Origin of the sequence: Phenylobacterium deserti (genome assembly GCF_003254705.1) — a bacterium.
Lineage (GTDB): Bacteria > Pseudomonadota > Alphaproteobacteria > Caulobacterales > Caulobacteraceae > Phenylobacterium > Phenylobacterium deserti.
The window spans coordinates 1,481,525-1,588,335 of the sequence record NZ_QFYR01000001.1 but is presented as its reverse complement, the minus strand read 5'-3'; the positions used below and the strand labels follow the sequence as shown (position 1 = coordinate 1,588,335).

124 protein-coding genes and 1 other RNA gene (2 of these 125 running past the window's edge) are annotated in these 106,811 nt (G+C 68.2%); 62 read left to right on the top strand and 63 right to left on the bottom strand.

Annotation, left to right across the window (positions count from 1 at the left end; all coding sequences use genetic code 11):
• Positions 1-969, top strand: the 3' portion of a protein-coding gene (gene metX / locus DJ018_RS08040; protein ID WP_111514301.1) for a homoserine O-acetyltransferase MetX. It extends 189 nt beyond the left edge of the window; 969 of the gene's 1,158 nt are visible here — the last part of the coding sequence; its start codon lies off the left edge, out of view; the stop codon is at positions 967-969.
• Positions 966-1,676, top strand: a complete 711-nt coding sequence (gene metW / locus DJ018_RS08035) for a methionine biosynthesis protein MetW (protein WP_111514300.1) — start codon at positions 966-968, stop codon at positions 1,674-1,676. Before metX ends, metW begins: the two co-directional genes overlap by 4 nt.
• Here the strand turns inward: metW and DJ018_RS08030 are convergent.
• Positions 1,673-2,017, bottom strand: a complete 345-nt coding sequence (locus tag DJ018_RS08030) for a P-II family nitrogen regulator (protein WP_111514299.1) — start codon at positions 2,015-2,017, stop codon at positions 1,673-1,675. The two genes, metW and DJ018_RS08030, sit on opposite strands and share 4 nt — an antisense overlap.
• Before the next feature lie 42 nt (positions 2,018-2,059).
• Entirely contained in the window at positions 2,060-2,845 is a 786-nt protein-coding gene (locus DJ018_RS08025) for a class I SAM-dependent methyltransferase (RefSeq protein ID WP_111514298.1), read from the bottom strand.
• An 84-nt stretch (positions 2,846-2,929) separates the two neighbouring features.
• Here DJ018_RS08025 and gloB point away from each other — a divergent pair, with 84 nt between their 5' ends.
• Positions 2,930-3,691: a hydroxyacylglutathione hydrolase gene (gloB, locus tag DJ018_RS08020; protein ID WP_111514297.1), complete on the top strand. Its 762-nt coding sequence runs from the start codon at positions 2,930-2,932 to the stop codon at positions 3,689-3,691.
• 5 nt (positions 3,692-3,696) lie between these two features.
• Here gloB and DJ018_RS08015 read toward each other — a convergent pair whose 3' ends face one another.
• The 3 genes from DJ018_RS08015 to DJ018_RS08005 form a co-directional block, all read right to left on the bottom strand.
• Positions 3,697-4,452, bottom strand: a complete 756-nt coding sequence (locus DJ018_RS08015) for a DUF4908 domain-containing protein (protein ID WP_111514296.1) — start codon at positions 4,450-4,452, stop codon at positions 3,697-3,699.
• Between the two features lie 55 nt (positions 4,453-4,507).
• Complete coding sequence (gene phbB / locus DJ018_RS08010) at positions 4,508-5,233, bottom strand: beta-ketoacyl-ACP reductase (RefSeq protein WP_111514295.1); 726 nt, start codon at positions 5,231-5,233, stop codon at positions 4,508-4,510.
• Between the two features lie 114 nt (positions 5,234-5,347).
• Entirely contained in the window at positions 5,348-6,523 is a 1,176-nt protein-coding gene (locus DJ018_RS08005; RefSeq protein ID WP_111514294.1) for an acetyl-CoA C-acetyltransferase, read from the bottom strand.
• A 173-nt stretch (positions 6,524-6,696) separates the two neighbouring features.
• On the opposite strand from DJ018_RS08005, the gene phaR reads away from it, so the two are divergent.
• A complete protein-coding gene (gene phaR / locus DJ018_RS08000; RefSeq protein WP_111514293.1) occupies positions 6,697-7,329 on the top strand; it encodes a polyhydroxyalkanoate synthesis repressor PhaR in 633 nt (210 codons plus the stop codon).
• Between the two features lie 48 nt (positions 7,330-7,377).
• Positions 7,378-7,713 (top strand): hypothetical protein, encoded by a 336-nt coding sequence (locus tag DJ018_RS07995; protein ID WP_240609479.1) that lies wholly within the window; start codon positions 7,378-7,380, stop codon positions 7,711-7,713.
• A 181-nt stretch (positions 7,714-7,894) separates the two neighbouring features.
• Here DJ018_RS07995 and DJ018_RS07990 read toward each other — a convergent pair whose 3' ends face one another.
• Positions 7,895-8,620: a glycosyltransferase family 2 protein gene (locus tag DJ018_RS07990; RefSeq protein ID WP_111514292.1), complete on the bottom strand. Its 726-nt coding sequence runs from the start codon at positions 8,618-8,620 to the stop codon at positions 7,895-7,897.
• 55 nt (positions 8,621-8,675) lie between these two features.
• Here DJ018_RS07990 and DJ018_RS07985 point away from each other — a divergent pair, with 55 nt between their 5' ends.
• Positions 8,676-10,358, top strand: coding sequence for an ArnT family glycosyltransferase (locus DJ018_RS07985; protein WP_111514291.1), 1,683 nt, complete (start codon positions 8,676-8,678; stop codon positions 10,356-10,358).
• Positions 10,355-11,254, top strand: a complete 900-nt coding sequence (locus tag DJ018_RS07980) for a hydroxymethylglutaryl-CoA lyase (protein ID WP_111514290.1) — start codon at positions 10,355-10,357, stop codon at positions 11,252-11,254. Before DJ018_RS07985 ends, DJ018_RS07980 begins: the two co-directional genes overlap by 4 nt.
• A 5-nt stretch (positions 11,255-11,259) precedes the next feature.
• Here the strand turns inward: DJ018_RS07980 and DJ018_RS07975 are convergent, their stop codons facing one another.
• From DJ018_RS07975 to DJ018_RS07960, 4 genes are read right to left on the bottom strand one after another with little or no spacing between them, the layout of a single operon-like run.
• Complete coding sequence (locus DJ018_RS07975; protein ID WP_111514289.1) at positions 11,260-12,198, bottom strand: glycosyltransferase family 2 protein; 939 nt, start codon at positions 12,196-12,198, stop codon at positions 11,260-11,262.
• On the bottom strand, positions 12,195-14,171 hold the full coding sequence (gene thrS, locus DJ018_RS07970) for a threonine--tRNA ligase (protein ID WP_111514288.1): 1,977 nt from the start codon (positions 14,169-14,171) through the stop codon (positions 12,195-12,197). The genes DJ018_RS07975 and thrS overlap by 4 nt, the downstream gene beginning before the upstream one ends.
• The gene (gene yidD / locus DJ018_RS07965) at positions 14,168-14,434 is read right to left on the bottom strand and encodes a membrane protein insertion efficiency factor YidD (RefSeq protein ID WP_111514287.1); all 267 of its coding nucleotides are present in this window, start codon (positions 14,432-14,434) and stop codon (positions 14,168-14,170) included. The genes thrS and yidD overlap by 4 nt, the downstream gene beginning before the upstream one ends.
• A 56-nt stretch (positions 14,435-14,490) precedes the next feature.
• Positions 14,491-14,952 carry an iron-sulfur cluster assembly scaffold protein gene (locus DJ018_RS07960; protein WP_111514734.1) on the bottom strand — a complete coding sequence of 154 codons (462 nt, stop codon included), beginning with the start codon at positions 14,950-14,952 and terminating at the stop codon, positions 14,491-14,493.
• 86 nt (positions 14,953-15,038) lie between these two features.
• Between DJ018_RS07960 and DJ018_RS07955 the strand changes: the two genes are divergently transcribed.
• Positions 15,039-15,647 (top strand): CAP domain-containing protein, encoded by a 609-nt coding sequence (locus DJ018_RS07955; RefSeq protein ID WP_111514286.1) that lies wholly within the window; start codon positions 15,039-15,041, stop codon positions 15,645-15,647.
• A gap of 4 nt (positions 15,648-15,651) precedes the next feature.
• Here DJ018_RS07955 and DJ018_RS07950 read toward each other — a convergent pair whose 3' ends face one another.
• Positions 15,652-16,062, bottom strand: a complete 411-nt coding sequence (locus DJ018_RS07950; RefSeq protein ID WP_111514285.1) for a hypothetical protein — start codon at positions 16,060-16,062, stop codon at positions 15,652-15,654.
• Positions 16,063-16,190: 128 nt separating this feature from the next.
• Between DJ018_RS07950 and DJ018_RS07945 the strand changes: the two genes are divergently transcribed.
• Complete coding sequence (locus DJ018_RS07945; protein ID WP_133254241.1) at positions 16,191-16,724, top strand: hypothetical protein; 534 nt, start codon at positions 16,191-16,193, stop codon at positions 16,722-16,724.
• Between the two features lie 3 nt (positions 16,725-16,727).
• On the opposite strand, the gene DJ018_RS07940 is transcribed toward DJ018_RS07945, so the two are convergent.
• A complete protein-coding gene (locus DJ018_RS07940; RefSeq protein WP_240609478.1) occupies positions 16,728-17,288 on the bottom strand; it encodes an SRPBCC domain-containing protein in 561 nt (186 codons plus the stop codon).
• Positions 17,289-18,740 carry a cysteine--tRNA ligase gene (gene cysS, locus DJ018_RS07935; protein ID WP_111514283.1) on the bottom strand — a complete coding sequence of 484 codons (1,452 nt, stop codon included), beginning with the start codon at positions 18,738-18,740 and terminating at the stop codon, positions 17,289-17,291.
• A 176-nt stretch (positions 18,741-18,916) separates the two neighbouring features.
• Between cysS and folE the strand changes: the two genes are divergently transcribed.
• Positions 18,917-19,543: a GTP cyclohydrolase I FolE gene (folE, locus tag DJ018_RS07930; protein WP_111514282.1), complete on the top strand. Its 627-nt coding sequence runs from the start codon at positions 18,917-18,919 to the stop codon at positions 19,541-19,543.
• A 3-nt stretch (positions 19,544-19,546) separates the two neighbouring features.
• On the opposite strand, the gene DJ018_RS07925 is transcribed toward folE, so the two are convergent.
• Positions 19,547-20,425 carry a DUF817 domain-containing protein gene (locus tag DJ018_RS07925; protein ID WP_111514281.1) on the bottom strand — a complete coding sequence of 293 codons (879 nt, stop codon included), beginning with the start codon at positions 20,423-20,425 and terminating at the stop codon, positions 19,547-19,549.
• Positions 20,426-20,474: 49 nt separating this feature from the next.
• On the opposite strand from DJ018_RS07925, the gene hisI reads away from it, so the two are divergent.
• A complete protein-coding gene (gene hisI, locus DJ018_RS07920; protein ID WP_111514732.1) occupies positions 20,475-20,870 on the top strand; it encodes a phosphoribosyl-AMP cyclohydrolase in 396 nt (131 codons plus the stop codon).
• On the opposite strand, the gene DJ018_RS07915 is transcribed toward hisI, so the two are convergent.
• Positions 20,867-22,534 carry an alkaline phosphatase D family protein gene (locus tag DJ018_RS07915; RefSeq protein WP_111514280.1) on the bottom strand — a complete coding sequence of 556 codons (1,668 nt, stop codon included), beginning with the start codon at positions 22,532-22,534 and terminating at the stop codon, positions 20,867-20,869. The two genes, hisI and DJ018_RS07915, sit on opposite strands and share 4 nt — an antisense overlap.
• A gap of 62 nt (positions 22,535-22,596) precedes the next feature.
• Here DJ018_RS07915 and DJ018_RS07910 point away from each other — a divergent pair, with 62 nt between their 5' ends.
• The 3 genes from DJ018_RS07910 to DJ018_RS07900 are packed head-to-tail and all read left to right on the top strand — an operon-like array spanning position 22,597 to position 24,339.
• Complete coding sequence (locus DJ018_RS07910; protein WP_111514279.1) at positions 22,597-22,914, top strand: ferritin family protein; 318 nt, start codon at positions 22,597-22,599, stop codon at positions 22,912-22,914.
• Positions 22,904-23,908 (top strand): RluA family pseudouridine synthase, encoded by a 1,005-nt coding sequence (locus tag DJ018_RS07905; RefSeq protein ID WP_111514278.1) that lies wholly within the window; start codon positions 22,904-22,906, stop codon positions 23,906-23,908. Before DJ018_RS07910 ends, DJ018_RS07905 begins: the two co-directional genes overlap by 11 nt.
• Positions 23,909-23,931: 23 nt before the next feature.
• On the top strand, positions 23,932-24,339 hold the full coding sequence (locus tag DJ018_RS07900) for an RcnB family protein (RefSeq protein WP_111514277.1): 408 nt from the start codon (positions 23,932-23,934) through the stop codon (positions 24,337-24,339).
• On the opposite strand, the gene DJ018_RS07895 is transcribed toward DJ018_RS07900, so the two are convergent.
• Entirely contained in the window at positions 24,324-24,800 is a 477-nt protein-coding gene (locus DJ018_RS07895; protein ID WP_111514276.1) for a VOC family protein, read from the bottom strand. The two genes, DJ018_RS07900 and DJ018_RS07895, sit on opposite strands and share 16 nt — an antisense overlap.
• Positions 24,801-25,120: 320 nt before the next feature.
• Here DJ018_RS07895 and rpoH point away from each other — a divergent pair, with 320 nt between their 5' ends.
• Positions 25,121-26,008, top strand: coding sequence for an RNA polymerase sigma factor RpoH (gene rpoH / locus DJ018_RS07890; protein WP_111514275.1), 888 nt, complete (start codon positions 25,121-25,123; stop codon positions 26,006-26,008).
• Here the strand turns inward: rpoH and DJ018_RS07885 are convergent.
• Positions 26,005-26,814, bottom strand: coding sequence for a response regulator (locus DJ018_RS07885; protein ID WP_240609477.1), 810 nt, complete (start codon positions 26,812-26,814; stop codon positions 26,005-26,007). The two genes, rpoH and DJ018_RS07885, sit on opposite strands and share 4 nt — an antisense overlap.
• 78 nt (positions 26,815-26,892) lie before the next feature.
• Positions 26,893-28,179, bottom strand: coding sequence for an adenylosuccinate synthase (locus DJ018_RS07880; RefSeq protein ID WP_111514274.1), 1,287 nt, complete (start codon positions 28,177-28,179; stop codon positions 26,893-26,895).
• Between the two features lie 197 nt (positions 28,180-28,376).
• Between DJ018_RS07880 and DJ018_RS07875 the strand changes: the two genes are divergently transcribed.
• Positions 28,377-29,354, top strand: a complete 978-nt coding sequence (locus DJ018_RS07875) for a threonine ammonia-lyase (RefSeq protein WP_111514273.1) — start codon at positions 28,377-28,379, stop codon at positions 29,352-29,354.
• A gap of 55 nt (positions 29,355-29,409) precedes the next feature.
• On the opposite strand, the gene DJ018_RS07870 is transcribed toward DJ018_RS07875, so the two are convergent.
• The 3 genes from DJ018_RS07870 to DJ018_RS07860 are packed head-to-tail and all read right to left on the bottom strand — an operon-like array spanning position 29,410 to position 35,074.
• Complete coding sequence (locus tag DJ018_RS07870) at positions 29,410-32,544, bottom strand: efflux RND transporter permease subunit (protein ID WP_111514272.1); 3,135 nt, start codon at positions 32,542-32,544, stop codon at positions 29,410-29,412.
• Positions 32,541-33,638 (bottom strand): efflux RND transporter periplasmic adaptor subunit, encoded by a 1,098-nt coding sequence (locus DJ018_RS07865; protein ID WP_240609476.1) that lies wholly within the window; start codon positions 33,636-33,638, stop codon positions 32,541-32,543. The genes DJ018_RS07870 and DJ018_RS07865 overlap by 4 nt, the downstream gene beginning before the upstream one ends.
• Before the next feature lie 5 nt (positions 33,639-33,643).
• On the bottom strand, positions 33,644-35,074 hold the full coding sequence (locus DJ018_RS07860; protein WP_111514730.1) for an efflux transporter outer membrane subunit: 1,431 nt from the start codon (positions 35,072-35,074) through the stop codon (positions 33,644-33,646).
• Between the two features lie 161 nt (positions 35,075-35,235).
• On the opposite strand from DJ018_RS07860, the gene DJ018_RS07855 reads away from it, so the two are divergent.
• The 14 genes from DJ018_RS07855 to DJ018_RS07790 all read left to right on the top strand — a co-directional run bounded on the left by DJ018_RS07855 (position 35,236) and on the right by DJ018_RS07790 (position 47,305).
• Entirely contained in the window at positions 35,236-36,009 is a 774-nt protein-coding gene (locus DJ018_RS07855) for a TetR/AcrR family transcriptional regulator (protein WP_111514270.1), read from the top strand.
• Positions 36,010-36,063: 54 nt separating this feature from the next.
• Positions 36,064-37,716, top strand: a complete 1,653-nt coding sequence (locus DJ018_RS07850; protein ID WP_111514269.1) for a M28 family metallopeptidase — start codon at positions 36,064-36,066, stop codon at positions 37,714-37,716.
• Positions 37,717-37,719: 3 nt separating this feature from the next.
• Positions 37,720-38,517, top strand: coding sequence for a DUF72 domain-containing protein (locus DJ018_RS07845; protein ID WP_111514268.1), 798 nt, complete (start codon positions 37,720-37,722; stop codon positions 38,515-38,517).
• An 11-nt stretch (positions 38,518-38,528) separates the two neighbouring features.
• On the top strand, positions 38,529-39,719 hold the full coding sequence (locus DJ018_RS07840) for a tetratricopeptide repeat protein (protein ID WP_111514267.1): 1,191 nt from the start codon (positions 38,529-38,531) through the stop codon (positions 39,717-39,719).
• Between the two features lie 71 nt (positions 39,720-39,790).
• Positions 39,791-40,414, top strand: coding sequence for a TetR/AcrR family transcriptional regulator (locus tag DJ018_RS07835; protein WP_111514266.1), 624 nt, complete (start codon positions 39,791-39,793; stop codon positions 40,412-40,414).
• Positions 40,415-40,516: 102 nt separating this feature from the next.
• Entirely contained in the window at positions 40,517-40,651 is a 135-nt protein-coding gene (rpmH, locus tag DJ018_RS07830; RefSeq protein WP_068877158.1) for a 50S ribosomal protein L34, read from the top strand.
• Between the two features lie 29 nt (positions 40,652-40,680).
• Positions 40,681-41,085, top strand: coding sequence for a ribonuclease P protein component (gene rnpA / locus DJ018_RS07825; RefSeq protein WP_111514265.1), 405 nt, complete (start codon positions 40,681-40,683; stop codon positions 41,083-41,085).
• Positions 41,086-41,100: 15 nt separating this feature from the next.
• Positions 41,101-42,900, top strand: a complete 1,800-nt coding sequence (yidC, locus tag DJ018_RS07820; protein ID WP_111514264.1) for a membrane protein insertase YidC — start codon at positions 41,101-41,103, stop codon at positions 42,898-42,900.
• On the top strand, positions 42,900-43,550 hold the full coding sequence (yihA, locus tag DJ018_RS07815) for a ribosome biogenesis GTP-binding protein YihA/YsxC (protein WP_111514263.1): 651 nt from the start codon (positions 42,900-42,902) through the stop codon (positions 43,548-43,550). Before yidC ends, yihA begins: the two co-directional genes overlap by 1 nt.
• A 95-nt stretch (positions 43,551-43,645) precedes the next feature.
• Positions 43,646-44,560, top strand: coding sequence for an acetylglutamate kinase (gene argB / locus DJ018_RS07810; RefSeq protein ID WP_111514262.1), 915 nt, complete (start codon positions 43,646-43,648; stop codon positions 44,558-44,560).
• A complete protein-coding gene (locus DJ018_RS07805) occupies positions 44,557-45,234 on the top strand; it encodes a pyrimidine 5'-nucleotidase (RefSeq protein WP_111514261.1) in 678 nt (225 codons plus the stop codon). Before argB ends, DJ018_RS07805 begins: the two co-directional genes overlap by 4 nt.
• A 2-nt stretch (positions 45,235-45,236) precedes the next feature.
• Entirely contained in the window at positions 45,237-46,079 is an 843-nt protein-coding gene (dapD, locus tag DJ018_RS07800; protein ID WP_111514260.1) for a 2,3,4,5-tetrahydropyridine-2,6-dicarboxylate N-succinyltransferase, read from the top strand.
• Positions 46,080-46,083: 4 nt separating this feature from the next.
• Positions 46,084-46,842, top strand: a complete 759-nt coding sequence (locus DJ018_RS07795; protein WP_133254240.1) for a hypothetical protein — start codon at positions 46,084-46,086, stop codon at positions 46,840-46,842.
• Positions 46,843-46,918: 76 nt separating this feature from the next.
• The gene (locus DJ018_RS07790) at positions 46,919-47,305 is read left to right on the top strand and encodes a cupin domain-containing protein (protein WP_111514258.1); all 387 of its coding nucleotides are present in this window, start codon (positions 46,919-46,921) and stop codon (positions 47,303-47,305) included.
• Here the strand turns inward: DJ018_RS07790 and DJ018_RS07785 are convergent.
• On the bottom strand, positions 47,302-47,781 hold the full coding sequence (locus DJ018_RS07785) for a cupin domain-containing protein (RefSeq protein WP_111514257.1): 480 nt from the start codon (positions 47,779-47,781) through the stop codon (positions 47,302-47,304). The genes DJ018_RS07790 and DJ018_RS07785 overlap by 4 nt on opposite strands.
• A 59-nt stretch (positions 47,782-47,840) precedes the next feature.
• On the opposite strand from DJ018_RS07785, the gene dapE reads away from it, so the two are divergent.
• The gene (gene dapE, locus DJ018_RS07780; RefSeq protein WP_111514256.1) at positions 47,841-48,989 is read left to right on the top strand and encodes a succinyl-diaminopimelate desuccinylase; all 1,149 of its coding nucleotides are present in this window, start codon (positions 47,841-47,843) and stop codon (positions 48,987-48,989) included.
• Here dapE and truA read toward each other — a convergent pair.
• Entirely contained in the window at positions 48,986-49,729 is a 744-nt protein-coding gene (truA, locus tag DJ018_RS07775; RefSeq protein WP_111514255.1) for a tRNA pseudouridine(38-40) synthase TruA, read from the bottom strand. The two genes, dapE and truA, sit on opposite strands and share 4 nt — an antisense overlap.
• The gene (fmt, locus tag DJ018_RS07770; RefSeq protein WP_111514254.1) at positions 49,729-50,655 is read right to left on the bottom strand and encodes a methionyl-tRNA formyltransferase; all 927 of its coding nucleotides are present in this window, start codon (positions 50,653-50,655) and stop codon (positions 49,729-49,731) included. The genes truA and fmt overlap by 1 nt, the downstream gene beginning before the upstream one ends.
• 94 nt (positions 50,656-50,749) lie before the next feature.
• On the opposite strand from fmt, the gene DJ018_RS07765 reads away from it, so the two are divergent.
• A complete protein-coding gene (locus tag DJ018_RS07765) occupies positions 50,750-51,115 on the top strand; it encodes a hypothetical protein (protein WP_111514253.1) in 366 nt (121 codons plus the stop codon).
• A 14-nt stretch (positions 51,116-51,129) separates the two neighbouring features.
• Here DJ018_RS07765 and def read toward each other — a convergent pair whose 3' ends face one another.
• The 6 genes from def to ffs all read right to left on the bottom strand — a co-directional run bounded on the left by def (position 51,130) and on the right by ffs (position 55,888).
• Positions 51,130-51,639 (bottom strand): peptide deformylase, encoded by a 510-nt coding sequence (def, locus tag DJ018_RS07760; protein ID WP_111514252.1) that lies wholly within the window; start codon positions 51,637-51,639, stop codon positions 51,130-51,132.
• Between the two features lie 49 nt (positions 51,640-51,688).
• Positions 51,689-52,963, bottom strand: a complete 1,275-nt coding sequence (locus DJ018_RS07755; RefSeq protein WP_111514251.1) for a DNA recombination protein RmuC — start codon at positions 52,961-52,963, stop codon at positions 51,689-51,691.
• A 56-nt stretch (positions 52,964-53,019) separates the two neighbouring features.
• The gene (gene recR, locus DJ018_RS07750) at positions 53,020-53,622 is read right to left on the bottom strand and encodes a recombination mediator RecR (RefSeq protein WP_111514250.1); all 603 of its coding nucleotides are present in this window, start codon (positions 53,620-53,622) and stop codon (positions 53,020-53,022) included.
• Position 53,623: 1 nt separating this feature from the next.
• On the bottom strand, positions 53,624-53,950 hold the full coding sequence (locus tag DJ018_RS07745) for a YbaB/EbfC family nucleoid-associated protein (RefSeq protein ID WP_111514249.1): 327 nt from the start codon (positions 53,948-53,950) through the stop codon (positions 53,624-53,626).
• Between the two features lie 3 nt (positions 53,951-53,953).
• Positions 53,954-55,768 carry a DNA polymerase III subunit gamma/tau gene (locus tag DJ018_RS07740; protein ID WP_111514248.1) on the bottom strand — a complete coding sequence of 605 codons (1,815 nt, stop codon included), beginning with the start codon at positions 55,766-55,768 and terminating at the stop codon, positions 53,954-53,956.
• A gap of 21 nt (positions 55,769-55,789) precedes the next feature.
• Positions 55,790-55,888, bottom strand: an RNA gene (gene ffs, locus DJ018_RS07735) — signal recognition particle sRNA small type.
• Between the two features lie 98 nt (positions 55,889-55,986).
• Between ffs and nudC the strand changes: the two genes are divergently transcribed.
• Entirely contained in the window at positions 55,987-56,916 is a 930-nt protein-coding gene (gene nudC / locus DJ018_RS07730) for an NAD(+) diphosphatase (RefSeq protein WP_111514247.1), read from the top strand.
• On the opposite strand, the gene DJ018_RS07725 is transcribed toward nudC, so the two are convergent.
• Positions 56,913-57,401, bottom strand: a complete 489-nt coding sequence (locus DJ018_RS07725; RefSeq protein WP_111514246.1) for a nuclear transport factor 2 family protein — start codon at positions 57,399-57,401, stop codon at positions 56,913-56,915. The two genes, nudC and DJ018_RS07725, sit on opposite strands and share 4 nt — an antisense overlap.
• Before the next feature lie 54 nt (positions 57,402-57,455).
• Entirely contained in the window at positions 57,456-57,593 is a 138-nt protein-coding gene (locus tag DJ018_RS19135) for a hypothetical protein (RefSeq protein WP_165842825.1), read from the bottom strand.
• A 113-nt stretch (positions 57,594-57,706) separates the two neighbouring features.
• On the opposite strand from DJ018_RS19135, the gene DJ018_RS07715 reads away from it, so the two are divergent.
• Positions 57,707-58,657, top strand: coding sequence for a 3-keto-disaccharide hydrolase (locus tag DJ018_RS07715; protein ID WP_240609475.1), 951 nt, complete (start codon positions 57,707-57,709; stop codon positions 58,655-58,657).
• Between the two features lie 51 nt (positions 58,658-58,708).
• Here the strand turns inward: DJ018_RS07715 and DJ018_RS07710 are convergent, their stop codons facing one another.
• A complete protein-coding gene (locus DJ018_RS07710; RefSeq protein ID WP_111514245.1) occupies positions 58,709-59,554 on the bottom strand; it encodes a prephenate dehydratase in 846 nt (281 codons plus the stop codon).
• Positions 59,551-60,297: a 3-deoxy-manno-octulosonate cytidylyltransferase gene (locus DJ018_RS07705; protein ID WP_111514244.1), complete on the bottom strand. Its 747-nt coding sequence runs from the start codon at positions 60,295-60,297 to the stop codon at positions 59,551-59,553. Before DJ018_RS07705 ends, DJ018_RS07710 begins: the two co-directional genes overlap by 4 nt.
• Positions 60,298-60,425: 128 nt before the next feature.
• Here DJ018_RS07705 and DJ018_RS07700 point away from each other — a divergent pair, with 128 nt between their 5' ends.
• On the top strand, positions 60,426-61,178 hold the full coding sequence (locus tag DJ018_RS07700; protein ID WP_111514243.1) for a c-type cytochrome: 753 nt from the start codon (positions 60,426-60,428) through the stop codon (positions 61,176-61,178).
• 13 nt (positions 61,179-61,191) lie between these two features.
• On the opposite strand, the gene DJ018_RS07695 is transcribed toward DJ018_RS07700, so the two are convergent.
• The 4 genes from DJ018_RS07695 to DJ018_RS07680 all read right to left on the bottom strand — a co-directional run bounded on the left by DJ018_RS07695 (position 61,192) and on the right by DJ018_RS07680 (position 64,323).
• Positions 61,192-62,025 (bottom strand): C40 family peptidase, encoded by an 834-nt coding sequence (locus DJ018_RS07695; protein ID WP_205853724.1) that lies wholly within the window; start codon positions 62,023-62,025, stop codon positions 61,192-61,194.
• Entirely contained in the window at positions 62,022-63,401 is a 1,380-nt protein-coding gene (locus tag DJ018_RS07690; RefSeq protein WP_111514242.1) for a leucyl aminopeptidase family protein, read from the bottom strand. The genes DJ018_RS07695 and DJ018_RS07690 overlap by 4 nt, the downstream gene beginning before the upstream one ends.
• Positions 63,402-63,494: 93 nt before the next feature.
• Positions 63,495-64,013 (bottom strand): A24 family peptidase, encoded by a 519-nt coding sequence (locus DJ018_RS07685; RefSeq protein ID WP_111514727.1) that lies wholly within the window; start codon positions 64,011-64,013, stop codon positions 63,495-63,497.
• Between the two features lie 115 nt (positions 64,014-64,128).
• Positions 64,129-64,323: a Flp family type IVb pilin gene (locus DJ018_RS07680; protein ID WP_111514241.1), complete on the bottom strand. Its 195-nt coding sequence runs from the start codon at positions 64,321-64,323 to the stop codon at positions 64,129-64,131.
• A gap of 251 nt (positions 64,324-64,574) precedes the next feature.
• On the opposite strand from DJ018_RS07680, the gene DJ018_RS07675 reads away from it, so the two are divergent.
• Complete coding sequence (locus DJ018_RS07675; protein WP_133254239.1) at positions 64,575-65,216, top strand: TadE/TadG family type IV pilus assembly protein; 642 nt, start codon at positions 64,575-64,577, stop codon at positions 65,214-65,216.
• Entirely contained in the window at positions 65,210-65,728 is a 519-nt protein-coding gene (locus DJ018_RS07670; RefSeq protein WP_111514239.1) for a TadE/TadG family type IV pilus assembly protein, read from the top strand. Before DJ018_RS07675 ends, DJ018_RS07670 begins: the two co-directional genes overlap by 7 nt.
• Here DJ018_RS07670 and DJ018_RS07665 read toward each other — a convergent pair.
• The 3 genes from DJ018_RS07665 to DJ018_RS07655 form a co-directional block, all read right to left on the bottom strand.
• Positions 65,721-66,479 carry an aminotransferase class IV gene (locus DJ018_RS07665; protein ID WP_240609474.1) on the bottom strand — a complete coding sequence of 253 codons (759 nt, stop codon included), beginning with the start codon at positions 66,477-66,479 and terminating at the stop codon, positions 65,721-65,723. The two genes, DJ018_RS07670 and DJ018_RS07665, sit on opposite strands and share 8 nt — an antisense overlap.
• Before the next feature lie 139 nt (positions 66,480-66,618).
• Positions 66,619-67,395, bottom strand: a complete 777-nt coding sequence (locus DJ018_RS07660) for a tyrosine-protein phosphatase (RefSeq protein WP_111514238.1) — start codon at positions 67,393-67,395, stop codon at positions 66,619-66,621.
• Between the two features lie 68 nt (positions 67,396-67,463).
• Positions 67,464-68,918, bottom strand: a complete 1,455-nt coding sequence (locus DJ018_RS07655; RefSeq protein ID WP_111514237.1) for an AMP nucleosidase — start codon at positions 68,916-68,918, stop codon at positions 67,464-67,466.
• Positions 68,919-69,014: 96 nt separating this feature from the next.
• Between DJ018_RS07655 and DJ018_RS07650 the strand changes: the two genes are divergently transcribed.
• The 4 genes from DJ018_RS07650 (at position 69,015) to DJ018_RS07635 (ending at position 73,403) form a co-directional block, all read left to right on the top strand.
• Positions 69,015-70,268, top strand: coding sequence for a dicarboxylate/amino acid:cation symporter (locus tag DJ018_RS07650; RefSeq protein WP_111514236.1), 1,254 nt, complete (start codon positions 69,015-69,017; stop codon positions 70,266-70,268).
• A gap of 152 nt (positions 70,269-70,420) precedes the next feature.
• Positions 70,421-71,824, top strand: coding sequence for a putative bifunctional diguanylate cyclase/phosphodiesterase (locus tag DJ018_RS07645; RefSeq protein WP_111514235.1), 1,404 nt, complete (start codon positions 70,421-70,423; stop codon positions 71,822-71,824).
• Between the two features lie 118 nt (positions 71,825-71,942).
• Positions 71,943-72,911: a zinc metalloprotease HtpX gene (gene htpX, locus DJ018_RS07640; protein WP_111514234.1), complete on the top strand. Its 969-nt coding sequence runs from the start codon at positions 71,943-71,945 to the stop codon at positions 72,909-72,911.
• 45 nt (positions 72,912-72,956) lie between these two features.
• Positions 72,957-73,403 (top strand): hypothetical protein, encoded by a 447-nt coding sequence (locus DJ018_RS07635; protein ID WP_111514233.1) that lies wholly within the window; start codon positions 72,957-72,959, stop codon positions 73,401-73,403.
• Positions 73,404-73,408: 5 nt separating this feature from the next.
• Here DJ018_RS07635 and DJ018_RS07630 read toward each other — a convergent pair whose 3' ends face one another.
• Entirely contained in the window at positions 73,409-73,621 is a 213-nt protein-coding gene (locus DJ018_RS07630) for a hypervirulence associated TUDOR domain-containing protein (protein WP_111514232.1), read from the bottom strand.
• 130 nt (positions 73,622-73,751) lie between these two features.
• On the opposite strand from DJ018_RS07630, the gene DJ018_RS07625 reads away from it, so the two are divergent.
• The gene (locus DJ018_RS07625) at positions 73,752-74,036 is read left to right on the top strand and encodes a hypothetical protein (RefSeq protein ID WP_111514231.1); all 285 of its coding nucleotides are present in this window, start codon (positions 73,752-73,754) and stop codon (positions 74,034-74,036) included.
• A gap of 9 nt (positions 74,037-74,045) precedes the next feature.
• On the opposite strand, the gene DJ018_RS07620 is transcribed toward DJ018_RS07625, so the two are convergent.
• The 6 genes from DJ018_RS07620 to DJ018_RS07595 form a co-directional block, all read right to left on the bottom strand.
• Positions 74,046-74,465 carry a GFA family protein gene (locus DJ018_RS07620; RefSeq protein WP_111514230.1) on the bottom strand — a complete coding sequence of 140 codons (420 nt, stop codon included), beginning with the start codon at positions 74,463-74,465 and terminating at the stop codon, positions 74,046-74,048.
• Between the two features lie 65 nt (positions 74,466-74,530).
• A complete protein-coding gene (locus DJ018_RS07615; protein WP_165842823.1) occupies positions 74,531-75,601 on the bottom strand; it encodes an acyltransferase family protein in 1,071 nt (356 codons plus the stop codon).
• Between the two features lie 71 nt (positions 75,602-75,672).
• Positions 75,673-76,149, bottom strand: a complete 477-nt coding sequence (locus DJ018_RS07610) for a YaiI/YqxD family protein (protein WP_111514228.1) — start codon at positions 76,147-76,149, stop codon at positions 75,673-75,675.
• Positions 76,146-76,913: a M48 family metallopeptidase gene (locus DJ018_RS07605; protein ID WP_111514227.1), complete on the bottom strand. Its 768-nt coding sequence runs from the start codon at positions 76,911-76,913 to the stop codon at positions 76,146-76,148. Before DJ018_RS07605 ends, DJ018_RS07610 begins: the two co-directional genes overlap by 4 nt.
• A gap of 25 nt (positions 76,914-76,938) precedes the next feature.
• The gene (locus DJ018_RS07600) at positions 76,939-77,268 is read right to left on the bottom strand and encodes a hypothetical protein (protein ID WP_111514226.1); all 330 of its coding nucleotides are present in this window, start codon (positions 77,266-77,268) and stop codon (positions 76,939-76,941) included.
• A 49-nt stretch (positions 77,269-77,317) separates the two neighbouring features.
• A complete protein-coding gene (locus DJ018_RS07595; protein ID WP_111514225.1) occupies positions 77,318-78,052 on the bottom strand; it encodes an SDR family NAD(P)-dependent oxidoreductase in 735 nt (244 codons plus the stop codon).
• 85 nt (positions 78,053-78,137) lie between these two features.
• Between DJ018_RS07595 and DJ018_RS07590 the strand changes: the two genes are divergently transcribed.
• Both DJ018_RS07590 and DJ018_RS07585 read left to right on the top strand, forming a co-directional pair.
• Positions 78,138-78,554: a winged helix-turn-helix transcriptional regulator gene (locus tag DJ018_RS07590; protein WP_205853723.1), complete on the top strand. Its 417-nt coding sequence runs from the start codon at positions 78,138-78,140 to the stop codon at positions 78,552-78,554.
• Between the two features lie 81 nt (positions 78,555-78,635).
• Entirely contained in the window at positions 78,636-79,670 is a 1,035-nt protein-coding gene (locus tag DJ018_RS07585) for an SMP-30/gluconolactonase/LRE family protein (RefSeq protein ID WP_111514224.1), read from the top strand.
• Positions 79,671-79,789: 119 nt separating this feature from the next.
• On the opposite strand, the gene DJ018_RS07580 is transcribed toward DJ018_RS07585, so the two are convergent.
• Positions 79,790-80,365 (bottom strand): hypothetical protein, encoded by a 576-nt coding sequence (locus tag DJ018_RS07580; RefSeq protein WP_133254238.1) that lies wholly within the window; start codon positions 80,363-80,365, stop codon positions 79,790-79,792.
• A gap of 56 nt (positions 80,366-80,421) precedes the next feature.
• Between DJ018_RS07580 and DJ018_RS07575 the strand changes: the two genes are divergently transcribed.
• Positions 80,422-80,718: a hypothetical protein gene (locus tag DJ018_RS07575; protein ID WP_133254237.1), complete on the top strand. Its 297-nt coding sequence runs from the start codon at positions 80,422-80,424 to the stop codon at positions 80,716-80,718.
• A 333-nt stretch (positions 80,719-81,051) separates the two neighbouring features.
• Here DJ018_RS07575 and DJ018_RS07570 read toward each other — a convergent pair whose 3' ends face one another.
• On the bottom strand, positions 81,052-81,606 hold the full coding sequence (locus DJ018_RS07570) for a hypothetical protein (protein ID WP_133254236.1): 555 nt from the start codon (positions 81,604-81,606) through the stop codon (positions 81,052-81,054).
• 145 nt (positions 81,607-81,751) lie between these two features.
• Between DJ018_RS07570 and DJ018_RS07565 the strand changes: the two genes are divergently transcribed.
• The 6 genes from DJ018_RS07565 (at position 81,752) to DJ018_RS07540 (ending at position 86,226) form a co-directional block, all read left to right on the top strand.
• Entirely contained in the window at positions 81,752-82,105 is a 354-nt protein-coding gene (locus tag DJ018_RS07565; protein WP_133254235.1) for a hypothetical protein, read from the top strand.
• 243 nt (positions 82,106-82,348) lie between these two features.
• On the top strand, positions 82,349-82,876 hold the full coding sequence (locus DJ018_RS07560) for an SLOG cluster 4 domain-containing protein (RefSeq protein ID WP_111514219.1): 528 nt from the start codon (positions 82,349-82,351) through the stop codon (positions 82,874-82,876).
• A gap of 308 nt (positions 82,877-83,184) precedes the next feature.
• The gene (locus DJ018_RS07555) at positions 83,185-83,418 is read left to right on the top strand and encodes a hypothetical protein (protein WP_111514218.1); all 234 of its coding nucleotides are present in this window, start codon (positions 83,185-83,187) and stop codon (positions 83,416-83,418) included.
• Positions 83,419-83,550: 132 nt separating this feature from the next.
• Complete coding sequence (locus DJ018_RS07550; protein WP_111514217.1) at positions 83,551-84,627, top strand: alpha/beta fold hydrolase; 1,077 nt, start codon at positions 83,551-83,553, stop codon at positions 84,625-84,627.
• 407 nt (positions 84,628-85,034) lie between these two features.
• On the top strand, positions 85,035-85,508 hold the full coding sequence (locus tag DJ018_RS07545; protein WP_165842822.1) for a GatB/YqeY domain-containing protein: 474 nt from the start codon (positions 85,035-85,037) through the stop codon (positions 85,506-85,508).
• A gap of 145 nt (positions 85,509-85,653) precedes the next feature.
• Positions 85,654-86,226, top strand: a complete 573-nt coding sequence (locus tag DJ018_RS07540; RefSeq protein ID WP_111514215.1) for a hypothetical protein — start codon at positions 85,654-85,656, stop codon at positions 86,224-86,226.
• A gap of 157 nt (positions 86,227-86,383) precedes the next feature.
• Here the strand turns inward: DJ018_RS07540 and DJ018_RS07535 are convergent, their stop codons facing one another.
• Entirely contained in the window at positions 86,384-87,421 is a 1,038-nt protein-coding gene (locus DJ018_RS07535; protein WP_165842821.1) for a sensor histidine kinase, read from the bottom strand.
• 130 nt (positions 87,422-87,551) lie between these two features.
• Between DJ018_RS07535 and DJ018_RS07530 the strand changes: the two genes are divergently transcribed.
• Complete coding sequence (locus tag DJ018_RS07530) at positions 87,552-88,484, top strand: helix-turn-helix transcriptional regulator (protein WP_165842820.1); 933 nt, start codon at positions 87,552-87,554, stop codon at positions 88,482-88,484.
• Positions 88,485-88,619: 135 nt separating this feature from the next.
• Entirely contained in the window at positions 88,620-89,459 is an 840-nt protein-coding gene (locus tag DJ018_RS07525; protein ID WP_111514213.1) for an alpha/beta hydrolase, read from the top strand.
• A gap of 79 nt (positions 89,460-89,538) precedes the next feature.
• Here the strand turns inward: DJ018_RS07525 and DJ018_RS07520 are convergent, their stop codons facing one another.
• Positions 89,539-90,690: an outer membrane beta-barrel protein gene (locus tag DJ018_RS07520; RefSeq protein ID WP_111514212.1), complete on the bottom strand. Its 1,152-nt coding sequence runs from the start codon at positions 90,688-90,690 to the stop codon at positions 89,539-89,541.
• Between the two features lie 400 nt (positions 90,691-91,090).
• Between DJ018_RS07520 and DJ018_RS19130 the strand changes: the two genes are divergently transcribed.
• Complete coding sequence (locus DJ018_RS19130; protein WP_165842819.1) at positions 91,091-91,261, top strand: hypothetical protein; 171 nt, start codon at positions 91,091-91,093, stop codon at positions 91,259-91,261.
• Positions 91,262-91,639: 378 nt separating this feature from the next.
• Here the strand turns inward: DJ018_RS19130 and DJ018_RS07515 are convergent, their stop codons facing one another.
• Positions 91,640-92,266, bottom strand: a complete 627-nt coding sequence (locus DJ018_RS07515; RefSeq protein WP_111514211.1) for a glutathione S-transferase family protein — start codon at positions 92,264-92,266, stop codon at positions 91,640-91,642.
• Between the two features lie 183 nt (positions 92,267-92,449).
• Here DJ018_RS07515 and DJ018_RS07510 point away from each other — a divergent pair, with 183 nt between their 5' ends.
• Positions 92,450-93,127, top strand: coding sequence for a carbonic anhydrase (locus tag DJ018_RS07510; protein WP_111514210.1), 678 nt, complete (start codon positions 92,450-92,452; stop codon positions 93,125-93,127).
• A 21-nt stretch (positions 93,128-93,148) separates the two neighbouring features.
• Here the strand turns inward: DJ018_RS07510 and DJ018_RS07505 are convergent, their stop codons facing one another.
• From DJ018_RS07505 to DJ018_RS07495, 3 genes are all read right to left on the bottom strand, one after another.
• Complete coding sequence (locus DJ018_RS07505; RefSeq protein ID WP_111514209.1) at positions 93,149-94,921, bottom strand: ATP-binding protein; 1,773 nt, start codon at positions 94,919-94,921, stop codon at positions 93,149-93,151.
• Positions 94,921-96,105, bottom strand: coding sequence for an FIST signal transduction protein (locus tag DJ018_RS07500; RefSeq protein ID WP_111514208.1), 1,185 nt, complete (start codon positions 96,103-96,105; stop codon positions 94,921-94,923). Before DJ018_RS07500 ends, DJ018_RS07505 begins: the two co-directional genes overlap by 1 nt.
• Positions 96,106-96,203: 98 nt before the next feature.
• Positions 96,204-96,779 carry a class I SAM-dependent methyltransferase gene (locus DJ018_RS07495; protein WP_111514207.1) on the bottom strand — a complete coding sequence of 192 codons (576 nt, stop codon included), beginning with the start codon at positions 96,777-96,779 and terminating at the stop codon, positions 96,204-96,206.
• A gap of 297 nt (positions 96,780-97,076) precedes the next feature.
• Here DJ018_RS07495 and DJ018_RS07490 point away from each other — a divergent pair, with 297 nt between their 5' ends.
• Positions 97,077-97,289, top strand: a complete 213-nt coding sequence (locus DJ018_RS07490; RefSeq protein WP_111514206.1) for a DUF4287 domain-containing protein — start codon at positions 97,077-97,079, stop codon at positions 97,287-97,289.
• Positions 97,290-97,319: 30 nt separating this feature from the next.
• The gene (locus DJ018_RS07485; protein ID WP_276309814.1) at positions 97,320-97,643 is read left to right on the top strand and encodes a YnfA family protein; all 324 of its coding nucleotides are present in this window, start codon (positions 97,320-97,322) and stop codon (positions 97,641-97,643) included.
• A gap of 4 nt (positions 97,644-97,647) precedes the next feature.
• On the opposite strand, the gene DJ018_RS07480 is transcribed toward DJ018_RS07485, so the two are convergent.
• Entirely contained in the window at positions 97,648-98,460 is an 813-nt protein-coding gene (locus tag DJ018_RS07480; RefSeq protein WP_111514205.1) for a class I SAM-dependent methyltransferase, read from the bottom strand.
• A 150-nt stretch (positions 98,461-98,610) separates the two neighbouring features.
• On the opposite strand from DJ018_RS07480, the gene DJ018_RS07475 reads away from it, so the two are divergent.
• Positions 98,611-98,796, top strand: coding sequence for a hypothetical protein (locus DJ018_RS07475; protein ID WP_111514204.1), 186 nt, complete (start codon positions 98,611-98,613; stop codon positions 98,794-98,796).
• Between the two features lie 6 nt (positions 98,797-98,802).
• On the opposite strand, the gene DJ018_RS07470 is transcribed toward DJ018_RS07475, so the two are convergent.
• Positions 98,803-100,728 (bottom strand): methyl-accepting chemotaxis protein, encoded by a 1,926-nt coding sequence (locus tag DJ018_RS07470; RefSeq protein ID WP_111514203.1) that lies wholly within the window; start codon positions 100,726-100,728, stop codon positions 98,803-98,805.
• A 225-nt stretch (positions 100,729-100,953) separates the two neighbouring features.
• Between DJ018_RS07470 and DJ018_RS07465 the strand changes: the two genes are divergently transcribed.
• The gene (locus DJ018_RS07465; RefSeq protein ID WP_111514202.1) at positions 100,954-101,388 is read left to right on the top strand and encodes a GFA family protein; all 435 of its coding nucleotides are present in this window, start codon (positions 100,954-100,956) and stop codon (positions 101,386-101,388) included.
• 13 nt (positions 101,389-101,401) lie between these two features.
• Here the strand turns inward: DJ018_RS07465 and DJ018_RS07460 are convergent, their stop codons facing one another.
• A complete protein-coding gene (locus DJ018_RS07460) occupies positions 101,402-101,812 on the bottom strand; it encodes a BLUF domain-containing protein (protein WP_165842818.1) in 411 nt (136 codons plus the stop codon).
• A gap of 130 nt (positions 101,813-101,942) precedes the next feature.
• Between DJ018_RS07460 and DJ018_RS07455 the strand changes: the two genes are divergently transcribed.
• Complete coding sequence (locus tag DJ018_RS07455; RefSeq protein WP_111514200.1) at positions 101,943-102,218, top strand: hypothetical protein; 276 nt, start codon at positions 101,943-101,945, stop codon at positions 102,216-102,218.
• 40 nt (positions 102,219-102,258) lie between these two features.
• On the opposite strand, the gene DJ018_RS07450 is transcribed toward DJ018_RS07455, so the two are convergent.
• Entirely contained in the window at positions 102,259-102,993 is a 735-nt protein-coding gene (locus tag DJ018_RS07450; RefSeq protein WP_111514199.1) for a hypothetical protein, read from the bottom strand.
• A gap of 28 nt (positions 102,994-103,021) precedes the next feature.
• On the opposite strand from DJ018_RS07450, the gene DJ018_RS07445 reads away from it, so the two are divergent.
• Positions 103,022-103,249: a hypothetical protein gene (locus DJ018_RS07445; protein ID WP_111514198.1), complete on the top strand. Its 228-nt coding sequence runs from the start codon at positions 103,022-103,024 to the stop codon at positions 103,247-103,249.
• A gap of 565 nt (positions 103,250-103,814) precedes the next feature.
• Here the strand turns inward: DJ018_RS07445 and DJ018_RS07435 are convergent.
• A complete protein-coding gene (locus DJ018_RS07435; RefSeq protein WP_111514196.1) occupies positions 103,815-104,855 on the bottom strand; it encodes a ribonucleotide-diphosphate reductase subunit beta in 1,041 nt (346 codons plus the stop codon).
• 128 nt (positions 104,856-104,983) lie between these two features.
• Between DJ018_RS07435 and DJ018_RS07430 the strand changes: the two genes are divergently transcribed.
• Positions 104,984-105,649: a glutathione S-transferase family protein gene (locus DJ018_RS07430; RefSeq protein ID WP_111514195.1), complete on the top strand. Its 666-nt coding sequence runs from the start codon at positions 104,984-104,986 to the stop codon at positions 105,647-105,649.
• On the opposite strand, the gene DJ018_RS07425 is transcribed toward DJ018_RS07430, so the two are convergent.
• Both DJ018_RS07425 and DJ018_RS07420 read right to left on the bottom strand, forming a co-directional pair.
• Entirely contained in the window at positions 105,646-106,488 is an 843-nt protein-coding gene (locus tag DJ018_RS07425; protein ID WP_165842817.1) for a lipid A-modifier LpxR family protein, read from the bottom strand. The genes DJ018_RS07430 and DJ018_RS07425 overlap by 4 nt on opposite strands.
• A gap of 264 nt (positions 106,489-106,752) precedes the next feature.
• Positions 106,753-106,811, bottom strand: partial view of a ribonucleoside-diphosphate reductase subunit alpha gene (locus DJ018_RS07420; RefSeq protein WP_420849492.1) — the 3' end only. 1,822 nt of this gene lie beyond the right edge of the window; 59 of the gene's 1,881 nt are visible here — the last part of the coding sequence; its start codon lies beyond the right edge, outside the window — the gene reads right to left on this strand; its stop codon occupies positions 106,753-106,755.

Genomic DNA, 106,811 nt, shown 5'->3' with positions numbered 1-106,811 from the left:
GACCAGCATCTGGCCTCGCCGCACCCTGCCACCGGCAAGCCCGGGTGGTGGAGCCGTTTCGTGGGCCCCGGACTTCCGCTCGATACGGATCGCTACTTCGTCATCTGCTCCAACGTGGTGGGCGGATGCATGGGCTCCACCGGCCCTTCCTCGACCAACCCGAAGACGGGCGCGCCCTACGCGCTGTCGTTCCCGGTCATCACCATCGCCGACATGGTCCGCGCCCAGGCCATGCTGGTCGGGGCGCTCGGCATCGAGAAGCTGTTCGCCGTCGTGGGCGGATCCATGGGCGGCATGCAGGTGCTTCAGTGGGCGGCGGACTTTCCCGAGCGGATGTTCAGCGCCGTGTGCATGGCGGCGGCGCCGCGTCACTCGGCCCAGAACATCGCCTTCCACGAAGTGGGCCGCCAGGCGGTGATGGCCGATCCGGACTGGCGCGGCGGCGACTACGAGCGGCACGGCGTCAGCCCGTCCAAGGGCCTGGCGGTCGCCCGCATGGCTGCGCACATCACCTACCTGTCGGAAGTCGCCCTGCAGCGGAAGTTCGGCCGCGAGCTGCAGCGCGACGGCCTGTCCTGGGGCTTCGACGCCGACTTCCAGGTGGAAAGCTACCTGCGCCACCAGGGCGCCAGCTTCGTCGATCGCTTCGACGCAAACACCTACCTCTACATCACTCGGGCCCTGGACTACTTCGACCTCGCCTCCCAGCACGGCGGGGTGCTGGCGCAGGCGTTCCGGCGCGCGCGGGACGTGCGCTTCTGCGTGCTCTCATTCTCCTCGGACTGGCTCTACTCCACCGCGGAAAGCCGGGACATCGTGCGCGCCCTGAACGCCGCCGGCTGCCGGGCCAGCTTCGTTGAGATCGAGACGGACAAGGGCCACGACGCCTTCTTCCTTGATGAGCCGGAGCTGGACCGCACCCTTCGCGGCTTCCTGGGCTCTGCGGCTCAGGCGCGAGGCCTGCCGTGATCGCCACCACCCGCGAGGACTTCCGCGAGATCCTGCGCCTGGTGCGTCCCGGCGCGCGCGTGCTCGACGTGGGCTGCGGCGAGGGCGAGCTGCTGGAGCTGCTCACCCGCGAAAAGAGCGTGGACGGCCAGGGCCTGGAGATCAGCCCGGCGGGCGTCGCCGCCTGCCTGGCCCGCGGCCTGGCCGTGGTGCAGGGCGACGGCGACCGCGACCTGGACCACTTCCCGACCCGGTCCTTCGACTACGCCATCCTGTCCAAGACCCTGCAGCAGATGCGCGAGCCCAAGCACGTGCTGTCGGAGCTGCTGCGCATCGCCGACCAGGCGGTGGTCTCGGTGCCCAACTTCGGACACTGGCGGGTTCGCGCCTCGCTGATGGTGACGGGACGCATGCCGGAGACCCGGGCCCTGCCGGACCCCTGGTACTCCACGCCCAACATCCACCTCTGCACCCTGAAGGACTTCGTCGATCTCTGCCGCGAGCTCGACCTGCGGATCGACGCCTGCGCGGCGCTGGTAACCGGCAAGTCCGCCCGGCCGATCGACCCGACCAAGCCGCTGGAGAACTGGCGCTCGGAAACCGCCCTGTTTCTCCTCAGCCGGCGGACGGAGGAGCGCGCAGGCGCGGTGCCGACGGACCTGTTCGGCGAAGTGGCTCTGCCCGCCGCCGAGCCGGAAGCGCCGAAGCGCCGTCGCCGCCGCGCCTAGCCGGTGATCGCGGCGGCGCCCATGTCGCCGGTGCGGATGCGCAGCGCCTGTTCAAGGTCCAGCACGAACACCTTGCCGTCGCCGATCTTGCCGCTGTTGGCCGTGCGGGTGATCGCTTCCACCACCGCGTCGGCCACATCCGTCGGCACGGCGATCTCCAGTTTCACTTTCGGCAGCAGCTTGATTTCGTATTCGGCGCCTCGATAGACCTCGGTCTTGCCCCGCTGGCGACCATACCCCCGCACCTCGGTGACGGTCAGGCCGGAGGCTCCGGCTTCCGTCACGGCGTCCAGCACCGCGTCCAGGCGGCTGGGTTTGATGACCGCGATGATCATCTTCATGGGCGCAAGTCTCCGGTACTGAGCAACAAATCCTAAGTCAGGCTAGGGCTTCCGCTTCGCGCCTCCAAGTGGCGCCACGAGCACAGGTTCGGGACGTCGTGACGCGGGCGCCGCTCCCGGCGCGGGCGCCAGCACCGGACGTGCAACCCGGGCGCGCACGCGCACGCCCTTGGGTTTCACCGCAAAGCTCTGCTTCACCGCTTCCATGAGCAGCACGCCTGCAAAGCCCGGCCAGATGCGCGAGCCCACCTGCTCGAACCCCTCGGCCCAGCCCGACATCCAGCCGAGCGGCGGGACATAAAGGGCGCGGGTCCAACCCGACGGCTCCAGCTCGGCTTCGCGCAGCAGCTCGGCCAGCTGCCCGCGGCTGTAGGGGCGGCCATGGCCGAAGGGCGTCTTCTCCGCGTCGGCCCACATGCCGTTGCGCGCCGCCACCGCCACGATCACCCGGCCGGAGGGCGCCAGCACGCGCCAGACCTCCCGCAGGAAGCCGACGGGGTCGGAGCACTCCTCGATGGCGTGGGCCAGCAGGATGCGGTCGAACAGGGCGTTGGTGAACGGAAAGGCGTCTTCCGCAACCAGGGTGGTCAGGTTGCGGCCGTCGGCGGGCCAGACCTCCACGCCCTGGCTGGCCGGCATGGCGGCCACGACCCGCCGCGCCGAAGAGGTCAGGTGACTGACGAAAGGGGTGGCGTAGCCCAGGGCCAGAACGTCCAGCCCGTGCGCATCGCCCCAGGCCTCCACGACCTTGCGCTTGACCATGGCGCGGGCTGCCCGGCCAAGGTCAGACGCGTAGAATTGGCGGAGCTCCAGAACGTCCCTGCGCATGCGTATGGCGGCTTTGCTCGACTATAAGCGGGCGGCAACCTAAATCGGTTCGCGGGGCCTTGTCGCGTCCGCAGGAGGATCGCCGTGCCGCTGACGGTTCATCAGTTTCCCTGTCTCTCCGACAACTACGGCTTCCTTGTGCGCGACGAGGCGAGCGGACTTGCCGCCTGCGTCGATACCCCGGAATCCGGAGCCATCCTGCGCGAGCTGAAGAAGCTCGGCTGGAAGCTGTCGCTGATCCTGAACACCCACTGGCATCCCGACCACGCCGGCGGCAACGCCGACATTGTCGCGGCCACGGGCGCCCAGGTCGTGGGTCCGGCCGAGGTGACCCGCATCGCCAGCCTGGATCGCGAGGTGCGCGGCGGCGACGAGGTGCTGCTGGGCGAGACCCGATTCCAGGTGCTGGAAAGCGGCGGCCACACCCTGGGGCACATCGCCTACTACGACGCGGACGACCGGATCGCCTTTGTGGGCGACACCCTTTTCGCCATGGGCTGCGGTCGCATCTTCGAAGGCACGGCCGAGCAGATGTGGAGCAGCCTGCAACGCATCGCCGCCCTGCCCGACGACACGCAGGTCTTCTGCGCCCACGAGTACACCGCCTCCAACGCACGCTTCGCCTTGTCGGTGGACGATGACCCTGCGGTCGCGGCGCGGGCCGAGGCCGTGTTCGCGGCGCGCGATCGTGGAGAGGCGACGGTGCCGACCACCGTCGGGCTCGAGAAAGCTACCAATCCGTTCCTGCGGGCGCCGAAGCTAGCTCCGCGCGTCGGCGTAACCAACGGCTCGGACGTGGACGCCTTTGCGGCGGTGCGCGCCGCCAAGGACACCTTCCGGGGCTGACCGCCTCAGCGGCGGTTCGCAGCCACCGTGACGATGCGTTCGGACGACGGGCGGCCCGCCATGCCTTGACCGGGCGCCACCGTGATCACCAGCGTCTCGTGCTGCATCTGAACGGAGGCCCTGCGCCCTTCGGTCAGGAACACCCGGCGCAGCCGCAGAAGCAGCGTACGCCCTTCCGCGCGGCTGGAGATCCGCACGATGGCCAGGCTGGCCACCGTCGCCGCATCGGCGATCAGGGCCGACGAGTTCGGGTTGGCTTCGGCGTCGAACAGGATTCCGTGGCGCGCGGCCCGGCTCGCCCGCGCGCTGGCCTGCGCCAGCCGGTCGAACAGTTCCTGCGGCCCCAGCTGCGACAGTCGCAGGGGCGATCCCTGCCCCGCCAGGGCGGCGGCCGATCCGCTCGGCCGCGTCGCCGTGAAGACGGTGATGCCGCCCAGCCGCGTGGCGCGCAGCACCGGCTCGCCCAGGTCGTTCTTGTAGATGACGTCGCCACGCGGCCCTGGCTGGGCCTGCAGGGCCCATATCTCAGGACTGTTCTCGAACTTCAGAAGCGGCCGCCCCTGGCTGCGGTCCAGCACGAACTGCTGCCCGTCCTCCGCGACGAAGCGCGCCACGGGCGGAACCGTGAACTGGCGCCCGTCCGTGGGCCGGTCGAACAGACGGATGCCTTGCTGGGCCGCGGCAGGCGAGGCGAAAGCCGCCGCGGCGAGGGCCGCAGCTGCGAACATCGCCCGAAAATGCGCCGGAGGCTCGTCCGTCATGACCCGCAAGGGGATGCCGCTGGACTGGGGCGCTTTTTGGACGCCCCAGAGGCGCTCAGCCGACCATGTACTGGCCGCCGTTGAGCGCCAGCGTAGCGCCGGTCACATAGCCGGCCCGTTCGCCGGCGAGGAAGGCCACCATGTCGGCGATCTCCTCACCATGCCCCAGGCGTCCGACGGGGATCTGACCGATGATGCTTTCCAGCACCTTCTCCGGCACCGCCTGCACCATCTCGGTGTCGATGTAGCCCGGCGCGATGCAGTTCACGGTGATGCCCTTGCGAGCGTTTTCCAGGGCCAGCGCCTTGGTGAAGCCGATCATGCCGGCCTTGGCCGCGGAGTAGTTGGTCTGCCCGACCTGGCCCTTCTGGCCGTTGATCGACGAGATGTTGATGATCCGCCCGAAGCTGCGCTCGCGCATGCCGTCGATCACCTGGCGGGTCATGTTGAACAGGCTGTCCATGTTGACCCGGATGACCTCACCCCACTGCTCGGGCGTCATCCGGTGGAAGACGCCGTCGCGCGTGATGCCGGCGTTGTTCACCAGCACGTCGATCGGGCCGAGCTCGGCCTCGACGGCCTGAACCGCCCGCTGGCAGTCCTCGAAGACGCCGACGTTGCCCTTGATCACCATGACGTCGAGCTCGCGGGCGCAGGCCTCGGCGGCTGCGTCGTTGCCGGAGTAGCCCGCGGCCACCTTCATGCCGTCGGCCTTCAGCCGCTCGACGATCGCCTTGCCGATGCCGCGGGTCCCGCCCGTGACCAGAGCCACTCTCGCCATCGTCTTCCTCCCTAAAGAACGCCGGTGTGTCCGGCGCTGGTGGACGGCGCCGCTTTCAGCGGTCTCGCCGTCCTATTCGGTGATTGCAACGTTCGCCGGCGGACAGGCCGCCGATCAGACCTTTTCCACGCACATGGCGACGCCCATCCCGCCGCCGACGCAAAGCGTGGCCAGACCCTTGGCGGCGCCGGAACGCTTCATCTCGTGCAGTAGGGTGGTCAGGATGCGCGCACCCGACGCACCGATCGGGTGCCCGATCGCGATGGCGCCGCCGTTGACGTTCACCTTCTCCGGATCGAGGCCGAGGTCGCGCACCACGCAAAGCGATTGCGCCGCGAAGGCCTCGTTGGATTCCACGAGGTCGAGATCGCCGACGCTCCAGCCGGCCTTTTCCAGCGCCTTGCGGCTGGCGGGAATCGGGCCCGTGCCCATGATCTCCGGCTCGACCCCGGCGTTGGCGTAGGAAACGATGCGGGCCAGCGGCTTCAGCCCCCGCTTGGCGGCCTCGTCGGCGCTCATCAGCACCAGCGCGGCGGCGCCGTCATTGATGCCGGAGGCGTTGGCGGCGGTGACCGAGCCTTCCTTGTTGAAAGCCGGGCGCAGGCCCGAGATGCCGTCGATCGTCACGCCGTGGCGGATGTACTCGTCCTGGTCGACCACCGTGTCGCCCTTGCGGCCCTTGATGGTCACCGGGGTGATCTCGTCGGCGAACTTGCCGGCCTTCTGGGCGGCCTCGGCGCGGTTCTGCGAGGCGACGGCGAAGCGGTCCTGGTCCTCGCGGGTGATCTGCCAACGGGCGGCGATGTTCTCCGCCGTCTGGCCCATGTGATAGCCGTGGAAGGCGTCCCACAGCCCGTCCTTGATCATGGTGTCGGTGAAGGACAGGTCGCCCATCTTCTGGCCGTTGCGCAGCTGGGCGGCATGGGGCGACTGGCTCATGCTTTCCTGACCGCCGGCGACCACGACATTGGCCGCGCCGTCCTTGATCTGCTGGGCGGCGAGCGCCACGGCCCGCAGGCCCGAGCCGCAGAGCTGGTTCAGGCTCCACGCCGGCGCTTCCACCGGGATGCCGGCGTTCACCGCGGCCTGACGGGCCGGGCCCTGGCCGGCGCCGGCCTGCAGCACCTGGCCCATGATCACTTCCTCGACGTCGGCGGCCGAGATGCCGGCCCGCTCCACCGCGGCCTGGATCGCCACCTTGCCGAGTTCATGCGCAGGCAGCGAGGACAGCGCGCCATTGAACGAGCCCACGGGCGTGCGGACGGCGGAGACGATGACGACGTCGGTCATGGCGGATCCTTGATGCGATTTCGGCGGTATCTGCATCTATCCGGAACGGCGGGCGGTGAAGCAAGCGCCAGCGGCAACTTCTGGAACATTTGCCATTGCGCTCGCATCCGCGATACTGCGCTGCGAAGCCGGACGGGCGCATCCCGCAGCCGGCCCGACAAGAGGAAACGGGGATGGCCGAGACCCAGGACAGCGGCGGAGCGCCGGGCGAGCGCGTCGTCATCAAGAAGTACGCCAACCGGCGTCTCTACAACACCGCCTCCTCTTCCTACGTCACCCTCGAACATCTGGCCGAGATGGTGAAGCAGGGCGTCGACTTCGTGGTCTACGACGCCAAGACCAACGAGGACATCACCCGCACCGTCCTGACCCAGATCATCTTCGAAGAAGAGAGCCAGGGTCAGAGCCTGCTGCCGATCCAGTTTCTCCGACAGCTGATCAGCTTCTACGGCAACTCCATGCAGGCTTTCCTGCCGAGCTATCTGGAGCTGTCGCTGGCGACGTTCGCGCAGCAGCAGGAGCGGATGCGCAACCAGTTTTCCAACCTGGGCCAGAGCGCCGGCATGGCCGGCGGCATCGGCGCCTATGACGAGCAGATCCGCCAGAACCTGGCGCTGTTCGACCGGGCCATGAAGATGTTCTCGCCCTTCGCCTACAGCGCGCCTCAGCCCGGACGTGCGGACGAGCCCGCGCCGGCCGCCAAGGCCGAGCCGGCGGCGCCGGCCGCCGACGACGCCCTGGCGGACCTGCGCAAGCGCATGGAGGAGATGCAGGCGCAGATCGAGAAGCTGGCGTCCAAGGGCTGAGGCGCGCGAAGGTTCTCCTTAACCTCGCTTGCTAAAGATGCCGCCGAGATGACGTCCCCGATCGATCCCATCCGCCGTGCGGCGCAATTGCGCCGCGCCCGCAAAGCTTCCGAAGCTGCGCGGCGCGAGGGCGCGCAGGAGGCGGACGCGGCCAACCTGCCGGTTCCGGTAGACGCGCCGCGCACGGTGCACGAGCCGGAGCCGGTCGCGCCCGCCGCGGCCGTGTTCGCCGCCCAGCTGCTGGGGCAAGACGGACAGAAGCGCGGCCTCAAGGCCGGACCGCAGGCGATCGACACCGCCCAGACCAGCTACAATCGCGCCGAATGGTCTGGCGCCAAGGATCGCCGCGCGCCCAAGGGCGCAAAGGCCAAGACGGAAATCTGAGCCGCTGGGCGGCAAGCCCTGCCCGGCAGCTCTCGCCCCGTCAGCCGAACGGATTCACCGCCCCCTGTGACGAAGCTGGCGCCGCTCTTGCGTTGCGGCGGCCATGCGCAAGTTCTTCCGCTTCATCGACCTGGCCGTGGTCACCCTGATCTTCACGGCCCTGACCTGATCCTGGCCTGCGTCAGGCTTCGTCCACGCCCTGCGGATTGCGGGCGCGGGTCTGCAGCCACATGACGCCCAGCAGGTCCGACAGCGACGCCCACAGGCGGCCGAGGTTCGTATATTTCGACCGGCCGGTCTGCCGATGCCGGTGGTGCACGGGCATGAACGCCGTCTGGTAGCCCTCGCGCAGCATCAAGGCCGGCAGGTAGCGGTGGATGTGGTCGAAGTAGGGAAGCCGCAGGAAGGCTTCGCGCCGGAACGCCTTCAGGCCGCACCCCGTGTCGTTGGCGGTATCGTTCAGCAGCCGCTTGCGGACGCCGTTGCCGAGCTTGGAGGCGATCTTCTTGGCCTGGCTGTCCTGGCGCTTGACCCGCTCGCCGCCCACAAGGGCAAGCTCGGGCGGGCCGGCGAGCAGCGCGTCCACCAGCTTGGGCCCGTCGGCCGGATCGTTCTGCCCGTCGCCGTCCAGCGTGACCACCACCGGGCCACGAGCGCCCAGGATGCCCGACCGGATGGCCCGGCTCTGGCCCGAGTTCTTGCGGTGAGCCAGCACGCGAAGCTCAGGGATCTCGCCCTTCAGCGCCGTGAGCACCGCACGAGTGTTGTCCCGGCTGGCGTCGTCCACGAACACGATCTCGAAGTTCCGGCCTGCAAAGGCGGCGGCGATTTCCCGCGCCAGAGCGGGGGCCGCGCCCTCTTCGTCGAAGACGGGAACCACCACAGAGATGTCGGGCGCTTGAACCATCGCCGTTCCATAGCGGAAAAGGCGGCTTAAGGAAGGATCGTGCTATCAGGACCAAATGACGCTTGAGGGTGCATTGGCGCGGTGGAGCCGCGGGTGGCGCGGTCCTGCGCTGGCGGCGTTTGTCGCCTTCGTCGCGGGTCTGCCCGGCATGCTGGCGGTTCCGCCGCTGGACCGTGACGAGTCGCGCTTCGCCCAGGCCACGGCCCAGATGCTGGAGACCCGCGACTTCGTGGTGATCCGCTTCCAGGATCAGCCCAGGTTCAAGAAGCCCGTGGGCATCCACTGGATGCAGGCGGCCAGCGTGTCCCTGCTGTCCAGCCCCGAGGCGCGGGAGATCTGGGCCTATCGCGTTCCGTCTCTCCTGATGGCGATGCTGGCGGCGGCGGCTTGCGCCTGGGGCGCGGCGGCCTTCTTCGGCCCCCAAGCCGGCATGGTGGCCGGCGCCCTGTTCGGCGCCACCTTGCTTCTGTCCACCGAGGCGATGATCGCCAAGACCGACGCGACCCTTTGCGGCACGACGACGCTCGCGCTGGCCGCCCTCGCCCGGCTCTACGCCGCCGCCCGCGACGGGCCACAGACGGGGCGGGCCACCATCTGGATCTTCTGGGTGGCCGTCGGCCTGTCGATGCTGGTGAAGGGACCGGTCGGCCCGCTGGTGATCGCCCTGACCCTGATCGGCTTGGCCCTGCTCGACCGGCGCGCCGGCTGGATGGGGCGGCTGAACTGGTGGTGGGGCCTGATCGTCGTGGCGGCGATCGTCGGCCCGTGGGCCGGCGCAGTGACCGTTGCGACGGACGGCGGCTTCTGGTCCACCGCCATCGGCGGCGATCTCGCGCCCAAGTTGGCCGGCGGGCAGGAAACCCATGGCGCGCCGCCCGGCTATCACACCCTGCTCGCGCCCATCCTCACCTTTCCCATGACCCTTCTGCTGCCTGCGGCGGCGGTTGTGGCCTGGACCTGCCGCCGCGAGCCAGGCGTGCGGTTCGCCATCGCCTGGTTTCTGCCGAGCTTCCTGCTGTTCGAGCTGATGCCGACGAAGTTGGTGCACTACCCGCTTCCGGCCTACGGCGCGCTCGCCTGGCTGGCGGCGGCGGCCTTGTCGGCGCCTCTGAACAAGTCCGTGCGCTGGACTGGCGCCGTCCTCAGCGCCCTGGTGGGCGTCGCGCTCGCCGCCGGCTGCTTCTATCTGGTGGGCGAGCATGGGGCGGGGGCCGCGGCGACCTTTGGCGCGATCGCCGGCGGCCTGCTGGCCGCGACGGGCCTGGTCGGCGCCTTCCTGCTGGTGCGCAACGCGCCGCAAGAGGCGACCGCCGCGGCCATTGGCTTGGGCGTGCTCGGACACATCGCGCTCAGTGCGGGGCTGGCCCCGCGGCTCAGCGACCTCTGGATCTCCCAGCGCACGGAGAAGGCCCTGGAAACCGCACAGCTGCTGCCTCGCCAGGGGATCGCCGACGCTCCGGTCGCGGTGGCCGGCTACGCCGAGCCGAGCCTGGTCTTCGCCCTCGGCACGCCGACCGAGCTCAAGGACGCCAAGGAAGCCGCCGAAGCCATCGCCGAGAACCGCCCCGCCATCGTCGAACAGCGCGAGGAGGCCGCCTTCCGCGACGCCCTTCGCGCGCTCGGCGTTCAGGCCGTGCAGGTGGCCGAGATCGAGGGCCTCGACTACTCCAACGGTGACGACATGACCCTGCGGGTCTACGAGGCGCGTGACGCCGACTACCGGGTGCTCCGCCGATGAGCCGCCACATCGAAATCGTCGAAGTCGGTCCTCGCGACGGCCTGCAGAACGAGGCCAAGGTCCTGGATGTCGACCAGAAGCTGGAGTTCATCCGGCGCCTTGAGGCGGCCGGCGCCCGGCGTATCGAGACCGTCTCCTTCGTGAACCCCAGGCGCGTGCCGCAGATGGCGGGGGCTGAGGAAATCTCCGTCGCCCTGCCCCCTCAGGCCGGTCGCTCCCGCATCGGCCTCGTGCTGAACGAGAAGGGTTGGGACCGTTGTGTCGCCGCCGGCTGCGACGAGGCCAATGTGGTGGTCTGCGCCTCGGACGGTTTCGGCATCCGCAATCAGGCCGCCTCGGTGGACGAGCAGATCGCCGCCCTGCGCGGCATCGTCGCCACGAAGCGCGAAGCCGGCGGCCCGCCGATCACTGTCACCGTCTCCGTGGCGTTCGGCGACCCGTTCGACGGCGAAGTGTCGGACGCTCAGGTCATGAAGGTCGTCGAGGCCGCCGCCGCCCTGCAGGTCGAGGAGATCGCCCTGGCCGACACCATCGGCGTCGCCGATCCTTGGACGGTCCGCCGGCGGATCGCGCTCGCCCGTGACGCGGCTCCCGATGCACGCCTGCGCATGCACTTCCACGACACCCGCAACACGGGCCTCGCCAACGCCTTCGCGAGCGTGGAGGCCGGCGTCGATGTGCTGGACGCCAGCTGCGGCGGGCTCGGCGGCTGTCCGTTCGCACCCAACGCCACCGGCAACATCGGGACGGAAGACTTGGTGTTCATGCTGGAGCGCGCCGGCTTCACCACCGGCTACGATCTGGCCGCCCTGGTCGACACCGCGCAATGGATGGCGGGGATCCTGGGCAAGCCGCCCGCCGCCAGCGTCAGCCGGGCAGGCACGTTCCCGTTCTAAGGGGGTTAGGCCGCGCGTCCCTTGAACCGCCACATCACCGGACGGGCGATGGCGGTGCAGACGATCACGGGCGACAGCGCCCAGGCCAGCAGGCGCTCCGACAGGTTCTGCGAGCGCTTGCGGAAGTAGCGGGCCAGCCCGACGCCCTTGTGGAACTCGACCCTCAGCGGGCTGGTCTGGCTGGTGTGGCCCAGGTGGATCACCTCGGCCTTGGGATGAAATAGCACCAGGCCCCCGGCCTGACGGACGCGCCAGCACAGGTCCACATCCTCGACATGGAGGAAGTAGCCCTCGTCGAAGCCTTGCACGTGGTCGAAGTCTTCGCGGCGCATGCAGAAGCAGGCGCCGGAGATGGTCGGCACCGGCGCCACGTGCTCGGGCGGCGCATCGCTTTCCCAGTGCACCTCGTAGCGGCGCAGAGCCGGCACCCGCTGGGCCAGACGGCTGAGCGACAGAAGGGCCGTCACCGGAGTGATGTCGCCGCGACGGGCGCCGCGCTGCTCGGTCCGGTCGGAGTTCAGCACCCGGCCGCCGACGATGGTCGGCACCGGGCGCTCTTCGATCTCGCGAACCAGTTCGGCGATGCAGCCGGGCTGCAGGAAGGCGTCGGGGTTCAGGAAGACGAGCAGGTCGCCGCGCGCCGTCCGGGCGCCGAGATTCGCGCCCCGCGCGAACCCGACGTTCCCGTGGCCCGCGACCAGGGTCACCCGCTCGTCACGATCGGCCAGGTTGCGCAAACGCGCCGCATCGACGCGCGTCGAGCCGTTGTCCACGATGACGAACTCGTCGACCAGCGGGTCGTTGAGCACGCATTGCAGGCTCTGCTCGAGCGCCTCGCCCGTCATGTAGACGACCATGACGACCGACACGCTGCGGCGCGGTCTCAGGAAGTCGGGCAGCCGGGCGGGCTCAACAGCGACGATCGGTGCGGCGATGCCGTTCATCCAGCCTCCATGACGTCGGCCTTTTCGACCGACGGTCCGCCGTCCCGCGCACGCCGCGCAACATCAGGCGGACTCGCCTCCAAGGCAAGCCCGTTCGCGGCGGCGGCAAGGTCGAGGACCTCCTGCCGATCAGACCCTAGGCGACGCAACGCAACCTGCTTCAGCTCCGCCTCGCGGCGACCGACCACAGCAATGACCGGAACCTTGGCGAGACTGTGTTCGCGCACCTTGTAGTTGATTTTTTCGTTCCGCAGATCCGTTTCCACACGCAGGCCCTGCGCCGCAAGGGTTTTGGCCACCTCCCGCGCATAGTCGTCGGCGTCGGACGTGATGGTCGCCACGACAACCTGAACGGGAGCGAGCCAGAGCGGGAACGCGCCAGCGTAATTTTCGATCAGCACGCCGATGAATCGTTCCAGCGAGCCGCAGATCGCCCGGTGCAGCATCACCGGACGCTGCTTGGAGCCGTCTTCCGCCACGTACTCGGCGCCGAGGCGCTCGGGCAGGACGTAGTCGAGCTGGATCGTGCCGCACGTCCAGGTGCGGCCGATGGAGTCCTTCAGCACCCAGTCGAGCTTGGGCGCGTAGAAGGCCCCGTCGCCTTCCGCGATCACCGGCTCCACGCCGGCCTTGCGGGCGGCCGACAGCATCTGCGCCTCGGCCTTGTCCCAGAACTCGTCGCTGCCGGCCCGCACTTCCGGACGGGTCGCCAGGGCGATGTGGTCCCGCGTCAGCCCGAAGTCGCTGTGGATCGAGTTGGCCAGCTCGATGAACTTCGCCGTCTCCTCCTCGATCTGGTCCTCGCGGCAGAAGATGTGGGCGTCGTCCTGGGTGAAGGCGCGCACCCGCATCAGCCCGTGCAGCGAGCCGGACGGCTCATAGCGGTGGCAGGCCCCGAACTCGGCCATGCGCAGCGGCAGGTCGCGATAGGACTTCTGGCCGAACTTGAAGATCTGCACGTGGCCCGGGCAGTTCATCGGCTTCAGGGAAAGCTCCTCGCCCTCCTCCGTCTCGCAGACGAACATGTTCGGCCGGTACTTGTCCCAGTGGCCGGACTTTTCCCAGAAGATGCGGTCCAGCACCTGGGGCGTGCGCACTTCCTTGTAGCCGGCTTCCTCCAGGCGGCGGCGGACATAGCTTTCCACCGTGCGCCAGAGGGTCAGGCCCTTCTCGTGCCAGAAGACCATGCCCTTGCCCTCTTCCTGCATGTGGAAGAGGTCCATCTGGCGGCCGAGCTTGCGGTGGTCGCGCTTCTCGGCTTCCTCAAGCCGCTGGATGTAGGCCTCGAGGTCCGCCTCGGTGGCCCAGGCCGTGCCGTAGATGCGCTGCAGCTGGGCGTTGCGGTGGTCGCCGCGCCAGTAGGCGCCCGCCAGCTTGGTCAGCTTGAAGGCCTTGCCCACCGCCTTGGTGGAGGGCAGGTGCGGACCGCGGCAAAGGTCCTTCCAGTTCCCCTGGCGATAGACGGTGATCTTCTCGCCGGCCGGGATGCTCTCGATGATCTGCGCCTTGTACTCCTCGCCGATCTCCCGGAAGTGCTTGATCGCCTCGTCGCGATCCCACTCCTCGCGCTTGATGGGCTCGTCGCGGTCGACGATCTCCTTCATGCGCTGTTCGATCTTGGCCAGGTCGTCCAGGCTGAACGGCTCTTCCCGCGCGAAGTCGTAGTAGAAGCCGTCCTCGATCGCCGGGCCGATGGTCACCTGCGTGCCGGGGAACAGCTCCTGCACGGCTTCCGCCATCACGTGGCTGACGTCGTGACGGATGGTCTCCAGCGCTTCGGGGCTTTCGCGGGTCAGCAGCTCGAAAGCGCCGCCATGCTCAAGCGGCCGGTCCACGTCCAGCAGCTTGCCGTCGAGCTTGACCAGGACGGCCTTCTTCTCGAGCGACTTGGCGATGGAGCCGGCGACTTCCCGGCCGGTCACGCCCTCGGCGTACTCGCGCTTGGAGCCGTCGGGGAAAATCAGTTCGATCATGTCTCACACGTCCATTTCCGCGCGGGAGGCTCGCTCCCCTTGCGCGGGGGTGGCGGGTCATATCCCGATCCACCCCAGGGATGACAGCGGCACAGCCGGCGGATGGCGAGGGCGCCTCCCACCACTGGGCCACGGCTGATCAGGGCCCCTGCCGCATATTCCGAGCACGTCGGAAGAAACCGGCATTGCCGCCCGATCAGCGGCGAAAGCGTCAGCTTGTAGGCGCGCAGCGCGCCTCTGACGCAGCTCTCGTAGAAAGTCATGCCGGCTACGGGATGGGAGAATTCGGCTCAGCGCTTACGCCGAGCCTACCCGGGGATCAAGCCGCGCCGGCGGGGCTAGTTCGCGTATCGGCGGCGGCTGTGGCCTGGCGGACAGCCTCGGTCACGGCCTCGAACGCCAGCAGCGTCGAGGCGTGGCGGGCGGGGTAGTCCTTGACCGGCGCAAGCATCGAGAGTTCCGCGAAACGTCCAACAGGCGCAGGCGCGCCCTCCTTGAGCATAGCACGGAACTGATCGCGGGCCAGTTCGAGCTCCGCCGCGCTGGCGCCGACCACGTGGGCGCCGAGGATCGAGGCCGCCGCCTGGCCAAGCGCGCAGGCCTTCACGTCCTGGGCGAAGTCGGCCACCCGGTCGCCCTCGAGCGACACGTCGACCACCACCCGGCTGCCGCACAGCTTGGCCACCTTCTCGACGCTGGCGTCCGGCGCAGCCAGGCGGCCGCTGCGCGGCAGGTTGGCCGCCAGCTTCAGCAACTGCGCCGAATAAAGGTCGTCGATCATGCTGCCGATGTAGTCGCCTGCGGCGGAGTGCGCCAGGGACGGGCCGCCGCAGCGGAGGCTTAACCTCCACATGCTACCCCGATTGCATGAAATGTTATCTGCGTGGCCTTGGGGTTTTCCTGCTCGCGCTCGCTTCCTGGAGCGCTGCGGCGTCGTCGGCGTCGGCTGGCGATCTCGAGCAAAGCGTCCTGGCCGAGCTGAACGCGATCCGGGCCCATCCTGCCGCCTACGCCCGCCACCTGCGGGAAGCGGCGCAGGAAGGCCGCGGCGGCGTCGCGGTGCTGGCCCGGCATGATCCCGCCGCCGTCCGCGAAGCGATCGCGTTTCTGGAGCGGCAGCCGGCCCTGCCGCCGCTTTCGGCGGACGGACGGCTGGCGTCCGCCGCCCGCGCCCACGTTCGCGCTCAAGGCCCGTCGGGGTCGATCGGCCATGGCGCCGCCGCCAGCGGCTTCGGCGAGCGTCTGGGCCTCCAGAAGATCGCCTACACCCAGGCGGCCGAGGGCATCTCCTACGGCCAGAGCAGCGGTCGCGACGTGGTCCTGCAGCTCGTCATCGACAGCGGCGTGCGCGGCCGCAGCCACCGGCGCGACGTGTTCGGCCCCGCCTATGACGCAGCTGGCGTGGCCTGCGGCCCCCATGCGGTCTGGGGCTCCATGTGCGTGATCGACTACGCCGCGGGTTTCTCCGGCCGCTGAAGCCTCAGCGGAACCAGCCGGCCACGACGCAGGAGGGCTCTCCATCCCGCACTCGGATGGTGGCCGGCCGGCCCCAGCCCGGGGCATAGGCCTGACGCGCACCGTCCTTCGAGACCTCCAGCATTCCGGGCGAACTGAACTGGCAGACCAGTTCCGTCGCCTTGCTGAAGCGGCCGCCGACCGGCAGGCTGACGCAGCTTACGTTGCCGTTCAGGCGGGTGAAGCGAACGCCTTGCAGCTCGAAGCTGCGGGCTGGCCGCCGCGGATCGCCCACCACCGGGCTTGAGCCGGGGCCGCACGCCGGCCCTTCGATTTGCCACGCATCGACGCGCGCATCCGCTGTCGACCATCCGCTGCGAGCCACAAGCACCGCGACGCCGATCATCGGAACCGCAAGAGCGGCTAAGGTGATCATAGGACCAATCTCGCCCAACCTGATCTGCATCGCGAGCCGCCTGAAGTTTACATGTGTAATTCAGAACATCCCATCGGCGGTCAGTCAATCGCTGATTGCAATCGCCCTCTGCCGTCAGCTGCAGTCGCATGAGCACGCTCAGGCTCGTGAAGGTGCAGACGCCGGCCATACGCCTGCCGGTGCGGTGGAGAGGCGCTCGCAGGGAGCTGCGCTTCGGCGCGCACAACTTTGTCGCCCTGATGGACGAGACCGGGCGGGTGCTGCGGGAATTCCATGGCATCGCGCGCGGCCCGTCCGGCGCCCAGCTGCGGATCTTCGGCGGGATCGTGCCCTTCGCCGAGGAGTACATCTGGGGCGAGACCTTTCACGGCCGCACCGGCTTCTATGACGAGAGCTTCCCGCAGGGCGAGCTGTTCGCCGGCCCGCCCGAGGTGGTGGAGCCGAAGCTCCAGGCGGCGGCCGCCCTGCAGGCCGCAGTCAATGCCCGCAACATCCGTTACCCCTGGCCCGCCACGCTCGGCTCCAACAGCAACGCCTATTTCGCCACGCTTCTTGCGGCCATGGACCTGAAGGACGTGCGCCTGCCGGGCCAGCTGTGGGCGCCCTCGGCCGGTCGGCGGCTGCTGGCGGATGCGGACCTGAAGAGCCTGGTCCGCGCCTGAGCCTCAGCCCTTGCGGGCGCGCCAGATCTCTTCGGAGCGGGCCTTCAGCGCCTCGCCCATGTCGCGGAAGCTGCGGTTGAGAGCCCCGCCCGTGCGCTTGGCCAGCGAGCCGCCCATCATGCCGCCGATGATCTCGCCATTGGAGACGATGCAGCTTTCCTCGGCCAGCGCCTCGATCTCGATGTAGCGGGTCATGACGATGAAGCCGCTCAGCATGGTCAGCCGCCAGTGCAGCTGCTCGTGCGGCACCCACTCCAGCACCGTCGGCTGGATCTGCCGCGGCGCCTGTCCGGGCAGAACCATGGTCAGGTCGAGCTTGCCGCCAATGCGGATGTCGCCCGAGGCCTTGGTGTAGAGCGGGTTCCACTGGTCCCAGGACTCGAGATCATAGATCACGTCCCAGATCACCTCGGCCGGCGCCTGGATGCCGACGCGGTGCTCGATCCGCACGCCGCTGGGGCCTTTGGCGGCGGGCGCGCCGCCGCCGCCCTTCTTCTTGTCGCCCCCTACGGGCATGCGCCCGAACATGGAGGCTCTCATCTGCGGGGTCGGTCCGATCGGCATCTAAGCTTGTTCCTTGATCCGCCAGGTCGCGCCGGCGGGTCCATCCATCACCTCAACATTCAACGCCGCAAGTTCGGCGCGGATACGGTCGGCTTCGGGCCAATCCTTGGCGGTGCGCGCGGCTGCCCGGGCCGCAATCAGGTCTTCAATGCGCGCTTTGAGGCCTTCGTCCGCCGCGCCCTGGAACCAATCGTCCGGATCCTGGACCAGGAAGCCCAGCAGGTTGGCCGCTTCCAGCAGGGCGGCTTGGGCGTCGGCCACGCGGCGCCAGTTGGTCTCTCCCGCAAGCAGTTCCGAGCGCGCCAGGTTCATCAGGCTGAACAGGGAGGAGAAGGCCTGCGGCGTGTTCAGGTCGTCCAGCAGGGCCGGCAGGAAGCCCGAGGCTTCCAGCGCCCGACCCACCGCGCCCTTGTCCGGCGCGGGCAGCTCGGCGTCGTGATCGCGGGCCACACGGCGGACGTCGACCAGCAGCTGGTAGAGCCGGTCCAGCGCGTTTTTGGCCTGGCCGATCAGCTCGCCGTTCCACTCCAGCGGCGCACGGTAGTGGCCGGCCAGTAGGGCCCAGCGGATCGCCTCGCCCGGATAGGACTCCAGCAGGTCGTGAGCCAGGGCGACGTTGCCGACGCTCTTGCTCATCTTCTCCTCGCCCATGTTGAGGAAGCCGTTGTGCAGCCAGTAGCGGGCGTACTCGGTCTTGTGCTCGTGGCCGTGGGCGCAGACGCCCTGGGCGAGCTCATTTTCGTGGTGCGGGAAGACCAGATCGATGCCGCCGCCGTGGATGTCGATCGGCAGGCCAAGCGCTTCCTCGATCATGGCCGAGCACTCGATGTGCCAGCCGGGCCGGCCCGAGCCCCAGGGGCTTTCCCACTCCGGCTCGTTCTCCTTGGACGGCTTCCACAGCACGAAGTCGGCCGGGTGGCGCTTGTACGGAGCCACATCCACCCGCGCGCCGGCGATCATCTCGTCCATCGGCCGGCCCGACAGCTTGCCGTAGGCGGGGAAGCTCTGGGTGTCGAACAGCACATGGCCTTCGGCCGCATAGGCCGAACCGTTGTCCACCAACTGGCCGATCATGGCGATGATCGCGTCCATGGTCTCGGTGACCCGCGGCTGCAGGCTGGGCGGCAGGGCCCCCAGCGCGCGCGCATCGGCGTTGTAGGCGTCGAGGTAGCGGTTGGTGATGGTCGAGATCGGCACGCCCTCGTCAGCGGCCTTCTTGTTGATCTTGTCGTCCACGTCCGTGACGTTGGCGGCGTACACCACCGCGTCTTCGCCATAGAGGCGGCGCAGCACGCGGAAAAGCACGTCGAAGACCACCACCGGCCGGAAATTGCCGATGTGGGCGAAGTTGTAGACCGTGGGCCCGCAGACATACATCGTCACCCGCTCGGGGTCGGCTGGGACGAAAGCCCGCTTGGTGCGGGTCATGGTGTCGTAAAGGCTCAGGTTCATGCTCAAGCTTATCGTAGCGTTACGGTTGCGGGGCTGTCCGCTCGGCCCATATACAGATCGCTCGGACGGGAAGCCACGCTGAGACTGGCGCGGGCCCGGCCGACCTTGGGTGGCACGCGTCATTTCCGGGACCCTCGTCCCGGCGCAACTCAGCCCCGGAAAGAACAATCCGTCAGATGGACTCCGTCATCCGTCCCCGCAAGCTCGTCCCCGCCGCCGACCTGGAGCCGGTGCAGCGCCCGACCCGCGAAGAGGCCATGGAGGCCGTCCGCACCCTGATCGCCTGGGCCGGCGACGACCCGCGCCGCGAAGGCGTGCTCGACACCCCCAAGCGCGTGGTCGACGCCTATGCGGAATGGTTCGAAGGCTACCAGGCGGACCCGGCCAAGGAGCTGTCGCGGACCTTCGAGGATGTGCAGGGCTATGACGACATCGTCATGCTGCGCGACATCGAGGTGGAGAGCCATTGCGAGCACCACATGGCGCCCTTCCTCGGCAAGGCCTACGTCGCCTACATGCCGACCAATCGCGTTGTGGGCATCTCCAAGCTGGCTAAGGTGGTCGAGATCTTCGCCCGCCGTCTCCAGACCCAGGAGACCATGACCCAGCAGATCGCCGACGCCATCACCGACAGCCTGCGTCCGGCGGGCGTCGCCGTCCTGATCGACGCGGCGCACCAGTGCATGACGACCCGCGGCGTGCACCACCGTCACGTCTCGACGATCACCACCCAGTTCACTGGTGTCTTCAAGACCGACCCCACCCTGCGCCAGCGCTTCCTGGACTTCGTGAACCGCAAGTAGGCCTCAGCGGGCGAGCGGGTTGGTCGGCTCGCCCTCTCCCGGACGTCGGGGCGGATGCACCAGCGTCACGAGCGTGAAGCTCAGCATGATCAAGAGGTACCAGGCGCCCAGCTTGCTGAGCGGCACCATCGACCAGCCGTGCCTCTGGCTGGGATAGATCCAGGCGTTTGCGAAGGTGCCGAGGTTCTCGGCGAACCAGATGAACAGCGACACCAGTAGTGCGCCCATCAGCATGGGCATGCGCCGCGGCGTAAGGTCCGGCGTGAACTGGAACCAGGTCCGCCAGAACAGCAGCACCGACAAGGCGTAGAGCCCCAGCCGGATGTCCGGCAGGTAGTGGTGCGTGAAGAAGTTGAGGTAGGCGAGGATCGCCAGCAGCCAGGGTCCCCAGACCGGCGGATAGTTCTGGAAGCGCACCTCGAACAGGCGGGTGATCCGGGCGATGTAGCTGCCGACGCAGGCGTACATGAAGCCGGAGAACAGCGGCACCCCGCCGATCCGCAGCAAGCTGGGTTCGGGGTAGATCCACGAGCCCTGGGCGGTCTTGAAGACCTCCATCACCGTGCCGACCACGTGGAAGACGAAGATCACGATGGCCTCGTCCTTGTGCTCCAGCCGGGTGGCCAGCAGGAAGACCTGCAGGGCCAGGGCGCCCACCACCAGGAAGTCGTAGCGGGCGATCGGCGCGCTCTCCGGCCAGAACAGTTGCGTGCCCAGCAGCAGCGCCAGCATCGCCCCGCCGAACAGGCAAGCCCAGGCCTGCTTCAGGCCGAACAGCAGGAACTCGTAGAGCCCGGCCCGCAGCCGGCTCCTCGCCGCCCAGGGACGCACCCACGCGTCGGCGGCGATCACCCGCCCCTTGAGCCATTCGTTCAAACTCATTCTATGGCCAGGCTAGCGCGGCTGGGGGCGGCGGCGCCATATGGCGGCCATGACCGACGCCGCCTTCCCTGTCGCCGCTTCCAAGCACGAGCTGGAGCACGGGCACGCTCTTGCGCCCCGCTTCGACGCCAACGGCCTGATCGCCGCGGTGACCACCCATGCGGACACGGGCGAAGTGCTGATGTTCGCCTGGATGAACGCCGAGGCCTTGGCCAAGACCATCGAAACCGGCGAGGCCCACTACTTCAGCCGTTCTCGCAACGAGCTCTGGCACAAGGGCGCCACCAGCGGCCAGATCCAGCAGGTCGTCGAGCTGCGCATCGACTGCGACCAGGACGCGGTGTGGCTCAAGGTTCATCCGCAGGGTGACGGCGGCGCCTGCCACACCGGCCAGCGCTCGTGCTTCTACCGCAAGGTGGAAGGCGGCCGGCTGGTCGCCCGCTAGACCTTCACCGGCGCCGTCAGGCCGCTGCCCTCCGGCCGGACCTCGAAGGTCGCCAGGGTGGCGGTGGTGAACGACCTCTCGGTGATGGTGGACACGCCCATCATCTCCGCCCGCGCGCCCTCGTGGGTCAGGGTGAGCAGCACGAAACCCTTGTACGACTGGTTGTTCCAGACGACTTCGGAGTTGGCGTCCGCATAGATCTTGCCAAGGTCGACACCCGGCACGTAGTCGCCGCCGCTCGGGCTGGTGACGCCGGTGGTCCCGAACTCACAAGCCACGCGCCGGCCCGCGTCGTCGTGCAGGTCGTTGGTCCAGAAGCAGTGACTATCGCCAGCCAGCACCACCGGACGCGCGCCCGCCTGCCGGAACAAGCCGTAGAGCCGCTCCCGGTCGACGGGATAACCATCCCAGCTGTCGAGCGTCCAAGGCAGGCCGTTCTGGCTGGCGCGGACCATCCGATCCATCCGGCGTCGCGCTCGAGCGTCCTGCGCCGCCAGCACCTCGGGAGCCAGGTGACGCGTGGGATCGGGAACCGCGATGCGGGCCATCAACACCTGGTTGCCGATCACCTGCCACGCGTGGCCGGCCTTCACCGAGCGCTTCAGCTCACGACCGATCCAGGCTTCCTGCCGGTCGTTCATCATGCGCCGTGCGGGATCAGCGATCTTGGCGCGCCAGGCGGCCAGATCGACCTTGCCGTCGACCTTGGGCGCGTCGTCCTCGAAGTCGAGCTGCTTGTCCCGGGCGCCCAGCCGCGTCTCAATCATGATCAGGCTGGCGAGATCGCCGAAGTGGAAGCTGCGCTCGCTGGCGGTGACCAGATCCTGGCCCGCCCCCGGCTCGCGGATCGGCATCCACTCGTAATAGGCCTTCAGGGCCGCCGCCTTGCGGGCCGCCCATTCGCCTTCGGTTTTGGTGCTGTGGTTCTCGGCCCCGCCGACCCAGGAGTCGTTGGCCGTTTCGTGGTCGTCCCAGGCGACAATCCAGGGCGCGCGGGCGTGAGCCGCCTGCAGCTGGGGATCGGATTTGTACTGTGCGTGACGGCGGCGGTAGTCCGTCAGGCTGACCACTTCGCGCGGCGGTTCGTGCGGCCGCTCGCCGGCCACTTTGGAGTCCATTCCATAGGACCCGGGGCCGCCGTACTCATAGATGTAGTCGCCCAGGTGCAGCACCGCGTCCACGCGCGGCAGGGCGGCGATCGCTTCATAGGCGTTGAAGTAGCCGTTCGGGTAAAGGGTGCAGGACGCTACCGCCAGCACCACGTCCTTGATCCCGCCCTGGGGAAGCGTGCGCGCACGGCCGACAGCCGAGACCGCCTCCCCGACCCGGAAGCGGTAGAAGTACTCGACCCCGGGCTTCAACCCGGTGACGTCGACCTTGACGGTGTAGTCCCGGTCGGGTCCCGCGGCCGCTCGCCCCTGCCGCACCACGGCCCGAAAGTCTGTGTCGCTTGCGACCTCCCAGAGCACGTCGAAGCGCCCGGCGTCAGCCTGGGCGGGCGTCGCCCGGGTCCAGATCACCAGCCGGTCGGCCAGGGGATCGCCGCTGGCCACGCCGTGTTCGAAGGTCGCGAGCGTCGCCGGGCTGGCCGCCAGCGCGCCCTGCGAGCCCGCCGCTCCGCCCAGCCCCAGAAGAGCCAGCGCCCTGCGCCGATCGATCTTCATGCCTCGCCCCCGACGCGCACTGTGTTTAGAACCGCTCTGAACCACAGGAGCATGACCGATCCATGTCGAGCGAGGCCCTCCATGTCGCGCGCGAGAAGCTGAGCCGCAAGACGCTCGATATGCACTACGCCATCACCTCCCTCATGGAGGAGATGGAGGCGGTGGACTGGTACCGGCAGCGCGCCGACGACACGGAAGACCCGGAGCTGAAGAAGATCCTTCTGCACAACGCCCGCGAGGAGCTGGAGCACGCGGCCATGGTCCTGGAGTGGATCCGGCGCAACGACCCGGAGGCCGACGCCCAGCTGCGGGAATACCTGTTCAAGGACGGCTCCATCGCCGGTCACGAGGAAGGCGCCAGCGAGAAGCATGGCCTCTGAAGACCTGGGGCTGGAGGACGACGGCGCCGAGGTCCTCACGGTCGAGCTCTCCTCCGCCGCGGCCGGCAAGCGCGTCGACAAGATGCTGGCCCGCAGCCTGCCGGAGCTTTCGCGCGCCCGCCTGCAGGCGCTGATTTCCGAAGGTCGTGTTCGCCGCGATGGCGCGCCGCTGCGCGACGGCTCGGTCAAGGCTGTGCCCGGCTTGTACGAGATCTCCGTCCCCCCGCCCCAGCCCGCGGAGCCTGCGCCCGAAGCGATCCCGCTGACCGTCCTCTTCGAAGACGCCGATCTGATCGTCATCGACAAGCCGCCCGGCATGGCGGTGCACCCGGCGCCCGGCAGCGAGACCGGCACCCTGGTCAACGCCCTGCTGCACCACTGCGGCGACAGCCTGTCCGGCATCGGCGGGGTGGCCCGCCCCGGCATTGTCCACCGGATCGACAAGGACACCTCGGGCGTCATCGTGGCCGCCAAGACTGATGCAGCGCACCAGGGCCTGTCCGCCCTGTTCGCCGCCCACGACATCGAGCGCATCTACATCGCCCTGACGCGAGGCTCGCCCTGGCCGACACGCGGCACGATCGAAGGCGCCATCGCCCGCTCGACCAATGATCGCAAGAAGATGGCCGTGGTGAACAGCGGCGGACGCCATGCGATCACCCACTACGCCGTGGAGCGGGCTTTCGGCCTGCCGGACAAGCGGCTGGCGGCCCGCGTCAGCTGCCAGCTCGAGACCGGCCGCACTCACCAGATCCGCGTCCACCTCGCCAGCAAGGGGACGCCCTGCCTGGGCGATCCGGTCTACGGCTCCGGCTCTCCGGCGACGCCGGTGCGCGAGGCGCTGGCCGCTTCCGGGCTCCAGCGGCAGGCGCTCCACGCCGCCGTGCTCGGCTTCAAGCACCCGGTGACGGGAGAGGCCCTGCGGTTCGAGAGCCCCCTGCCCGCCGACATGGCGAGACTGGAAGAACTTTTGGCGGCGCTTAGCGCGGACTAAACCCTGACGTGCGACATGGCGGTATGGAGCCGATGTCGAAAGCGCAGCGTGAGGCAGGACGGGAGGTCTTCCTTTCCCTCACTCCTCTCGTCGTTCTGGTTATCGGCCTCATCGTGTCAGGCGTTTGGAATGTCCGGGCTGACAAGCGATCAACGCCCTACCTGCGCAACCCAAACTTCGAAGCCTTGCCAGGCTGCCCGACGCGGCTCCGAGATGCGAACAGCATCTACAAGGCCTGCGTCGACAAGCGGTACCTCATCCGCCTTCCCTCCCGCTACAACCTGCCTCGGCCGCTGAAGGGATACCGCTGGATCCGGGTGGGCCCGGACGCGGTCTCCATCAACTGTTATAAGCGCAGCTGCGCCATCGATGAGGTCCGCCGTGGCACGTTCAGCCCCGGCGCCAAGTGGTTTGCTCAGGCCGCGTCGTAGGCCGCCTGCAACGCCGCGATGTCGATCTTGACCATCTGCATCATGGCGCCGAACGCAGCCTGCGCCTTCGCCTTGTTCGGATCGCTGTTCAGCCGCATCAGGATCTCGGGGGTGACCTGCCAGGAAACCCCGAACCGGTCCTTGAGCCAGCCGCACTGGGACGGCGCGCCGCCGCCCGCCAGCAGGCCGTCCCAATAGCGGTCGACCTCCGCCTGGTCCTTGCAGTGGACCACGAACGACACCGCCTCGTTGAAGCGGAAGTGCGGGCCGCCGTTCAGCGCCGTCCACGACTGGCCGTCCAGTTCGAAGCTGACGGTCATCACCGAACCCGCAGGGCCCGGCCCGCCCTCGGGGTAGCGGCTGATCGAGGTGATCTTCGAGTTCGGGAACAGCGCCACGTAGAACGCCGCGGCCTCTTCCGCCTGCGTATCGAACCACAGGAAGGGCGTGATCTTGGTCATGGGAGGGCTCCGGGTTTCACAAAGGACGCGGTCCCCAGCGATCACCCGACACGGCGCGCGATTTTTCTTCGATCCCACCTCGGCCGGCCTGGCCCAGCACGGATCGGAGCTTTGCTGCGCCTTCTGTGAGAATCCCTGCCTTGAAGCCGCCCATTTCGGGGCTTAGAAAACCTGACTAACGCAGTCGGATATTCCGGTCGCCTCCCCGCGATCTAGCGTAGCCGCAACCTCGAACTTATCTGAATGGTTGGAGGGGGCGAACGGTCCTTGCGCGCCAGATGCGCGACGGCCGGATGTCCGAGAAATTGAGGGGATAATCCATGGCCGCGAACGCGCTTGCCGTGATGTCGCCGGAAGGCGGCCTCAGCAGATACCTTTCGGAGATCCGCAAGTTTCCGATGCTCCCGAAGGACGAGGAGTTCATGCTGGCCAAGCGCTGGCAGGAGCATCAGGACGCCGAAGCCGCGCACAAGATGGTCACCAGCCACCTGCGCCTCGTGGCGAAGATCGCCATGGGCTACCGCGGCTACGGCCTGCCGATCGGGGAAGTGATCTCCGAAGGCAACGTCGGCCTGATGCAGGCGGTGAAGAAGTTCGATCCCGACCGCGGCTTCCGCCTGGCGACCTACGCCATGTGGTGGATCCGCGCCTCCATCCAGGAATACATCCTGCGCTCCTGGTCGCTCGTGAAGATGGGCACCACCGCGGCTCAGAAGAAGCTGTTCTTCAACCTGCGGAAGGCCAAGAGCGAGATCGAGGCCCTGGAGGAAGGCGACCTGCGGCCCGAACAGGTCCGCCAGATCGCCACCAAGCTCGGCGTGCTGGACGAGGAAGTGGTGTCCATGAACCGCCGCCTCGCCGGCGGCGACGCCTCGCTGAACGCGCCCCTGCGCTCGGACAGCGAAAGCGAGTGGCAGGACTGGCTGGTCGACGATCAGACCCCCAGCCAGGAGACCATGGTCGCCGACGCGGAGGAGCGGACCATCCGCATGAGCCTCCTCGAGGAAGCCATGAGCGAGCTCACCGACCGCGAGCGTCACATCCTGACCGAGCGGCGCCTGAAGGACGAGCCGACCACCCTGGAAGAACTCGCCTCGCAATACGGCGTCAGCCGCGAGCGGGTCCGCCAGATCGAGGTTCGCGCCTTCGAGAAGCTGCAGAAGTCGATGCGCGCCGCCGCCGAACAGCGCAACCTGGTCGACGCCTAGGCCGCGCGCTGGTCAGGGCTCGGCAGATAGGCCAGCAGCGGGGCGGCTTTCCGCTCCGCCTCGCTGCGGTCGAGCCGCTGGCTCAGGCTGGAAGCCTCGAACAGGTAGCGGTGGAAATCGCCCACCACCATGGTCAGGCGGCTGTCCGCGCCGCCGCCTGAGATCAGCTGCAGCTCGGTGGTCTGGGCCAGCATGGCCCGCAGCGCCTGCGCCGGGTCGCGGTCGATGGCTCCCAGCGCCGAGCGCAGGATCTTCAGGCACTGGCCGATGCGTGCGCCGTCCGTCGGGCCGTGCACGTCCACCTGCCGCTTCAGCGGCCCCTTGAACTCGGCCGAGTTGAACCGGCGACGATCTGGACCGACGTAGTCCACCGCCTCCACCCAGTCGCGCCCGCGCAGGGTCACAGCTTCCAGGCGGCGCATCAGGTCCTTCACCGTGAACGGCTTGCGCAGGAACTCGTGCACGCCCGCGTCCCGCGCCGCCAGGATCGCGCCGGCCGTCGCCTGGCTGGTGACCAGGATCACCGGCGCCTTGCGGCACGACAGGTCGCTGCGGCGCAGGGCCCGCGTCAGCGCGACGCCGTCCACCTTCTGATCCGACAGCTCGGCGAACACGATCTGCGGATCGTGCTCAGCCGCGAGCTCCATGGCCTGGGCGTTGCTCTCGGCGATCCAGGTCTCGGGCCGGCAGACGTCGCGCATCAGGCCCGCAACGAAGCGGGCGCTGGTCGGCTGCGGATCGACCACGAGCACCCGCTGGAGCAGCGGCTGCATGTTCTGGATCAGTTTGGCGTCGTGGTGGAACACGGCAGCAGGCCCCCTTGCCTCGGAGACCTGCTTAACTGTGGCGAGGTAAAGGACCTGTTGCGCCCTATGCGCGTATCTTCAGTCCTGGAAGGGATCGCGCATCAGGATGGTGTCGTCCCGCTGCGGGCTGGTGGACAGCAAGGCCACCGGGGCGCCGATCAGCTCCTCGATGCGCCGCACGTACTTCACCGCATTGGCCGGCAGGTCGCGCCAGGAGCGGGCGCCCTGGGTCGTCTCGCTCCAGCCTTCCATCTCCTCGTAGACCGGCGTCAGCGCCGCCTGGGCCTTCAGCCCGGCCGGCAGGTAGCCGATCTCCTCGCCGTCCAGCTGGTAGCCGGTGCAGATCTTCAGGGTCTTCAGCCCGTCCACGACGTCGAGCTTGGTCAGCGCGATGCCGTGGATGCCGTTCAGCGCCACCGACTGGCGCACCAGCGCCGCATCGAACCAGCCGCAGCGCCGCGCACGTCCCGTGACCACGCCGAACTCGCGGCCCACCGTGCCCAGGTGCTGGCCCACCTCGTCGAACAGCTCGGTCGGGAACGGGCCGCCGCCCACGCGGGTGGTGTAGGCCTTCACGATGCCGAGCACATATCCCGTGCCCTTGGGCCCCAGGCCCGAGCCCGCCGCCGCCTGGCCGGCCACCGTGTTGGACGACGTCACATAGGGATAGGTGCCGTGGTCCACGTCCAGCAGGGCGCCTTGGGCGCCTTCGAACAGCACGCGGCGCCCCGCCTTCACCACCTCGTCCAGCATCAGCCACGCGGGCTTGGCGAACGGCAGGATCTTCGGCGCCATCTCGGTCAGCTCGGCCATCAGCGCCGCACCGTCCGCTTCCGGCAGGCCGAGGCCCCGGCGCAGCGGGCCGTGGTGGGCCAGCAGGCGGTCGATCTTGGCTTCCAGCGCTTCACGATCGGCCAGGTCGGCGACGCGGATCGCCCGGCGGCCGACCTTGTCTTCGTAAGCCGGACCGATGCCGCGGCCGGTGGTCCCGATCTTGTTCGTGGCGGCGGCCTCGCGCGCCTGGTCGAGGTCGCGGTGCCAAGGCAGGATAAGGCAGGCGTTGTCGGCCAGCACCAGCAGCTCGGGGCCGATGTTCACGCCCTGCGCGCCCAGCTTCTCGATCTCGCTCAACAGGTGCCAGGGATCGACCACCACGCCGTTGCCGATGATCGACAGCTTGCCCTGCACCACGCCCGACGGCAGCAGGCTGAGCTTGTAGGTCTGGTCGCCCACCACCAGGGTGTGGCCGGCGTTGTGACCGCCCTGGAAGCGCACGACCACGTCGGCCCGGTTGCTCAGCCAGTCGACGAGCTTGCCCTTGCCTTCGTCGCCCCATTGGGCGCCGATCACGGTCACGTTGGCCATTGGATACGATCTCCCCACCTGCCCGGAAGAGCCCAACCGCCCTTCGACAGGTGCTCGGCGGATGAGCTTGAGATCAGTTGTGGCGCCCCAGGTCAAACCAGCACGGGCCGGGCCAGCGAGCGCGGGCGCCGTTTAGACCACCTGCCCGCTCGCCTCAAGCCCCTGGAGCGGCCCCGCCGTGCGCGCTATCAGGCGCCATGACCGTCACCTTCGCCGACATCGAGGCCGCCGCCGGACGTATCGCCGGCGTTGCGGTGGAAACGCCGCTGATCGAAAGCCCGGCGCTGAACGCCCGTCTGAGCGCGCGCGTGCTGATCAAGGCGGAGGTCCTGCAGCGCGCCGGCGCCTTCAAGTTCCGGGGCGCCTACAATCGCCTGGTCCAGCTCAGTCCAGAGGAACGAAGCCGCGGCGTCGTGGCCTTCTCCTCCGGCAACCATGCCCAGGGCGTTGCCCTGGCCGCCCAGCTGCTCGGGATCGCGGCGGTGATCGTCATGCCGTTGGACGCGCCCGCCGTGAAGGTGGAGGCCACGCGCGGCTATGGCGCGGAGGTGCGCTTCTACGACCGTCTCAAGGACAGCCGCGAAGCCATCGCCTCAGAAATCGCGCGCGAGCGGGGCTCGGTTGTCGTGCCCGCCTTCGACGACCCGCACATCATCGCCGGCCAGGGCACGGCGGGGCTGGAAATGGCCCGTCAGGCCCGAGCGCTGGGCACGGACTTCGACGTCCTGCTTGCGCCGATCAGCGGCGGCGGCCTGGTCGCCGGCGTTTCGGAGGCGGTGAAGACGCTGTCCCCCTGCACCCAGGTGTGGGGCGTGGAGCCGGCGCTGTTCGACGACACCCGTCAGTCGCTTGAAGCCGGCGAGCGGGTGACCATCAAGCCGCAGGGCCGCTCGCTGTGTGACGCCCTGGAATCGCCGTTCCCGGGCGAGCTGACCTTCCCGCTGATGAAGAAGAACCTGGCCGGCGCGGTGGGCGTCACCGATTCGGAAGTCGCCGAGGCGATGCGCTACGCCTTTTCCACCCTGAAGCTGGTGGTGGAGCCCGGCGGATCGGTCGGCCTCGCCGCGCTGCTGGCGGGCAAGGTCGACGTGAAGGGCAAGACCATCGGGCTGCTGCTCTCCGGCGGCAACGTCGATCCGGACCTGTTCGCCCGCGTGATCGGCGGCGAGCTCTAGGCCGCTTCAGCCGCGCCGCCCACTGGGCAAGCCAGCAGGGGCGGCGCAGCCTTGGCTAGAGCCGGTCGTCCGGCGCCGCCCGCCCGGCCGGCGCGGCTTCCCGCGGCGTGGTCAGCCGCGCCAGGCGCGGCGTCAGCCACCGCTCGAAGTCGTCGGCGAACTCGTAGACCACCGGCACCAGCACCAGCGACAGCAGGGTCGAGGTGATCAGGCCGCCGATCACCGCCACCGCCATGGGCTGACGGAACTCGGCCCCGTGCTCCAGGGCCAGGGCCGTGGGCACCATGCCGGCCGCCATGGCAACGGTGGTCATCAGGATCGGCCGGGCCCGTTCGCGGCAGGCCTCCATCAGCGCTTGGCGCTGGGGCATGCCCTCCCGTTCGCGCTCGATGGCGTACTCCACCAGCAGGATCGAGTTCTTGGCCGCCAGGCCCAGCAGCATCAGGAAGCCGATCAGCGAGGAGATCGACAGCGACTGCCGGAACAGCATCAGGCCGATGAACGCCCCGCCCACCGCCAGCGGCAGGGCCGAGAGGATCACCACCGGCTTGAAGAACGAGCGGAACAGCAGGATCAGCACGCCGAAGATCATCGCCACGCCGGCGAAGATCGCCATGCCGAACGAGCCGAACAGCTCCGCCATGGCTTCGGCGTCGCCGATCGCGCCCGGCCGCACGCCCGGCGGCAGGTTCTTCATGATCGGCAGGTTGTTCACGGCCTTGGTGGCGGTGCCCAGGGTCTGCCCCTCGTTGAGCTCGGCCTCGACGGTCAGTTGCCGCTCGCGATTCAGGCGGTTGATCCGCGCGGGACCGGCCTGGAACTCCACATCGGCGACGACGTCCAGCCGAGTCGTGCCGCCGCTCGCCGTGGGCAGCTGCAGGGCGCGGATGCGCTCCACGTCCGCCCGCGCGTCGGCCGGCAGGCGCACGCGGATCGGGATCCGCCGCTCTCCCTCGTTCAGCTTGGCCACGTTGGCGTCGATCTCGCCCGATGTGGCGATGCGCGCCACCTGGGCGATGGTGTCCACCGACACGCCCAGTCGGGCGGCCTCGTCGGCTCGCGGGCGGATCACCACCTCAGGGCCGACAGGCGGGGTCGAGGGCCGGGGATCGGACAGCTCGGGCAGGGTCCGCATCTGGCGCTCCAGCTCGAACGCCGCCTTGTCCAGGTTCGCCGGATTGCTGCCGGTCAGCACCTGTTGGAAGCCGGCGGTCCCCTGGAAGTTCAGGAAGCTCACCCGCGCGTCGGGGATGGCCAGCAGCTGGTCGCGGTACTTGGTGCGCAGCTCCGCGCCGGTGACGTCGCGATCCGACTTCAGCAGCACGGTGACAGTGCCGTTGCGCAGGTCGCTGCCGCCAACCCCGCCGAACCCGCCGCTCATGGCGGTGGAGCCGACCTGAGCGAACACGCCGGTGACCAGCGGCTCCTTCTCGAAGATGGCGGTGATCCGGCGGACCGTGTCTTCCATGTCCGACGCCGTGGCGCCGGGCGGCCCCTGCACATTGACGTAGACGTAGTCCGGATCGCCGGCCGGCTGGAACTCCGTCGGGATGAACGGCAGCATCGCGATCGAGCCGAAGAACAGCACCGTGCCGATGATCAGCGACAGGATGCGGTGGTCCAGCGCCCAGTTCAGGGTCTTGCGGTAGAAGGCCGGCATCGGCCGCGGATCGTGCGGTTTGGTGGTCGGCTTGAGGAAGTAGGCGGCCAGCAGGGGCGTCAGCAGGCGCGCCACCACCAGGGAGAACAGCACGGCCACCGACACGGTGAGGCCGAACTCCTTGAAGAACTGCCCGGCGATGCCCGGCATGAAGCTGACCGGCGCGAACACCACCACGATGGTGAAGGTGGTCGCCACCACCGCCAGGCCGATGGCGTCGGCGCCTTCCATGGCGGCCTGGAACGGCCGCATCCCTGCAGCCACCCGCTTCTCGATGTTCTCGATTTCCACGATGGCGTCGTCGACCAGGATGCCGATCACCAGCGTCAGGGCCAGCAGGGTCACCACGTTCAGCGAGAAGCCGAACAGCGCCATGGCCGCAAAGGTCGGGATCAGCGAGATCGGCATGGCCAAGGCGGTGATCAGGGTCGCGCGCCAATCCCGCAGGAACAGGAACACCACCGCCGCCGCCAGCAGCATGCCTTCCACCAGCACCCGCTGGGTGGCCTCGAAGCTCGCCCGGGTCTCGTCCACCGAGGCGAAGATCCGGGTGAAGGTCACGCCGGGGTTGGCCTTCTCCAGCCGCTCCAGGGCGGCGACCACCCGATCGTCCACCTGCACGTCGCTGGACTCGCGGGTCTTCATGACCTGGAAGCCGACGACCGGACGACCGTTCAGGCGGGCGAAGCCGCGCACTTCGGCCGCGCCGTCACCCACCTCGGCCACGTCGGTGAGCTTCACGAAACGCCCGTCACCGGTGGGGATGGTCAGGTTGCGCAGCTCGTTGACGGTATCGACCTGCCCCAGGATCCGCAGGGTCTGTTCACGACCGCCGACGGTCACCCGACCACCGGGCGCGTCCAGCTGGAAACCACGCAGGGCGTTGTTCACCTGGGCCGCAGTCAGGCCGCGCGCCGCCAGACGGTCCGGATCGACCAGGATGTTGATCTCCCGGGTCGTGCCGCCGACGCGGGCGACCTGGGCCACGCCGCTCTGCGCCTGCAGTTCCCGGGCGATGGTGTCGTCCACGAACCAGGACAGCTCGGCGTCCGACATCTCGGGCGCGGCGACCGCATAGGTCAGGATCGGCGCGCTTTCGATCTCCACCCGGCTGACGATGGGCTCGTCGATGTCGCGCGGCAGGACCGCGCGAGCCTGGTCGATCTTGGCGCGGACCTCGTCGGTCTTCTGCTGCAGGTCCTCGCCCATTTCGAACTCGATGTTCGTGGTCGAGACACCTTGGGTGACGATGGACTGGACGTTCTTCACCGCCGAGATGCCGGCCAGGGCGTCCTCCACCGGCCGGGTGATCTGGGTCTCCATCTCGCCGGGCGCGGCGCCGTTCTGCGTGACGGTGACCGAGACCATCGGGAAGGTGACGTTCGGGAACTGCTTCACCGGCAGCATGCCGTAGGAAAGAATCCCGGCGATCATCAGCGCCAGGAACAGCACCGCCACAGGCACCGGATTGCGGATGCCCCAGGCGGAGATCTTCAGGCCGCCGCCGGGCTGGACATGGGGATCGCTCATCGCGCTGCGCTCGCGTTCGCGGGATTGGCGGCCGGGGCGACTGCGCCCTCGACCGGCCGGACGAGATCGCCGTCCACCAGGAAGGCGGCGGCGTTCTGGACGACTCGGGCGCCGGCCGGCGGGCCATTGACCAACTGAACCCAGCCCCCGCCGCGCTCGCCCGTCCTGACCGGAACTTCGCGGACGCGGTTGTTGGCTTGCACAACCATCACGCTGGCGCCGTCCGCGTCATAGCGGATCGCCGTTTCCGGCACGGCCAGGCCCTGGCCGACCGCGTCGGTGAACACCGCCCGGCCGAAGCCGCCCGAGCGGATGCCCGCCTGGGCTGGCAGGCTGACGCGCACGTAGCCGAGCTTGGTCTGCGGATCGATCTCCGGGCTGACCAGACGGATCGTGCCGTTCACCGTCACGCCGTCCGTTAGGGTGACGGTGGCGCGCTGGCCGGCGCGCACCCGAGCGAGATCGTCCTGGGACATCTGGGCCTGCAGCTCGATCTGACCATCGCGCGCCAGCCGGAACCAAGGCGTCGCGCCGCCGGCCGCCAGGTCACCCGGACGCACCGTGCGCTCCAGAACCAGCCCCGACACCGGAGCGGTCACCGACAGCTTGCGCAGCCGGGTCTGCAGGTCGCGCAGTTGGGCCCGCGAGGCTTCGGCCTGCAGGCGCCGCTGGACGATCTGCTCCTGCGAAAGCACGCCGCTGTTGTCGAGTCCTTGCACCCGGCGGGCCTGGTCCTCCGCCTGCGCGGCCTGAGCGCGCGCCTGGGCGACCTGCGCCTCCAACAGGGCGGGATCCAGCTGCACCAGGGTCTGACCGGCGCGGACGTAGTCGCCCACTTCGGCAAGCACCCGAAGCACGCGGTAGCCGGTCACTTCCGGCGCCACGGCGGCTTCTTCGCGGGGCACGAGGTCGCCTGAAGCGGCCAAAGCGCCGGCGACCGCCCGCGGCTGAAGGGTGATCACGCGCACCGAGCGCGCCTGCTGCGGCGCGGCCGGCTTGGTCTGCTCCGGCGCCTTGTGGCATCCGGCCACCGCGAGGCTCGCTGCGCCCAGGGTGATGGCGAGCGGCAGGATGGCCAGTTGGGATCGTCTCATGTCGGTCATCGGGCCTGGGCGTTGGTCGGGAAATCTTGAGCGGGCCAGCCGCCGCCCAGGGCCTGGTAGGCCTGGACCGCGCGGCGCAGGGCCTGCACCTGGGCGGAGGTGAGCTGGGTGCGGGTGGCCCGCCACGACTGCTCGGCGGAAAGGGTGGTCTGCAGGTCGTTCAGCCCGCGCTGGTAGCCGATGCGCGAAGCCTCGAAGGCCCGCGCGGCGCGCACCTCGCCGTCCCGCAGCAGCGCCACGCGCCGGCGGTCGGCGTCCAGGCGCACCAGCGCGCCTTCGCTTTCCTGGAAGGCGGTCTGAACCGCTCGTTCGTAGCCGATCACCGCCTGCTCGGTCCGGGCGTTCTGCGCCCGCAGTTCGGCCAGCAGGCGCGGGATGTCGAGAATCGGCTGGCTCACCGCCCCGCCGATGCTCCAGTTCGCGGTCTCGGACTCGAAGCCCGGCTGGATGTTTCTGGACCAGCCGAGGCCTGGCGTGAGGGTGAAGGTCGGCAGGAAGGCAAGTCGGGCCAAGGCGGTCTGCCCGGCTGCGGAGACCACCCGCGCCTGTGCTTCGCGCACGTCGGGGCGGCGGGCCAGCAGCTGGCTGGGGATGGAGGCCGGAACCGGCGGCGTCTCGCCCACGGCGGGCGGGACGTTCAGGCTGGCGGTGGGCTCCACCACCCGGCCGGCCAGGATCAGCAGCGTCCGCTTCTGCGCCTGCAGCTCGGCTTCCAGCGCCGCCACCTGGGCGTTGGCCTGGGCGAGGTCGCCGGCGATGCGGTCGGCGTCGGCGGAAGCCGCGAGCCCCGCCTGGGCACGGCGGGTGGCCAAGTTGGAAAGTTCCGTCTGGATCCGCGCGGTCTCCCGCGCATCGGCCACCTGGATCGCAAGCCCGCGCGCCTGGAAATAGGCGTCGGCCACTTGTGCGGCGACGTTGGCCCGCGCCGCTTCATAGGCGAAGCGGCTGGCCGCCACTTCCGCATTCGCCGCCCGCCGCGCCGACAGGAAGCGGCCGAAGAAGTCGAGCTGCCAGCTTACGTCGAAGTTGGCGGAGTAGGCTTCCGAAACGCCGGTGTTGGAGAAGCCTGGGATGTTGATCACCTGGCCGCCCAGCTGCTCGGTTTCCGTCCGACGGGCCGAGCCGGTCAGGTTCCCTTGCGGGAAGAACTGCTGCAGCAGACTGCCGGTCCGCGTGGCGCGCGCTTCCTGCAGCCGCGCCGCCGCGGTCCGTGCGTCGGTGTTGCGCGCCAGGGCGTCGTCCACCAGCTGGGTCAGCTGCGGATCGTTGAAGGCCGTCCACCAGCGATCCAGCGCGATCGCGTCGGCCGGCGCGCCTTGAACGGCTTCAAACGCCGACGGCAAGGCCACGTCGGCCTGGCGCGCCGACGTGGCGCAGCCCGCAAGCGCGGTGCTTCCGATCAGCAGCAGAATGGGAAGGGAACGCATCGAACCGTTCGTTTCTGGGCCCGCCGCGGCCCGGTGCTTGAAACCTTCCAAAACGCGATGCGCCGGCAAGACGCACCGGAAAGCTCTTCGTACGGCGTACGGACTTCCCTAAAGCTGAAACTTCGTATGCTGTAAAGTGAATTTCGTATATAGGCTCTGGTATGTCTTCTGAAGATAGCGGCGCCGATCACCGCCGAAGCATCGAGCTTCTCTGGGGCAGGGCCGAAACCGGCCGCCGGGGCCCCAAGCCGCGCCTGTCCGTCACCGAGGTCGTCGCCGCGGGCGTGAAGCTCGCCGACGAGGAAGGCGTCGCCGCCATCTCCATGCGCCGCGTGGCCGAGGCCGTCGGCCTCTCGCCCATGGCGCTCTACACCTACGCGCCCTCCAAGATCGAACTGATCGACCTGATGCTGGACGCCATCTGGGGCGAGATGCAGGCGCCGGGTCCCGAGCTCGCCCACTGGCGCGATCGGATGGAGTTCTTCGCCAAGCAGCACTGGGCCCTGGGCCGCCGGCACCCGTGGATGCTCCAGGTCGGCACGCACCGCCCGCCGCTGGGTCCCAACGTCCTGGCCATGGCCAACACGGCCTTCGGAATGCTCGACGGGCTGGGGCTTTCCGGTGTGGAGATCGATCAGCTCATGCATCTGGTCGCCGACTACGTCCGCGGTGCCCTGCGCACCGCCCTTGAAGCTGACGACGTGGAGCGGATCACCGGCATCACCGACGAGCAGTGGTGGCAGATGCACGAGCCCCTGCTGGGCGATCTGATCGACCGAGGGGATTTTCCCCACCTGGTCCGCGTGGGGGCCGAGGTGAAGACCGCCTACCGGGGCCAGAACGTCCAGCTCGCCCATTTCGAGTTCGGGCTGCAGCGGGTGCTCGACGGCGTGGAGGCCTACATCGCCAAGCGTGCGACGTCTGGGGACCGCTAGCGCGTTCCCCCGCAAGCCAATAGGCTCCCGCCATCCTGAGTTGGGGGATCCTCCTTGAAGACGCTTTTCTCCGCTGCGGCCGCTGTCGCCCTCCTGAGCGGCTCGGCCGTCGCCCAGACGCCGGTTATCGATCCGGCGCGCATCGCCCAGCACGTCAAGGTGCTGGCGGACGACAGCTTCGAAGGCCGCGCGCCCGCCACGGCCGGTGAAGAAAAGACGGTCGCCTACATCACGCAACAGTTCAAAGCCGCCGGCCTGCAGCCCGGCGGCGATCCGGGTCCCAACGGCCGGGCCTGGACCCAGGCCGTGCCCCTCGCTCGGTTCGAAATGAAGGGCCCGGTGTCGGCTTCCGTCACCGCAGTCGGCCAGCGCCAGGCCTGGACCCAGGGCGAGCAGGTGGCCCTTCGCGCCTCCGCGTCCGGCCAGACCCAGGTCAGCGTGAAGGACGCCCCGGTGGTCTTCGTCGGCTACGGCGTCAGCGCGCCGGAACGGAACTGGGACGACTTCAAGGGCGTGGACCTGAAGGGCAAGATCGCGCTCGTCCTCGTCAACGACCCTGACTTCGAGACGGGGCAAGGCGACTTTGGCGGCAAGGCCATGACCTACTATGGCCGCTGGACCTACAAGTACGAGGAAGCCGCCCGCCAGGGCGCGATCGGCTTCCTGGTGATCCACGAGACGGCGCCGGCTTCCTACGGCTGGGCGACGGTGAAGAACTCGAACACCAACGCCATCTTCGACATCATCCGCGACACCCCCGGCGCAACTCATGCGCCCGTGGAAGGCTGGGTGCAGCGCGACGTCGCTGTCGGCCTGTTCCGGAAGGCGGGTCTCGACTTCGAAGCCCTGAAGAAGCAGGCCCAAACTCGCGAATTCCGGCCTGTGACCCTGAACGGCGTCACCTTCTCCGCTGACTACGCGGTGAACGCAGAGAAGGTCGTCTCCCGCAACGTGGTCGGCGTCCTGCCGGGGACCCAGCGTCCCGACGAGCGGATCATCTACTCGGCCCACTGGGACCACCTGGGCGTCGGCGAGCCTGACGCGAAGGGCGACCGCATCTACAACGGGGCCGTCGACAACGCCGATGGCGTCGCCTCCATCATCGAGATCGCCCGGGCGTTTGCGCGCGGGCCCAAGCCGCAGCGTTCGGTCGTCTTCCTGTCGGTCACGGCCGAAGAGAAGGGCCTGCTCGGCACCGAGTACTACGCCGCCAACCCGCTCTATCCGTTGGCCACCACCGTGGCGGACATCAACCTGGACGCCCTCAGCGTCTCAGGGCCGGCGCGCGACATCAGCACCTCCGGCAACGCGCCGCTCACCCTTCAGGATGACCTGATCCGGGTGGCCAAAGCGCACGGTCGCACCTTCACGCCGGACCCGCGGCCGGAAGCCGGCGGCTTCTACCGCTCGGACCATTTCCCGTTCGCAAAGCGCGGCGTGCCGGCCCTGTCCATCGAGTCTGGCGAAGACCTCGTGAAGGGCGGCAAGGCCGCAGGCGAAGCCGCCGCCAAGGCCTACACCGAAGCCCGATACCACCAGCCCGCGGACGAGTTCGACGCCAGTTGGGACCTGACCGGCCTCGCCCAGGAAGTGACCATCGCCTACGATCTGGGCCGCGAGCTGGCCAATTCCCGCACCTGGCCGGAGTGGAAGCGAGGCGCCGAGTTCAAGGCCGAGCGGGACAAGACCGCGAGCCAGAGGAAGTAAGCCATGAGCGGGCGGCTCTATTTCGGCATCGGCGGCTGGACCTTCGAGCCCTGGCGCGGGGTCTTCTATCCCAAGGGCCTGCGCCAGGCGGATGAGCTGGAGTACGCCGCCCGGCACGTGACCACGATCGAGATCAACGGCACCTACTACTCGACGTTCAAGCCGGACAGCTTCGCCAAGTGGCGGGCCTGCACGCCGGACGGGTTCAAGTTCGCTGTGAAAGCGTCGCGGTTCTGCACGAACCGAAAGGTGCTGGCCGACATGGGCCAGTCGATGGAAGTGTTCCTGAACCAGGGCATCAGCGAACTGGGCGACCGGCTTGGCCCGATCCTGTGGCAGTTCATGGCGACCAAGAAGTTCGACCCGGTCGACTTCGAGGGTTTCCTGCAGCTCCTGCCCGACAAGCTCGATGGCTTGCCGCTGCGCCACGTGCTGGAGCCACGTCACGACAGCTTCAAGGATCCCGCCTTCATCGCCTTGTGCCGCAAGTACAATGTGGCGATCTGCCTGGCCGACCACGCCAGCTATCCGATCATTCCGGACGTCACGTCGGACTTCGTCTACGCCAGGCTGCAGACAGGCTCCGACGACGTCGAGACCGCCTATCCGCCTGAGACGCTGGACCTGTGGGCCAGCCGCCTGAAGACCTACGCTGAGGGCGGCCGCCCCGAGGACTTGCCCGCCGTCGATCCCGCCGCAGCGGCGTCCGTCACGCCCCGCGACGTCTTCGCCTACGTCATCCACGAGGGGAAGGTCCGCGCGCCGGCCGCCGCCATGGCGCTGATCGAACGGACCCGCTAGACCCGGCGTGCATGACCGACGCCGCCCGCGACGCCCAGTTCGAAGAAGCCATGCGCCTGGAGAAGGCCGGCGACGCTGAGGGCGCCGTTCGGATTCTGCAGGAGCTGGCCAAACCAGCCCTGACCATGAAGATCGCTCAGGCCATGGGCGTGACGCTGCTCAATGCCGCGCGGTTCGATGAGGCCGAACGCTGGCTTGGCCAGGCCGCCAGACACCGCCCCTCCAACGTCGGCGTGCGCACCAACCTTGGCCGCGTCTACGAGGGCCAGGGCCGCTTCGAGCTGGCGGAGCTGGAGTACAAGACCGCGCTCGCCTTCGAGCCGGAGAGCACCTACGCCAAGCTTGCCTTCGCCAACTTCCTGCTGTCGGGCGGGCGCTATCGCGAGGGCTGGCCGCTGATGGAAGTGCGCGCCCAGGAGTACCCGGACCTCGTTCCGCCGGTGACGGACGACTTCCCCGAGTGGAAGGGCCAGCCGCTGGCCGGCAAGTCGATCCTGGTCTGGTACGAGCAGGGCTTTGGCGACCAGATCCAGATGTGCCGGTTCGCGCGCGAGCTTAAGGCTCGCGGCGCGTCTCGCGTCACCCTCGGCTGCCGCCCGCCGCTCGCAAAGCTGTTCAGCACCCTGGATGCGGCGGACGAGATCGTTCCGGTGGGACGCGATGAACTCGTCGCGGTCCGCGGACACGACTACTGGACCCGCTACTTCTCCATGCCAGCCTATCTCGGCACGACGCTGGAGAGCCTCTGGACAGGCCCTTACCTCGGAGCGTCCGACGACAAGCGGGAGAAGTGGCGCGGCTGGTCCGGCGTGGGCCTCGCTTGGCGGGCCAGCGCCACCGGCTTTAATGCAGCCAACAAGTCCTTGCCTCCGGAGCAAGCCCGGCGCCTGTTCGACCTGGGCGTGGTCAGCCTGGACCCGGAGGACACCGGCGCCACCGACTTTGCCGACACCGCCGCCATCATCGAGCAGCTGGACCTGGTGATTTCCATCGACAGCGCGCCGGCCCATCTGGCCGGCGCCATGGGCAAACCGGTGTGGACGCTGCTGCCTTTCCTGAAGCTCGACTGGCGCTGGCTGCGCAGCGGCGATGGTTCGCCTTGGTACCCCAGCATGCGCCTCTACCGTCAATCCAAGGCGTCGGACTGGCCCGCCACGATCGACCGCGTCATCGACGATCTTCGCGCCGCCGGACACGCCTGAGCTCGACCTGCCGGCTTTGCGAGACCAGCGACGCGCACTACAGTGACGCGCGTCATCTTTGAATTCGAGTCATGACCAACGTCGCGCTGCTCCCGGTGGGGAAACGAGAACGGACCAAGGTTCAGAACCGCCAGGCGATCCTCGATGCGGCGCGGGCGGTGTTCAGCGAGCTGGGGTACGAGACCGCCACCGTGCGCGACATCATCCGCCGCACGGGCCTCGCGGCGGGCACCTTCTACAACTACTACCGGTCCAAGGAGGAGGTGTTCGCCGCCCTGTCCGACGACGGGGCCCGCCGGTTTGCGCCGATCCTCAAGGGCCTGCGCGAGAACCTGCGCGACTTCGAAGCCTTTGTGCACGAGGCGATCCACGCCTACTTCCAGTTTCTGGCGCAGGAGCAGCGCAGCTGGATCGAGAAGCGCCCGCCGGGCGAGCCCTACCCCCATGTTCTGGGTGAGACGCCGGAGATGGCGGCCGTGTACGCGGAGGTCCGCACCGTGATCGAGGCCGCCCTCGCCGCCCGCCAGGGTCCGGCGGCCGACGTCGCCTATATGACGGCCGCCAGCATCGCCATCGCCCGCGACGTGGGCGAGAAGATGCTGGAGCGGCGCCCGATCGATACAGAGGCGGCGGCGGACTTCGCCGTCACGATGATTCTGCGGGGTCTCAGGGGACTGGCTCAGCCCAAGGACTGACGACCCAGTAGCCGCACGTGGCGCATTCCGGGCCGGCGCCGTTGACAGGCTCCCTTGGTTCCACTATCCACCGCGCCTCGATTTTTGACCTTGGAGCCTCACGTGAAGCGGACCTTTCAGCCGTCTCGTCTCGTGCGCGCGCGCCGTCACGGCTTCCGCCTGCGCATGTCCACCAAGAACGGACAAAAGATCCTCGCGCGCCGCCGCGCCAAGGGTCGCAAGCGCCTGAGCGCCTAAGACCTCAGTACCGAGGTAAGGGTGTCGGCATGGCCGACGCCGCGTTTCCCATCGAACGCCTCAAGAAGCGCGCAGACTTCCTGCTCTGCGCGCAGGCGCCTTCGTGCGCCAAGGGCGCCGTGGTCGTTCAGGCCCGCGCCCGCCCCGACGGCGAGCCACTCGTCCGCACCGGCTTCACCGCTACCAAACGCATTGGCGGCGCGGTGGACCGCAATCTCGCCAAGCGGCGAATGCGCGAGGCCGCCCGCCTGCTGGTCGCCCAGCATGGCCGTGCCGGATACGACTATGTGTTCATCGCCCGGGGCGGTGTGACCAAGCGCCCCTGGCCCCGTTTGCTTGACGATATGAAAAGCGCGCTGATAAGGCTCGCCGCCGAACGCGACGGGCGGGACAAAGACGTGACGGCGCCCGCCTCTCCTCCTCAAAACGACTGAGCGCGCGCCCCCGCTATGCAAGACGACTCCAGCCGCAACACGATCATCTTCCTCGTGTGCGCTCTCGGGCTGTTCATCCTTTACCAGATGTTCGTGCTCGAGCCCGCCGCCAAGCGCCGCCAGGCGGAGGCCGCCCGTGCTCGCCCCGCCGCCGAGGCGCCGCTGACGCCCGGTGCGCCGGCCGCCGCAGCTGAAGCTGCGGGTCTGACCCGCCCGCAAGCCGTCGCCGCCAGTCCGCGCGTGCCGATCGCCACGCCGGCGCTGCGGGGTTCGCTGTCCCTGCGCGGCGCGCGCATCGACGACCTCTACCTGACCCAATACCGCGAGACCGTGGCGAAGAACTCGCCGCCGGTCGAACTGCTGCGTCCGGAAGGCGCGCCGCACGCCTGGTTCGCCGAGATCGGCTGGGCGGGCGCGAATGTGCCGGGCCTTCCCAACCGTGACACGCTCTGGACCCTGGCGCAGGGTTCGGTGCTTTCGCCGGGCCAGCCCGTCGTGCTCACCCACACCAATGGTGCGGGTCTGACCTTCACCCGTCGGATTTCCGTCGACGAGCGGTTCATGTTCACCGTCACGGACACGGTCGCCAACGCGTCCGGCCAGGCGGTCACTCTCGCCCCCTACGGCTCCATCCAGCGTCAGGGCCTGCCGCCCGCCCACCAGGGCAGCCAGATCGTTCACGAAGGCGCTGTGGGCGCCCTTGGAACGGACAAGCAAGATCTTAAGCTGATCAAGTACGGCAAGTGGGCCAAAGACAACGTCCAGCAGCGCTTCGACTCTAAGGGCGGCTGGGTCGGCATGACTGACAAGTATTGGCTGGCGGCACTCGTGCCGGACCAGGCCGAGGCCGTCAGCGGTCAATTCCGCAACTTGAACGATCAAGGCATCGAAGTCTTCGAGTCTAATTTCACCGGCCAAGCCCGCGCCATTCCGTCAGGCCAACAGATCACCGAAACGACCCGCTTCTTCAGCGGCGCTAAGTCGGTGAAGGTGCTTCAGGCCTATGAGAAGCAGTTCGGCATCGCCCGCTTCGACGACGCCGTGGACTGGGGTCTTCTGTGGTTCCTGACCCGCCCGATCTTCTCGTTCCTGCTGTTCATCTTCCAGCACGTGGGCAGCTTCGGCATCGCCATCCTGCTGCTGACCGTCGCCGTGCGGCTGATCTTCTTCCCGCTCGCGAACAAGCAGTACGAGTCGATGATCAAGATGAAGAAGGTGCAGCCCCAGATGGAGGAGCTGCGCAAGCGGTACAAGGACGATCCGGCCAAGCAGCAGCAGGAGCTCCTCGCCCTTTATCAGCGCGAGAAGGTCAATCCTGTCGCCGGCTGCCTGCCGATCCTCGTCCAGATCCCGGTCTTCTTCGCCCTCTACAAGGTGCTCAGCGTCACCATCGAGATGCGGCATGCGCCCTTCCTCGGCTGGATCCAGGACCTGTCCGCGCGCGACCCGACGACCATCTGGAACCTGTTCGGCCTGATCCCGTGGAATCCGGCGACCACCCCGCTGATCGGCGGCCTGCTCGACACCAGCCTGCACATCGGCATCCTGCCGCTGCTCTATGGCTTCACCATGTGGCTGACGACGGCGATGAACCCGCCGGCGCCGGACCCGGTGCAGCAGCGCATCTTCCAGTTCATGCCGGTGATCTTCACCTTCATCATGGCGCCCTTCGCCATCGGCCTGCTGATCTACTGGACCTGGACCAACGTCCTCTCGATCCTGCAGCAGTACGTGCTGATGCGCCGGTTCAAGGTCGACAACCCGATCGACAGCATCATCGGCAAGCTGACCGGGCGTAAGAAGGCGGCCGCCTAGTGGCCGCCGACCCGGTCTTCGACGACGAGGCCCTGGAGGCGGCTCGCAAGCTCTTTGCACGCGAGACCACCTTCATGATGGGCGCCGTCCGCATGGACGGCCTGCCCGCGCCCGACCTGCCGGAAGTGGCCTTCGCCGGCCGTTCCAACGTCGGCAAGTCGTCGCTGATCAACGCCGTCACCGGCCGCAAGGAGCTGGCGCGGGCCTCGAACGAGCCCGGCCGCACGCGCGAGATCAACTTCTTCGTCCTGGACGAGCGGATCCGCCTGGTCGACCTGCCTGGCTACGGGTTCGCCAAGGTCAGCCGCACCACGGCCCGCAAGTTCCAGAACCTCGGTCGGGACTACCTGCGAGGCCGGCCGAACCTGAAGCGCGCCTATTTGCTGATCGATGCGCGCCACGGCCTGAAGACCGTCGACACGGAAGCGTTGGACGCGTTCGACACGGCCGCTGTCTCCTACCAGATCGTCCTGACCAAGGCCGACAAGATCAAGCCGCACGAAGTCGAGGCTCTGGTCGACAAGACCCTGAAGCAGATTTCCAAGCGCCCCGCGGCCTTCCCGCGCGTGCTCGCCACCTCCTCCGAGAAGGGGACCGGCATCCCCGAGTTGCGCGCCGAGATCATGGCCGCCTGCGCGGTCGAGCTCTGAGAAGCCGGGTTGCTCTCCCTCGGGGGAGGAACTGATGACACCGGCTTCCACGTCCGCTATCGGAGCGCTCCGAACTGCTGGAGCCCCGTCCGCCCGTGACTGACGAGACCCAAGGCCAAGGCTGGGCCACCGCCAAGACCCTCGCCGAGGCCCTGCCCTTTATTCAGATCTACGACCGCGAAACCGTGGTCATCAAATACGGCGGCCACGCCATGGGCGAAGAGCAGGTGGCCAAGCTGTTCGCCGCGGATGCGGTGCTCCTGAAGATGTTGGGCGTCCATCCGGTTGTAGTCCACGGGGGCGGCCCGCAGATCTCGGCCTGGCTGTCCAAAGCCGGCGTGAAGTCGACCTTCATCGACGGCCTGCGGGTGACGGACGAGGCCACCATGGAAGTGGCCGAGATGGTCCTGTCCGGCGCCATCAACAAGGAAATCGCCAGCTGGATCACCCAGGCGGGCGCGGAGGCCGACGTGCGCGGCGTGGGCCTGTCCGGCAAGGACGCGCGCCTGATCACCGTCGAAAAAGTGACCCGCACCAAGAAGGACCCGGACAGCGAGGAAGAGCGCATCGTCGATCTGGGCTTCGTCGGCGAGCCCAAGAAGGTCGACCCCAAGCTGATCGAAGCAATGATCTACGCCGAGGAGGACTATATCCCGGTGGTCGCCCCCATCGGCGTGTCCGAAGCCGGCGAGACCTACAACATCAACGCCGACACCGTGGCTGGCGCACTGGCTGGCGCGCTCAGCGCCAAGCGCATGCTCCTGCTCACCGACGTCGCCGGCGTGCTGGACAAGAATGGCGAGCTGATCCGTCAGATGACCGTGGCCGAAGCCCGTCAGGCGATCACCGACGGCGTCGCCACCGGCGGCATGATCCCCAAGCTTGAAACCGCCATCCACGCGGTGGAGTCCGGCGTGGAAGCCGTCGTCATCCTGGACGGTCGCCGTCCGCATGCCATGCTGGTCGAGCTGTTCACCGAACACGGGGCCGGCACGCTGATCAGCGCATGAGCGTTGACCTGACGCGGCCGGACTTCTCTCACGTCGACACTTGGCTGTTCGACCTCGACAACACGCTGTACCCGGCCGAGTGCGGCTTCATGGCCGCGCTGGTCGACCGCATGACCGCCTTCGTGGAGAAGGTCACCGGCCTGCCGCGGGACGAAGCGTTCCGCCTGCAGAAGAGCTACTTGGCGGAACACGGCCTCACCCTGAAGGGCATGATGCTGAACCACGGGGTCGACCCGCTGGAATTTCACGCCATCTTCCACGACCTGTCGCTGGAAGCTCTGGCGCACGACCCGGACCTGCTCGCCGCCCTTGAGCGCCTGCCCGGCCGCCGGATCATCTTCACCAACGCCGACGACGTCCACGCCGAACGGGTGCTGAAGCGCCTGGGGCTTGCTGACCTGTTCGAGGACGTTTTCCACATCGGCTCGACCGGCTATGAGCCGAAGCCCTCACCGCAGGCCTTCGCCCGGATCACTGAAGCTCATGGCTTCAATCCACGCGGTGCAGCCTTCTTCGAGGACTCAGAGCGCAACTTGGCGCCAGCCGCCGAGCTCGGCATGACCACCGTTCTGGTCGGCGCGCACGCACCGGCCTCCACCGCACCGTTCGTCCATCACCGCACCGAAAAGCTCGCGCCGTTTCTTTCCGGCGCCCAGCTCAGGGAAGCTGCCTGACCATGACCACCATCACCCCCGCCGACCTTCAGCTCGAGATCGAAGCCGCCTGGGCGGCTCGCGACGGGATCAGCACGGCCACCAACGGTCCGGTCCGCACCGCCGTTGACGAGACCCTGAACCTGCTCGACTCCGGCGCTCTGCGCGTCGCTGAACGTGGCGAAGATGGCGCCTGGACGGTGAACCAGTGGGTCAAGCAGGCGATCCTGCTGTCCTTCCGCCTGAACCCGAACACCGTCATGCACGCCGGCCCTCCTGGCCCATACTGGGACAAGGTGCCGGTGAAGTTCGCCGGCTGGGAAGCCGCCCAGTTCGAAGCCGCCGGCTTCCGCGCCGTTCCGGGCGCGGTCGCCCGCCGCGGCAGCTTCATCGCCAAGGGCGTGGTGCTCATGCCTTCGTTCGTGAACATCGGGGCCTATGTCGATGAAGGCACCATGGTGGACACCTGGGCCACCGTCGGCTCCTGCGCCCAGATCGGGAAGAACTGCCACATCAGCGGCGGCGCCGGCATCGGCGGCGTGCTGGAGCCGCTGCAAGCCAACCCGACCATCATCGAGGACCACTGCTTCATCGGCGCGCGCTCCGAAGTCGCGGAAGGCGTCATCGTCCGGGAGGGCAGCGTGCTGTCCATGGGCGTCTACCTGACCGCCACCACCCCGATCATCGACCGCAAGACCGGCGAGACCCGCCTGGGCGAGGTGCCGCCCTACTCGGTCGTGGTGCCGGGGTCGCGTCCCAACCCGAACGATCCGTCCCTGCCGTCCACCTACTGCGCCGTGATCATGAAGACGGTGGACGAGCGCACCCGCTCCAAGACCAGCATCAACGAACTGCTGCGGGACTGACGCCTTGATGCGCCGCCTCGTTCAAGCTGATGACGGGCGCGGCGCAAAGCTTGAGCAAGGCGGCGTCGTCGCCTTCCTCGTCCTCATGTTCTGGGTTGTCATCTGGCCATGGCCGTACGGCCTGGCCATGCTCCTGGCTGGCTTGGCGCCCTGGATCGGCACGGCGCTGGCGATCATCTACCGACGCAGCGTCGCGCCCTTCAGCATCGCCGACCTCGATCCCCGCGCTAACTTGGGCGCGCTGCTGGGCGCTGGGCTGTTCGGCGGGCGTGTCTTCTACGATGTCGACTTCACCCCTGGGGGGCTCGGCCAGCTCACGCTGATCGGATGCGGCGTCGCCATGGCGCTCGCCTTGGTCTGGCTGATCCTGTCACGTCCGCTGTTCGCCAAGCCACGTTGGCTCATCGTCCCCATCGGACTGGCAATCTTGGCAGGCGCCACGAGCCCGGCGGCGCTGAACGTGGCCCTGGGAAACAAGCAGGGCGAACTCGGCCAAGTACAGGTTACCGCAAAGCGAGTGAAAGAAGAGAAGAGGTCCCGCAGGAGAGCTCGCTATCGCACCTTTATCTATCACCAGCTTACGGTGACGGGGCTGCCCGGGGCCGCTGGCGCAGCGGAAATCAGCGTCCAACCTGGCTTTTTCCAGAGCGTGCGGGTGGGCGAGCCTCTCTGCTACGATCTTCACAGGGGCATCCTCGGCGCAGACTGGTATCTCCTCGACCACTGCCCGCGTCCGCCGCGCTCTTCCCTGCCGCTGCTCTGACGCAACCAAGTCCAAGCTTAACCTTTCATTAGGGATTGGCGCGGGCCGTGCTAGGCTTGCGACGGGAGGTCCCATAATGAGAAAAGATATCGTCGCCGCGGTCGTGACCGCTTTCCTGGTCGCCGCGCCGGCTTTCGCCGGGGAAGTCAGCCCCGACGGTCTGGCGGCTCCGTCCAGCGGCTCCGCCCAGGTGGAATTGGCCATGACGCAGCAGACGCTGCCGGCCAACGGCTCCCTGGCCGAGCATAGCCAGCCCTACCTGCGCTATCTGTACGTTCTCTCGGGCGAGTTGAAGGTCTCCAACCTGGTCACCGGCGATGAGCAGCGGGTGCAGGCCGGCGGTATGGCGATCGAGACCCCCAACGACTGGCACGTGGCTAAGGCCATGGGGAGCGAGCCCGTGGTGTTCGTCACCATCGATCAGGCCCCCGAAGAGCCCAAGGCCGCCGCCCACAACGGCTAGCGGCTGCGCTTCGTCTCGGCCTCGTAGGGCGACCCATCGCGGTGGCGGTAGGTCGTCTCTCCCTTGTGGATGACGAGATCGATGTCGGGATAGTCGACGGCGTCCACGCCCGGCTTGCGCGACCCGACCTCCAGGAGCACGGCAAGCCGGTCCGACCGGTTCTGGATGTGGTGTCCGTCCGCCTTGCCGGCGGGAAAAGCCGCGCACTCGCCGGCCCGCAGCACCTCTTCGCCGGCGTCGGTGATCAGAACGACTTCGCCTTCCACCACCCACACGAATTCGTCTTCAGCCGAGTGCCAGTGGCGCTGGCTGGTCCACTGGCCGGGCGGCAGGCGCATCAGGTTCACGCCAAACTGGGTGAGCCCGGCTGCATCCCCCAGCTTCCAGCGCTGGCGCTCCTTGCAGGGCGCATCGAAGGGCGGCGGATAGCCTGTGCCGAAGCGGGTGGGCGCGGCGTCGATGTCGATCTTGGGCATGGGGCGGTTCCGGTCTAGGACGTCTTCGGAACTTAGGAACTAGCTGCGCCGGAGGCCAGATGATCGACGCCGTCACCCTGACGCGGGAGCTGATCCGCCGGCCGTCCGTCACGCCCGCCGACGCAGGCGCCATGGACGTGGTCGAGCAGACCCTGGCCGGCCTGGGCTTCACCTGCCGTCGCATGAAGTTCGGCGACATCGAGAACCTCTACGCCCGCTACGGCTCGGCACGTCCGAACCTGTGCTTCGCCGGACATACCGACGTCGTCCCGGTGGGCGACGCTGCGGCCTGGAGCCAGGGGGCCTTTGACGCCGAAGTGGTCGACGGGGTCCTGGTCGGCCGCGGCGCCGTGGACATGAAAAGCGCCATCGCCGCCTTCGCCGCCGCCGCCGGGCGGGCGATCGAGAGCGGCGCGGTGAAGGGCTCCCTCTCCTTCCTCATCACCGGCGATGAAGAGGGCGTCGCCACCCACGGCACCAAAAAGGTCGTCGAGGCGCTTCAGGCCGAGGGCGAGGTCATCGACCACTGCATCGTCGGCGAGCCCACCTCGGCGGAGTCGTTTGGCGACATGGTCAAGGTTGGTCGCCGCGGCTCCATTAACGCCGAGATCGTGGTGGAGGGCGTGCAAGGTCACGTCGCCTATCCGCACCGCGCCGCCAACCCTGTGCCGGTTCTGGTGCGTCTGCTGGCCCGACTGCAGGATCGGATGCTGGACGAAGGCTACCCCGAGTTCCAGCCGTCGAACCTGGAAGTCACTATGATCGACGTGCCCAACACGGCGACCAACGTCATCCCGGGCGTCGCCCGCGCACGCCTGAACATCCGCTTCAACCCGAGCCACACCGGAGCCTCCCTGGCCAGCTGGATGGAGGAGGAAGCCCGCGCCGTGGCCGAAGGGTTCAAGGGCTCGGTGACCGTGAAGCCCGCCATCAGCGGCGAGGCCTTCCTGACCGAACCCGGTCCCTTCACGGAAGTGGTGTCCGGCGCCGTCGCCGACGTTTCAGGCCAGCCTCCGGAGCTTTCCACATCTGGCGGCACCTCCGACGCGCGCTTCATCCGCGCCCTTTGCCCCGTGGTTGAACTGGGCCTTGTCGGCAAGACGATGCACCAGGTCGACGAGCGGGCGCCAGTGGACGAGATCCTCAAGCTGCAAACGGTTTATGAGCGCCTCATCGCCCGCTATTTTGAGACGTTCAGCGCGGCCTAGTCGCCGTAGACCACGCCGGTCAGGTACAGCCCGCACGAGGGCGCCACCGGCCCGCAGGCCTTGCGGTCGCGGGCTTCCAGCGCCGCCCGCAGGTCATCACGGGTCCAGCGGCCGACGCCCACTTCGGCCAGGCTTCCGGTCATTGAGCGCACCTGCCGATGGAGGAACGAGCGAGAGGCGAACTCCAGCAGCACCTGCTCGCCTTCTCGCCAGACCCGCGCGACGTCCAGCGTCTTCATCGGCGACTTGGCCTGGCAGCCTAGGTCGCGGAATGTCGTGAAATCGTGGTGGCCCACCAAGACCTGCGCGGCCTCATTCATGGCTGCGGCGTCGAGCGGCTTCTTCACGTGCCAGACCCGTCCCTGGTCGAGCGCCGGCGGGGCCGTGCGGTTCATGATCCGATAGATGTATCGACGGCCGGTCGCCGAGAACCGCGCGTGCCAGCCTTCCGGCGCCACCTGCGCATCCAGCACCACGATCGGCTCAGGCACGAGGTGGGCGTTGAGCGCGTTACGCACCACCTCGGGCTTCCAGTCCTTCTCCAAGTCGATGTGCACCACCTGACCCGTGGCATGGACGCCCGTGTCAGTCCGTCCCGCCGCATGCAGCCGCAGCTCCTGGCCGCAGAACCCCTTCACAGCCCGCTCGATGGCGCCCTGCACCGAAGCCAGCCCGTCCTGCGCCTGCAGGCCGTGGTACGGGCGCCCGTCATACTCGATCAGCAAGCGATACCGGGGCATCAGTCCAGCCGCGTCCCGGACGGCACGGCCGCCCCGCGCAGAAACACTTCGGCGTCCTGCGGCCCCTTGCCCTCGCGCTGCACGCGCAGCAGGCGCACCGCGCCCGCTCCCGTCCCGATCAGCAAGCGATCGTCCAACGCCACGCCCGGCGCGCCGTCCACGTCCTCGAAGGCGGACAGCAGCGCCTTCACGCGCACGGGTCCCTTGTCGCTGGGCAGCGTGAACCAGGCGCCGGGGAACGGCGACAAGCCGCGAACCTTGAGGTCGATCTCCCGGCCCGGCCTGGCCCAGTCGATGCGCGCTTCCTTGCTGCGGATCTTCTTGGCGTAGGTCACGCCTTCTTCCGCCTGCGGGCGGGCCACCGCCGAGCCATCCTCGATACTGGGCAAGGTGCGGACAATCAGGTCGGCGGCGGCCGCGGCCAGCCGGTCGTGCAGGCTTCCAGCCGTATCCAGAGGTCCGATCCGTAACGTAGCGGTCGACAGCACCGGGCCTTCATCCAGGCCTTCGGTCATGCGCATGACCTCCACGCCGGTCTGCTCGTCACCGGCCATGATGGCGCGCTGGATGGGCGCCGCGCCACGCCAGCGCGGCAGCAGCGATGCATGGAGGTTGTAGCTTCCGAGCCTCGGCGCCTCGAGCACCGCGCCGGGAAGGATCTGTCCGAAAGCCACCACCACCGCGGCGTCGGCTTGCAGCGCCGCAAAAGCCTCGATCTCGGAAGGATCACGCATCGAGGATGGCGTGCGGACGGCGATGCCCTGGCTCTCCGCAAAGGCGTGTACGGGCGAGGGCTTCAACTCGTGACCGCGGCCACGGGGCGCTGGCGGCTGAGAATAGGCGCAGACGATCTCATGCCCGGCGTCCACCAGGGCGCGCAGGACGACAACTGAGAACTCTGGGGTGCCAAGAAAGGCGAGACGCATGGCGAGCCTTTAGCTGCGGGCGATAGCGAGCGCCAGACAAGGAACTGCGGGGCAAGCTCCGCCGTTGAACGGCCGACTTCCGAAGGAGCCGAACATGCGCATTCTCGTCACAGCCTCGGTCCTGGGCCTCGCCATCGCGGTGACCGCCTGCACCCGCAGCGAAGAGCAGGAAACCCGCGCCGAAACCAACGAGGCGGTGCAGGACATTCGCGCCAACGCCAACGAAGCCGGCGACCGCTTTGAGGCCAGCGCTGAGAACGTCGGTCAGGACGTCAAGGAAGGCGCTCAGAAGGTCGGATCAGAGATCAAGCAGGTCACCGACGATCCAGATGTGAAGGCCGCCGCCGGAGAAGTGAAGGAAGCCTTCAATGGCCTCGGCTCGGCGGTCAAGGATGCCGGTCGCGAGACGAAGGAAGGTGCCCGCGAGGCCGGCGCCGAAGCCCGCGACGCGACGAACTGAGGGAGAGCGGCCGCTTAGGCCGCGCGGACCAGCTTCTTGACCTTCTTCACCGCCTGTTCGCGCTTCAGGCGCGACAGGTGGTCGATGAAGAGGACGCCGTTCAGGTGGTCCATCTCGTGCTGGATGCAGACGGCGAAGAGGCCGTCGGCGTCCTCCTCGATCTGTTCGCCTTGGTAGTTCAAGTAGCGCAGCTTCACGCGCGCCGGCCGATCCACCGCATCGTAGATCTCAGGGACGGAAAGGCAGCCTTCTTCGTAGGTGAAGGTCTCGTCCGAGGTCCAGAGGATCTCCGGATTGACGAAATAGCGCGGCTGTTTCGGCTCGTTCTCGCGGGCGAGGTCCATGACGATCACGCGCTTGGGCACGCCGATCTGAATGGCGGCCAAGCCGATGCCGGGCGCGTCGTACATGGTCTCGAGCATGTCATCCATCAGCGCCCGCAGCTCGTCGTCGACCTTCTCCACAGGTTCAGAGACCTGCTTGAGGACGGGGTTTGGGACGGTAAGGATTTCGCGGATGGCCATGGCGCGGAGGTAGGTTCGGATTAGTTGAGCGTCAAGGTCGGTGATTGCCTCAGGAGGCCTCCTCGCCGGCCACCAGCCGAGCCCGCGGCGCCTCGGCGACCGACAGCTTCGTTAGCGGCCGCACCGCGCTTTCGACCGGATCGAGCGAGGGCACCTGCCGCCCCTCATGGTCGACCTTTAGATCCTCGAACCTTTTGGCCTGGGTCAGCACCTGGGTTTCGAGCGAGCCGACGAACTGGTTGTAGCGGTCCACCGCCGCCGTCAGCGCCTTGCCCACGGAGGAGGCGTGCGTGCCCATCACGGCGATCCGTTTGTGCAGCTCGCGACCAAGGTCGGCGATCTTACGGGCGTTAACCGCCTGCTCCTCCACCCGCCACCCGTAGGCCACCGCCTTGCAGAGGGCGAACAGGGTGGTCGGCGTCACGATGACCACGCGGCGCTCCATGGCCTCGGTCATCAGGTCGGGTGCTCGGTCGAGGGCCGCGGCGAGCGCGGAGTCCAGCGGCACGAACATCGCGACGAAGTCCGGCGAGGAATCGAACTGATCCCAATAAGCCTTGGCCGAAAGCCCCTGGATGTGGCCGCGCACGCTTTGCACATGGCGCACGCCGCAGGCGTCGCGGCCGGCTTCGTCGAGCGCTTCCTGCAGTTCCAGGAAAGCGTTCAGCGAGCACTTGGCGTCGATCACGAACACCCCGCCGCCCGGCAGTCGTATCGTCACGTCCGGACGGCGACGGCCTTCCTCGCTATCGGTGGAGGTCTGCTCGCTGAAGTCGAAGCGGTGGGCGAGGCCGGCCGCTTCCAGCACGTTGCGCAGGGTCTGCTCGCCCCAACGTCCCTGCACGCCCGCCCCGCGACGCAGGGCCGAGGACAGCTTGCGAGCCTCTTCCTGCGTGGCGGTGGACGCCTGCAGCAGCTGATTGATCTGTTCCTTGAGGCCGCCGGTCTCTTCGGCGCGGGCCTTTTCCGCCGCGGTGACCTGCTCCTGAAATTTCTGGAGGGTCTCGGCGACCGGCTTCAACTGGTCCTCGATGCGCTTCTGGGCCAGCAGCTCGCGGTTCTTGAAGGTCTCTTCCGTTTGCTTCAGCAGCGCCTCGGCCACCGCGCCCGCCGACTGCGCCGCCTGGGCCTTCACCAGCTCCGCCTGGATTGAAGCCTGCTCCTCCAGCATCCGAACGCGCGCCTCGGCGCCGTTCGCTCGTTCGGCGAGGTCCCAGGCTCGCGCCTCGGCCTCGCCCGCGCGCCGCCGCTCGAGGAAAGCCCAGGCCAGGGCGGCCACGGCGACAATGGCGCAGACCAGCGCAGCAAGAATGGAGGCGTTCATGGTGTGTTCCTAACGCGAATGGCGAGTCGCGGCCAGTGCGACGCAGCGCCTCCGCGTCAGGCCGGCCGTCTCGCCCGCATGGCCTGGGCGATGGTGCCGTCGTCGAGCCAATCGAGTTCGCCGCCGACGGGGACGCCTCTCGCCAGCATGGTGACGGAGACGTTCGCGCCGGCCAGGCGGTCGGCGAGATAGTGCGCGGTGGTTTGCCCGTCGACGGTCGCGGGCAAGGCCAGAATGACCTCGCGGACGCCATCGTCGGACGCGCGCTGAACCAGCGGCCCCACACGCAGCGCTTCAGGTCCGACGCCGTCCAGCGCTGACAAGAGCCCGCCCAGCACGTGGTACTTGCCGCGGAAGGCGCTGGCCCGCTCCATGGCCCAGAGCGCCCCCACCTCTTCCACGACGCAGATCAGGGTGCTGTCCCGGGAAACGTCCGAACAGATGGCGCACGGCTCCTGGGTGTCCAGAGCTCCGCAGACGGAGCAGGTCTTCACCCGCCGCGACGCCTCGGCCAGAGCGTCAGCCAACGGGTCCAACAGCTGTTCGCGCCGCTTCAGCAACGCAAGCGTCGCCCGCCGGGCGGAGCGCTGGCCCAGCCCGGGCAGCTTAGCGAGCAGCCCGATGAGCCGCTCGATCTCGGGACCGGCGGTGGAGGCCAAATCAGAACTTCGGCATGCCCGGCAGGCCCATGCCCGCCAGCGGCCCAGCCGCTTCGCGCATCATGTCGGCCTGGGCGGCGTCCAGCTTGCGCTTGGCGTCGGCGTGAGCGGCGACCACCAGATCGGCCAGCACCTCGCCTTCGCCCGGAGCCATCAGGCTCTCGTCCAGGTCCACACGGGCCAGCTCGCCCGTGCCCTTGAGCGTGACCTTCACCATGCCGCCGCCCGAGGTGCCCTCGACGGACAGCTCAGCGATCTTGGCCTGAGCGTCGGCCAGCTTCTGCTGCATGGCCTGCGCCTGCTTCATCAGGGAGCCGAGGTCTTTCATCACTCAATCCTCATCGTCGTTCTCGTCCGGCGCTTCGGCCGCGGGCTCGCTGACCTCCGGCGTCGGCATGTTGCGAATGCCCACAATCTCAGCGCCGGGGAAGGCTTCCATGACGGACAGGATGAAGGGATCCTGCTCGATCTTGGCGCGGACCTCGCGCTCCTCGCGCTTCTGCTTTTCCCAGAGGCTTTCCTCGCCGCCGCCGCCTTTCGCGGCGATGAGCCAGCGCTCGCCGGTCCATTCCTTGAGCCGCGCCACCAGGCGCTGAGCGAGGTTGTTCGGGCAGCCTGGCGCCGGTTCATACTCGATGGCGCCGGGCCGGAAGCTGATCGGGCGGACAAAGCGCTCGACGTCCAGCTTCAGGCCGATGTCCCGGCGCTTGTCGATCAGCTGGATCAGGTCGTCGAAGGTCTTCAGCTGGGCGACTGGCTCGCCAGACGCCTGGGGCTGCGGCATGGCCTGGCGCGCCACGGCGCTGACCGCGCCGCCGCCGCCCATGGAGGCGCCGCCGCTGCCTCCACCGCCGCCGCCGCCGCCGCCAGAAGGCCCGCCGCCCAGCGGCTCGCCGGACTGCAGCTTCTTCAGCGCTTCTTCGGGGCCAGGCAGGTCCGCCGCATAGGCCATGCGGATCAGGGCCATGTCGGCGGCCGCGGCTGCGTCGGGCGCACGCCGGACCTCGTCATAGGCCTTGAGCAGCAGCTGCCACATGCGCGACAGGATGCCAGCCGACACCGCCGCCCCGATCGCCGCCAACTTGCCGGCCTGCTCCTTGGGCATGACCAGCGCCTGCGGGCCGATGGTCTTGGCCACCGAGGCGGAGTGGCAATGTTCCATCAGGTCCAGCATCACCTGGTCCGGATTGGCGCCGTAGCCGTACATTGTGCGGAAAGCCTGGATGGCCTCGCCCGCCTCGCCGCGCATCACATGCTCGAAGAGGGCGATGGTCTGGCCGCGGTCGGCCAAGCCCAGCATGTCGCGGATGCTTTCCGCGGTGACCGTCTGGCCGGGCTCCGACTGGACGATGGCCTGGTCCAGCATGGACTGGGCGTCGCGCACCGAGCCTTCCGCCGCGCGGGCGATCAGCATCAGGCCTTCCTGTTCGACCCGCGCGCCTTCGTTGGCGCAGATCATCTCCAGGTTCTTGACCAGCACCTCCGGCTCGACCCGGCGCAGGTCGAAGCGCTGGGTGCGGGACAGGATGGTCACCGGCACCTTGCGGATCTCGGTGGTGGCGAAGATGAACTTGGCGTGCGGCGGCGGCTCTTCCAGCGTCTTCAGCAGGGCGTTGAAGGCGCCCGTGGAGAGCATGTGCACTTCGTCGATGATGTAGACCTTGTAGCGCGCCTCGACAGGCGCATAGCGCACCCCGTCCAGCAGCTCGCGCATGTCGGCCACGCCGGTGCGGGAGGCGGCGTCCAGCTCCAGGACGTCCATGTGCCGGCCTTCAATGATGGCGCGGCAGTTGCGGCCCTCTTCCTTGAAGTCGAGGGTCGGGGCGTGGATCTCGTCGGTTTCGTAGTTCAGCGCCCGGGCGAGCAGGCGGGCGGTCGTGGTCTTGCCCACCCCGCGGACGCCGGTGAGCATGAAGGCGTGGGCGATCCGGCCGGTGGCGAACGCGTTGCGCAGCGTCCGCACCATGGCTTCCTGGCCATAGAGATCGTCAAAGGTGCGCGGCCGGTACTTCCGCGCGATCACCGTATAGGCGGCAGACTCCCCACCCGCGGGCGGCGCCGGCGGTGCGGCGTCTCCGAACATGTCGCCCGTGTTGGGGTCACGCTCCGGAGGGTGGTCTTCGAGCGTGAAGTCTTCGTCGGCCATCGGGCTCGGAGCTTAAGGAGGAGGTGGAGACCGGACAACGACCCGGAGCGTGGCTCGTTACGGCTGCTTCCTTCCGGACCTGACCGGGTTGGCGAGGCGTCCGCCCGTCGCCGATCTCCGCCCCCTATATCGCTGGAGAGAACGGCGGGCGCAAGCGGCGCTCGGCAAACCATCCACCTACATGACGCCGCAGCCGCGCAGGACTAGAGGTTTCAGCCATGCCCCTGACCGCCTTCCAAAACACCTTCGCCGGCAATCCGCTCGACCGCGCCAGCGACCGCCGTGGAGACAAGAACTGGCTGGCGGGACAGCTGGCCGATCCATCCAGCCTGGGCGTCGTGCTCTGGAACGGCCGGCCCTTGGTGGAAGACCGCGACGACGGCCTCCAGATCGCCTATCTCGCCGGCCGGCTGCTGGCCGAGCTTGCCGGCGGCACGCCCGAGCGCATGCTGTTCATGGGGCTCTGGAAGGAGACGCCTGTTTTCGCCTTCGAGCTCACCGGCACGGCCGATCCGTCTGAGGCGGCTCTGCAGGGCTTGGGGCGATTCGAGGAGCTCCGGCCGGTGGCCGCGCGCTTGCCAGCGCCAGAGGCGGGCATCATCGCCACAGCCAAGTCCATGTTCGACTGGCATCGTCGGCACGACCACTGCTCGGCCTGCGGGGAGGCCAGCCGCATCGCCGACGGCGGTTGGAAGAGGGTCTGCCCCGCCTGTTCGACGGAGCACTTTCCGCGCACGGATCCCGTGGTGATCATGCTGCCCTATCACGGCGAGCGCTGCATGCTCGGCCGACAGGATACCTGGCCGCCCGGCATGTTCTCCGCCCTTGCGGGCTTTCTGGAGCCGGGGGAGTCCATCGAGGAAGCCTGCGCCCGGGAGCTGAACGAGGAAGCGGGCCTGCACGCCACCGCTGTCCGCTACCATTCCAGCCAGCCCTGGCCGTTCCCGTCCCAGCTGATGATCGGCTTGCTGGCCGAGGTGGAGGACGAGGAGGGGAGCCCCGACCAAACTGAGCTTTCGGAGGTGCGTTGGTTCACCCGCGCTGAGGCTGCCGACCTTCTGGCTGGTCGGCTGCAAGGCCTCTCCGCCCCGCCGCCTCTGGCGATCGCCCACCAGTTGCTCAAGGCCTGGGTTGAGGAAGGCGCCTAGTCCGCCGCGTAGATGGTCGCCTGGCGGATCGCCAGCTTCCACTCACCGCTCACGTCGGTCCAGACTTCGGTGATGCGCCGCCGGACCGTCTTGCCGGCGAACTTTGCCTTGCGCACCGGCGTGAGGACCTCCTCACCCATCAGCACCACTTCGTGGGCCCCTCGCAGAGCGGCGTAGTCGATGGTGCGCTCCAGCGAGGTGTAGTCAATCAGGCCCGTGCGCATGTTCCGCTCGGCGTCGGCCTTTCGAGCTACCTTGTTGAAAGGGTTGTTGACCACGGCATCCTCGGTGAAGAAGCCGGTGAACGCGGCCGCATCATGCGCCAGGATCGCCTGGTCCATCGCCATGGCCCGAGCCAGGACGGCGGCGATCCTCGGCTCCTGCACCGCTTCCGCCGCTTGGGGTGTGCCAGCTCGCCACCCTGCCTCAGCCGAAGTCGCCCAAAGGAGCCCGACAGCAAGCATCAAGCTGATCCGCGTGTGCATGGCGCATCTCCCAGCGCCGACAAGATAACACAGTTACGCCGCGTATTCTCCAGGTCAGATCGGCTCTGGGTGGCTTTCGATCAGCCGCTCACGCACCGCCCCTGGCGCGCTTTCCGCCCATAGCAGCAGGGCGTCTAAAGCCGCGCCGAACTGATCACCTTCCTGGCGTCGGACCGCGCGTCCGCGATCCATGGCGCGGAGTACGTGATCGACGGCGGCACGATCCCCACGGTCTAGAGCCTAAGACTCTGACAGCGCTATCAGGGGCGGCGGAACGCAGGTATTCAGGCTGGCAAAAAGCTCAGTTGGAGACGCCTGACGTGCTGAAGACCGCCGCCCTCGCCCTTGTCGCAACCCTCGCAGCTTCCGCCGCGGTCGCACAATCCGCGCCGACGCCCGAGCAGACCGCCGCGATCAAGGGTGATCCGGCGTTCAAGCCTCAAAACCTGGTGCTCGGCGCGCTGCCGAAGCCGACGGGCCCGCAAGTTGCGCTGTTTAACGGCCGCGACCTTGCCGATTGGGAAGGCTGGTTGGGCTACGCCGATCCCGCCAAGACCTACACCAAGCCGCCGGAAGCCCCCATCGGCCACACGGGCGCTGACCAGGTGTTCAAGGTGGTGCAGGAAGACGGCGCGCCGGCGCTCTACGCCTCGGGTAAGACCTGGGGCGCGCTGGTGCACAAGGGCGACTACGCCAACTACCACCTGCGCCTGGAGTTCAAGTGGGGTCCGGGTCGCTGGGCGCCGCGCGTGAACCTGCCGCCGAACAACGGCCTGCTCTACCACTCCTTCGGCGCGCACGGCGCGGTGTTCGGCACCTGGATGAAGTCCGTCGAGTTCGAGATCATGCAGGGCTCCACCGGCATGCTGGTGCGGGTCGGGGAGGACGTTCGGCCCAGCACCTACGCTGGCCACGATCCTTCCATCATCTACCCCCACCGCCGGTTCATGATCGGCGGGCGCGAGGTGGACGTGGTGACCCCGGCCTGGAACGTGGAGAACCACCGCGACGCTGAGAAGCCGGCCGGCGAGTGGAACACTCTCGATCTCTACGTGCTGGGCGACAAGGCGGTTCACGTGGTCAACGGCGTGCCCGTGCTGGTGGCCCACGACATCAAGACCGTCGACGAGTCCGGCAAGCGCACGCCGCTCACCCACGGCCGCATCCAGCTCCAGTCCGAAGGCGCCGAGACCTTCTTCCGCAACATCGTGCTCGAGCCGATCAACGCTCTGCCGACCGTCACAGCGAAGAAGTAGAGCCCACAGCGTTTCAGTCCCTTCTCCCGCTGTGGAGAGGGGACTGGAGGCCTACACCCGGGTCCGGAAGTCGTCGGCCGGATAGACCCCGAGTATTTCGAACCGCTCGGAAAAGAACTGTAGCTCCTCGAAGGCGCGCGCCAGCCCGCGGTCCTCGGGACGGCCGTCCACCTCGGCGTAGAAGAAGGTCGCCGTGAAGGCGCCGTTCTCCATGTAGCTCTCGAGCTTGGTCATGTTGACGCCGTTGGTCGCAAAGCCGCCCAGCGCCTTGTAGAGCGCCGCCGGCAGGTTGCGGACGCGGAAGATGAAGCTCGTCACGCAGGGCTTGGTGAAGGGCGGCGGCGGCGGATTGGGGTCGGCCGTCATCACCAGGAAGCGGGTGGTGTTGTTGTGCTCGTCCTCAAGATCCCGGGCCAGGATCTCCAGGCCATAGAGCTCGGCCGCCAAGGCCGGCGACAGGGCCGCCTTGGTGGGATCCGGGTGCTCTGACAGCAGCTTGGCGGCGCCGGCCGTGTCGCCCGTCGCTTCGGTTTTCAGCTTCATCTGCCGGATCGTCTTGCGGCACTGCCCCAGGGCGATCGGCATGGACATGACGGTCTTCACGTCCTCCAGCTTCACGCCCTTGTTGGCCATCAGCTGGAAGTGTATCGGCTTGAACCGCTCGCCGATGATCTTGAGCCCCGAGGACGGCAGCAGGTGGTGCACGTCGGCGACGCGCCCGGCGATGGAGTTCTCCACCGGGATCATGCCCAGCTCGCAGTCGCCGCTCTTCACCGCTTCGAAGGCGTCCTCGAAGCTGGCGTGAGGCACGGCCTCGTAGTCGGGAAAAAAGGTCTGGCAGCACTCGTGGCTGTTGGCGCCCAGTTCGCCCTGAAAGGCGATCCGTCCCTTGGTCATGAGGCTGTCCCGATGGTGGTGGCTTGAGCGCGGGCCGCATCGAGGTCCGCGGGGTTGTCAACGGAGATCGGCGCCTCCGCGGCTACGGCCGCCCAGATGGAGAGGCCGAGCTCCATGGCGCGAAGCTGCTCCAGCTTCTCGCGCCGTTCCAGCGGCGAGGGCGGGGCGGCGTTGAAGGCTTCCAGCGCCGCGCGGCGGTAGCCGTAGATGCCGATGTGCCGCCAGACCGGCGCGTCGCCGTAGAGGGTCGAGCGGGTGAAGTAGAGCGCCCGGCCGCTCTGGCCGTCGGGCTGCAGGGCCAGCACGGCCTTGACGACGTCGGGGTTGGCGCGGTCGCCGGGGGAGCCTTCCGGCGCCACCACCGTGGCGATGTCGCACGACGGCTCGCGCGACAGCAGGCCCGCGCAGGCGGCGACCACCGAGGGATCGACGAAGGGCATGTCGCCCTGCAGGTTGATCACCACGTCGTGGGCGCCGGCCGGGTCGAGCTTGGCCAGCGCCGCGAGGATGCGGTCGGAGCCAGACGGCAGGTCGGGATCGGTGAGAACCGCGGTCCCGCCGTTGGCTTCGATGGCCTGTGCGATCTCTGGATCGCCCGCTGCGACCGCCACGGGACCGGCGTTCGCGGCCTGCGCCTGGCGAAGCACCCGAACGATCATTGGTATGCCGCCGATGTCGGCGAGCGGCTTGCTCGGCAGGCGGGTCGCGGCCATGCGCGCGGGGATGAGGATGATCGGGTTCATGCCAAGCTTCGGGCGGGTTGCGCGAGCGCCGGTAGCGTGTAAGAGAGCCGGGCGCAATAAGGGGCGGGATTCCCGGCCCTTCGCCGGCTGTTGCCAGCCGTTCTCAGGAAGGCCGATTTAGGACGACTATGAGCGACCTTAAGTTCAACAAGGTCGCCGGCGCGGTGCTGGCGACGGGCCTGGCCATCGTGGGCCTGCGCGAACTTTCCACCGGCGTTTTCAGCCATGGCCCGGTGACCAAGCCCGGCTATGCTGTGGCCGTGGTCGAAGAGACCGCCGCCGGCGCTGCTGCGGCGGATGTTCCGCCCGATTGGGGCACGGTGCTGCCCGCCGCCAACGTGGCGGCCGGCGAGGCGGCCTTCGCCAAGTGCCAGTCCTGCCACACCGTCAACAACGGCGGCGCCAACGGCACCGGCCCGAACCTCTGGGGCGTGGTCGGCCGCAAGCCGGGCAGCCATGGCGGCTTTGCCTACTCGCAGGCCATGACCGACCTGGGCGGTCGCGTCGCCCAGTGGGACGACCAGCACCTCTATGAATTCATCGGCTCGCCGCAGCGGTATCTGCCGGGCACCAAGATGACCTTCGTCGGCATCAAGAAGCCGGAAGACCGCATCAACCTGATCGCTTACCTGCGCACGCAGGGCGGCACCCTGCCGGTTCCGGCTCCGAACCCGGCCGCTGCGGCCGCTCCGGAAGCCACCGCTCCGGTCGACGGCACGGCTCCTGGCGCGGCGGAAGCTGGCCAGCCTACCGCCACCGGCTCCACTGCGACGCCGGCCACCGGTTCGGGCGGCCCTTCGGGCCAAGGCCCAGGCGCGCCGAGCCAGCAGGAAACGTCCAGCCCCGGCGTGGGCAACAGCACGGGCGCGTCCTCACGCTAAGCGCGGCTGAAAACTAGATCCGTATGAAGGCGGTGGGCTCGCCATAGCCCGCCGCCTTTATTCGTTGCACGGTGACCTCCAGCGGCTCGATCTCGACCGCCATGTGGTGGCCGTTGGCATGGATGATCTTCCCATCGCCCAGGCCAATGGCCACGTGGCCCTTCCAGAACACCAGGTCATTTCGCCCGAACTCTTCCAGCGCGATCTGTCGGCCCATCGTCTGCTGCTGATCAGCATCGCGCGGGCAGGCCCGCCCGCAAGCCAGCAGCGATTGCTGCACCAGCCCTGAGCAATCGAGCCCGAGGCTCTCGCGCCCGCCCCACAAATACGGCGCACCATAGAACCGCTGGGCCACCGCCGCGGGATCGGTTTCGAACACGCCCACGGGCGCCAGGTGCTCCACCGTCACCCAGCCGCCGCCCCAGACCTTCGCCAGGCGCCCTTCCTGGCTCTCCACGTGAACCAGGCTGTTGATCGAGAAGGGGCCGCTCGCCCGTGACTTGATGGTCGGCTCCGCGAAGGCATAGGTCCGAATGGCCGCGATCCTGTGGGTCGGCGCAGGACCAAGCCCGGTCAGGGCCGCAGCTTCGACGAAGCCCACATAGCCGTCCCGACGCGCCTGCCCCCAGAAGAAGCCGCCCTCCTCCTCGGCCACGTCGAAGATTTCGCCAAACAGCAGCTGGTCCATCTGCTCGGACGCCGGGTCGGCCGCCCGTCGAATGGCCGCCGCCGGGACCTGGCAGGTCATCGGCTGCGGATCGAGATAGACCTCGGCGGGAAGCACGCCTTCAAGCGCTCGGCTCGCCACCCCGTCTCGGATCGGGGTCACCCGCGCATCGAAGCTCACGCGAACCGCTCACGCAACATGGAGAACAGGCCTCGGATCGCCTGGGCCTCGCCGCCGGCGGGCGAGCCGATCTGGCCACGCGCGTTCCAGGCGAAGATGTCGAGGTGCACCCACGGACCTGCGGGCGCAAACTTCTGAAGGAACAGGGCCGCGGTGACGGAGCCCGCCTGAGCCCAAGCCTCCGGATCGTTCTTCACGTCGGCGATGTCGGATTCCAGCGCCGCCGCATAGGGCTTCCACAGCGGCATGCGCCAGACGGGGTCGTTCACCGCCTGTGCGTGCCGCTCGATGGCCGCTGCCAGCTCGTCATCGTCGGTGTAGAAGGGCGGCAGTTGCGGTCCCAGTGCGATGCGCGCCGCGCCGGTCAGGGTCGCCAGATCGATAGTCAGCGCCGGCTCGAGCTCGGCGGCGCGGGTCAGGGCGTCGGCCAGGATCAGCCGCCCTTCCGCATCCGTGTTGCCCACCTCGATGGTGAGGCCCTTGCGAGACGCGAGCACATCGCCTGGGCGCATGGCGTCGCCGCTGATCGCGTTCTCCACCACCGGCACGAGGACCGAGAGACGGACCGGCAACCGGGCCGCCATGACCATCCGGCCCAGCGCCAGGGCGTGCGCGGCCCCGCCCATGTCCTTTTTCATGATCCGCATTCCGGCGGACGGCTTAATGTCCAGGCCGCCAGTGTCGAACACCACGCCTTTGCCGACGATGCAGACGAGCGGGCGGTCCGCCTCGCCCCAGCTCATCTCAATCATCCGCGGCGCGCGCTGGGAGACGGCGGCCCGGCCAACGGCGTGCACGGCCGGATAGTTGGCCTCCAGCAGGCCGTCGCCTTCGATCACGGTGATGGACGCGCCGTATTGCTCGGCGATCTCTCGCGAGATGGTCTCGATCTGCCGCGGCCCCATGTCGTTGGCCGGCGTGTTGATCATGTCCCGCGCCAGGGCGCAGGCATGGGCGATCGCCCGCACTTCCACCCCGTCGAAGCCCTCCACCAGCAGCTTCGGCTTGTCGGCGATGTGGCCCTTGTAGCGGTCGAACTTGTAGCTCCCCATGGCGAAGGCCAGGGCCGCCTGGTCCCGCGCCAGACCGTCAGGGACGCCCTCCAGTTTGTAGGTGGCCGGCGACAGCCGCGGCGGCAGAGTGCGGAACACGCAGGCGTCCTCGCCCTTGCCCAGTCCGAAAAGAACGCGCTCCGCAGCGCCGCCTTCGCCCGGCAGCACGAGCACCTGCCCCGCCTTGCCGCGGAAATCAGACACCGTGGCGAGCCCTTTCACGAAGCCGGACTGCCCCTCCAGCCAGCCAGGGGCCTGCGCCTCGGTCAGGGCCAGGATGGGGATGACAGCGCCTTGCGGCGCATCGACGAGGATTTCGGACATGGAGCCTGCAACGCGCGCCAGGGGAGATGGAGCCCGGTCACCCGGACCCTTGCTCCTTCATCTGCCCCGCGCCGGCGGCGCCCGCAAGCCGCCTCAGAACGGCAGCGGCAGCCCTTTGGCGACCGGCGCATCAGACAAGGCGGCCAGCGCGCCGACCGCGATCGCGACACCGTAAGGCAGGTCGCCCTTCGGCTCAGCCAGGCGGTGCACCCAGCCAGGTCCGGCCAGGACATAGGGGCGGAAGATGTCCGACCGCAGGCTAAGGAGCGCAAAGGTCAGCGCTCCGCCCGCCATGCCGGTGAACACCACATACGACGGCATGGCCGGCCAGCCGAGCCACAGGGCCGCGGCGGCGAACAGCTTGGCGTCGCCGCCTCCGATCCAGCCCGCGGCGAACATGCCCATGCCGATCAGCAGCGCGCCAAACCCGACGGCCGCGTGCACCCCGACCTGCGGAAGGCTGAGGCCCGCCGCTAGTGCAGCCACGGGGAAAGCCGCCAGCAGAGCCAGCGAAATCCAGTTGGGGATGGTGTAGCTGGTCAGGTCCTTGGCCGCCGCTGTCAGCACCAGGGCGGCGAACATCAGAACGGCGACGGCTTGCAGGGACGCGATCATCGGCTTCTCCAGCCTCCACCATCGCCCGCTCGGATGAACGCTTGGTTGCGCCCAAACGAAAAAAGCCCCCGCGGCGAGCGCGGGGGCCTCTTACTCTTACTCAGCCCGAGGCTTAGCCGCCCGCCCCAGCGGCAGCGCCGGCCTCAGTGATTTCGGTGTTCAGGCCTTCCAGGCTGCCCTGCAGGTTACCACCGATGGTGCCGAGGATGGCGGCCAGGACCGCGGCGATCAGAGCGGCGATCAGGCCATACTCGATGGCGGTGGCGCCGGATTCATTCTTCAGGAAACGGGTCACGAAGTTCGACATGGTCTTAGCCTCTCCTCTCGCGAGCAGTTGAGGGTGACCGGGATTGGTCGACCTGCTCGCCACAAAACGCAGGATCAACTTCGCACCCCACACTTAATCGCCAGTAAACGCGTGGCGCCATTTCGCCTTTTTCTTTGGTAAACCCGGATTTACCACAATAACAGCAGGAAGAATCGGAAGTATAACGCCGTTCCGGGTGTCTGCAATTCGACATTCGCGCGTTTAATATTGCTTAGGCACGCAGGCGCATCTTGAAGGCGCAATCGATTGAGGACCACGTGCCCGCCTGCGCCTGCACATCCATGACCAAGCTGCTCGCACGCTTCCGTCGCGCGGAGCGCGGTGCGACAGCCGTCGAGTTCGGCTTTATCGCTCTGCCGCTGATGCTGCTCATATTCGGCCTTCTGGAGCTGGTGCTGCTGTTCATGGTCTCGGCGACCCTGGACAACGCCACTCATGAGATCGCGCGAGACATCCGGACGGGGCTCTTCCAGCAGGGCGCAGCCCCCTCCGCCGAGACCTTCCGCTCCCGCGTGTGCGCGCGGATGAGCTGGCTCGCCCCGAACTGCGAGCAGGACCTCTATATCCAGGCGCAGGAGTTTCCCCGCTACGCCGATCTCGCCGCCGCTCCGCCGCCGGTGATCACCCCCGCGGCCTTCCCGGATCCGGATTACGGCGCAAGCCCGCAGCCCTCCGCCCTGCCCTGGCAGGCGGGCCAGGCCTGCAGCATCATCCTCGTGCGCACCTTCTATCGCTGGAAGCTCTTCACGCCGCTGATGGGGCCGATCTTCGAGACGCCCGGCGCGGGCAAGGACATCCGGCTGGTCAGCTCGGCCACGGCCTTCCGCAATGAGCCCTATGACGTCAATCCGACCGCGAGCATGTCATGCTGAACCGGTTTCGTCGTGACGAAGGCGGCGCCGCCGCCGTCGAGTTCGCTCTGTTCGCCCCGGTGCTGGTGCTGCTCTACTTCGGCACCGTGGAGCTCTCCTTGGCGCTGCTGGCCGACCGGCACAGCGCGCACGCGGCAGCGGTGATTGCGGACCTCACCACCCAACCGGCCTCGCTTAGCGAAAACGAGATCACGGACATCCTGGGCGTCGCGGCGCCCATCATGCGCCCCTTCCCCACCTCAGGCATGACCACTCGCATCAGCATGCTGCAAGGTGACTCCAACAACGTCGCGCGGGTGGTGTGGAGCCGCAGCCAGACCATGACGCCGCTGGCGGTCAACAACGCCCCGGCCGCAGTGAAGATCGGCGTACTGAAGAAGGACGAGCGGGCGGTGCTCAGCGAGGTGAACTACAGCTACACCTCGCCGATCGGGCACATCGTCAGCCAGCCGATGACCTTCCGGAACCACCACATCTCCTGGCCGCGCCGCAGGGACGTGACCATCAGGTAAGCGCGGCTTTCAGGCGCTCAAGCTCGGGCCAGGGCGCCAGCGCCCGTCCATCCAACTCCGCCACGGTTCGAAGGCCGATCAGGCTGTTGGTCAGGAAGACGTGCCGCGCTGTGCTCAGCACCGAGTTGGGCGCCCGCACCTCCGCCACCTCCCAGTCCAGCGCCAACACCGCCTCACGCGTAATCCCCGCGAGTGCGCCGCACTCGAGCGCAGGCGTGCAGAGCCGCCCGTCGTCCTCGACCCAGAAGAGGTTGGCCGCCGATGCGCAGGCGATCTCGCCGGCGTTGTTCAGCATCAGGGCTTCGTCCGCCCCGGCCGCGCGGGCCTCCCGACGCGCCAGCACATTGTCCATATAAGCCAGCGTCTTCCAGCGAGAAGCGATCGAGCCTTCGTTCCGCCGCGTAATGGCGGTGATCAGCCGTGCGGAGCCCCCCGCGGGCGGGGCCGGCGCAGCCGTCGCCACCATCTCGGGGCTGATGGCCTCCGGCCGGTCGAGCCCCCGTCCGCCAACGCCCGCCGTAAGCGTCAGCCGCACCGCTGCGCGGCGGTCGCCCAGCTCAGCATCGGCCACCGCCTGCTGCATCAGCGCCTCGGCGGTCGCCAGGTCCGGCGCAGGCAGGCCCAGCGCCTCACATCCGGCTGTCAGCCGGGCCAGATGCCGGTCGAGCCGCCGCAGCGTTCCGTCCGCCCACAGCACCGTCTCGAAAAGCCCGTCGCCCAGTGTGAAGCCGCGGTCCAGGGGATCGATCACCGATCAGCACTCCGTGAAGCACGCGCTGGTGATTAGGCGCCAAGCCGCCGCCGCGCAATTCTGGCGCGGGCTCTCTATCGAGGTCTGTCCCTGAGGCGCCCGTCGCGGTTTGCGGAGACCGCGGCGGGCGTACCTACGTTCAGGCGCCGAGGATCCGGTCGTGGATCTGCGCTCGCAGGCCAGCATCCAGCCCCAGCACGTCGTCCAGGTAGCCGTCGATCGAGCCGTGGTCCCGGCGCATGACCGCAAAGGCGGTCTCCAGGTACTGCGGGTGCACCGACACCGCGACGCGCAGCGCAGCCTCCGAGGCGGTGCGGCCGACGAACTCCTGGATCCATGGGCCCAGAAACTCGATCTTGCGCGCCATCCGGCTCTCGTCGTTGGTCAGCAGGTAATCTTCGACGATGTCGTCCGGGTGCACGCCCGCCATGTGGTGGGTTAGGGCGCAAATGGTCCCCGTCCGGTCCTTACCCGCCGCGCAGTGCACCACCACCGCACCGTCGGTGACGGCCAGCGCCTGGAAGTAGCGGCGGAACAGGTCCACGTGCCGCGGCTCGTGCGGCAGGCGCCGGTAATAGTCGAGCGCGTCTTCGAAGAACCACTCCGGCGTCAGGTCGCCCTGGCGCATGGTGTGGCTCCAGTCCGGGTGGTCGGAGACGATGTCGTTCTCCAGCACCTGGGCCTCGAAGCCCTCCCACCGGCGCGACGGCTCGCGGCTGCGCTCGTGCACCTGCCGCAGATCGAGCACCACGGCCACGCCCAGGTCCCGCAGCCGCTGAAGGTCAGCTTCCGTCGCCCGGTGATGGTTGGCCGAACGGAACAGCCGCCCGCGCTTCACGCCCCGCCCGCAGGCGGTGGCGTAGCCTCCGAAATCCCGGAAATTGTCGATGCCTTCGAGGTCGATGTGCCGCGTCATGCCGGGCGGTCTAACCGCCCCGGCCGCCGAAATCGAGGCGGCAAGATGCACATCGACTCCCTCTCAGGTCACCGGAACGGCGGCTCGTCGAATGAGCGCAGCTTGCGTGAGTGGAGGCGCGAGCCCTCCTTGCGCAAGAGGTCCATGGTGACGATGCCGATCTGCAGGTGCTGGCCGATCGCCCGGTCGTAGAAGGCGTTCGCCTGGCCGGGCAGCTTGATCTCCCCGTGCAGCGGCTTGTCCGACACGCAGAGCAAGGTCCCGTACGGCACCCGGAAGCGGTACCCCTGCGCCGCGATGGTGGCGCTCTCCATGTCGATCGCCACCGCCCGGCTTTGATTGAACCGCAGGGCGCTCGAGGAATAGCGCAGCTCCCAGTTTCGGTCGTCCGTGGTCACCACGGTCCCGGTTCTGAGGCGGCGCTTCAGCACTTCGCCGCTTTCGCCGGTGACCAGTTCGGCGGCCCGGTTCATGGCCACCTGCACCTCCGCAATCGGCGGGATCGGGATTTCCGGCGGCAGCACGCCGTCCAGCACATGGTCGTCCCGCAGATAGGCGTGGGCGAGAACGTAGTCGCCGATGGTCTGGCTGCCGCGTAGGCCCCCGCAGTGTCCGACCATCAGCCAGGCTTGCGGGCGCAGCACCGCCAGGTGGTCGCAGATTGTCTTGGCGTTGGACGGTCCCACCCCGATGTTCACCAGGGTGATGCCGGTGTTGCCCGGCGCCATCAGGTGATAGGCCGGCATCTGGTGCTTGCGCCAGGAGGCGGCCGCCACCACCGCTTCGGGATTGGCCGTCTCGGCCGTTATCTCCACCCGTCCCGCCGCCGACAGCGCGGTATAGGGCGAGCCTTCCGCGCCCAGCTGGCTGCAGCCCCAGCGTACGAACTCGTCCACGTAGCGGTGGTAATTGGTGAACAGCACGTACTGCTGGACGTGCTCGGCCGGCGTGCCGGTGTAGTGCGCGAGCCGGGCCAGCGAGAAGTCCGTGCGCAGTCCGTCGAACAGCGACAGGGGGCGCGCCGCTTCGGGATGCATCATCCAGGAGCCGTCGGCGATTTCGTCGCCGATGTTGGCCAGCTCCGTTGTCGGGAAATGCCGGGCGATCTCCGAGGAGCCGATGTCGGCCAGCGCCAAGTCCGCCGCCCCGTCCAGCACGTAGGGGAACGGGATCTCCTGAGCCGAGCGGCCGACGTCGATCTCAACGTTGAAGTCCTGCTGCAGCAGGGTCAGCTGCTCCACCAGGTAGTCGCGGTAAAGGTGCGGTCGGGTCACCGTCACGGCGTAGCGTCCCGGCGCGCCGATGCGAGCGAACGCACGGCTGATGCGCGGGTAGCGCTCGCCTGCCGGCCAGTTCAGGCGAAGCTCGGGATAGGTGAAGGCGCCCGAGGCGCGCAGCTTGGGGTCAGGCGGCGGGCCGCCGTCCAGAAATGCCTTGAGTGATGTCCGAAGGGCCTCGACGCTCCTGCGGTACTCCTCTTCCAGCCGATCGACGATGCCGGCTGCTTCCATGTTGCTATTCATGGCGCCCTTTTAACCGCACGCGGCGCGGGACGCGAGACGGATGGACGCGGCCCAGCTTTTCTGGCTGGAAGGGAGCCAAGGTTTCAGGACTTCGGAATGAATCGGCTTTTCACCTACTTCCTTATCGGGGCGATGGTCCTCGGCATCCTCGTCGGCTGGGCTGTGAACCAGTTCACCGCGCCCGAGCAGGCCGCCACTGTCGCGGACGGACTGTCGATCCTCACCGACCTGTTCCTGCGCCTCATCAAGATGATCATCGCGCCCCTGGTCTTCTCGACCCTGGTGGCCGGCATCGCCCACATGGAAGACGCCGGCGCCATTGGCCGGGTGGGCGCCAAGACCATGGGCTGGTTCATCACCGCCTCGATCGTCTCCCTGACGATCGGCCTGGTTATGGTCCACATCATTCAGCCGGGCTCGGGCCTGTCGCTGACGCCGCCTGCCGCGGACGCGGCCAAGACGGCCGTGGACATGAGCAACTTCACTTTGAAGAACTTCGTCACCCACCTGGTGCCGACCTCCATCGTGGACGCCATGGCGCGGAACGAGATCCTGCAGATCGTCGTCTTCTCGGTGCTGGTCGGCACCGCTGTGGCCGCCATCGACGATCGCGCTCCGGCCGTCCTCGTGCTGGTCGAGCAGATCGCCTCGATCATGCTCAAGGTCACAGGTTACGTGATGAAGACCGCCCCGATCGCGATCTTCGCCGCCTTGGCTTCCAGCGTCGCGACCCAGGGCCTGGACGTCTTGGTCACCTACGGCAAGTTCGTGGTGGGCTTCTACGCCTCGCTGGGCGTGCTCTGGGCTCTGCTCATCGCCGTGGCCGTACTGATTGTCGGCCGGCGCGCCCTGAAGCTCATCGCGGCCATCCGCAGCCCGGCCCTGCTGGCCTTCTCCACCGCCAGCTCCGAGGCCGCCTACCCTCGCACCTTGGAAGAGCTCCAGAAGTGGGGCGTCTCGCGCCGCGTGGCCTCCTTCGTCCTGCCGTTGGGCTATTCGTTCAACCTCGACGGCTCGATGATGTACTGCACCTTCGCGACCCTGTTCATCGCGCAGGTCTACGGGGTCGAACTCTCGATCGCCCAACAGATCACCATGCTGCTGCTGCTGATGGTGACCTCCAAGGGCATGGCCGGCGTGCCGCGCGCCTCGCTCGTCGTGATCGCCGCCACTCTGACCTACTTCAATCTCCCGGAAGCAGGCCTGCTGCTGATCGTGGCGGTCGACCACTTGCTCGACATGGGTCGCTCGGCCACCAACGTGGTGGGCAACTCGGTGGCCGCCGCTGTGGTCGCCAAGTGGGAAAACCAGATCGAGGAACCTGTGGAGGGTGAGGCGTCGCGGGCCTGAACGGTCCGCCCGCCGCCCTTTCCGTCTCCAGGTCCCGGCCGAGCCGGTACCTGCGGCGGACCTAAACCGGGCGTTAGCCATGTCGCTTAACGCCGAATTCGCCTCGAGGGCGGAAAGATTAGGGCTCCAAGTATCGAGAGTCCGGTTCCGTCGTGGTCTCAACGACCCCAAGCCATGAAGAACTCGCCGCCCGAGTGGCCGAGTTGGAAGCCGAGCGCGCCGACGCGCTCCGGCTGGCGCAGACGGATTCTCTCACCGGCCTGCTGAACCGCGGCGCCTTCACTCAGGCGCTCACCGAAAGGCTGGCCTGGGCCCAGGCGAACGGCGGCTCGGTCGGTCTGTTCGTCATCGATCTCGACCGCTTCAAGCATCTCAACGACACACTTGGGCACCATGCCGGCGACCTGCTGCTGGCGGAGATGGGCGCGCGCCTGCTGGCTGACGCTCAGCCTGGCGAGCTGGTGGCGCGCCTCGGCGGCGACGAATTCGCCCTGATCACCGAGGGCGCGGAACCGGCCTGGCGCGCTCAGCGCCTCGTGTCCATCCTGTCCCAGCCGCATTCCATCTACGGCCGCTACGTGGCCCCTGGCGCCAGCATCGGCGTCGCCGTCTATCCCACCGACGCGCCCAGCGCCGCCGACCTCCAGCGGTTTGCCGACATGGCGCTCTACCGCGTCAAGACGATGGGCGGGCGCCGGTGGAGCGTGTTCGACGCCGAGCTGCGGGCCGAGAACGAACGTCGGCAGACGCTCGAGGCCGAGTTGCGCCGAGCCATCCCGGCCGGCGAGATCGAACCCTGGTTCCAGCCGGTGGTCGACGCCGGCGAGGGCCGGATCGTCGGGGTCGAAGTGCTGGCGCGCTGGCGTCACCCAGAACAGGGCCTTCTGGGGCCCGCCTGCTTCGTGCCGATGGCCGAGGAGCTGGGCCTCATCCGCCGGATCGACGAGGCGGTGTTCGAAGCCGCCTGCGCCCGCGCTGCGCCCTGGGTCGCCGAAGGACTGATCGAGCTTGTGTCCTGCAACGTCTCGCCGCGCGACCTGCTCGACCCGGCGTTCTCGCGCAAGCTGATCCAGCGCCTGGCCGGCACCGACCTGCCCGCCACCGCGTTGACCGTGGAGATCACCGAGACCTTCCTGCTGCAGGATCTGGCCCTGTCGCGGCGCCACATCGAGCGGCTGGCGGCGAAGGGCGTGCACATCGCTCTCGACGACTTCGGCACCGGTTATTCGAACCTGCGCGCCCTGATGAACCTGCCGATCCAGACGGTGAAACTGGACCGCAGCCTGATCAGCGACGTCGGCCGCGACGCCCGCGTCTCGAAGCTGGTCGGGTCTATGATGCACGCCGCGCGGGCCATGGGCGTCTCCATCGTCGCCGAGGGGGTCGAGGACGAAGCCCAGGCCCTGTTCCTGCGCGCCGCCGGCTGCGACCGCATGCAGGGCTACCTGTTCGCCAAGCCCATGCCGGCCGACGAGATGGAAGCCCGCCTGCGCGAAGACCTCGCGGCTTTTCAGGCCACCGCCGAAGCCCGCCACCGCCGCCGCGTGGCGCGATAAGCGCGAAATAGATCCCCGATGCACGTAAAGGGGCTGGCCGCCTAGCCTTCACCTCGGCCTCGTCGATCCCCATATTTGCAGCACGGGCATCCGCCCTCGGGAACCCTGACGACCTTCGATGCGCAACCATCTCCGCACCTTCATGCTTCTGGCCGCCCTCACCGCACTTTTCATGGGCGCGGGTTACCTGATCGGCGGGGCGACGGGCATGGTCATCGCCTTCGCCCTGGCGGCGGGCATGAACTTCATCAGCTACTGGAATGCAGACAAGATCGTGCTGTCCATGTACCGGGCGAGCCCGGTCGACGAGGGCCATCCCGAGCCGCTGATCCGCAACTACGTGGCCGACGTCCACGCCTTGGCCGACGGCGCCGGCATGCCGCGCCCCAAGGTCTATGTCATCGACCAAGACCAGCCGAACGCATTCGCCACCGGCCGTGACCCAAGCCATGCGGCCGTCGCCGCCACCCGCGGCCTGCTGCAGATGCTGGACCGCCGCGAGATCCGCGGCGTCATGGCCCATGAGCTGGCGCACGTGAAGAACCGCGACACACTCACCATGACCATCACGGCCACTGTGGCCGGCGCCATCGGCATGCTGGCCAACTTCGCCTTCTTCTTCGGCGGCCGTGACGAGGACGGTCGCCCCACCGGCATGATTGGCGCGATCGTCGTTGCAATCCTCGGCCCCATCGCGGCGGCCCTGGTGCAGATGGCCATCAGCCGTCACCGCGAGTACGAAGCCGACCGTGAAGGCGCGGCCATCAGCGGTGATCCCGGCGCTCTGGCCTCCGCTCTGCAGAAGATCGAAGCCTATGCCCGGGGCGGCTACTTCAATCCGGATGCCGAGCGCAATCCGGCCACCGCGCACATGTTCATCATCAACCCGCTAGCAGGCCGGGGCGGCGACAATCTCTTCTCCACCCACCCAGCGACCCACAATCGCGTGGCGGCTCTGATGCAGCTGACTGGCCAGACCCCGCAGCCGCAGGCGCGCGCCCAAGCGTCTCCTCGCGGTCCGTGGAGCGGCGGCGCGACGGCGGTCCCGCGCACGGACGCTCCGCGCCGCGGCCCTTGGAGCAGTTGACCTCGCGCGGTTGACCGAACGCCGGGCGCGCGCCAGCTTGGCCGCATGAGCTATGTCGACGGCGCCTTCAGCAGCACGCGGGTCAAAAAGCGCGCGATCCTGGTCCTGAGCGTGGTCGCTGTGGCGGCGTTCGTCCGCGGGCTCGCTGGTCAGATGGACTTCACCTTCCGCCCACCGCCCGCCGCGCCCGTAACCGCCGTGCAGCCGCAGCCGCAGCCGAAGGCTCCGCCGCAAGCGACTCAGCCTCAGCCCGCACCCGCAGCTGCCGCAGCGGAAGACGCCGCTCAGCCGGCCGCCGACACGCCGGCCGCCAATGCAGCGCCCGAGCCTGCCTCCGCCCCTGCGGCGACTCCGCCCTCTCGTCCGGTTGCGCCCGCGCCGTCGACGGCGGTCACAGCCGACCCACCCGTCGCTGCGCCCGCCGCATCGACACCTACGCCGGCGCCCCAGTCAGTTGCGCCGGCTGCCCAGGCAGAGGATCCGCCGCTCTAGCGGCTTCAACCCTTGCGCAGCTCGCTTGGCTTGTGGGCGGCCAGCGCACCGGTCTTGTCGGATTTCACGATGTACTCGGGGTTGTCCTTCGAGGCCGCCACCTTGTGACCCTTGATCTTGGTCGGCGTGGTCTGCTTGCGCACCACGTGGCCAGTTGTGGTTCCCTGGCTGTGGTCCCAACGGACCTTGTCGCCGGACTTGAAGCTCTTCTCGCTCATCTCGTGCGCTCCTGTTCGGTCGGCCAACCCTAGGGCGCTATTCATTGTTCCAGATGAGCTATAGAAGGCATGACGGATGATCGGCCCCGCGGCGGTCTATCATTCGTTATTGCAGGCGAAATAATAATCCTTGCAAGAAACGAGCTTCGCCGCTCTGGTGCTCGAGCCGCGTTCCACGAACCGCAAGGACTTCCGTCAGATGGCTCATGACGATGACGCGCTTGCCGCGGCCTTCGCCGAGGAGCTCACCGTGGTCGCCCGTCGCTGGCGCGAGGTCGAGGCCACGCCCTGCACGCCACGCGCCGGCTCCCTGCGCGACGAGATCCTCGCCGAGCTCGACCCCGATCAGTTGCGCTCGGCAGTCGCCCTGCTCCAGCGGCTGCGCGATCGGTTGGGCGCGGATCCCTTCAGCTGAACTGGCGCGTCAGTCCGGCATGGTCTCGAACTGCGTAAGCCCCTCCGGGGCTACGGCCCAGGGCGCCCGGTCACGCACGAAGATGGCGATCTGCGGCTCGAACAACAACGCATCGTCCAGCGAGCCGGCGTACACCGTCCGCCAGTCATCCTGCCCCTCACCACCGAACACCAGAGAGCCGCACGCGGCGCAGTGGTTGCGCACCGACTCGCCGCCCCGAAAGGCCGAGGTTCGGGACTGGCGGGTCTCGCCCGTCACCGTCAACGCGCTCGCCTGGAAGCCCATGAACGGGATGAAGCCGGAACCCGAGGCCTTGCGACAGTCACGGCAGTAGCAGTGCCCGGTCCAAGCCGGCTCGCCCTTCGCTTCATAGCGCAGCTGGCCGCACAGGCAGCCGCCGGCAAAGATCCGGTTTGCAGTGTCGCTCATGGCGTCCTCCTAGGCCAAGGACGCAGCTTGTGGGGCGACGCCGACAGGCGCCAGCCGCATTTCGATCAAGCCGCCTTCGCGATGTCCGGCGCGGGCGCCTCTGCAGCGGTTGGGAGGCTGGCCGGCGGTGCTCGCAGGGGACGGCCGATCCGCAGCAGCACCTTCAGCATCGGCTTCTCCACCCAAAGGTGGATCGCCACGCCGGCCGCCACGGAGGCGCCCATTCCTGCGGCCATGGCGACGATGAACTGCGGCCAGCCGGACAATGGCAGCCCCTTCACCCACCAGGAGGCCGCCGACAGCACCAGGGTGTGGAACAGATAAATCGCGTAGCTGGCGTCCCCGAGCAGGCCCAGGACGCGGCTGGGGCGCGTGCGCGCCTGCACTTCAAGCCCCAGGGCTCCGGCGACCAACAGGGCGCTCAGCCCCAGCACCGCCAGCTTGGGCAGCTCGATCCAGGGCGTCGCATGGGCCAGCAGCACCGCACCTGCGATGGGCGCCAGCGGCCAAGCCCGATCGAACACGGTCCGCGCCTGCAGCCAGGCGATGCCGAGGCCCGCCAGGAAGGCCAGCAGGATCGGGCTGGTATAGCTCTTCAACACGGCGTCGGCGGGCGACAGCGCAAAGCCGGCCGCCACGAGGGCCAGCAGCACGCCCGCGCTCACCAACGTGACGCGCCTAAGGGCCAGCCCCACCGCGAACACCCCGTAGAAGAACACCTCGTAGTTCAGCGTCCAGCCGGGGATGAGCACCGGCCAGGCGAGGCCGGGATGCTGCGGATCCTCGTGCGCCACCATCAGCAGCGACGCCAAGAGGTGGCCGCCGTCCGGGGCCGGCCACTCGCGAAAGACGCCCCAGACCACCAGGGTCAGGGTGGCGATCCAGTAGAGCGGGACCACCCGGATCAGCCGCCGACGCACGAACTCGACCGGCGCCTCGTGGCGAGCCGCCGCGTACATGATGAAGCCGCTGATGACGAAGAAGATCTCCACCCCGAAGGTGAAGTTCCAGCCCACCATCGGGTCGAACAGCCAGGGCTTGGGATTGCGCGCGTGGTGCAGCAGCACCATCAGCGCCGCCGCGGCGCGGAGGTACTGGACCGTGATCAGGGTCGGGCGCGGCGAGGCCGTGGACATCCTCGCCCCGTAGCACATCACAGACATGTGAGAAATGGAGGCGGCTACGGGCGCCGCTTACCACAACGAAGTCAGACCGGGCGCGGCGGCGGCTTGGGGGGCGCGCGTCGAGCCTTCACCACCGCAGCGTCGAGCGCCTGCAGGAACTTCGAGCGGTCGGCGTTGCTGAACGGCGGCGGGCCGCTGGTCACCTCGCCCATGGAGCGCAAGTGCTCGCCGATCGCGCGGCCGGCGAGCGCGCCGCCGATGTTGTCGGGCGAGAAGACCCGACCGGTGGGATGCAGCGCCTGAGCTCCGCCCTCCAGCGCCCGGCCAGCCAACGGGATGTCGGCGGTGATCACGATGTCGCCCGGTCCCGCGCGCTCGGCGATCCAGTCGTCGGCCACATCGGGCCCCTCGTCCACGACCACCAGCTGGATCTTCGGGCTCTGCGGCGTGCGGATCCAGCTGTTGCAGACCACGAACACCGCAATGCCGTAGCGGGCGGCCACCTTGTAGACCTCGTCCTTCACCGGACAGGCGTCGGCGTCGATGTAGAGCACGCTCACGCCGCGACCGCCTTGCGCAGCTCGGACAGCCGCCGCTCGTCGCCGGGATGGGTGGACAGCGCCTCGGGAGGCGCGCCCTGCCGGGCCTGGCGGGCGATCATGCGCTCCCAGAAGCGCACCGCCGCCTGCGGCTCGAACCCGGCTTTGCGCATCAGCTCGACGCCGAGCCGGTCGGCTTCCAGCTCGTGCGAGCGCGAGTAGGGCAGCAAGACGCCGTAGGTGGCCCCGAGCCCCAGCACGCCCGCGACCATCTCGGCGTTCTCGCCGTTCTCGCCGCCGAACACCAACTGGGCCAGCGTCACGCCAGCCTGGGTGGCCAGCTGGTGGCTCACCCGCTCGGCCGGGTGCCGCGCCAGGATGTGCGCCGCCTCGTGACCCAGCACAGCGGCCAGCTCGTCGTCGCTGCCCACCAGCTCGAGTAGACCGCGGAAGACGCCGACCTTGCCGTTGGGCAACACGAAGGCGTTCACCTCGGGGCTGTCGAACACCACCACGTCCCAGGCCAGGTCGGTTCGGCCGGTGGCCTGAATGATCGGCTCCATCACCCGCACCACCCGCGCCCGCGCCGCGGGATCGCGCAGCACCGGGGTCTGCGCGCGCAGCTCGGCCCAGGGCTGGTCGGCCATCTGGGCCAGCTGCTCGTCTGACACGAACGCCAGCTGGCGGCGCCCGGTCATGGCGTTGTCGCTGCACCCGGCGAGGGTCAAGGCGGCCAGGGCGCCCAGCAGAACCCGACGCAGGGGATCGGAGGTTAGGATGCGCATGCGGCAGATATAGGAGCCCCGGCGGTCAGCCGCCGGTCTCGTCCACCACGATGATCACGGTCTTGCCCCGTGACAGCGGCTCCCAGCCTGCGGCGATGGCCGAGCCGATGGCCCGCTCCACCAGCTCCGGCTGGATCTGCGAGGCCCGCAGCTGCGGCGCGCCGAACCTCGGCTGCGGTCCCACAGGGAACTCCAGCACCGCCTCGCGCTGGCCTTCCTTGTGGCGGACGCCGATGCCCATGCCGTGCCGCTCCGCCGGGTCGCTGGACCACTTGGGTTTGCGCTGGAGGCGCCAGACATAGGTCTCGCCGTCGACCTCGATCTCGAACTCTTCGGTGTGCTTGGAACGGGACATGGAAGGGGAGTTAGCCCGGACCGCCGGCCCGGGCCACCCCCTGCCGGCCTCAGACCTGGGCCATGCCGCCGTCCACGAACACCTCGCCGCCGGTCATGAAGCTGCTGTCGGCGGAGGCCAGGAAGGCCGCCACCGCGCCGGTCTCCGACGGCTCGCCGATGCGCCCGATGGGGGTGGTGGCGCCCAGCGCCTCCATCGCCTCCTCGCCCACGACGCCCACCGCAAGGTCGGTGCGCGTGGGGCCGGGCGAGAGCACGTTCACCCGGATGCCGGTGCCCTGCAGGTCCAGCGCCCAGCTGCGGGCCAGGTTGCGGACCGCCGCCTTGGTGGCGCTGTAGATGCTGAAGGCCGGCGTGCCCATCACCCCGGTGGTCGAGCCGGTCAGGATGATCGAGCCGCCCTGCCCCATCAGCGGCAGGGCCTTTTGCACGGTGAACACCAGCCCCCGAACGTTGGCGTCGAAGGTCTCGTCGAAGTGCTCGGGCGTGATCTCGCCCAGGGGCGCGAAGCTGCCGGTGCCGGCGTTGGCGAACACGACGTCCACCGAGCCGCGCTCGGCCTTCACCGTCTCGTAGAGCCGGTCGAGATCGGCCAGGTCCGTCACCGAGCCGGCCACCGCCCGGGCGTTCGGGCCGAGTTCGGCCAGCGCCGCGTCCAGCGCCGCCTGGCGTCGGCCGAAGATGTAGACGAAGGCGCCTTCCTCGACGAACCGCTTGGCGGCCCCAAGGCCGATCCCGCTGCCGCCGCCGGTCACCACCGCCGTCTTGCCGTCCAACCTCTTCATGATGTGCTCCTATGGCTGAGGTTGCATTCAGCTGGCGGCGGACACACCTAGCGACAAGTATGCACCTTTTGGTAAGTACCCAAAAATGTCGTCAGAGCTGCAAGACACCCTCCCGCCGCAGACCCAGGCCTGCACCCCCACCCTGCCCGGGTTCACCTGCGGGCTGGACGCCACGCTTCGGCTGATCGCTGGCAAGTGGAAGCCGCTGATCCTCTACTTCCTGGCCCAAGGCGGCCCGACCCGGTACGGCGAGCTGCGGCGCGCGATCCGCGACGTCAGCGACAAGGTCCTGATCCAGCAGCTCAAAGAGCTGGAGGCCGACGAGCTGGTGAAGCGCACCGACTACAAGGAGGTGCCGCCGCGGGTGGACTACAGCCTGACCCCCCTGGGCCACAGCCTGGCCCAGGCCCTGGTGCCGCTCTGCACCTGGGGCACGGAGAACATGGCCGAGGTCGCCCGCGTCTACGCCGAACGGGACAGCTGGAAGCGCGGGCCGGCCTGACAGCGCGAGCGTGGCGGAACGCGGCGGGGCGACGGGCGGTTTGCAGCCATCGACACCCCTCGCCCGATCAAGGACATCGCCATGCCCGCGGAGCTTTCGCTCGTCGCCCAGTTCGAACATCAGGTCACCGGCGTGGCCGTCAGCGAGACCGGCCGGATCTTCGTCAACTTCCCCCGCTGGACGGAGGACTCGCCCATCTCAGTCGCTGAGGTGGTGGACGGCGGGCTGAAGCCCTTCCCCGACGCCCGCTGGAACGAGTGGCGCAACGCCCGCAAGAACGAGCTGTCGGCCGAGGACCACTTCGTCTGCGTCCAGTCGGTGGTCTGCGACGGCCGCGGCAGCCTGTGGGTTCTGGACCCCGCCGCGCCCGGCCAACAGCAGGTGATCGAGGGCGGCGCGAAGCTGGTCCGCATCGACCTGGCCACCAACCAGGCGGTCCAGACCATCGCCTTCGACCTGGAGCTGGCGCCGCAGGGCAGCTACCTCAACGACGTGCGCTTCCACCCCAACGGCCGCACCGCCTACATGACCGACTCCGGCGCCAAGGGCGCCCTGCTGGTCGTCGACCTGGAGAGCGGCCAGGCCCGCCGGGTGCTCGACGGCCACCCCAGCACCCAGCCGGAAAAGGACGTGGTGGTGAAGACCGACGGCAAGGAGCTGCGCCGCCCTGACGGCCGCGGCGCCGAGTTCGCCGCCGACAGCATCGAGGTCACCCCCGACGGCGCCTTCGTGATCTTCCAGGCCCTGACCGGCCGCACCGTCTACCGCATCGCCACCGAGGCGCTGGACGACGCCAGCCTGTCCGACGAGGCGGTGGGCGCGCGGGTGGAGAAGCTGGCCGAGATCGGCGTCTCCGACGGCTACTGGATGGACGCCGAAGGCCGGCTGTTCATGTCCGCCGTCGAGGAGAACGCGGTCAAGGTCCGCGAGCCGTCCGGCGAGGTCCGCACCTTTGTGCAGGACGAGCGGCTGCGCTGGCCCGACAGCTTCGCCCAGGGGCCGGACGGGGCGATCTACGTCACCACCTCGCACATCCAGGACAACATGTGGTTCAAGCCGGAGGCCGGCCCGGCCATCACCACCGAGCTGTGGCGGGCCGAAGAGCGGGCCGGCTAACGCCTCCAGCCCATGCGCCGGCGCCCGGCGCCTCGCAGGGCGGGCCGGGGAAAGCGGTCTGGGGCATGGGTCAAGGGTTGAAGGACGAAAGCTCGGGCGGCGAAGGGCGCGGCCTGGGCTCAGCCATTGCCGCGCCAGCCGGGGTCGGCCCGCGCCGAGGGGGCGTTCGGCTCGCCCTCGGCTAAGTCAGGACCGTCCGGATCAGCATCGTCCGGCGCCTCGGGGGCGGGCGCTTGGAGGTCGAGCCCTTCGCGCAGGTGGGCCATGACCAGCTCCAGCGGCGCGTCGGCGAAGCCGGGCTTGGCAGCCAGGTCGTCGATCAGCTCGCGCAAGGCTTCGGTCCAGTCGGCCTCTTCCTCTTCGCAAGGCTCGACCTCGGTCCAGATCAGCCGCAGGCCGGCGTCGTACACGGCGCGGCGCCGCGCCTGCAGGCGCTCGGCCCGGTCTTTCTCGGCGCGCTCGCGCTCGGCGTGCAGGGCGGGCTGGGCCTCGCGGTGCAGGCGCGCCTCCAGCGCCAGGCTCTGGCGCACGGAGCGGGAAGCGGTGTGGAAGGCCCGCGCCGCGTCGGCGGTCTCCTTGGGCGTTTCGGCAGCCAGGGCGTCCTCGTGCAGCCGCTCGGCCAGGCTCATGCCCAGCTCGGCCAGCCGCCCCAACATGCGGCCATGCCGCTCCGCCATTTCCGCTTGCGCAGACATGAACAAAAAGAGAACATCAGGCCGGCCCGAAGTCAAATTTTGAGTGCAGCTTACCCGTGGGACGCCCGAACCCGGACCGCGTGCCGATGCGCTATCGGCGCTTCAAGTGCGAAACGGTCGACCAGATGCTCCAGCAGGGATGGGACGTTCAGTCGAAGTGCACGACCTGCGGCCTGCTGATGCGCGTGAACCTGCGCCTGGTGGTGCGGATCAAGGGCCCCCGGTTCAGCCTCTGGAACCGCAAGACCCGCTGCCGCCGCATCGGCTGCCTGGGCTTTACCGAGTTCCAGGCCAAAGCCCCCGGCATGTACTGGCACGAGCGCCTGGACGCGCCATGGCCGGAGGGGAAGTGACTTGTAGGTTGACCTGGGAAGGTCTGCTCCAAGGGCGTCTGTATCTGGCGCAAGTGAGACGTCGGCTGAGCTTGGCGATCTACCGAGCTGCGCACCCGCGACTAGCCAACCACTTCGTTGCCGCTCGCAAGGCTGCTTGGCTGTCACTGGCGCGCTCGTCGGCCAGCGTGAGGCGTATCCGGTTGCGGACCCTGTCTACCGTGCGCTTTCCGATCGAAGCTGCCGCGGGAAGTGTCCGCTCTGGGGCCGCGTTGAACGTCCGCTGCCGACCCATGGCGGACGTTGAGACTGACGTCGGCCCACTGAATCTAACGGCGTTCGGAAGCCGAGCCGTCAAAAGGTCCACTTGGCACGGCTGTTGGCAGTGGCCAGCTGAGGCTTGTGCCGTTGCTCACCCATCGCGGTGAGCTGAGTACGCCAGCACGGTTCCAGGGACTTGCGGGTCAACCACCACCAAGCCGCGACCTCACCATCGTAGTCGCTTCGCAGCACGGGAGTTCGCCAGCCGTCCGCCGTTAGCGGCGACGCGGGTTCGGCCAGAGTTGTCTTCGGCGTGTCGGAAGGCGGTACATTCAGGACGAAATCGTCCGGGAGGGTCGCGGCCGGATTGGTAATGCGCGGTCTGGCCCTAAGCGCGATCACCAGCGCCGGACAGGCTCGGCTATCGATCCATTGATGCGCCACAGCACCTCCGTCGAGACGAGTCTCAACGGTGTGGCTTTCAACGATCCAGAACGAGGGGTGGCGGATGGACAGCTGAACCTCGTTGAACAGCACGATCTGCTCGATCCAAATCCCAAGGCCACCGCCGACTTGGTTTAGTGCGAACCGGGGATGCGCCCCCTCCTGCGCGCTCGCGGGGAGAGCTGCCGCGAGCAACACCGCCACGATACTTGCAAGGCGAAGTGCAACCATTCTCTGCACTGTCCGCGAAGCCTCGCCTCTCGTCCAGCGGGCGCTGAGGTCCGCTCCCCACCCATCTCGGACGTTCTTGAATACCGCCTAGTTGCATCAACAAGCGGATGGCTTCTAGTTGGCCGACTGGAGCGCGGGAGGCGGTTTGACGCTCACCACCATCTTGCAAGGCTTGCTTCTGGCTCTTCTCCTTTGCCTAGCCGCCGGGTGGCAGGTGCTGGAGAAGCTCATCTGGGATGAGGCGCAACGTTTGCGCGAGCGGAACAGCGACCTCCGCCGCGATCCGCGCTTCGATCTGCCCGCCGTGACACTCGACACGGATCCGCTCCGTGAGCTCAAAAATGGCCCGCAGCACGATCTGCCGAAAGGCCTGCAGCGCAAGATCCGCCAACAGACGCAACTCGTGGCGGCAATACTCATCACCTTCGGCGTTCTCGTTTTTGTCAGGTTCTTCTGGCCCTGGGAAACGTAGGCGTCCGCCGCCCACCCAACGCTGACGTTCAGCGGGGTGGGTGAGGGCGTCCACCAGTCGTCCTCAATGTCCGCTTTCGGCCCCTAGGCGGGTGTCTGCTTCGGGCGCGAAGCCGGCTTGCAAGTTCCGACCTCGTAGAGCCAGCAACAGGGCCAAGCCAGTTCCTGCTCAGCGGCTATGTCCAGAGTGCCAAGCTTGTTTTAGCGAGGCGGCAACTCGGCACGACTTGCAGATTGGCATTGGATGAACAAACAAGCTCCCCTCCGCCGCCACGGATTCCAAATCAGCGTGCTCGGCAGCGCCGATCCGGGGACTTCGGCGTTCGAACAGGCCGCGCTTGCTGGCGAGAAACTTGCGCAGCTTGGCTACACCGTCGTCAGCGGTTGCGGCAGCCCCGCGACGCGGGTCGCGGCCGAGCGGGCGCTAGCCGCCGGCGGTCGTGTCGTGAGCGTCGTTCCGCACGACCAGATCGATGTGGCCGACTGGCCATGCTCGGTCCTGATCCCATGCGGTATGGGCGACGCCCGGAACCTGATCATGGCGCTATCGGCAGACGCATGCCTCGTCATTGGCGGGCGTGCGGGGACGATTTCTGAGGTTTGCCTTGCCTGGCTCCATCGTCGCCCCCTTCTGCCGCTTATTAGCCATGGTGGTTGGTCCGATGGGCTGCAGGACAACCCGCCGGATGATCGGGACCTCGCTCCAATTGTACCTTGGGCCAGCGTGACAGATCTCGAAGCGGGCCTCCGTTCATTGGGTCTGCAGTCCTAAAGTTCAGCAGGTCGATACACGTTAGGACAGATGCCGGAGGTCCACTTTGCTGACGGGAGCCAACGTCCGCTGCTGGCGCGAAGCGGACATCAAGATCGATCCGGAGAGCGGATTTTTACCGGCGGCGAACGCTGACGTTCCGAAGGCGGCCGGCATGAACATCAGAACGTAGGCCTTTGCCGAGCGTCAACGGCGCTCTGCAAGCCGGTCGCCAGATGCTACGGCAATCCATGGCACCTGACAGCGCACGCAAACGAGCGTCGATCCGAGCAGAGACCTATGCGCCCAAACCCACGGGCGGATCGCTCATGGCCGGCGTGTCCGTCGGAGCGGTCGCCTTCGGCGTGAGCTACGGCGTTCTTCGGTTCTACAGCTACGAACTCGCTGACTTTCCCATCTTCGTTGCGGCGATCGTCTTGTTGTCCATGGTGGCCGGCTTTGTCGCCTACAAGCGAGCTGCCCGGCGACACCGGCGAGCTGTGACGAGCGAACTCGCGACCGAAGCCAGCGAAGCGGACCGCAGCCATGATGAGCAGGGGTAGGCGCGAACGCACCGCGTCCAATGCGTCGGGCAATTAGGTCTTCGATCGACTCGCTGCGGAACGATGTTGCGCTGCACAATGTTGATCATGCCGAAGAGGTCGCCGTGCGTCCTCACATTCCAAGAAGATCTCATGAACCAGCTCACTGCCAGGCTATCGGCCGGCGGCAAGACATCGCGCGCCACCGGCGCGCTCCCGCTCAAGGCCGGGTTCGCCGCCGTCGCCATCGGGGCATTGATCGCAGCTGCGGTCGGAAATCACCTGGCGGCCAAGCGGACGGAACGGCGCAGACCGCCGGCGGGCCGTTTTGTGACCGTGGACGGGGTTCGCCTGCATTACCAGGAGCGCGGACAAGGGCCGACGCTGGTTCTGGTCCACGGGAACGGGGTCAGTTCGGAGGACTACGTGCTCTCCGGCCTGGTCGACGCGCTGGCGCAACGCTACCGCGTCATCGCCTTCGATCGGCCGGGTTTCGGCTACAGCGAACGGCCGCGGAACCGTCCGTGGACGGCGGAAGCCCAGGCACGGCTGCTCCTCGAGGCGATGACCGTTCTGAACGCTGGAGAGGCGGTTCTTGTTGCCCACTCCTGGGGAACGCTCGTCGCCCTGCAGGCGCAGCTGGCCGCGCCGGAACGGATCCGCGGGCTGGTGCTGATGTCGGGCTACTACTGGCCGACGGCGCGCATCGATGCACCCCTGCTGGGGGCTCCCGCTATCCCTGGGCTGGGCGACGTGATGCGGTTCACGGCGTCCCCCCTTCTTGGGCGGCTGATGATGCCGCTCATATTCAAGCAGATGTTCTCTCCCGCCAAGGTTGCGGAGCACTTCCGGCAGGGTTTTGCGTCCAACATGTCGCTGCGGCCTTCGCAGCTACGGGCGACGGCCGCCGACACGGCCATGATGCCGCTGGAGGCCGGCAAGCTGGCGCCGCAACTGACGGCGGTGGTGGGCCCGGTTCTGGTGATGAGCGGCGACGGCGACAAGATCGTCAGCTGCGAGCATCAATCCCGGCGGTTGGCCCGCGAACTGCTTGGCGGCGAGATCCAGGTGATCGAGGGCGCCGGCCACATGTTGCACCACACCGAGCCGCAGGTTGTCGCCCAAGCCATCCTAGGCTTCCTGCGCCAGATTGCGTTTGAGCCGGGCCTTGGCGGCGAACGTCGCCCCGAGCGGGAGCCGCGGCGGGTTGCCGAGTCTCTGCCGGCCTGAGCGCGCGCCATGGTCACCGCTTGAGGACGGCCAGCAGAACGGCCGTCCGATGCGGCCGCGGCCGCCACGCCAGATGGCGACGGAAGGGCAGCTGCTTGTTGGCGTAGAAGACCATAGAACGAGGCCGCCGCCATTCTAGGCCTCGGCCGGTGAATAGCCCGGCGGTGCAGGGCGTGCGGTGACGCCAAGCTGGTATGCCTTGCGGAGCTCACGGCAGCGCATGAGGGACTTTAATGTCCGCTTCTGCGCAGGAGACCGATGTCTGCTCCTGGCGCACGACTGACGGAACGCGCACATGGGATATTGCTGGCGCCTGTTGCGGTGGTCCTGCGGCGCGATCCCGCTTGAACGGCGGTCTCGGCTCCCACTAGAGAACTGCCGAGCAGAGTGAATTGAAGGACGGCGACATGGCATTGCTCGACGAGCTCAGGGCTGACCAACTGGCGGCCCGCAAGTTGAACGATCGTCTGAAGGCTGACCTGCTCACCACGCTGATCGGCGAAGCGACGCAGATCACGACCGAAGAGTTCAAGCGCGGCGTGACGGAAGTCACTGATGAAAAGGTCGCCGCAACTGTCGCGAAGTTCCTGAAGAATACGAGACTTACGCTGGAGAACCTCGCGAGCGAGCGCGCGCGTCTGGTCGAAGCCGGCAGCGATGCGTCCAAGGTCGACCAGCGCATCAAGGCCGCTGAAACCGAACTGGCGATCCTTTCCTCTTATGGCCCGAAGCAGATGACGGAATCGGAACTGCGCCAGGCCATCGAAGATTTCCGGGCCCAGAACCCCGACGCCAACGTCGGGACCATCATGGCCCACCTGAAGACGAGCTTCGGCGGGCGGTATGACGGCAAGGCAGCCAGCGCGTTGGCCAGGGGTTGAATAAGGGGGCCCGCCATCGGGAGCTAAGCCCAGCCATCGTGCGGGTCCCGATGTCCGCTCCCGGCGCGCAGCAGCCCTCGCGAGGCCGTTGACAGCACGGTCGGTCCTCACGGAACTGCCACAAGGCGGCAGGTGGAGGCTGGTGATGAGAGCGACCCAGGTCGGCGCCCTAGGCTTTGCTGCCGCGCTTCTGGCGGCTGGGCCGGCCGCAACGCAGGACGGACACAATGCCTGGCTTTGGCTCACCTTGACCCAAAGCAGCCTGTCGCCGGGTCTCGATCGGACGGATGTGGCCTTGGTGACGCGCGTCACCAACAAAGGCGGGGCGTTCTTCTTCATCTTGGAGCGGCGGGAAATGGTCACCCGGGGGCGCGCCAACACGGTGAAGCATCAATGGGTGGACGGCCGGACGTGCGCCGCGCTGTCCGAAGTCGTGCAATCGGCATCGGACCTGCCGCCGGCCAGGATCAATCCTCCGAATAGTCCTCCCAACCGCATCACCTTCCACGTGGCGACCACCACCCTGTCTGGTCCGAGTGGTTCCAGTTGGATGGACCGGGTCAGTCGCACCGACCTGATGGGTCCTAACTACGCCTGGTGGGAGAAGAGCAAGGCGCGACTTAAGGACTGCTGGCAGAACGAGCCGCCCATGGTCGGCGGCAAGCCTCCTGAAAGTGCGCTTGGTACAGACCGGGCGGCAAGGGCGCTGTTGCACTAGCCGGACTACGCCCGCTGCTGGCGCGAAGCTGCCGCGAGAGCGTCTGGCCGCCATCGCCAGCCCACCTAGGTCCGGCTCTCCAGAGTCGCCGTGCAACTTGCGTGGCCTCGCGATGCCTGCCCTGGAACAGAAGGCCGACTGCAGACAAGCCCATCAGCTAGCGGCGACGTTCCGCGTCGACGTCGAGGATGGGGGTTTCGGCGGCCGACGAGAGGTTGAGGTCCAGGACGCACCTCAGGCCCTCCGGCGAAAAGTCGACGTGCGCGGCGTCGCCGTTCTCGTGCCCGAAGGTCTTGGCCAGCAGCCGCATACCGAAGCCGGTCTCCTGAGGCTGGCTGACCGGCGGGCCGCCGGTCTCCTGCCAAAGGAGGTTCATGTACCGATGGCCCTCGCCGTCGAGGGCGGTGTTCCAGGTGATGGCGATCTGGCCGGCGGGCGTTGAAAGGGCGCCATGCTTTACGGCGTTGGTGGCCAGCTCGTGCAGCGCCAGGGACAGGGCGACCGCCTGCTGAGGGCTGACCCGCAGGGGCGGTCCGTCTGCGTTCAGCCGGCCATCGCCGTGGGCGTGCGGGCCCAGCGCCTTGGCGACGATGGCGTGGACGTCGGCGGCGGCCCAGTTCTGCTGCACCAGGACGTCGTGCGCCTCCGACAGGGCCATGAGGCGGCTGGTCAGGCTCTCGCGCGTTCCGGCGTCGACCTTTGCGTTGCGCAGGGTCTGCTCGGTGATCGACTGCACCGTCGCGAGCGTGTTCTTGATACGGTGGTTCAACTCGTTGAGCAGCAGGACGCGCTGTTCGTCGGCGAGCTTCGACGCCGTCTCGTCCCGCAGGATTTTGACGAAGCCGGCCTCGTCGTTCAGGCGCATGGTCACGCCGTTGCCCCAGAAGCGTCCGCCGTCCTTGCGGACGTGCCAGCGGCTGTTCTCGGCGCGGCCTTCCCGGCGGGCGACTTCCAGCTCGAGCTCCGGCGCCTTTGCGGCGATGTCCGAGGCGACGAAGAAGATGTGCGCAAGCTCGCCGACCGCGTCCTCCGGGGAGAACCCGAAGATCAGCTGGGCGCCGGGGCTCCAGGTCAGGATGCGGCCGTCGTCGTCGAGCCGCATGATCGCGTACTCGCGCGCGTTGGCGATGAGCAGCTCGGCCACTTCCGTGCCGATCAGCTCAGGCTTGTGTTCGGATGCAGGGCGACCGGCCATTCCCCTCCCAACGCGGAACGGCGACAGTGGTGGCAAGATCCGGCGCCGCCGGGCCGAGGGCGTCCGGTGGTTCCTGTTCGGGAGGGGGTCCGAGCGGTATAGTGCCTGGGCATCCTTCACGGAGCGCGCCATGGCTGGCGAGACGTCCCTGAACCAGTTCGGCGAATGGTACGGGTTGGCGGACGCGCCGCGGTTGGCGACGCGGCAGCTGGGCTCCGGCGCGGTGGACATCACCCGGGTGCGCTATGGCGGCTGCGACCACGAGTTCGCCGGCTATCCGCAGTTCGAAAATGCGGTGCTGGTGCATGTGCAGCTCCGGCCGATGGTGGCCGACCTGAGCCTGGACGGGGCGCGCAGCCGGCCGCTGGTCACCCCGGCGGGCGGGGTCAACATCCTGGACCTGCGGCGCGACCTGGGCGGGCGGATGACGAGCCCGTTCGACGAGGTGATCTTCCACATGCCGCTGAGCCTCTATGAGGACCTGGCGGCGCCGCGGACGGGCTCTCCGCCCACCCATGCCGCGCCCACTCATGCCGTGCCCACTCATGCCGTGCCTCGGGCGCATGCGCCGCTGGACGATCCGGCGATCCGCGAGCTCGCCCTGTCGCTGCTGCCGGCGCTGGACGGGCGGCGGGCGCCCACCACCCTGTTCCTGGACCAGCTGGGCTGGGCGCTAGCCTCGCACGTGGCGCGGACCTATGGCGGCGGGCTGCGCCGCGCGCCCGGGGCTGCGAAGCTGGCGGGGTGGCAGGAGCGGCGGGCCAAGGCGCTGATGGAGGAGAACCTGGCCGGCGACGTGCGCCTGGGCGATCTTGCCGCCGCCTGCGGGCTGTCGGTCGGGCACTTCGCCCGTGCGTTCCGGCGCACCGTGCAGATGCCGCCGCATCGCTGGCTGATGGGGCGCCGCATCGACAAGGCCAAGGACCTGCTGCTGACGCCGGCGGCGTCCCTGGCCGAGGTGGCGCAGGTATGCGGGTTCACCGACCAGAGCCACTTCACCCGCGTGTTCCGCAAGATGGTCGGGGCGACGCCGGGCCGCTGGCGCCAGGACCGTCTGAGCTGATCGTTGAGGGCGTGCGCGCGGCGCTGCGGGGAGATCATTTTCGTACAAGACGGCGGGCGGCCTCGGGCCCGAGATTTGGAGCCGCCCGTCGGCCGGCGCCCTGCCCGCCGCAAACCATCCGAAGGAGATGGCGTCGTGACCAAGACAGTGATGCTGATCCATGGCGCCTGGCTCAATTCGCTGAGCTGGGAAGGGTGGAAGGCCCGCTTCGAAGCGCGGGGCTTTCACGTGGTGGCCCCCGACTGGCCCTATGACGAGGGCGATCCGGCGGACCTGCGGGCCGCGCCGCGACAGGCGCTGACCAAGATCGGGCCTAAGGCGATCGTCGACAGCTACATGCGCCAGATCGAAGCGCTGGCCGAGCCGCCGATCCTGATCGGTCACTCGGCGGGCGGGGTGTGGGTGCAGCACCTGCTGGATCGCGGGCTGGGCGCGGCGGGCGTGGCGATCGATCCGGCGCCGACGCCGGGCGTGGCGCTGGCGCCGCACGCCATCGTTTCGGCCCTGCCGGTGCTGGGCGATCCGTTCAGCGGCGGCAAGGTGAAGTCCATGACGCGGGAGTTCTTCCACCGCCGGTTCGCCAACGGGCTGCCCGAGGATCTGAAGGACGCGCACTACGACCGCTACATCGTGCCGACCGCCGGCAAGGTGTACTGGGACGGGGTGCTGGGCGGGGCCGGGAAGATCCACTGGGACAGCCCCGTGCGGCCGCCGCTGCTGCTGATCGCCGGCGGCAAGGACCTGATCGCCGACGCCAGCATGACGCGGGCGATCTACGAGCACCAGAAACGGGCGGCGTCGGTCACCGAGTTCAAGCTTTATCCGGACCGCTCGCACTGGACCTGCCTGGAGCCCGGCTGGGAAGCGGTGGCGGACTTCGCGCTGGATTGGGTGGTGGAGCACAGCGTGGCGGGCCGCCCGCCGGTCGCCGCAGGGGCCGGGCGGTTCGCTGACGCCCCGGCGCCGCAGCCCTAGCGATCGGCAGGGCTGCGGGCAGGCAGGCCGTCGACCTCGGCGCGCCTTGGGCGGGCGAGGTCGACGGTGCAGCGGGCGCCTAGAACAGGATGCCGGCCTCGGCCATCGCGCGGACCTGGTTGCGGTCCTCGCCGGCGCCGCCGAACCCGAGCCCCGACTCGAAGTCGCTGAGGCGCACGTAGGACAGCTCGCCGCGGACGAACAGGACGCCCTTCTGCCAGGTGGGGGTCACCGTGGCCGAGAAGGCCTTGCTGCCGGCGCCGTAGAGCAGGTTGGGCGCGCCCGAGGCGGCGTCGCCCGACGAGCTGATGTACTCGGCGCGGGCGGCGAGGCTGAACTCGGGCGTCACGGCGTATTTGGCTAGGACGGCCGCGCCCAGGGTCGAGCCTTCGTCCGTGATGCCGAGCTCCTCGTCGGCCTCGACCTGGCTGTACTGGAGGTAGGGCACGATGGTGAGCCCGCCCGAGGTGTGGGTCCAGATCACGTTGAAGATCGAGCTGTTGTTCTGGAGCGGCGGCGTCGCGAAGCTCGCCCGGGTGTTGGTCGACAGGCTGGTGGCGCCGATCACGCTGATCACGTCCGAGGGTGAGGCCGTGTAGCTGACCGCCGCCGACACCCAGTTGGCCCGGTCGGAGTAGTAGCCGTCGTTCCACGACACCGAGGCGCTGACCGGTCCGCTGGCGTAGTTGACCTGGACGCCGCGGCTCACGGCGGGCTCCTGGTTCCACAGCAGGCCGCGGGCGATGTTCATGTTCTGGAAGGTGAAGGTGTACTCGGCGCCCACCAGAGTCGGCAGCTTGCCGGCGAGGATGGAGATCTGCTCGTTGGGGACCAGCTTCACATAGGCGACCGGCACGGCCCCGAAGGTGCCTTCGGTCACCGTGGAGGCGTCGGCGTAGGGCAGGCCGAGCGAGGGGATCGAGTAGGTCCCCGCCTGGACGAAGAACTGCACCGGTCCTTCGGTGGTCTGGATGAAGAGCTGGGCGTTGCTGACATCGCCGCGGGCGTCGTCATCACCCGGCGCCGGATTGTTCTGCGCCAGGCCCAGGCCCGTCGCCACCCCGCCGATGTAGACCTGGCCGAACGGTCCGGCGTCGAAGCTCGTCGGCGACGGGTTCGCCGCGGGCGGTCCGCTCATGCTGGGCGAAGCCAGGGGGTCGGCCGCCGCGCCGCCGGCGATCGCGAGTGTTGCGGCGAAAGCCGCGGAGATGAAGAGGCTGGTTTTCGGCATTTGGTTTCCCCTGTCTTGAGCCGAGCCGCTGCGAACCCGCCGCGGCGTCCAGGCCATGCTCAGTCTCTCCTCCGTCGGATCGCGCAGCACATCGACGCGGATGGGCGCCGAATTGGCATAGCTGCACAATTTGGTGGGCTTGCCTGGGGCAGATTGCCTGGAAAACAGGCAGATGCGCTCACCAGAGCTGCAATGCCTGCCAACCGGGCGCCCCCTGAGTCACCCTGGCTGCGTCGTATTCGAGCATTGTCCGCTGCGCCACGAACGAGGTCCCGATGCGCAGGTCTGGTCCGCCTCCGAGGCGGCGCACCCCCGGCCGGCGTCGCTTGACCAGGCCCGGAATGGCCGAGGCTATGTCGCCGCGCATCCAGGTGCTAGCGCGGGTCGGAGGCGCGAGACCATGACCGACCTACCGCCGATCCGTACGCGCCACGCCGCCAGGCCGAAACCGGAGAGCCGGCTGAGCCGCTGGAGGCGGTGGGCGATCGTGTTCGCGCCGATCGCCGCTGCGCTTGCGATCGTGCGGTTCGACCTTGTCCGTCTGTTGCTCGAGAGCATGCGCCAGCACTAGGCGCGGACCGCCAATCGTGAAGCCGTTGGCCCAAAACGGGCCGACCGAGTGGCGAAACTCCACCGTCGCCTCTAAATGCCTTCCAAAGAAGCAAAAGGGAGGTTTTTCGTGCTGCCACGGCTCACAATGATCGTTGCGTTGGCATTTGCGGCGACTGGCTGCGCAAGTTCCAGGCAGGTTGCGGACGCCAGAACGCAGCTGCGCCCCTGTTCGCCAGCGGAAGCGGCCGCCATGAACCGCACCCTCGCGCGGGCCAGCGCAGTCTCCCCCTGCGCAATTGGCGGCGGCGCCTCAGGCGCTCCCTAGGCGGTGACCCGCCGGGCGGCGCGTCACCATTTCAGCATCTGACGCAGACGTTCAGCGTGGAGGCGCGCTCGCTTACCCGGGCACGCCTTCATGCGACCTGGCGAAGGCGCGCTTGTAGGCGTCGCGGGCGGTGGTGCGGGCGAGGTAGTCCTGCTCGGCCCCTGAGAGCGCGAAGCCGGCGTGGTTCGCGCCGAGCCTGAGCGCATAGCTCACCGAGATGTCGGCGGCTGTGAAGGTCTCGCCGGCCATGTAGGGGGCGGCTTGGAGCTGGCGCCGGACCAGGAGCTGGCGGCGGCCGACGCACTCGCGGGCCCAGCGGGCGCCCCAGTTGTCGCGCTCGGCCTCGGGCGCGATGAAGCCGCTCACCAGCGGGACCATGATCAAGGTCGCCAGGCCCGCTTCGCCCAAGTGGAGGAACTGCTGGTAGGCGGGAAAGGCTGGGTCGCCCGGCGACGGCTGCAGCGGCGTCGGGCCGTAGCGGCCCATCAGGTATTCCAGGATCGCCACGGACTCGACCATGGCGACCTCTCCGTCCTGGATCGCCGGCAGGAAGTCGCCCGGATTGACCGCGAGCCAGGCGGGGTCCTTTTCCGCCGAGAGCATGTCCACGTGCCGGATGCGGTAGGGCAGGCCCATCTCTTCCAGCAGCCAGACAACCCGCAGCGACCGCGACGTCTGCCCGCCCCACACCGTGATCATGGTCTTCGTGCTCCAACGGTCCTGGTCTGAAGACGCACCGCGCGTGAAACATCCGACAGGTGGACGTCACGCCGCCCCGTTGACACAGTTCGTCACATCGTTGACGCGCTGCAGCAAACCTCGGGCGGCATCAGGTGCGCCTTCGACACTTTGCCGTCGCCACGCTTTTCTGAGGATTGAGCCATGCCCAAGTTCGCCGCCGGTGTCGTCAAGTTCCAGCAGGAAGTGTTCCCCGAGAACGCCGCTCTGTTCGAGAAGCTGGCGCAGGGTCAGTCGCCGGAAGCCTTGTTCATCACCTGCTCCGACTCGCGGATCGAGACGGGGATGCTGACGCAGAGCCAGCCGGGCGACCTGTTCATCGTGCGCAACGCCGGCAACATCGTGCCGCCGCACTACAAGGGCGCGGGCGCGACCACCGCGGCGATCGAGTACGCCTGCGTGGCGCTGAACGTCCCCCACATCGTGGTGTGCGGCCACACCCAGTGCGGCGCGATGAAGGGGGCGATGAACCTCGATGCGCTGGACGCCCTGCCCCATGTCAAAGAGTGGCTGTCCTATTCCCAGGCGGCGGTCGAGATCACCAACGAACTCGGCAAGGACCTGGACGAGCATGCGCGCAACCTGCTGCTGCTCGAACAGAACGTCATCCTGCAGCTGGCGCACCTGCGCACCCATCCGGCCGTGGCGGTTCGGCTGGCGCGAGGCGACCTGCGGCTGCATGGCTGGGTCTATGACATCGCCGACGGCGAGGTTTACGCCTTCGACGACGCGAACAACCGGTTCGAGCCGGTCAGCAAGCGGTACGCCGCCGAGGTCGCCAAGCACCTGGCGCTGCACACCCACGATCACCCGGCGCTCTAGGCCGGCGACGCCCGCTGGCGCTTAGCGGGCCCAGCCTTCCTGGTTTCCTGACACGCTGAGCTCGCGGCCCGAGCGGTCGTCAGCCGGCGCCGCGAGTTCGGCGATGGCGGCCAGGAGCGCCGCGGGATCGATCGGCTTGGCGACATGGGCGTCGGCGCCAGCCGAGACGGCCTCCTCGACCTGGTGGGTCATGGCGTTGGCCGAGACAGCGATGATGGGGATGGGAGGCAGGCCCTCGTCGGCCTGGCGCTGTCGGATCGCGCGGATGGCCGTCAGGCCGTCCATCACCGGCATCTGCAGGTCCATCAGCACCAGGTCGAAATGCTGAGCTTCCACGGCCAGGCAGGCTTCCCGGCCGTTCTCGGCGAAGTAGGGCGTGGCGCCCGCCATCTCCAGGATCATGCCAGCGATACGGCGATTGTTCGGGTTGTCTTCGACGACCAAAACGCGGATCGCCTCGAGGTCGCTGACGGGAGCCTCGCCCTCGGCATCGGCCGTTGGACGGGCGGCGGCCTGGGCGGTGAACCAGAAGTCGAAGACTGCACCCTCGCCCACCTGCGCACGGCAGGTGACGTCGCCCCCCATCAGCCGCGCGAGGCTGCGGGCGATGGACAGGCCCAAGCCCGACCCGCCGAACTTGCGGGTGATCGACTTGTCTTCCTGTTCGAAGCGATCGAACAGCCGCTCGGCGGTCTCGGCCGAGAATCCGCAGCCGGTGTCGCGCACCGAGATCCTCACGGTCTGGGCTTTCGCCCCGGCCTCCACGGACAGTGACACCTGCACGCCGCCCTTCACCGTGAACTTCACGGCGTTGGAGAGCAGGTTGCTCACGACCTGGCGGATACGCAGGCTGTCCGCCTCAAGCCAGCGGTCGGCCTGCTCGGCGCCCGTCACCTCCAGCGCCAGGCCCTTCTCGTCCGCCTTAGCGGCGAACAGGTCAAACACCGACGTGAGGTCCTGGTGCAGGTTCATGGGACGCAGTTCGAGGTCCAGCCGCCCGCTTTCCACCTTGGCGAAGTCCAGCACGTCATTGAGGAGCCGCTCCAGCATGCGGCCGGAGTCGAGGATGAGCTCGACCATCTCCTGCTGGCGAGGCGCAAGCTCGGTGCGCGCAAGCATGTCGGCGACCGCCACCACCCCGTTCAGCGGCGTGCGGATCTCGTGGCTGATGTTGGCGAAGAACTGAGACTTGGCCTCGTTCGCGCGGACAGCTGCGTCCCGCCGCAGCTCCGAGGTCTGGATCGCCTCCGCCAGACGCCGCTGTTGGCCAGCCGCCAGGGTTTGGGAGACCACCAGGCCCAGTTTGGACACCAGCGCCAGGTCGGCGGCCGAATAGATCCCCCGTCGCTCGGAGCAGAGGATCAGCAGCCCGGCGCCGCCGGCTGTCGAGATCGGCGCCAGGATGCCGGCCGCCGGACGGCTCGTGAGACCGCCTGGGAACGCCGTCCATTCCGGTATGCGGGCGATGTCGGGGACGACCGCCGGCCGGCCCGAGGCGATGCGCTGGAAGAAACCTTCGGCCGGCCAGGCGCTGCCGACCAGCCGGGGTTCGGTGGAGGCAACGCAGGCATAGCCGTTTTCCTGCGGCTGCAGCACCAGGGCGAGGTCGAATTCCAGCGCGCTGCGCAGCAGGTCGAAGGTCCGGGTGATGGCGGCGCCCGGCTCGTCTTCCGCCGAGATTCCCTGGATGCCGCTCAGCACCAGCTCGAGTTCGCGGAGCCGCGCCTGTTGCGCGGCGGCGAGCTGGTTGGCCGAAGCCAGCGCTTCGCGCAGATGTTCGACCTCCTCGTTCATCAGCCGAAGGTCAGGGCCGAGACCATGAGGTTGCCGTGTCGGTTGCAGCTGTCGATGATCGCCCCTTGCTCGCCGAAGGTGAAGGCGCCCAGGAAGGGTGCGCCATGCATCGCCTCGGCGACCTGCTCGGCGACCTCCGGCATGCGATCGCGCACGTGAAGCATGCAACCGCCGCAATAGATCACCAGCCCGCCCGCTGTTTCCTCACGACGCCACCCGCCGTTGGCGATGGCGTCGTTCACAACAAGGCCGGCGCGCTTCACCAGCGAAGCCGGCGAGCCGCGCATCAGGTGGACCTCGTCGCCTTCCGTGATGTCGGTGAACAGGGAAAGGTCGCCGCCGGCGCCCATCATGGCGGGGTGGGATAGGACGAACATCGGCACGTTGTTCTGCTGGCCGGCGACGCGCCCGAGCGGGGTGGGCGTGCTCTTGGCCAGGATCATGCCGATGTCGGACGCTGGCACCTCGCCGTCCGTCCAGCGGCTGTAGACTTCAGAAGCCGGCTGGTGGTCGATCTCGAGCACCTGGCGGTTCTGCGCCTTGGTGACCACGCCGGCGGGACCGGCCGGCGCATAGCCGCTCTGGAACGCAGCGCCATGTCCGGCAGTGGGAAAGAGGGCCGCCACGACCACATGGTCCTGCAGGACCCCGTCCGTGGAGAACTGGCGCCAGGCGCCGGCGATGCCTTCGTCCGCCGAACTGCCGCCGATGATCGGCACCTTGGCTCCAACAACCGACTGGATGCCCTCGATCACCGCCTCTTCCCTTCCGGGCGGCTGGCAGCACCAAACCAGCACCGGGGCCTCGAAGTCGCGTTCGGCCGCAGTCAGCGCAGCCTCGATGGCCTGGGCCCCCGCCAGAAAGGCGTCCTGCGCCACAGGGGCGGAGCCGACGCCGAACGAGCCGTCCGCATCGGCGATGCCCAGCAGACCCACTGCGCCATGCGCCGACGCATGGAACCCGCGCTCGGTCATTACCCCGCCACAGGACGTGCCGCCGACGATCTGCGCCTCAGGCAGGGCCTCGCGGATCGCGCCCAGCAGTTCGGGCCGCGCGTGATGCTCCGTGGTGTAAAGCACCACCAGGTCCGGTCGCCCGCCGAGCCTAGCGAGCAGATCCTGCGCCGCGCCGGCGCCCGCATCACCCGAGTGCGGATCGACACTGAAACTCGAGGCTATGCGCACGTCCGATCTCCCTCGGGCGCAGCTGTATCTCGAGTGCGTTAAAGAAAACGTTCTCTACATAACTAATGCGGCCGCTCGCGCCGAAGCGAGCGCCAGGCTCAGGCGCGCACAGCGTCGAAGTAGTGGGTTTGACCCTCGTCGGTGAACTGATCGGCGAGGCGCAGGCCGCAGGCTTCAAGGGCTTGCCGGTAGGCGGCCTCGCCCAGCGAGACCGACGGCCGATGAGTCAGGGTGTCGGTCCACTCGCAGGCTTGCTGCGGGGCGGTGAACAGAAAGCGCGCGCCAGGGTGCAGAGCGTGCGCCACGCGCCCGATCACCTCCCGCTGCTCCTCGGGCGGCAGCAGGAACAAGAGGCCGATCGCCAGGGCGCCCTCGAAACGTCGGTGAAAGAAGGCGCTGGTCTGCGCAGGCTCGCAGGCCGTCTCGGCGCTCGGGAAGGCGTCGCGGAAGGCCGCAATGAGCCTTGGCGAGGCGTCGACGCCGAACAGCTGGTAGCCATCCTCGATCAGAGCGGCGGCGATGGGCGCGCCGGAGCCGCAGCCCACGTCCAGCACCGCGCCGCCCGGAGTCAGTCGCCGCGCCCAGCGGCGCACGACGTCCACACCCACGTCAGACCGCGCAGCCATGAAGGCCGCCGCCGCCGCGTCCCAGCCGCGAGAGGGATCGTTGTCCATCGATGGGAGGCTAGCACGCTGAACGCCGGAAGATCCTCCGGCCGCTGCGAGCAGCGACCGGAGGTGGGAGCCGTGTGAAACAACGTGCCGGAAGCAAGGCACAGCTTAACAATCGCTGGCGAGGGCTGCTGTTCCCTCGGCGGCGGCAATCACAATTTGCGGTTTGATAAGTTCGGACGAAGCCGCTTCTGCTCGACCTGAGCGTGCGTTCAGGCCTGGAATCTGCGGCGTCGTTGTCGGGTCAGGTGAGGCTTGTTCGTCCTTGGAGAAACCAAGCTAGGCAGCAAGGATACGGCAATGACGGACGAGCGCATCAAGGGACCGGCGTCCTACTTCCCGTCCATCGAGAAGAAATACGGGCGGCCGATCGCCGAGTGGCAGGCCCTGGTGCGCGGGCGCTATCCGGCCAAGCACATGGAGCTGGTGGCCATGCTGAAGGACGAGCATGGGATGGGCCACGGGCACGCCAACGCCATCGTGGCCCAGACGCTGGCCGAGGATAAGAAGTAGGCTGGCCTTCGAGGACGCGCGGGAGGCGGGGTGAGCTGGGTCTATTACGCCATGGCGGCGGCGGCGGAGATCGCCGGCTGCTTCGCCTTCTGGGCCTGGCTGCGGCTGGAGCGCTCGCCCCTGTGGCTGATCCCTGGGATGGCCTCGCTGGCGCTGTACGCCTTTCTGCTGACGCGGGTGGACAGCGCCGCGGCAGGGCGGGCCTACGCCACCTATGGCGGGGTCTATATCGCCGCCTCCGTGCTGTGGCTCTGGCTGGTGGAGCACAAGGCGCCGGACCGCTGGGACCTGATCGGCGCGGGCGTGTGCCTGGCCGGGGCGGCGATCATCCTCCTGGGGCCGCGGCACGCCTGAGGGATCAGGGGCGGGCGACGGTGACCTTGAGGTAGACGGCGGGGATCTCCGTGCGGTCGGGGCCGCCCTGGTTCTGGGCCTGGAACAGGTCTTCGAGTTCGCGCTGGAGGTCCGCTTCGCGGCCGGCGGCGCGGGCGGCCTCGAAGGCGTTCATGGTGGGGCCGTACCAGTCGCGGAACAGGGCAAGGAACTCGCCGGGGGGACCTGGGTGGCGGAAGGTGTAGATGGCCCGCTCGCAGGTGATGGCGTCCACAGGCACGCCGGCCTGGCCGAAGCGTTCGCGGACCTCGTCTTCCTTGCCCCAGGTCACCGGGCTGACGAAACCGGGCGGCGGAGGCGCGGCGTAGGCGGCGCTGATCTTCAGGATGCTCGCCACCAGGGTGGGATCGCCCGGGATCCAATTGCCCATGACGATGCGGCCGCCAGGCTTGGTCACCCGCACCATCTGCTGGGCCACGTCGAAGGGTCGGGGCGCGAACATGGCGCCGAACATGCTGACCACCAGGTCGAACTCGGCGTCCGGGACGCCGGCGAGCTCGCTGGCGTCGCCTTCCTGGACCTCCAGGTTGTCCAGCCCCTCAGCCTCGGCGCGGGCGCGGGCGGCGGCCACGAGGTTGGAAGCGATGTCCACGCCCAGCACCGAGGCGCCCCGGCGGGCGGAGGGCAAGGCGGTGGTGCCGTCGCCGCAGCCCAGGTCCAGCACCCGCATGCCGGGCCCCACGCCCAGGGCGTCGATCACCTCGTCGCCGCTTTCGCGCATGGTGGCGGCGAGCTTGGTGAAGTCCCCCTTCTCCCAGAGCGCCTTGTTCGGGTTCATGTCTCCACTCCCTCGTCGGCGGGCGGAGAATGACGCCGCCGCGAAGAGCCGGCGCGATCAAAGGATCAAGCGGGCGTCAGGCGCGGGGATCAAAGCCTAGGTAGTTTTCCGGAAGCGCGGCGGCTCTGCGGCCGGCGTAGAAGGCGCCGCATGACGACCGAAGCCAAGCTTGCGCGCCTCGCGGCGGCCCTGCGGGATATCGCGCCCCACTTCGACCAGGCGGACCGGGCGGCGTTCGCCACCAGTCTGGCGGACGCGCTGGAAGGCGGGACGGCGCCCGTGCAGATCCCGGCCAGCCGCCTGGGCGCGGCGGCCGGGGCCTTCAGGCTGCACTAAGGGCGATCAGAACTCTTCCCACTCGTCCGCGGCGGCCTGCGGCGCCGGGGCGTGCTGGGCGGTGGTCTTCATCTGGACGATCGGCCGGGCGACGGGCTTGGCGGGCGCAGGGCGCGGCAGGCCGGCGGTGGCGGGCCGGGCCGCATCGCCCACCTGGAACTGGTGCACCGACTGCTCCAGGAAGTCGGCTTCCTTGCTCAGGGCGGCGCTGGCGGCGGTGCTTTCCTCCACCATGGCGGCGTTCTGCTGGGTCAGCTGGTCCATCTGGTTGACGGCGTTGTTGACCTCCGAGACGCCCCGGGCCTGCTCCTCGGCGCCGACGGCGATGTCGGAGACCAGGGCGTCGATGTGGGCCACGCGCTCGATGATGCGCTCCAGCGACTCGCCGGTCCGGCCGACCAGGTCAACGCCCTTGCCGACATGCTCGGACGAGGCGCCGATCAGGCGCTTGATCTCCTTGGCGGCGTCGGCCGAGCGCTGGGCCAGGGCCCGCACTTCCGACGCGACCACGGCGAAGCCCTTGCCGGCCTCCCCGGCCCGCGCCGCTTCGACGCCGGCGTTCAAGGCCAGAAGGTTGGTCTGGAAGGCGATCTCGTCGATCACGCCGATGATGGAGCCGATTTCCTTGGCCGAGGCCTCGATCTCGCTCATCGCGGCGACGGCCTGGGAGACCACCTCGCCGCTGGACTGAGCCTCGCCCCGGGCGGCTTGGACGACGCCGGCGCATTCGTTGGCGCCTTCGGCAGACTTCTTCATGGTGGCGGTGATCTCGTCGAGGGCGGCGGCCGTCTCTTCGAGGTTGGCGGCCTGCTGCTCGGTGCGGCGGGCCAGCTGGTCGGCGGCCGAGGCGATCTCGCCCGAGTTGCCGCGGATGGAGCGTACGTTGGCGACCACCGAGGCCATGGCCGACTGCAGCTGGCCGATGGCGCCGTTGAAGTCGTCCTTCAGCTGGACGTACTCGTTCGGGAAGGCGTGAGAGATGCGGAAGGTCAGGTCGCCGGAGCTGAGGCGGCCCAGGCCTTCGCCCAGGGCGCCGACCACGTCGGCCAGTTCGGCCGCGGACTTGGCCTTGGCGGCTTCGTTGCGGGCGCGCTCCTCGTCGGCGGCCTTGCGCTGTTCGGCGGTGAGGCCTTCCAGCCGCAGCTTCTCAAGGCCGGCGTCCTTGAACACGCCGACGGCGGCGGCCATGGAGCCCAGCTCGTCCTTGCGGCCCTGAGCCGGGATGTCGACGGTGAAGTCGCCCGAGGCCAGCTTGCGCATGGCGGTGGTCAGGGCGGTGACCGGCCGGGCGATGGCCCGGGTCAGCAGCCAGCCCAGAGCCGAGGCGACCATGATCGCCAGCAGGATGCAGCCGATCATCGAGATGTTGGCGGTGCGGGTGAGCTTCGCCTGTTGGGCGGCGAGGTTGGCGATGTTCTTCTGTTCGGCCTCGTAGATGGCTTCGATGCCTTCTTCGGCCGGGGCGATCAGCTCGTCAGCCTGGCCATCGGGGCCGACCATGTCGAACGCCTGCTGGCGGGTGGCGGGATCGGCCCACATCTTGGTGCCGCCGTGGACGATGACCTCGAGCCACTTGTCGGCGGCCGCGTCGACGGAGCTCAGGGTGGCGATGTCCTGCTCGCGGCCGGCCAAGGCGTCCTTGCCCGCAGCGATCCGCTTCTTGAAGTTGCCCCGGTGCTTGTCGACGCGTTCCAGGTAGTAGTCGTTGCCCGACAACAGGTAGCCGCGGAAGCTGTTCTCCTGGCGCGCCAGGTAGAACTTGGCCTGCTCCATCGCGTCGATGACCGTCTGGCTGTGCGCCGTCGCCCCCCGCGCCTTTTCGAGGGCGTGCAGGGTGTACATGGCGAAACCGCCCATTCCGCTCATCGTCAGCACGATGATTGCAAAGCTAAGGATCAGCTTGCGGGGAATACGCAGATTGTCGAGCAGCATGGCGCGACCTCCAAGGTCGAAGGATCTTGGCCGCCATTAATCCGCTGGATTCACAAAATTAGGGTTACTGGGGCCGCCGCTGAGTTCCTGGCGGTTATTCAGAACAATTCAGGGTTTACAGCTCCGCCATGGCGCAGCCTCGGCGAGAACCCCAAATCGGGGCGAAGAGAGTTGACGGCGCCGCGGCGGCAGCCGAGCTTCCGCCCGCACAGGAGGCGAGCGACAATGGATAACACGATCAGCGGCGGCTGCTTCTGCGGCAAGGTGCGCTTCAGCATCCAGGGGACCCCGATCCGCCAGCGGGCCTGCTGGTGCCGCGACTGCCAGTACCTGGCCAGCGGCAACGCCTCGATCAACATCGCTTTCCGCAGCCAGGATGTTTCGGTGGAGGGCGAGCTGTCCCACTACGAAAGCCTGGCCGACAGCGGCAACCGCATGCGCCGCAGCTTCTGCCCGAACTGCGGGACCCACCTGTTCAGCGGCCAGGTCGCCTTTCCCGACTATGTCGTCGTGCGGGCGGGCACGCTGGACGATCGCGAGATCGCCGCGCCCCAGAGCATCATCTGGATGGATTCAAAGCCGTCCTGGGGCTGGGCCGATCCGGACATCCCGCATCACCCCCGCCATGTGCCGGCGGTTCCGCCGCCGGTGCAGGACTAGGCTGCCAAAGGGTCTAGCGCAGCCAGGCCCGGAAGCTTTGCAGGAAGCCCTCGATCGCCGGCTTGTGGGCGCGCTCGGCGACCTCCACGTCGCGCAGGCCTTGGACAAAGGCGCGCTGGGCGGGCGAGATGTCGTCGGGCTTCACCACCGCCATGGACCAGTCGGCGAAGGCCCTCTCCTCGATCTGGCGGCGCTGGACCTGAATGAGCTGGCGGTGGCGCGGGTCGCGGCTGATCCGATCGTAGGTCTGGTTTACCGCCTCCTCAGGCCCCTCCAGGAACTGCAGGAAGTTGCCGTCGTAGTGGCACAGCAGGCCGGTGACGTCGCACTGTTGGTTGTTCCGCTGCGACTGCTGGACGATCCCGCTCAGCACCTCGGCGCTTGGGATGGTGGCGGCGGAGCTGAGGTAGACGAGGCAGATCAAGGCGAAACTCACGAGGAATGTGGCGCGGTTCTACAGGCCTCACATTGACGAAGGATTGCGCCGCCGCCCATTGACGCACGGCCAAGGCGCGCCCAGCCTCAGGTGATGATCGAACAGCGGCGGTGATCTCGTGAGCAATGACGCGGTCCGGGCGGTGAACTTCGCCATCCTCAAGGCCCACCGGCTGGGCGAGCCCCGGGTGCTGGAGCTGTCCCACGACCAGTTCCGCCACCTGCGGCTGACGGGCGATCCCGCCGACTGGAGCCTGACGCGGCCGTTCGCCTATCGCGGCCTCAGGGTGGCCGAGGCCGGCGCCTCCAAAGGGCGCGTCCTGGTGTGGGACCGCGCCCGCGAAGCGCCCATGGTCCAGCGCATCGAGTGGCCGGTGGGGCTGCTGCAGGGGTGATGGCGACGTGCCGGCGACAGGCACAAGCAAGCTAAGGCTGCTAACCGCCCTTAAGAACGGCCCCCTGAGGAGGCATTGTGTTCGGCCATGCGTCGGCAATCGTTGCGCAGGCAGCAGACACGTTCTTGAACATCGTCACTGCTTTAGAGGGCGCAGGGTGCGCACTCCCGGTATGGCAGTCCAAGGTCAGGCACAGAGCGGGGTCGATCTCCGCACCGGCCTCAGCATGAGTGTGCTGCAAAAGCCCGAAGATCAATGCCGATTGATACTCGGCCGTCAGCTTCGGCAGCTCCTTCCCCTTGGAGTATCTGAGCATCAGCGCGCCGACACGAACCTTGTTCGTTTTGCTTACCTTGCGAAGCAAGAGGTTAGACACAAACGGGACCTTAAGCCCGCCGATTGGAGCGACCTGGTGCTTCTTGCCGGGAAGAACTTCCAGCCCGGCAAGATCTAACGATGAAACGACCTCGCTGAAGCGTACCAGGTAGCCGGAGTTCGCTTCGTTCACCAGCGCCTCAAAGTCGTCGGTCACGAGCTTGCCCCTGATAAAGTCGGCGCGAGACAGCAGAAAGTCTTTGTTTAAAAGGCCTTTTACGGCCGCGTTGACGATCGTTGCCTTGGCTTCCTGATGCTGAATGAGCCTCGCGAGAGGACGGTATTTCGCTGCAACGAGGATGGACCGCTTCTTGCGTTCAGAACCGGACATGTAGTCCGACAGGTAACGAACACCCAGTTCGGGCTCCGGAACAACGACGTGGGTCGGCTTCTTATCCATAGAGGTGACCTCCTGTGGAGATGAATAGATGGGAGAGTTCTACTTCAGCGCTCAACTGGATGAGCAAACAACGCTATGCATTGCGCCGCTCTCAGATCGCCGGGTCGAGTTAGCCGACACCGATGTTGAGGACGTGAGCGGGTATTTTCTCTACAAGACACACGGCCGCGATGAGCCCGAAGCAGTGGAGATCCTCGCCAAGGTGACCTCGGAAGAAGCGGCCTTCACACTGCGCGAAATGTTGCGGCTAGATTAGCCGGCGCTCGTTTCCGAGCGCCGGCTTGATTGGACTAGCGATTGCTATCCGGCGTTCGGCGCACGCGTTCCCACGTGGAGCCGGGCGTCGTGGTAGGCGGAAAGCGGTGATTGTCCGGGACAGTCACGTAGTTGTCCCGCTGACCGCCACGCGGCCCACGTTCTTGGTAGATGCCGCCGTCGCGGCCGGAGTTCGATCCAGGCTTGTGGCCCATGATTCTGTCTTTCCACAACTCGCAAACAGGAAAGACGCCCAGCGTGTGGACCGATGGCGTTGCGTGTTAAGCAGAGCGCACTAGGTTGATTCGGTCAGCGCACGTGGAAGCGTCGTTGATGGGGAGAGAGGGGACGGTCCTGGGTCGCCAAACTCGGTCGTCCTCTCCTCCGGCACATCGTAGGCCGCATCGCGCTGGCCGTTGATGCAATGAGCCGCAGCTCAGTCATTTAGTGTTGCCCTCAACTCTCCTTTTTTAGCGCTCGTCGCCGAGCCTCCGATTCGTTAGTGCCCACGATTCTGCGGGCGCTGGTAGGCGCCCGCTCCTCGCGTCCACAACCATGTTCTCTGATCACTCCGCCGGGGTGGTCTCCGCGGCGCGCTTGGACATCATCTGGTCGAAGCTGGCCCAGACGCCTTCGTTGCCGTGCCATTGGCCGCGGGTGGCGGCCTTGGAGTATTCGGTGGAGCGGGCTTCGAAGAAGTTGGCGTGCTCGACGCCCGACAGCATGGACTGCAGCCAGGGCAGCGGGTTTTCCTTGATGCCGTAGACGGTGGGCAGCTCGAGCTGCTTCAGGCGCCAGTCGGCGATGAAGCGGATGTACTGCTTGATGTCGTCGGGCGTCATGCCCTGGACCTCGCCGGCCTCGAAGGCCAGGTCGATGAACTTGTCTTCCAGGCCCACCACGGTCTTGCAGCAGTCGACGATGTCGTCGGCCACCGCCTTGGTGACGCAGCCGGTTTCCTTGTTGAAGGCGTGATAGAGCTTGATGATGCCTTCGCAGTGCAGGCTCTCGTCCCGCACCGACCAGGACACGATCTGGCCCATGCCCTTCATCTTGTTGTGGCGCGGGAAGTTCATCAGCATCGCAAACGAGGCGAACAGCTGCAGGCCTTCGGTGAAGCCGCCGAACATGGCCAGGGTGCGGGCGATGTCGGCGTTCGTGTCGACGCCGAACTGCTGCATGTAGTCATGCTTGTCGCGCATGGCCTGGTAGTCGAGGAAGGCCGTGAACTCGCTGTCCGGCATGCCGATGGTTTCGAGCAGCAGGGCGTAGGCGGCGATGTGGACGGTCTCGATGTTCGAGAACGCCGCCAGCATCATCTTCACCTCGGTGGGTTTGAAGACGCGGCTGTAGCGCTCCATGTAGTTGTCGTTCACCTCGACGTCGGACTGGGTGAAGAAGCGGAAGATCTGGGTCAGCAGGTTCCGTTCGCGGTCGTTGAGCTTGACCGCCCAGTCCTTGAGGTCCTCGCCCAGCGGCACCTCTTCCGGCATCCAGTGGACCTGCTGCTGCTTGCGCCAGAACTCGAACGCCCACGGATAGCGGAACGGCTTGTACGCGAAGGACGGCGTCAGCAGGCCCGGCAGGCTGGAGTTCGAAGCGGTCACGGTTGCAGTCCCCTCGGTCCCGATTCAAGATCGTTAAGGCCTGAAGGATAGGCGCCGAACGCCCTCTACATCTAGGGGCAAGTTGGCGCATGCAGCCTAGATGTTGTTCACAGCCTGGGGATAACCCGATGGCGGGATATGTGCTGTACGGGGCCGTCGGGTCCGGCGCGGTGGCGGTCGAGGCGGCCCTGCGGCTGATGGGCCAGCCCTATGAGCTCATCGAAGCGGTGACCTTTGACGAGGATCATCCGGAAAGCGGCGACAAGGTGCTGGGCGCCAACCCGATGCGGCAGGTGCCGGCGCTGGTGCTGCCGTCCAGCGAGGTGATGACGGAAAGCGCCGCCATCCTGATCCGGCTGTGCGAGCTGCATCCGCAGGCGCGCCTGGCGCCCGGACCGGACGATCCCGCCCGAAGCCAGTTCCTGCGCTGGATGAGCTTCGTCTCGGCGGCGATCTATTCGCTTTACTGGGTGAAGGATGATCCCTCGCGCCTGGCGCCAGACGAGGCCGCGCAGGAGCCGCTGGTGCAGCGGTGCCTGGAGCGGATCTCCGACTGCTGGGCGATCATGAACGATCAGGTGGAGCCGGGGCGCTGGATCCTGGGCGAGGAGCTGTCGGTCCTCGACCTGTATGTGACGGTGGTCTCGCGCTTCCAGCCGCGGCGGAAGCGCTTCTATGCGGCGGCGCCGAAGCTGGCGCCGATCGTCCAGGCGGTGGACGCGCTTCCGGAGCTGGCGGACTTCTGGCCCGAGCGCTACCCGTTCGAGCCGGGTTGGGACCGCCTGCCGGCCTAGCGGCGGGGCTTAACCGAGACGGAGAAGGCCACCAGGGTGTCGTCTTCGGTGTGCTGGCCCATGATCAGGTGCTTGCCCTTCACCTCGCGGTGAATGACGCCGAACGACGACTGCACGTGGTCGCGCCGCCAGCCGACGCCGACCTGGGCGTCGCTGATCATGGTGGACTGCGGGTCCATGGTCCAACCGGCGCGGTCCCAGCCGGACTCCCCGCGCAGCATGTTCAGGCCGACGGCCTTGCCGCTGGCTGCGGCGAACAGGTACCAGCGGCCCCGCTCGCCCATCTCCGCGCCGTCGCGCACGCCCAAGTCGCGAAGCTTGTCTTCCGCCTTGGCGTCCAGCTTGCGGCTGAGCTCCATGCGGGCGCCGGCTTCGGCCGAGCCGCCGGCGCTGGTCATGCCGACGCCGGCGTGAGGCGAGACGTCGAGATCGAACTTCTTGTTGCCGAGGGAGACGGCGTTGGGCCAGTCGCGGGTCACCGCCACTTCGTAGCCCTTGGTCACCAGCTCGGAGCGGTCCAAGCGCAGCGGCAGGCCGCCAGGGGTCACGGGTGCGCTACCCAGTCGCAGCCGGACGCTGTCCACGGCGCCGTCCTTGCGCGCGAAGGCCACGTCCGCGCCTTCCCAGCTGACCGAGCCTGGCGCCGGAACCACCATGTTGCGTTCGATGAGGCGCGCGAACCCGTCGTCGGCGCCTGAAGCGTTCAAGGGTGAGGAGACGGGTTTCACCGGAGCGAAAGCGGCGCCGGCCAGGACCGACCCCGTCGCTTGTGTCACTGCAGGCTGCGCCCCCGCAGCACTCGCCGCGGCGCAGCCCAGGACGATGGCTCCCCAAGCCATTCGCCTCATCACGCGCTTTCTCCCACCCCGCATCGTGGACGTGCGGTTCTTAAGCGTCAGAATTCCACAGATATGCAAAGGCGCAAGCTGAATTGTGGTTCCCACACGGCAGCCTGGCGCCCGCCCTGGGGCGCTGGATGCTTGCGCTTGTTCAAAACAAAGGCGTCGCGGTTGCCCGCGACGCCCCGGTTAACTCGAAGTCTCTGATCGCCGCTTCAGCTTAACCTTACTTACGCAAGAACAAGCTGGGCCGAAGAGCTGGCGCTATTGGCAGGCGAGGCATTCCTCGTAGTCGGTCTTGGCCGCGCCGCTCATGTCGACGA

Excerpts from the sequence above, each read along its gene's own strand:
- DJ018_RS08030 (WP_111514299.1), bottom strand. The coding sequence starts at position 2,017 with ATGAAGATGATCATCGCGGTCATCAAACCCAGCCGCCTGGACGCGGTG.
- DJ018_RS08025 (WP_111514298.1), bottom strand. The coding sequence starts at position 2,845 with ATGCGCAGGGACGTTCTGGAGCTCCGCCAATTCTACGCGTCTGACCTT.
- DJ018_RS08015 (WP_111514296.1), bottom strand. The coding sequence starts at position 4,452 with ATGACGGACGAGCCTCCGGCGCATTTTCGGGCGATGTTCGCAGCTGCG.
- phbB (WP_111514295.1), bottom strand. The coding sequence starts at position 5,233 with ATGGCGAGAGTGGCTCTGGTCACGGGCGGGACCCGCGGCATCGGCAAG.
- DJ018_RS08005 (WP_111514294.1), bottom strand. The coding sequence starts at position 6,523 with ATGACCGACGTCGTCATCGTCTCCGCCGTCCGCACGCCCGTGGGCTCG.
- phaR (WP_111514293.1), top strand. The coding sequence starts at position 6,697 with ATGGCCGAGACCCAGGACAGCGGCGGAGCGCCGGGCGAGCGCGTCGTC.
- DJ018_RS07995 (WP_240609479.1), top strand. The coding sequence starts at position 7,378 with ATGACGTCCCCGATCGATCCCATCCGCCGTGCGGCGCAATTGCGCCGC.
- DJ018_RS07990 (WP_111514292.1), bottom strand. The coding sequence starts at position 8,620 with ATGGTTCAAGCGCCCGACATCTCTGTGGTGGTTCCCGTCTTCGACGAA.
- DJ018_RS07985 (WP_111514291.1), top strand. The coding sequence starts at position 8,676 with ATGACGCTTGAGGGTGCATTGGCGCGGTGGAGCCGCGGGTGGCGCGGT.
- DJ018_RS07980 (WP_111514290.1), top strand. The coding sequence starts at position 10,355 with ATGAGCCGCCACATCGAAATCGTCGAAGTCGGTCCTCGCGACGGCCTG.
- DJ018_RS07975 (WP_111514289.1), bottom strand. The coding sequence starts at position 12,198 with ATGAACGGCATCGCCGCACCGATCGTCGCTGTTGAGCCCGCCCGGCTG.
- thrS (WP_111514288.1), bottom strand. The coding sequence starts at position 14,171 with ATGATCGAACTGATTTTCCCCGACGGCTCCAAGCGCGAGTACGCCGAG.
- yidD (WP_111514287.1), bottom strand. The coding sequence starts at position 14,434 with ATGACTTTCTACGAGAGCTGCGTCAGAGGCGCGCTGCGCGCCTACAAG.
- DJ018_RS07960 (WP_111514734.1), bottom strand. The coding sequence starts at position 14,952 with ATGATCGACGACCTTTATTCGGCGCAGTTGCTGAAGCTGGCGGCCAAC.
- DJ018_RS07955 (WP_111514286.1), top strand. The coding sequence starts at position 15,039 with ATGAAATGTTATCTGCGTGGCCTTGGGGTTTTCCTGCTCGCGCTCGCT.
- DJ018_RS07950 (WP_111514285.1), bottom strand. The coding sequence starts at position 16,062 with ATGATCACCTTAGCCGCTCTTGCGGTTCCGATGATCGGCGTCGCGGTG.
- DJ018_RS07945 (WP_133254241.1), top strand. The coding sequence starts at position 16,191 with ATGAGCACGCTCAGGCTCGTGAAGGTGCAGACGCCGGCCATACGCCTG.
- DJ018_RS07940 (WP_240609478.1), bottom strand. The coding sequence starts at position 17,288 with ATGCCGATCGGACCGACCCCGCAGATGAGAGCCTCCATGTTCGGGCGC.
- cysS (WP_111514283.1), bottom strand. The coding sequence starts at position 18,740 with ATGAACCTGAGCCTTTACGACACCATGACCCGCACCAAGCGGGCTTTC.
- folE (WP_111514282.1), top strand. The coding sequence starts at position 18,917 with ATGGACTCCGTCATCCGTCCCCGCAAGCTCGTCCCCGCCGCCGACCTG.
- DJ018_RS07925 (WP_111514281.1), bottom strand. The coding sequence starts at position 20,425 with ATGAGTTTGAACGAATGGCTCAAGGGGCGGGTGATCGCCGCCGACGCG.
- hisI (WP_111514732.1), top strand. The coding sequence starts at position 20,475 with ATGACCGACGCCGCCTTCCCTGTCGCCGCTTCCAAGCACGAGCTGGAG.
- DJ018_RS07915 (WP_111514280.1), bottom strand. The coding sequence starts at position 22,534 with ATGAAGATCGATCGGCGCAGGGCGCTGGCTCTTCTGGGGCTGGGCGGA.
- DJ018_RS07910 (WP_111514279.1), top strand. The coding sequence starts at position 22,597 with ATGTCGAGCGAGGCCCTCCATGTCGCGCGCGAGAAGCTGAGCCGCAAG.
- DJ018_RS07905 (WP_111514278.1), top strand. The coding sequence starts at position 22,904 with ATGGCCTCTGAAGACCTGGGGCTGGAGGACGACGGCGCCGAGGTCCTC.
- DJ018_RS07900 (WP_111514277.1), top strand. The coding sequence starts at position 23,932 with ATGGAGCCGATGTCGAAAGCGCAGCGTGAGGCAGGACGGGAGGTCTTC.
- DJ018_RS07895 (WP_111514276.1), bottom strand. The coding sequence starts at position 24,800 with ATGACCAAGATCACGCCCTTCCTGTGGTTCGATACGCAGGCGGAAGAG.
- rpoH (WP_111514275.1), top strand. The coding sequence starts at position 25,121 with ATGGCCGCGAACGCGCTTGCCGTGATGTCGCCGGAAGGCGGCCTCAGC.
- DJ018_RS07880 (WP_111514274.1), bottom strand. The coding sequence starts at position 28,179 with ATGGCCAACGTGACCGTGATCGGCGCCCAATGGGGCGACGAAGGCAAG.
- DJ018_RS07875 (WP_111514273.1), top strand. The coding sequence starts at position 28,377 with ATGACCGTCACCTTCGCCGACATCGAGGCCGCCGCCGGACGTATCGCC.
- DJ018_RS07870 (WP_111514272.1), bottom strand. The coding sequence starts at position 32,544 with ATGAGCGATCCCCATGTCCAGCCCGGCGGCGGCCTGAAGATCTCCGCC.
- DJ018_RS07865 (WP_240609476.1), bottom strand. The coding sequence starts at position 33,638 with ATGAGACGATCCCAACTGGCCATCCTGCCGCTCGCCATCACCCTGGGC.
- DJ018_RS07860 (WP_111514730.1), bottom strand. The coding sequence starts at position 35,074 with ATGCGTTCCCTTCCCATTCTGCTGCTGATCGGAAGCACCGCGCTTGCG.
- DJ018_RS07855 (WP_111514270.1), top strand. The coding sequence starts at position 35,236 with ATGTCTTCTGAAGATAGCGGCGCCGATCACCGCCGAAGCATCGAGCTT.
- DJ018_RS07845 (WP_111514268.1), top strand. The coding sequence starts at position 37,720 with ATGAGCGGGCGGCTCTATTTCGGCATCGGCGGCTGGACCTTCGAGCCC.
- DJ018_RS07840 (WP_111514267.1), top strand. The coding sequence starts at position 38,529 with ATGACCGACGCCGCCCGCGACGCCCAGTTCGAAGAAGCCATGCGCCTG.
- DJ018_RS07835 (WP_111514266.1), top strand. The coding sequence starts at position 39,791 with ATGACCAACGTCGCGCTGCTCCCGGTGGGGAAACGAGAACGGACCAAG.
- rnpA (WP_111514265.1), top strand. The coding sequence starts at position 40,681 with ATGGCCGACGCCGCGTTTCCCATCGAACGCCTCAAGAAGCGCGCAGAC.
- yidC (WP_111514264.1), top strand. The coding sequence starts at position 41,101 with ATGCAAGACGACTCCAGCCGCAACACGATCATCTTCCTCGTGTGCGCT.
- DJ018_RS07805 (WP_111514261.1), top strand. The coding sequence starts at position 44,557 with ATGAGCGTTGACCTGACGCGGCCGGACTTCTCTCACGTCGACACTTGG.
- dapD (WP_111514260.1), top strand. The coding sequence starts at position 45,237 with ATGACCACCATCACCCCCGCCGACCTTCAGCTCGAGATCGAAGCCGCC.
- DJ018_RS07790 (WP_111514258.1), top strand. The coding sequence starts at position 46,919 with ATGAGAAAAGATATCGTCGCCGCGGTCGTGACCGCTTTCCTGGTCGCC.
- DJ018_RS07785 (WP_111514257.1), bottom strand. The coding sequence starts at position 47,781 with ATGCCCAAGATCGACATCGACGCCGCGCCCACCCGCTTCGGCACAGGC.
- dapE (WP_111514256.1), top strand. The coding sequence starts at position 47,841 with ATGATCGACGCCGTCACCCTGACGCGGGAGCTGATCCGCCGGCCGTCC.
- truA (WP_111514255.1), bottom strand. The coding sequence starts at position 49,729 with ATGCCCCGGTATCGCTTGCTGATCGAGTATGACGGGCGCCCGTACCAC.
- fmt (WP_111514254.1), bottom strand. The coding sequence starts at position 50,655 with ATGCGTCTCGCCTTTCTTGGCACCCCAGAGTTCTCAGTTGTCGTCCTG.
- DJ018_RS07765 (WP_111514253.1), top strand. The coding sequence starts at position 50,750 with ATGCGCATTCTCGTCACAGCCTCGGTCCTGGGCCTCGCCATCGCGGTG.
- def (WP_111514252.1), bottom strand. The coding sequence starts at position 51,639 with ATGGCCATCCGCGAAATCCTTACCGTCCCAAACCCCGTCCTCAAGCAG.
- DJ018_RS07755 (WP_111514251.1), bottom strand. The coding sequence starts at position 52,963 with ATGAACGCCTCCATTCTTGCTGCGCTGGTCTGCGCCATTGTCGCCGTG.
- DJ018_RS07745 (WP_111514249.1), bottom strand. The coding sequence starts at position 53,950 with ATGAAAGACCTCGGCTCCCTGATGAAGCAGGCGCAGGCCATGCAGCAG.
- DJ018_RS07740 (WP_111514248.1), bottom strand. The coding sequence starts at position 55,768 with ATGGCCGACGAAGACTTCACGCTCGAAGACCACCCTCCGGAGCGTGAC.
- nudC (WP_111514247.1), top strand. The coding sequence starts at position 55,987 with ATGCCCCTGACCGCCTTCCAAAACACCTTCGCCGGCAATCCGCTCGAC.
- DJ018_RS07725 (WP_111514246.1), bottom strand. The coding sequence starts at position 57,401 with ATGCACACGCGGATCAGCTTGATGCTTGCTGTCGGGCTCCTTTGGGCG.
- DJ018_RS19135 (WP_165842825.1), bottom strand. The coding sequence starts at position 57,593 with ATGGATCGCGGACGCGCGGTCCGACGCCAGGAAGGTGATCAGTTCGGC.
- DJ018_RS07710 (WP_111514245.1), bottom strand. The coding sequence starts at position 59,554 with ATGACCAAGGGACGGATCGCCTTTCAGGGCGAACTGGGCGCCAACAGC.
- DJ018_RS07705 (WP_111514244.1), bottom strand. The coding sequence starts at position 60,297 with ATGAACCCGATCATCCTCATCCCCGCGCGCATGGCCGCGACCCGCCTG.
- DJ018_RS07700 (WP_111514243.1), top strand. The coding sequence starts at position 60,426 with ATGAGCGACCTTAAGTTCAACAAGGTCGCCGGCGCGGTGCTGGCGACG.
- DJ018_RS07690 (WP_111514242.1), bottom strand. The coding sequence starts at position 63,401 with ATGTCCGAAATCCTCGTCGATGCGCCGCAAGGCGCTGTCATCCCCATC.
- DJ018_RS07680 (WP_111514241.1), bottom strand. The coding sequence starts at position 64,323 with ATGTCGAACTTCGTGACCCGTTTCCTGAAGAATGAATCCGGCGCCACC.
- DJ018_RS07670 (WP_111514239.1), top strand. The coding sequence starts at position 65,210 with ATGCTGAACCGGTTTCGTCGTGACGAAGGCGGCGCCGCCGCCGTCGAG.
- DJ018_RS07660 (WP_111514238.1), bottom strand. The coding sequence starts at position 67,395 with ATGACGCGGCACATCGACCTCGAAGGCATCGACAATTTCCGGGATTTC.
- DJ018_RS07655 (WP_111514237.1), bottom strand. The coding sequence starts at position 68,918 with ATGAATAGCAACATGGAAGCAGCCGGCATCGTCGATCGGCTGGAAGAG.
- DJ018_RS07650 (WP_111514236.1), top strand. The coding sequence starts at position 69,015 with ATGAATCGGCTTTTCACCTACTTCCTTATCGGGGCGATGGTCCTCGGC.
- htpX (WP_111514234.1), top strand. The coding sequence starts at position 71,943 with ATGCGCAACCATCTCCGCACCTTCATGCTTCTGGCCGCCCTCACCGCA.
- DJ018_RS07635 (WP_111514233.1), top strand. The coding sequence starts at position 72,957 with ATGAGCTATGTCGACGGCGCCTTCAGCAGCACGCGGGTCAAAAAGCGC.
- DJ018_RS07630 (WP_111514232.1), bottom strand. The coding sequence starts at position 73,621 with ATGAGCGAGAAGAGCTTCAAGTCCGGCGACAAGGTCCGTTGGGACCAC.
- DJ018_RS07620 (WP_111514230.1), bottom strand. The coding sequence starts at position 74,465 with ATGAGCGACACTGCAAACCGGATCTTTGCCGGCGGCTGCCTGTGCGGC.
- DJ018_RS07615 (WP_165842823.1), bottom strand. The coding sequence starts at position 75,601 with ATGTCCACGGCCTCGCCGCGCCCGACCCTGATCACGGTCCAGTACCTC.
- DJ018_RS07605 (WP_111514227.1), bottom strand. The coding sequence starts at position 76,913 with ATGCGCATCCTAACCTCCGATCCCCTGCGTCGGGTTCTGCTGGGCGCC.
- DJ018_RS07600 (WP_111514226.1), bottom strand. The coding sequence starts at position 77,268 with ATGTCCCGTTCCAAGCACACCGAAGAGTTCGAGATCGAGGTCGACGGC.
- DJ018_RS07595 (WP_111514225.1), bottom strand. The coding sequence starts at position 78,052 with ATGAAGAGGTTGGACGGCAAGACGGCGGTGGTGACCGGCGGCGGCAGC.
- DJ018_RS07590 (WP_205853723.1), top strand. The coding sequence starts at position 78,138 with ATGTCGTCAGAGCTGCAAGACACCCTCCCGCCGCAGACCCAGGCCTGC.
- DJ018_RS07585 (WP_111514224.1), top strand. The coding sequence starts at position 78,636 with ATGCCCGCGGAGCTTTCGCTCGTCGCCCAGTTCGAACATCAGGTCACC.
- DJ018_RS07580 (WP_133254238.1), bottom strand. The coding sequence starts at position 80,365 with ATGTCTGCGCAAGCGGAAATGGCGGAGCGGCATGGCCGCATGTTGGGG.
- DJ018_RS07560 (WP_111514219.1), top strand. The coding sequence starts at position 82,349 with ATGAACAAACAAGCTCCCCTCCGCCGCCACGGATTCCAAATCAGCGTG.
- DJ018_RS07555 (WP_111514218.1), top strand. The coding sequence starts at position 83,185 with ATGGCCGGCGTGTCCGTCGGAGCGGTCGCCTTCGGCGTGAGCTACGGC.
- DJ018_RS07550 (WP_111514217.1), top strand. The coding sequence starts at position 83,551 with ATGAACCAGCTCACTGCCAGGCTATCGGCCGGCGGCAAGACATCGCGC.
- DJ018_RS07545 (WP_165842822.1), top strand. The coding sequence starts at position 85,035 with ATGGCATTGCTCGACGAGCTCAGGGCTGACCAACTGGCGGCCCGCAAG.
- DJ018_RS07540 (WP_111514215.1), top strand. The coding sequence starts at position 85,654 with ATGAGAGCGACCCAGGTCGGCGCCCTAGGCTTTGCTGCCGCGCTTCTG.
- DJ018_RS07535 (WP_165842821.1), bottom strand. The coding sequence starts at position 87,421 with ATGGCCGGTCGCCCTGCATCCGAACACAAGCCTGAGCTGATCGGCACG.
- DJ018_RS07530 (WP_165842820.1), top strand. The coding sequence starts at position 87,552 with ATGGCTGGCGAGACGTCCCTGAACCAGTTCGGCGAATGGTACGGGTTG.
- DJ018_RS07520 (WP_111514212.1), bottom strand. The coding sequence starts at position 90,690 with ATGCCGAAAACCAGCCTCTTCATCTCCGCGGCTTTCGCCGCAACACTC.
- DJ018_RS19130 (WP_165842819.1), top strand. The coding sequence starts at position 91,091 with ATGACCGACCTACCGCCGATCCGTACGCGCCACGCCGCCAGGCCGAAA.
- DJ018_RS07515 (WP_111514211.1), bottom strand. The coding sequence starts at position 92,266 with ATGATCACGGTGTGGGGCGGGCAGACGTCGCGGTCGCTGCGGGTTGTC.
- DJ018_RS07510 (WP_111514210.1), top strand. The coding sequence starts at position 92,450 with ATGCCCAAGTTCGCCGCCGGTGTCGTCAAGTTCCAGCAGGAAGTGTTC.
- DJ018_RS07505 (WP_111514209.1), bottom strand. The coding sequence starts at position 94,921 with ATGAACGAGGAGGTCGAACATCTGCGCGAAGCGCTGGCTTCGGCCAAC.
- DJ018_RS07495 (WP_111514207.1), bottom strand. The coding sequence starts at position 96,779 with ATGGACAACGATCCCTCTCGCGGCTGGGACGCGGCGGCGGCGGCCTTC.
- DJ018_RS07490 (WP_111514206.1), top strand. The coding sequence starts at position 97,077 with ATGACGGACGAGCGCATCAAGGGACCGGCGTCCTACTTCCCGTCCATC.
- DJ018_RS07480 (WP_111514205.1), bottom strand. The coding sequence starts at position 98,460 with ATGAACCCGAACAAGGCGCTCTGGGAGAAGGGGGACTTCACCAAGCTC.
- DJ018_RS07475 (WP_111514204.1), top strand. The coding sequence starts at position 98,611 with ATGACGACCGAAGCCAAGCTTGCGCGCCTCGCGGCGGCCCTGCGGGAT.
- DJ018_RS07470 (WP_111514203.1), bottom strand. The coding sequence starts at position 100,728 with ATGCTGCTCGACAATCTGCGTATTCCCCGCAAGCTGATCCTTAGCTTT.
- DJ018_RS07465 (WP_111514202.1), top strand. The coding sequence starts at position 100,954 with ATGGATAACACGATCAGCGGCGGCTGCTTCTGCGGCAAGGTGCGCTTC.
- DJ018_RS07450 (WP_111514199.1), bottom strand. The coding sequence starts at position 102,993 with ATGGATAAGAAGCCGACCCACGTCGTTGTTCCGGAGCCCGAACTGGGT.
- DJ018_RS07445 (WP_111514198.1), top strand. The coding sequence starts at position 103,022 with ATGGGAGAGTTCTACTTCAGCGCTCAACTGGATGAGCAAACAACGCTA.
- DJ018_RS07430 (WP_111514195.1), top strand. The coding sequence starts at position 104,984 with ATGGCGGGATATGTGCTGTACGGGGCCGTCGGGTCCGGCGCGGTGGCG.
- DJ018_RS07425 (WP_165842817.1), bottom strand. The coding sequence starts at position 106,488 with ATGGCTTGGGGAGCCATCGTCCTGGGCTGCGCCGCGGCGAGTGCTGCG.